Source organism: Streptomyces sp. SAS_272 (genome assembly GCF_052543235.1).
Genome location: NZ_JBMNDR010000011.1, coordinates 24,480 through 135,223, shown reverse-complemented (window position 1 = coordinate 135,223; position 110,744 = coordinate 24,480). Strand labels below are relative to the sequence as shown.

At 71.7% G+C, this 110,744-nt stretch carries 100 protein-coding genes and 3 pseudogenes; 45 read left to right on the top strand and 58 right to left on the bottom strand.

Translation table 11 applies throughout. The annotated features are described in order from the left end of the window. Positions 1–342 (top strand): annotated as a pseudogene (locus ACN6LD_RS10435) (hypothetical protein); the annotation flags it as partial. On the opposite strand, the gene ACN6LD_RS10430 reads toward ACN6LD_RS10435, so the two are convergent. From ACN6LD_RS10430 to ACN6LD_RS10420, 3 genes are all read right to left on the bottom strand, one after another. Then, positions 305–802, bottom strand: a complete 498-nt coding sequence (locus tag ACN6LD_RS10430) for a MarR family winged helix-turn-helix transcriptional regulator (RefSeq protein WP_445042960.1) — start codon at positions 800–802, stop codon at positions 305–307. The pseudogene ACN6LD_RS10435 and the gene ACN6LD_RS10430 sit on opposite strands and share 38 nt — an antisense overlap. Before the next feature lie 71 nt (positions 803–873). Then, positions 874–2,142 (bottom strand): multidrug effflux MFS transporter, encoded by a 1,269-nt coding sequence (locus ACN6LD_RS10425; RefSeq protein WP_319189758.1) that lies wholly within the window; start codon positions 2,140–2,142, stop codon positions 874–876. A 178-nt stretch (positions 2,143–2,320) separates the two neighbouring features. After that, entirely contained in the window at positions 2,321–3,097 is a 777-nt protein-coding gene (locus ACN6LD_RS10420) for an MBL fold metallo-hydrolase (RefSeq protein ID WP_445042959.1), read from the bottom strand. 128 nt (positions 3,098–3,225) lie between these two features. Here ACN6LD_RS10420 and ACN6LD_RS10415 point away from each other — a divergent pair, with 128 nt between their 5' ends. Further along, positions 3,226–4,134, top strand: a complete 909-nt coding sequence (locus ACN6LD_RS10415) for an AraC family transcriptional regulator (protein ID WP_445042958.1) — start codon at positions 3,226–3,228, stop codon at positions 4,132–4,134. 90 nt (positions 4,135–4,224) lie between these two features. Here the strand turns inward: ACN6LD_RS10415 and ACN6LD_RS10410 are convergent, their stop codons facing one another. Then, positions 4,225–5,568 carry a jacalin-like lectin gene (locus ACN6LD_RS10410; protein ID WP_445042957.1) on the bottom strand — a complete coding sequence of 448 codons (1,344 nt, stop codon included), beginning with the start codon at positions 5,566–5,568 and terminating at the stop codon, positions 4,225–4,227. A 424-nt stretch (positions 5,569–5,992) separates the two neighbouring features. On the opposite strand from ACN6LD_RS10410, the gene ACN6LD_RS10405 reads away from it, so the two are divergent. The 3 genes from ACN6LD_RS10405 to ACN6LD_RS10395 are packed head-to-tail and all read left to right on the top strand — an operon-like array spanning position 5,993 to position 7,891. Continuing rightward, positions 5,993–6,619 (top strand): DsbA family protein, encoded by a 627-nt coding sequence (locus tag ACN6LD_RS10405; protein ID WP_319189765.1) that lies wholly within the window; start codon positions 5,993–5,995, stop codon positions 6,617–6,619. Between the two features lie 53 nt (positions 6,620–6,672). Continuing rightward, the gene (locus ACN6LD_RS10400; RefSeq protein WP_319189766.1) at positions 6,673–7,479 is read left to right on the top strand and encodes an MBL fold metallo-hydrolase; all 807 of its coding nucleotides are present in this window, start codon (positions 6,673–6,675) and stop codon (positions 7,477–7,479) included. 1 nt (position 7,480) lies between these two features. Next, positions 7,481–7,891 carry a nuclear transport factor 2 family protein gene (locus ACN6LD_RS10395; RefSeq protein ID WP_445042956.1) on the top strand — a complete coding sequence of 137 codons (411 nt, stop codon included), beginning with the start codon at positions 7,481–7,483 and terminating at the stop codon, positions 7,889–7,891. A gap of 266 nt (positions 7,892–8,157) precedes the next feature. Here ACN6LD_RS10395 and ACN6LD_RS10390 read toward each other — a convergent pair whose 3' ends face one another. Both ACN6LD_RS10390 and ACN6LD_RS10385 read right to left on the bottom strand, forming a co-directional pair. Next, positions 8,158–9,912, bottom strand: a complete 1,755-nt coding sequence (locus ACN6LD_RS10390; protein ID WP_445042955.1) for a cellulase family glycosylhydrolase — start codon at positions 9,910–9,912, stop codon at positions 8,158–8,160. A gap of 379 nt (positions 9,913–10,291) precedes the next feature. Then, positions 10,292–11,929, bottom strand: a complete 1,638-nt coding sequence (locus tag ACN6LD_RS10385) for a protein kinase domain-containing protein (protein ID WP_319189770.1) — start codon at positions 11,927–11,929, stop codon at positions 10,292–10,294. Positions 11,930–12,338: 409 nt separating this feature from the next. On the opposite strand from ACN6LD_RS10385, the gene ACN6LD_RS10380 reads away from it, so the two are divergent. Beyond that, positions 12,339–12,821, top strand: a complete 483-nt coding sequence (locus ACN6LD_RS10380; protein WP_445042954.1) for a MarR family transcriptional regulator — start codon at positions 12,339–12,341, stop codon at positions 12,819–12,821. Positions 12,822–13,520: 699 nt separating this feature from the next. Then, entirely contained in the window at positions 13,521–14,165 is a 645-nt protein-coding gene (locus ACN6LD_RS10375; protein ID WP_445042953.1) for a hypothetical protein, read from the top strand. Positions 14,166–14,419: 254 nt separating this feature from the next. On the opposite strand, the gene ACN6LD_RS10370 is transcribed toward ACN6LD_RS10375, so the two are convergent. The 5 genes from ACN6LD_RS10370 to ACN6LD_RS10350 form a co-directional block, all read right to left on the bottom strand. Further along, positions 14,420–15,076 (bottom strand): DUF3105 domain-containing protein, encoded by a 657-nt coding sequence (locus ACN6LD_RS10370; protein ID WP_445042952.1) that lies wholly within the window; start codon positions 15,074–15,076, stop codon positions 14,420–14,422. 88 nt (positions 15,077–15,164) lie between these two features. Beyond that, complete coding sequence (locus ACN6LD_RS10365; RefSeq protein WP_445042951.1) at positions 15,165–15,635, bottom strand: hypothetical protein; 471 nt, start codon at positions 15,633–15,635, stop codon at positions 15,165–15,167. A gap of 200 nt (positions 15,636–15,835) precedes the next feature. Then, complete coding sequence (locus tag ACN6LD_RS10360) at positions 15,836–16,636, bottom strand: DUF1775 domain-containing protein (protein WP_445042950.1); 801 nt, start codon at positions 16,634–16,636, stop codon at positions 15,836–15,838. After that, on the bottom strand, positions 16,567–17,412 hold the full coding sequence (locus ACN6LD_RS10355) for a hypothetical protein (protein ID WP_445042949.1): 846 nt from the start codon (positions 17,410–17,412) through the stop codon (positions 16,567–16,569). Before ACN6LD_RS10355 ends, ACN6LD_RS10360 begins: the two co-directional genes overlap by 70 nt. After that, on the bottom strand, positions 17,402–17,629 hold the full coding sequence (locus ACN6LD_RS10350; protein WP_319189783.1) for a hypothetical protein: 228 nt from the start codon (positions 17,627–17,629) through the stop codon (positions 17,402–17,404). Before ACN6LD_RS10350 ends, ACN6LD_RS10355 begins: the two co-directional genes overlap by 11 nt. A 269-nt stretch (positions 17,630–17,898) precedes the next feature. Between ACN6LD_RS10350 and ACN6LD_RS10345 the strand changes: the two genes are divergently transcribed. Continuing rightward, positions 17,899–18,666: an NPP1 family protein gene (locus ACN6LD_RS10345; protein WP_319189785.1), complete on the top strand. Its 768-nt coding sequence runs from the start codon at positions 17,899–17,901 to the stop codon at positions 18,664–18,666. A 155-nt stretch (positions 18,667–18,821) separates the two neighbouring features. On the opposite strand, the gene ACN6LD_RS10340 is transcribed toward ACN6LD_RS10345, so the two are convergent. From ACN6LD_RS10340 to ACN6LD_RS10330, 3 genes are all read right to left on the bottom strand, one after another. Further along, positions 18,822–19,736 (bottom strand): phosphatase domain-containing protein, encoded by a 915-nt coding sequence (locus ACN6LD_RS10340; protein ID WP_319189787.1) that lies wholly within the window; start codon positions 19,734–19,736, stop codon positions 18,822–18,824. Positions 19,737–19,738: 2 nt separating this feature from the next. Next, a complete protein-coding gene (locus tag ACN6LD_RS10335; RefSeq protein WP_445042948.1) occupies positions 19,739–20,947 on the bottom strand; it encodes a T4 RnlA family RNA ligase in 1,209 nt (402 codons plus the stop codon). 104 nt (positions 20,948–21,051) lie between these two features. Beyond that, positions 21,052–21,933 (bottom strand): NAD(P)-dependent oxidoreductase, encoded by an 882-nt coding sequence (locus tag ACN6LD_RS10330; RefSeq protein ID WP_445042947.1) that lies wholly within the window; start codon positions 21,931–21,933, stop codon positions 21,052–21,054. Positions 21,934–22,029: 96 nt separating this feature from the next. Here ACN6LD_RS10330 and ACN6LD_RS10325 point away from each other — a divergent pair, with 96 nt between their 5' ends. Then, a complete protein-coding gene (locus tag ACN6LD_RS10325) occupies positions 22,030–22,404 on the top strand; it encodes a winged helix-turn-helix transcriptional regulator (RefSeq protein WP_445042946.1) in 375 nt (124 codons plus the stop codon). 238 nt (positions 22,405–22,642) lie between these two features. On the opposite strand, the gene ACN6LD_RS10320 is transcribed toward ACN6LD_RS10325, so the two are convergent. Continuing rightward, positions 22,643–24,274, bottom strand: coding sequence for a family 43 glycosylhydrolase (locus ACN6LD_RS10320; protein ID WP_445042945.1), 1,632 nt, complete (start codon positions 24,272–24,274; stop codon positions 22,643–22,645). A gap of 685 nt (positions 24,275–24,959) precedes the next feature. Between ACN6LD_RS10320 and ACN6LD_RS10315 the strand changes: the two genes are divergently transcribed. Together ACN6LD_RS10315 and ACN6LD_RS10310 are read left to right on the top strand one after the other, a co-directional pair. Beyond that, the gene (locus ACN6LD_RS10315; protein ID WP_445042944.1) at positions 24,960–25,880 is read left to right on the top strand and encodes an alpha/beta hydrolase family esterase; all 921 of its coding nucleotides are present in this window, start codon (positions 24,960–24,962) and stop codon (positions 25,878–25,880) included. A gap of 166 nt (positions 25,881–26,046) precedes the next feature. Next, positions 26,047–27,114, top strand: a pseudogene (locus ACN6LD_RS10310) (arabinofuranosidase catalytic domain-containing protein); the annotation flags it as partial. 270 nt (positions 27,115–27,384) lie between these two features. Here ACN6LD_RS10310 and ACN6LD_RS10305 read toward each other — a convergent pair. From ACN6LD_RS10305 to ACN6LD_RS10285, 5 genes and pseudogenes are all read right to left on the bottom strand, one after another. Next, positions 27,385–28,188 carry an alpha/beta fold hydrolase gene (locus tag ACN6LD_RS10305; protein ID WP_445042943.1) on the bottom strand — a complete coding sequence of 268 codons (804 nt, stop codon included), beginning with the start codon at positions 28,186–28,188 and terminating at the stop codon, positions 27,385–27,387. Positions 28,189–28,516: 328 nt separating this feature from the next. Then, positions 28,517–29,185, bottom strand: a pseudogene (locus ACN6LD_RS10300) (FadR/GntR family transcriptional regulator); the annotation flags it as partial. An 86-nt stretch (positions 29,186–29,271) separates the two neighbouring features. Beyond that, the gene (locus tag ACN6LD_RS10295; RefSeq protein WP_319198141.1) at positions 29,272–30,315 is read right to left on the bottom strand and encodes an ABC transporter permease; all 1,044 of its coding nucleotides are present in this window, start codon (positions 30,313–30,315) and stop codon (positions 29,272–29,274) included. Between the two features lie 2 nt (positions 30,316–30,317). After that, a complete protein-coding gene (locus ACN6LD_RS10290; RefSeq protein WP_445042942.1) occupies positions 30,318–31,919 on the bottom strand; it encodes a sugar ABC transporter ATP-binding protein in 1,602 nt (533 codons plus the stop codon). A 122-nt stretch (positions 31,920–32,041) separates the two neighbouring features. Next, positions 32,042–33,091, bottom strand: a complete 1,050-nt coding sequence (locus tag ACN6LD_RS10285) for a sugar ABC transporter substrate-binding protein (RefSeq protein ID WP_445042941.1) — start codon at positions 33,089–33,091, stop codon at positions 32,042–32,044. A gap of 878 nt (positions 33,092–33,969) precedes the next feature. Here ACN6LD_RS10285 and ACN6LD_RS10280 point away from each other — a divergent pair. From ACN6LD_RS10280 to ACN6LD_RS10260, 5 genes are read left to right on the top strand one after another with little or no spacing between them, the layout of a single operon-like run. After that, positions 33,970–34,821, top strand: a complete 852-nt coding sequence (locus tag ACN6LD_RS10280; RefSeq protein WP_319195058.1) for a fumarylacetoacetate hydrolase family protein — start codon at positions 33,970–33,972, stop codon at positions 34,819–34,821. An 11-nt stretch (positions 34,822–34,832) separates the two neighbouring features. Beyond that, the gene (locus ACN6LD_RS10275; protein WP_445042940.1) at positions 34,833–36,170 is read left to right on the top strand and encodes an L-fuconate dehydratase; all 1,338 of its coding nucleotides are present in this window, start codon (positions 34,833–34,835) and stop codon (positions 36,168–36,170) included. Further along, positions 36,167–36,925: an SDR family NAD(P)-dependent oxidoreductase gene (locus ACN6LD_RS10270; protein ID WP_319195062.1), complete on the top strand. Its 759-nt coding sequence runs from the start codon at positions 36,167–36,169 to the stop codon at positions 36,923–36,925. Before ACN6LD_RS10275 ends, ACN6LD_RS10270 begins: the two co-directional genes overlap by 4 nt. Continuing rightward, positions 36,922–37,986, top strand: coding sequence for an aldo/keto reductase (locus ACN6LD_RS10265; RefSeq protein WP_319195063.1), 1,065 nt, complete (start codon positions 36,922–36,924; stop codon positions 37,984–37,986). The genes ACN6LD_RS10270 and ACN6LD_RS10265 overlap by 4 nt, the downstream gene beginning before the upstream one ends. Continuing rightward, positions 37,983–38,294, top strand: coding sequence for an L-rhamnose mutarotase (locus tag ACN6LD_RS10260; RefSeq protein WP_319195065.1), 312 nt, complete (start codon positions 37,983–37,985; stop codon positions 38,292–38,294). The genes ACN6LD_RS10265 and ACN6LD_RS10260 overlap by 4 nt, the downstream gene beginning before the upstream one ends. A gap of 18 nt (positions 38,295–38,312) precedes the next feature. Here the strand turns inward: ACN6LD_RS10260 and ACN6LD_RS10255 are convergent, their stop codons facing one another. Then, positions 38,313–39,017 carry a glycoside hydrolase family 75 protein gene (locus tag ACN6LD_RS10255; protein WP_445042961.1) on the bottom strand — a complete coding sequence of 235 codons (705 nt, stop codon included), beginning with the start codon at positions 39,015–39,017 and terminating at the stop codon, positions 38,313–38,315. A 251-nt stretch (positions 39,018–39,268) separates the two neighbouring features. On the opposite strand from ACN6LD_RS10255, the gene ACN6LD_RS10250 reads away from it, so the two are divergent. Together ACN6LD_RS10250 and ACN6LD_RS10245 are read left to right on the top strand one after the other, a co-directional pair. Further along, positions 39,269–40,057 carry a heparin lyase I family protein gene (locus ACN6LD_RS10250; RefSeq protein WP_319195068.1) on the top strand — a complete coding sequence of 263 codons (789 nt, stop codon included), beginning with the start codon at positions 39,269–39,271 and terminating at the stop codon, positions 40,055–40,057. Positions 40,058–40,201: 144 nt separating this feature from the next. Next, the gene (locus ACN6LD_RS10245) at positions 40,202–40,705 is read left to right on the top strand and encodes a hypothetical protein (RefSeq protein ID WP_319195070.1); all 504 of its coding nucleotides are present in this window, start codon (positions 40,202–40,204) and stop codon (positions 40,703–40,705) included. Between the two features lie 42 nt (positions 40,706–40,747). Here the strand turns inward: ACN6LD_RS10245 and ACN6LD_RS10240 are convergent, their stop codons facing one another. Both ACN6LD_RS10240 and ACN6LD_RS10235 read right to left on the bottom strand, forming a co-directional pair. Further along, positions 40,748–42,337: a DUF4139 domain-containing protein gene (locus tag ACN6LD_RS10240; RefSeq protein ID WP_445042939.1), complete on the bottom strand. Its 1,590-nt coding sequence runs from the start codon at positions 42,335–42,337 to the stop codon at positions 40,748–40,750. 6 nt (positions 42,338–42,343) lie between these two features. Continuing rightward, positions 42,344–44,461, bottom strand: a complete 2,118-nt coding sequence (locus tag ACN6LD_RS10235) for a DUF4139 domain-containing protein (RefSeq protein WP_445042938.1) — start codon at positions 44,459–44,461, stop codon at positions 42,344–42,346. A 248-nt stretch (positions 44,462–44,709) separates the two neighbouring features. On the opposite strand from ACN6LD_RS10235, the gene ACN6LD_RS10230 reads away from it, so the two are divergent. Then, positions 44,710–45,159 carry a hypothetical protein gene (locus tag ACN6LD_RS10230; protein ID WP_319195075.1) on the top strand — a complete coding sequence of 150 codons (450 nt, stop codon included), beginning with the start codon at positions 44,710–44,712 and terminating at the stop codon, positions 45,157–45,159. Between the two features lies 1 nt (position 45,160). Here the strand turns inward: ACN6LD_RS10230 and ACN6LD_RS10225 are convergent, their stop codons facing one another. Further along, positions 45,161–46,270, bottom strand: a complete 1,110-nt coding sequence (locus ACN6LD_RS10225) for a VanZ family protein (RefSeq protein WP_445042937.1) — start codon at positions 46,268–46,270, stop codon at positions 45,161–45,163. 71 nt (positions 46,271–46,341) lie between these two features. Further along, positions 46,342–46,692 (bottom strand): hypothetical protein, encoded by a 351-nt coding sequence (locus ACN6LD_RS10220; RefSeq protein ID WP_319195079.1) that lies wholly within the window; start codon positions 46,690–46,692, stop codon positions 46,342–46,344. 233 nt (positions 46,693–46,925) lie between these two features. Between ACN6LD_RS10220 and ACN6LD_RS10215 the strand changes: the two genes are divergently transcribed. Together ACN6LD_RS10215 and ACN6LD_RS10210 are read left to right on the top strand one after the other, a co-directional pair. Continuing rightward, positions 46,926–47,801: a restriction endonuclease gene (locus ACN6LD_RS10215; RefSeq protein ID WP_445042936.1), complete on the top strand. Its 876-nt coding sequence runs from the start codon at positions 46,926–46,928 to the stop codon at positions 47,799–47,801. Positions 47,802–48,043: 242 nt separating this feature from the next. Beyond that, entirely contained in the window at positions 48,044–48,973 is a 930-nt protein-coding gene (locus tag ACN6LD_RS10210) for a hypothetical protein (RefSeq protein ID WP_445042935.1), read from the top strand. Positions 48,974–49,026: 53 nt separating this feature from the next. Here ACN6LD_RS10210 and ACN6LD_RS10205 read toward each other — a convergent pair whose 3' ends face one another. Together ACN6LD_RS10205 and ACN6LD_RS10200 are read right to left on the bottom strand one after the other, a co-directional pair. Continuing rightward, a complete protein-coding gene (locus ACN6LD_RS10205; RefSeq protein WP_319190043.1) occupies positions 49,027–49,875 on the bottom strand; it encodes an ABC transporter permease in 849 nt (282 codons plus the stop codon). Next, positions 49,872–50,792, bottom strand: coding sequence for an ABC transporter ATP-binding protein (locus tag ACN6LD_RS10200; protein ID WP_445042934.1), 921 nt, complete (start codon positions 50,790–50,792; stop codon positions 49,872–49,874). Before ACN6LD_RS10200 ends, ACN6LD_RS10205 begins: the two co-directional genes overlap by 4 nt. Positions 50,793–51,001: 209 nt before the next feature. Here ACN6LD_RS10200 and ACN6LD_RS10195 point away from each other — a divergent pair, with 209 nt between their 5' ends. The 3 genes from ACN6LD_RS10195 to ACN6LD_RS10185 all read left to right on the top strand — a co-directional run bounded on the left by ACN6LD_RS10195 (position 51,002) and on the right by ACN6LD_RS10185 (position 53,509). After that, on the top strand, positions 51,002–52,177 hold the full coding sequence (locus ACN6LD_RS10195; protein WP_319190039.1) for a sensor histidine kinase: 1,176 nt from the start codon (positions 51,002–51,004) through the stop codon (positions 52,175–52,177). Further along, positions 52,174–52,836, top strand: a complete 663-nt coding sequence (locus ACN6LD_RS10190) for a response regulator transcription factor (protein WP_319190037.1) — start codon at positions 52,174–52,176, stop codon at positions 52,834–52,836. Before ACN6LD_RS10195 ends, ACN6LD_RS10190 begins: the two co-directional genes overlap by 4 nt. 244 nt (positions 52,837–53,080) lie before the next feature. Next, on the top strand, positions 53,081–53,509 hold the full coding sequence (locus ACN6LD_RS10185) for an ATP-binding protein (protein ID WP_445042933.1): 429 nt from the start codon (positions 53,081–53,083) through the stop codon (positions 53,507–53,509). Between the two features lie 39 nt (positions 53,510–53,548). Here ACN6LD_RS10185 and ACN6LD_RS10180 read toward each other — a convergent pair whose 3' ends face one another. Next, entirely contained in the window at positions 53,549–54,262 is a 714-nt protein-coding gene (locus tag ACN6LD_RS10180) for a hypothetical protein (protein WP_319190034.1), read from the bottom strand. A 385-nt stretch (positions 54,263–54,647) separates the two neighbouring features. On the opposite strand from ACN6LD_RS10180, the gene msrA reads away from it, so the two are divergent. Beyond that, the gene (msrA, locus tag ACN6LD_RS10175) at positions 54,648–55,160 is read left to right on the top strand and encodes a peptide-methionine (S)-S-oxide reductase MsrA (protein WP_445042932.1); all 513 of its coding nucleotides are present in this window, start codon (positions 54,648–54,650) and stop codon (positions 55,158–55,160) included. A gap of 73 nt (positions 55,161–55,233) precedes the next feature. On the opposite strand, the gene ACN6LD_RS10170 is transcribed toward msrA, so the two are convergent. The 4 genes from ACN6LD_RS10170 to ACN6LD_RS10155 all read right to left on the bottom strand — a co-directional run bounded on the left by ACN6LD_RS10170 (position 55,234) and on the right by ACN6LD_RS10155 (position 60,454). Further along, a complete protein-coding gene (locus ACN6LD_RS10170) occupies positions 55,234–55,911 on the bottom strand; it encodes a response regulator (RefSeq protein WP_445042931.1) in 678 nt (225 codons plus the stop codon). A gap of 25 nt (positions 55,912–55,936) precedes the next feature. Then, on the bottom strand, positions 55,937–57,118 hold the full coding sequence (locus tag ACN6LD_RS10165; protein WP_445042930.1) for a sensor histidine kinase: 1,182 nt from the start codon (positions 57,116–57,118) through the stop codon (positions 55,937–55,939). Between the two features lie 128 nt (positions 57,119–57,246). After that, positions 57,247–59,445, bottom strand: a complete 2,199-nt coding sequence (locus ACN6LD_RS10160; RefSeq protein ID WP_445042929.1) for an MMPL family transporter — start codon at positions 59,443–59,445, stop codon at positions 57,247–57,249. Between the two features lie 244 nt (positions 59,446–59,689). Continuing rightward, a complete protein-coding gene (locus ACN6LD_RS10155; RefSeq protein WP_319190025.1) occupies positions 59,690–60,454 on the bottom strand; it encodes an IclR family transcriptional regulator in 765 nt (254 codons plus the stop codon). Positions 60,455–60,775: 321 nt separating this feature from the next. Between ACN6LD_RS10155 and ACN6LD_RS10150 the strand changes: the two genes are divergently transcribed. The 5 genes from ACN6LD_RS10150 (at position 60,776) to ACN6LD_RS10130 (ending at position 66,054) form a co-directional block, all read left to right on the top strand. Beyond that, a complete protein-coding gene (locus ACN6LD_RS10150; protein ID WP_037751662.1) occupies positions 60,776–60,979 on the top strand; it encodes a cold-shock protein in 204 nt (67 codons plus the stop codon). A 157-nt stretch (positions 60,980–61,136) separates the two neighbouring features. Beyond that, entirely contained in the window at positions 61,137–62,720 is a 1,584-nt protein-coding gene (locus tag ACN6LD_RS10145) for an FMN-binding glutamate synthase family protein (RefSeq protein WP_445042928.1), read from the top strand. Positions 62,721–62,734: 14 nt separating this feature from the next. Continuing rightward, a complete protein-coding gene (locus ACN6LD_RS10140; RefSeq protein WP_319190023.1) occupies positions 62,735–64,498 on the top strand; it encodes a thiamine pyrophosphate-dependent enzyme in 1,764 nt (587 codons plus the stop codon). A 95-nt stretch (positions 64,499–64,593) separates the two neighbouring features. Further along, positions 64,594–65,439, top strand: coding sequence for an RNA polymerase sigma factor SigF (locus tag ACN6LD_RS10135; RefSeq protein ID WP_319190022.1), 846 nt, complete (start codon positions 64,594–64,596; stop codon positions 65,437–65,439). A 93-nt stretch (positions 65,440–65,532) separates the two neighbouring features. Further along, positions 65,533–66,054 carry a hypothetical protein gene (locus ACN6LD_RS10130; protein WP_445042927.1) on the top strand — a complete coding sequence of 174 codons (522 nt, stop codon included), beginning with the start codon at positions 65,533–65,535 and terminating at the stop codon, positions 66,052–66,054. A gap of 86 nt (positions 66,055–66,140) precedes the next feature. Here the strand turns inward: ACN6LD_RS10130 and ACN6LD_RS10125 are convergent, their stop codons facing one another. Next, entirely contained in the window at positions 66,141–67,502 is a 1,362-nt protein-coding gene (locus tag ACN6LD_RS10125) for a penicillin-binding transpeptidase domain-containing protein (protein ID WP_319190019.1), read from the bottom strand. A gap of 130 nt (positions 67,503–67,632) precedes the next feature. Between ACN6LD_RS10125 and ACN6LD_RS10120 the strand changes: the two genes are divergently transcribed. After that, complete coding sequence (locus tag ACN6LD_RS10120; RefSeq protein WP_445042926.1) at positions 67,633–68,346, top strand: hypothetical protein; 714 nt, start codon at positions 67,633–67,635, stop codon at positions 68,344–68,346. Positions 68,347–68,436: 90 nt separating this feature from the next. Here the strand turns inward: ACN6LD_RS10120 and ACN6LD_RS10115 are convergent, their stop codons facing one another. After that, complete coding sequence (locus ACN6LD_RS10115) at positions 68,437–68,790, bottom strand: VOC family protein (RefSeq protein WP_319190016.1); 354 nt, start codon at positions 68,788–68,790, stop codon at positions 68,437–68,439. Between the two features lie 140 nt (positions 68,791–68,930). On the opposite strand from ACN6LD_RS10115, the gene ACN6LD_RS10110 reads away from it, so the two are divergent. After that, positions 68,931–70,121, top strand: a complete 1,191-nt coding sequence (locus tag ACN6LD_RS10110; RefSeq protein ID WP_445042925.1) for a PP2C family protein-serine/threonine phosphatase — start codon at positions 68,931–68,933, stop codon at positions 70,119–70,121. 80 nt (positions 70,122–70,201) lie between these two features. On the opposite strand, the gene ACN6LD_RS10105 is transcribed toward ACN6LD_RS10110, so the two are convergent. Beyond that, positions 70,202–70,357 (bottom strand): DUF6131 family protein, encoded by a 156-nt coding sequence (locus ACN6LD_RS10105; protein WP_319190012.1) that lies wholly within the window; start codon positions 70,355–70,357, stop codon positions 70,202–70,204. Positions 70,358–70,770: 413 nt separating this feature from the next. Between ACN6LD_RS10105 and ACN6LD_RS10100 the strand changes: the two genes are divergently transcribed. Both ACN6LD_RS10100 and ACN6LD_RS10095 read left to right on the top strand, forming a co-directional pair. Continuing rightward, positions 70,771–71,067 (top strand): hypothetical protein, encoded by a 297-nt coding sequence (locus ACN6LD_RS10100; RefSeq protein WP_319190010.1) that lies wholly within the window; start codon positions 70,771–70,773, stop codon positions 71,065–71,067. 184 nt (positions 71,068–71,251) lie between these two features. Beyond that, positions 71,252–71,887, top strand: a complete 636-nt coding sequence (locus ACN6LD_RS10095; RefSeq protein WP_319190008.1) for an RraA family protein — start codon at positions 71,252–71,254, stop codon at positions 71,885–71,887. A 5-nt stretch (positions 71,888–71,892) separates the two neighbouring features. Here ACN6LD_RS10095 and ACN6LD_RS10090 read toward each other — a convergent pair whose 3' ends face one another. Continuing rightward, positions 71,893–72,615, bottom strand: coding sequence for a hypothetical protein (locus ACN6LD_RS10090; protein ID WP_445042924.1), 723 nt, complete (start codon positions 72,613–72,615; stop codon positions 71,893–71,895). A gap of 126 nt (positions 72,616–72,741) precedes the next feature. Continuing rightward, positions 72,742–73,176: a VOC family protein gene (locus ACN6LD_RS10085; protein ID WP_319190004.1), complete on the bottom strand. Its 435-nt coding sequence runs from the start codon at positions 73,174–73,176 to the stop codon at positions 72,742–72,744. Between the two features lie 144 nt (positions 73,177–73,320). Between ACN6LD_RS10085 and ACN6LD_RS10080 the strand changes: the two genes are divergently transcribed. After that, complete coding sequence (locus tag ACN6LD_RS10080) at positions 73,321–74,598, top strand: MFS transporter (RefSeq protein ID WP_445042923.1); 1,278 nt, start codon at positions 73,321–73,323, stop codon at positions 74,596–74,598. 87 nt (positions 74,599–74,685) lie between these two features. On the opposite strand, the gene ACN6LD_RS10075 is transcribed toward ACN6LD_RS10080, so the two are convergent. From ACN6LD_RS10075 to ACN6LD_RS10065, 3 genes are all read right to left on the bottom strand, one after another. Further along, entirely contained in the window at positions 74,686–75,321 is a 636-nt protein-coding gene (locus ACN6LD_RS10075) for an ATP-binding protein (RefSeq protein ID WP_445042922.1), read from the bottom strand. A gap of 160 nt (positions 75,322–75,481) precedes the next feature. After that, positions 75,482–76,060: a GNAT family N-acetyltransferase gene (locus ACN6LD_RS10070; protein WP_319190000.1), complete on the bottom strand. Its 579-nt coding sequence runs from the start codon at positions 76,058–76,060 to the stop codon at positions 75,482–75,484. A gap of 36 nt (positions 76,061–76,096) precedes the next feature. Then, positions 76,097–77,071 carry a GNAT family N-acetyltransferase gene (locus tag ACN6LD_RS10065; protein ID WP_319189999.1) on the bottom strand — a complete coding sequence of 325 codons (975 nt, stop codon included), beginning with the start codon at positions 77,069–77,071 and terminating at the stop codon, positions 76,097–76,099. Between the two features lie 125 nt (positions 77,072–77,196). Here ACN6LD_RS10065 and ACN6LD_RS10060 point away from each other — a divergent pair, with 125 nt between their 5' ends. Next, complete coding sequence (locus ACN6LD_RS10060; protein ID WP_319189997.1) at positions 77,197–77,541, top strand: NIPSNAP family protein; 345 nt, start codon at positions 77,197–77,199, stop codon at positions 77,539–77,541. A 35-nt stretch (positions 77,542–77,576) separates the two neighbouring features. On the opposite strand, the gene rph is transcribed toward ACN6LD_RS10060, so the two are convergent. Next, positions 77,577–80,180, bottom strand: a complete 2,604-nt coding sequence (rph, locus tag ACN6LD_RS10055; protein WP_445042921.1) for a rifamycin-inactivating phosphotransferase — start codon at positions 80,178–80,180, stop codon at positions 77,577–77,579. Between the two features lie 576 nt (positions 80,181–80,756). On the opposite strand from rph, the gene ACN6LD_RS10050 reads away from it, so the two are divergent. Then, positions 80,757–82,595, top strand: a complete 1,839-nt coding sequence (locus tag ACN6LD_RS10050) for a glycoside hydrolase family 15 protein (RefSeq protein ID WP_445042920.1) — start codon at positions 80,757–80,759, stop codon at positions 82,593–82,595. 151 nt (positions 82,596–82,746) lie between these two features. On the opposite strand, the gene ACN6LD_RS10045 is transcribed toward ACN6LD_RS10050, so the two are convergent. From ACN6LD_RS10045 to ACN6LD_RS10025, 5 genes are all read right to left on the bottom strand, one after another. Continuing rightward, positions 82,747–83,790: a cytochrome d ubiquinol oxidase subunit II gene (locus ACN6LD_RS10045; RefSeq protein WP_445042919.1), complete on the bottom strand. Its 1,044-nt coding sequence runs from the start codon at positions 83,788–83,790 to the stop codon at positions 82,747–82,749. Continuing rightward, the gene (locus tag ACN6LD_RS10040; protein ID WP_445042918.1) at positions 83,787–85,280 is read right to left on the bottom strand and encodes a cytochrome ubiquinol oxidase subunit I; all 1,494 of its coding nucleotides are present in this window, start codon (positions 85,278–85,280) and stop codon (positions 83,787–83,789) included. Before ACN6LD_RS10040 ends, ACN6LD_RS10045 begins: the two co-directional genes overlap by 4 nt. Positions 85,281–85,330: 50 nt before the next feature. Next, the gene (locus ACN6LD_RS10035; RefSeq protein WP_415924934.1) at positions 85,331–86,125 is read right to left on the bottom strand and encodes an SDR family oxidoreductase; all 795 of its coding nucleotides are present in this window, start codon (positions 86,123–86,125) and stop codon (positions 85,331–85,333) included. Between the two features lie 468 nt (positions 86,126–86,593). Continuing rightward, positions 86,594–86,878 carry an SHOCT domain-containing protein gene (locus ACN6LD_RS10030; RefSeq protein ID WP_445042917.1) on the bottom strand — a complete coding sequence of 95 codons (285 nt, stop codon included), beginning with the start codon at positions 86,876–86,878 and terminating at the stop codon, positions 86,594–86,596. A 62-nt stretch (positions 86,879–86,940) separates the two neighbouring features. Then, positions 86,941–87,405, bottom strand: coding sequence for a DUF6325 family protein (locus ACN6LD_RS10025; protein WP_319193569.1), 465 nt, complete (start codon positions 87,403–87,405; stop codon positions 86,941–86,943). 393 nt (positions 87,406–87,798) lie between these two features. Here ACN6LD_RS10025 and ACN6LD_RS10020 point away from each other — a divergent pair, with 393 nt between their 5' ends. The 3 genes from ACN6LD_RS10020 to ACN6LD_RS10010 all read left to right on the top strand — a co-directional run bounded on the left by ACN6LD_RS10020 (position 87,799) and on the right by ACN6LD_RS10010 (position 92,829). Beyond that, complete coding sequence (locus ACN6LD_RS10020) at positions 87,799–88,644, top strand: MIP/aquaporin family protein (protein WP_319193567.1); 846 nt, start codon at positions 87,799–87,801, stop codon at positions 88,642–88,644. A gap of 24 nt (positions 88,645–88,668) precedes the next feature. Then, the gene (gene glpK / locus ACN6LD_RS10015; RefSeq protein ID WP_319193565.1) at positions 88,669–90,186 is read left to right on the top strand and encodes a glycerol kinase GlpK; all 1,518 of its coding nucleotides are present in this window, start codon (positions 88,669–88,671) and stop codon (positions 90,184–90,186) included. Positions 90,187–91,275: 1,089 nt separating this feature from the next. After that, positions 91,276–92,829 carry a pectate lyase family protein gene (locus ACN6LD_RS10010; RefSeq protein ID WP_445042916.1) on the top strand — a complete coding sequence of 518 codons (1,554 nt, stop codon included), beginning with the start codon at positions 91,276–91,278 and terminating at the stop codon, positions 92,827–92,829. Between the two features lie 43 nt (positions 92,830–92,872). Here ACN6LD_RS10010 and ACN6LD_RS10005 read toward each other — a convergent pair whose 3' ends face one another. Beyond that, positions 92,873–93,169, bottom strand: a complete 297-nt coding sequence (locus ACN6LD_RS10005) for a WhiB family transcriptional regulator (protein WP_319193561.1) — start codon at positions 93,167–93,169, stop codon at positions 92,873–92,875. A 450-nt stretch (positions 93,170–93,619) separates the two neighbouring features. On the opposite strand from ACN6LD_RS10005, the gene ACN6LD_RS10000 reads away from it, so the two are divergent. Continuing rightward, positions 93,620–94,186 carry a GNAT family N-acetyltransferase gene (locus ACN6LD_RS10000; RefSeq protein WP_445042915.1) on the top strand — a complete coding sequence of 189 codons (567 nt, stop codon included), beginning with the start codon at positions 93,620–93,622 and terminating at the stop codon, positions 94,184–94,186. Between the two features lie 366 nt (positions 94,187–94,552). Here the strand turns inward: ACN6LD_RS10000 and ACN6LD_RS09995 are convergent, their stop codons facing one another. Continuing rightward, positions 94,553–94,966, bottom strand: coding sequence for a cytidine/deoxycytidylate deaminase family protein (locus ACN6LD_RS09995; RefSeq protein WP_319193557.1), 414 nt, complete (start codon positions 94,964–94,966; stop codon positions 94,553–94,555). A 166-nt stretch (positions 94,967–95,132) separates the two neighbouring features. On the opposite strand from ACN6LD_RS09995, the gene ACN6LD_RS09990 reads away from it, so the two are divergent. Continuing rightward, positions 95,133–98,531 (top strand): hypothetical protein, encoded by a 3,399-nt coding sequence (locus ACN6LD_RS09990; RefSeq protein WP_445042914.1) that lies wholly within the window; start codon positions 95,133–95,135, stop codon positions 98,529–98,531. A 165-nt stretch (positions 98,532–98,696) separates the two neighbouring features. On the opposite strand, the gene ACN6LD_RS09985 is transcribed toward ACN6LD_RS09990, so the two are convergent. From ACN6LD_RS09985 to ACN6LD_RS09955, 7 genes are all read right to left on the bottom strand, one after another. Beyond that, positions 98,697–99,125 carry a MarR family winged helix-turn-helix transcriptional regulator gene (locus ACN6LD_RS09985; RefSeq protein ID WP_319193554.1) on the bottom strand — a complete coding sequence of 143 codons (429 nt, stop codon included), beginning with the start codon at positions 99,123–99,125 and terminating at the stop codon, positions 98,697–98,699. Further along, positions 99,125–99,541: an SRPBCC family protein gene (locus tag ACN6LD_RS09980; RefSeq protein WP_319193552.1), complete on the bottom strand. Its 417-nt coding sequence runs from the start codon at positions 99,539–99,541 to the stop codon at positions 99,125–99,127. The genes ACN6LD_RS09985 and ACN6LD_RS09980 overlap by 1 nt, the downstream gene beginning before the upstream one ends. Before the next feature lie 105 nt (positions 99,542–99,646). Continuing rightward, positions 99,647–100,108, bottom strand: a complete 462-nt coding sequence (locus tag ACN6LD_RS09975) for a pyridoxamine 5'-phosphate oxidase family protein (protein ID WP_319193550.1) — start codon at positions 100,106–100,108, stop codon at positions 99,647–99,649. A gap of 46 nt (positions 100,109–100,154) precedes the next feature. Further along, the gene (locus ACN6LD_RS09970) at positions 100,155–101,639 is read right to left on the bottom strand and encodes a DHA2 family efflux MFS transporter permease subunit (RefSeq protein WP_445042913.1); all 1,485 of its coding nucleotides are present in this window, start codon (positions 101,637–101,639) and stop codon (positions 100,155–100,157) included. A 99-nt stretch (positions 101,640–101,738) separates the two neighbouring features. Continuing rightward, complete coding sequence (locus ACN6LD_RS09965) at positions 101,739–102,224, bottom strand: MarR family winged helix-turn-helix transcriptional regulator (RefSeq protein WP_319193547.1); 486 nt, start codon at positions 102,222–102,224, stop codon at positions 101,739–101,741. Between the two features lie 35 nt (positions 102,225–102,259). Then, positions 102,260–103,021, bottom strand: coding sequence for a spermidine synthase (locus ACN6LD_RS09960; protein ID WP_445042912.1), 762 nt, complete (start codon positions 103,019–103,021; stop codon positions 102,260–102,262). A 247-nt stretch (positions 103,022–103,268) separates the two neighbouring features. Next, on the bottom strand, positions 103,269–104,954 hold the full coding sequence (locus tag ACN6LD_RS09955) for a ribonuclease J (protein WP_319196454.1): 1,686 nt from the start codon (positions 104,952–104,954) through the stop codon (positions 103,269–103,271). 315 nt (positions 104,955–105,269) lie between these two features. Between ACN6LD_RS09955 and ACN6LD_RS09950 the strand changes: the two genes are divergently transcribed. From ACN6LD_RS09950 to ACN6LD_RS09940, 3 genes are all read left to right on the top strand, one after another. Further along, positions 105,270–105,701 carry an NfeD family protein gene (locus ACN6LD_RS09950; RefSeq protein WP_319196455.1) on the top strand — a complete coding sequence of 144 codons (432 nt, stop codon included), beginning with the start codon at positions 105,270–105,272 and terminating at the stop codon, positions 105,699–105,701. 4 nt (positions 105,702–105,705) lie between these two features. After that, complete coding sequence (locus ACN6LD_RS09945) at positions 105,706–106,749, top strand: SPFH domain-containing protein (RefSeq protein WP_319196457.1); 1,044 nt, start codon at positions 105,706–105,708, stop codon at positions 106,747–106,749. A gap of 202 nt (positions 106,750–106,951) precedes the next feature. Further along, positions 106,952–107,305: an antibiotic biosynthesis monooxygenase family protein gene (locus tag ACN6LD_RS09940; protein ID WP_319196459.1), complete on the top strand. Its 354-nt coding sequence runs from the start codon at positions 106,952–106,954 to the stop codon at positions 107,303–107,305. 14 nt (positions 107,306–107,319) lie between these two features. Here ACN6LD_RS09940 and ACN6LD_RS09935 read toward each other — a convergent pair whose 3' ends face one another. The 3 genes from ACN6LD_RS09935 to ACN6LD_RS09925 form a co-directional block, all read right to left on the bottom strand. Continuing rightward, positions 107,320–107,769: a hypothetical protein gene (locus ACN6LD_RS09935; protein ID WP_445042911.1), complete on the bottom strand. Its 450-nt coding sequence runs from the start codon at positions 107,767–107,769 to the stop codon at positions 107,320–107,322. 207 nt (positions 107,770–107,976) lie between these two features. Beyond that, a complete protein-coding gene (locus ACN6LD_RS09930) occupies positions 107,977–109,287 on the bottom strand; it encodes an AMP-binding protein (RefSeq protein WP_445042910.1) in 1,311 nt (436 codons plus the stop codon). Positions 109,288–109,426: 139 nt separating this feature from the next. Beyond that, positions 109,427–110,683, bottom strand: a complete 1,257-nt coding sequence (locus tag ACN6LD_RS09925) for a helix-turn-helix domain-containing protein (RefSeq protein ID WP_445042909.1) — start codon at positions 110,681–110,683, stop codon at positions 109,427–109,429. Between the last annotated feature and the right edge of the window lie 61 nt (positions 110,684–110,744).

The window sequence follows — 110,744 nt, the reverse complement described above, 5'->3', positions numbered from 1 at the left end:
CCCCCCCCCCCCCCCCGGCTCGCAGACGCGCTGTCCCACGAGACCGTGACGGTCGGAGGCCGACGACCTGCCGGTCCAGGACGACGACGGCACGGCCTGCGTCGTCGCGTCTCGAACGGGAACGCCGACCTCGGCATGTACACGCCGAACGCCGACTGCATCGGCATCGACAGCCTGGTCGCCGACCCGTGGCCCGGCACCTTCCGGGAGGCGCCGGCGCTGTTCGAGCGGGGCGGCGTCTACTTCATGCTCACGTCCGGCACCAGCGGACGGCAGCCCGACCAGCAGCGCTGTGCCACTGGGTTCAGGCGGTGGGGCGTGGGCGTCCGGAGCACGCGCTGAGCGGTCTCGGGCGCGTGTACCGCTCGGTGAGGGGCGGGAGTCGCCGCACCAGCTCGGTGACGTCCTCCGATCCGATGTGCAGCGAGCCGAGGCCGGCGCGCACGGCGGCCCGGTAGGCGCGGCCGAGCTGCTGCACAAAGGCCGTGCCCTGCTCGGTGAGCGCCACGTGGGCCGCGCGCGCGTCCCTCGGGCAGGGCGTGCGGCTCAGTCGTCCCCGCAGGCACTGGCGGTTGACGCAGCGTGACACGCGGCTTCTGGAGAAGCCGAGGGAAGTGGCCACGTCGGTGACGTGCAGGACCTGGCCGCCGGATCTGTGCAGGAGAAAAAGCACCGCGTGCTCCTCCAGGGAGACACCGAACTGACGTTGCAGCGCCCTGTTCACCGAGGTTTCGAGCAGGCGGCTGAACAGCGCGAGTGTCTCGCAGGCCTCGATGTCCGCCGTGGCAGGGGCTTCCGTCATGGAGAGGGGCTCGTTTCCTGAGAGGGTTCGTGATCGGAGGAGCGGGCGGGGTCATGTTCCGGCCGGGTCACTCACCGGGCCAGCGGGTCGGAAGCCGCCCAGGGTCGACACAGGGCGAGGAAGCAGCCGGCCGCGGCCAGTGCGAGGCCGAGGACCGACGCGGCCATGGGCAGCGCGGTGGACTGATCGCCCAGACCGGCCAGGGCGGGCGCCAGGGCGCCCATGAGGAACTGCGCGGTGCCCAGCAGGGCGGAGGCGCTGCCCGCCGCATGGGGAGCACGTTGCAGGCAGAGGGCGGTGGTGGTGGGCAGGATCATGCCGACCGGACACGCGGTGAGGAACAGAGCGCCGGCGATCCAGGGCAGCCCCGCCTGGGTGGCGGTGACGAGGAGAACCAGCGCGGTGCCGGCGCAGCCGAGCAGAGCCAGGCCCGCCGCCAGCACTCGGTGCGTGGGGAAGCGGCCCAGCAGGAACGTGCCGTTCAGCCGGCCCGTGGCGACCAGTCCGACGGAGTTGAGGGCGAAGAGCAGGCTGTACGTCTGCGGGGAGGCCCCGTAGATCCGCTGGAGGGTGAACGAGGAGCCGGAGATGTAGGCGAACAGGGCGGCGAAGCTGAGGCTGCCGGTGAGCAGATAGCCGGTGAAGCGGCCTTCGCGGAGCAGGTCGCGCATGGTGCGCAACGTGGTGGGCAGCCCGCCGGCACGGCGACGCGACGCCGGCAGGGTCTCGGTCATCAGTGGGACGGTGGCGGCGAGGACCACCAGCCCCAGCGCGGTGAGGGCGGCGAAGACGCCACGCCACGAGGTCAGGCGCAGCAACTGGGCGCCGAGCACGGGCGCGAGGATCGGAGCGGTGCCGGACACCAGCATCAGCGAGGACAGCAGACGGGCGGCGGCGAGTCCGTCGTACAGATCGCGGACGACGGCCCGCGCGACGACGATGCCCGCTGCGCCGGCGAGCCCCTGCACCAGACGCAGGGCGACGAGCATGCCGGCATTCGGGGCGAGGGCGCACAGAGCGCCCGCCGTGACGTACACGGCCAGCCCCGTCAGCAGCGGTCGGCGTCGGCCCAGCGTGTCGCTGAGCGGGCCGATGACCAGCTGGCCGACGGCGATGCCGATCATGAACGCCGTAAGGGTCAGTTGCGTGACGGTCTGTGAGACGTGCAGGTCGCCGCTGACCTGGGGGAGGGCGGGCAGGTAGAGGTCGATGGTGAGCGGGCCGAGCGCGGTCAGGGACCCCAGGATCAGGACGAGTGCCAGGCGGTGGGGTCGGCCGGGAGCGTGCGGATCCGTTCGGTGACGCTGTGCGTCCTCGGCGGTCTGGGGTGTCTCGGACATGGATGTTCCTGGGGAGGCGCGGAGCGGCGGGCCGCGGGGGAGGGCCCGTGGCGTCAGCGGTAGAAGGTGGGCCAGGACGAGGTCCAGCACGGCGCCGCCCACCTGTCCGGCCATCAACTCGGCCGCGGGTCGGCGATCCGGGACCGGAAGTCGGCGATTCGAGGGGAAGGCGACTCGGTCAGGCGGCGGGGAAGAGGGACCGGTTGGCGATGTCGATGATGAACGGACCGACATACGCGGGGTAGCGGTCCACGATCGCCTTCTTGTACGCCTGACCGTCGTCGCCGAGCAGCTCCCGCGCGTCGGCGAGGTAGCCGCGGATCTCCTCGTAGACCTCCGGTCCGGCGGGCAGGCCGTGACCTGCGAGGATCGTGTCGTAGCCGGACTCGGCGGCCAGCGCGTCGACCAGCTGCTGCCAGCCGGTGACGTCGTTGTTGCCCAGGTAGAGGTGGACGTCGTGGTAAACGAGGTCCTGGGCCACCAGCACGCCCTGGTCGGGCAGCTTGACGACGAGTTGGTCCGCGGCCTCACCGCCGGAGACGGCCTCGAACACGAACGGGACGCCGTCGATCACCTCGGTGCCGGGCGTGATGTCCGTGCTCGGAGTCAGGTCGGTGGCGGGAACGACCAGTCCACTGGGCAGCTTGCCGGCGGGGCGCGCGGCGATCTGCTCGCGCACCCGGGGCAGTACGTGGACCGGCGCGTCGAAGCTCGCCGCGCCGTTGTAGTGGTCCGGGTGCGCGTGGGTGACGATGAGCCGGTCGATCGGCTTGCCGAGCCCCCGGGCGTAGGCGGCGGCCTCGTCGGCGTAGGCCGGGTTCAGCTGGGCGTCGATCGCGACGATCCGGGCCGGGGTCTCGATCAGCTGGGTGGTGGCGTGGAAGGTGTCCGCCGGGGACATGTAGCTGTGGATGCGGACCGCGCCCTTGTCGAGGACCGTGACCGTGCCGTTCATGAGGATGCTCCTGCGGTGAAGGACGGCCGCTCGCCGTCGTGATGTCCTCCACTCTCGTCGTGAAACCGCAGGCGGGCGAGATAGCCTGGAGACACTGCATGGTAATTCGAGGACATTCGGAGACAGTGATGGCTCCCGTACACCCCGACGGTCCCGGTCCGGCGGACGGCGGAGCCATCCTCCGGCTCGGCTTCGATCCGCCCCACGAGCACGTCCCCGGCTTCGAGGTCATCGACCTCGCGACACTGCACGAACGGCGGCGCCGCCGAGGCAGGCGGCCCGACCTGGTGCACCGCGTCGACTTCCACACCTTGACCCTCATCACCGAGGGCAGCGGAGAGCATGCCGTCGACTTCGTGACGTACCCCTGCCGCCCGGGCACCCTGCTGTGGGTCCGTCCCGGTCAGGTGCAGAGTTTTGTGCGGCCGGGCACCGCCAACGGCACGCACCTGCTGTTCACCCCGGCCTTCCCGCCGCACAGCAGCAGCGCCGACCGGCTGGTGAACGAGTGGTACGGGCCCGTGTGCCGGCAACTGGGGGCGAGCCCCACGTACGCGGTGCTGTCCACTCTGCTGGGCCAGTTGCGGGCGGAGTACGGCCGGCCGGAACAAGCCGTCTCGGCGGAGATCCTGCAACTCCTGCTGGCCACGGTGCTGTTGCAGATCGACCGGCTGCCCCACGCCGAAGGCGGCGCCGACCCGCACGCCGGCGGCGAGGTGTACGCCCGCTTCCGCGCCGAGCTGGAACGCTCCTACGCGGCCACACGCCGCGCCGCCGACTACGCGCACCGCCTCGGCTACACGGTCAAGACCCTCACCCGGGCCTGCATTGCCGCCACCGGTCAGCCCGTCAAACACGTCATCGACGGCCGTGTCGCGCTGGAGGCGCAACGTCTGCTCGCCCACACCGACGAACCCGTGGCGACGATCGCCCGCCGTCTCGGCTTTCCCGAACCCACCAACTTCGGCAAGTTCTTCACCCGTCACACCGCTGTCACCCCCGGTGCTTTCCGGCAGGTGCACCGGACTCAGCAGTGACCCGGTCCGGCGTCGGGGCCGGGACGGCACGCGGCGACGGCCCTGAGGCCGCCGCCGCGTTTTCTCGGTGCATCCAAGGCTCGGCGAGGGTCAGCGCTTCGTGTAGATGAAGCCGAGCTTGTCGATCTCGTCCCCGGCGCGGCCGTGGAACCCGGAGAGCTGCCACCCCGACGGCGCGGTGCGCGTCACGCAGTCGGACGTGGTGGTCCCGCCGGACAGGCTGCGGCCGAGGTTAGTGGTGAACTTGGCGGAGAAGACGCGCGTGAGGCCGTCCTTCTGGCCCTGGCACAGCTGGGCGGAGGTGACGTACTCACCGCTGCCCATGGTCAGCGTCGACACCGTGCCGCCGGTGCCGCCGTGGGTGAGGACCTTGCCGCCCGCGAGGGTCAGAGCCACGCCGTCGACGCGGGAGCCGCTGCGCAGCGAGATGCTGACGGGGCTCGCTCCGGCGGGTACGGCGTCGATGTCGTTGTAGTAGTCGCCGTGGGGTCCGCCGAACTGGTCGCTGAGCTGGTAGGCGGGGTTGCGCGACCAGGAGAATCCGACGGCGACGGGGTCGTGGTCGGAGAGCATGAGTCCGTCGGCGGTGAGGAACTTGGCGTGCTCGTTGTTGTAGGACGTGGCGTCGAGCGTGACCAGTGCGCTGCCGCGGTAGAGGACCTTGTCGACGACCTCGCAGGTGTTGGGCACGGTGGGGCCGGTCTGGTCGCAGACCAGGGCGTCGGTGCCCTTGGCGGGCGGGGTGCCGCCGCGGACGAGTTTCACCCAGGCGTCGGTGAGTCCGTTGCCGGCGGCGAACTCGGCGATGGTGTCGCCGGAGCGCGTGTAGCGGGTGTTGGTGTCGCCCATGACCACGACCGCGTTGCCGGCGGAGTGGGTCTTGATGAAGGCCGTCAGCTGGGTGAGGTTGTCGGCGCGTGAGGCGAGGTCGCCGTCGTTGGTGCCGGCGTTGGTGTGCAGGTTGTAGAAGTCGACGTAGACGCCCTCGGCGAGCCGTTCCCGTATGAACGTGAAGCCCTTCGGAGTCAGGCAGTCGCCGGAGTCGACCTGACAGGAGTTCCAGTGCACCCGCTCGAAGTCGTCGGCGTCGTAGGGGAGTTTGGACAGCGTGTTGAGCCCGCTGCCGATGCCGGCGCCGCCGCTGGTCGGGGTGCGGTAGGCGTGTGCGGTGTCGGCGGCGTAGAGGTAGGAGTGGTAGTTGAAGTCCTCCTCGACGTGCACGATGTCGTAGGGCGCGATGCGCTGGCCGATGGCCGTGGTGCTGGTGTCGCGGGGCGTGGAGGCGCTGGACAGGATCGCCGGCAGTCCTGCGACGTTGTAGGTGAGGGTGCTGAACGAGCCGGACGCCGGATCCGCGGCGGCGGGCGTCGCGGTCGCGACGAATCCGCCGCAGGTGATGGCCGCGGCCGTGAAGCAGGTGAGAAGACGGCGCATGAAGGGGAGCTCCTGTGAGTGGGGAGGGGCAGCGGGAACTTACCGCTGGTAACTCGCTTCTGTCGTCGCCTCTGTCGAGGGAGATCAAATCTTGACCGCGCGGTCTAGTCCATGGGGCGGGCTGTGGCTGGCCGCCCGGTGTCGGACAGGTGAACCTCTCGACATGCGGCCGAACGGATGCATGTTTGGCGGCCATTTGACCCGAGTCCCCTGATGGCGTTCGTGAGCTGCGGCAGGGGTGAGTGGGTGGCGGGCAGGGGCAGGGGCAGGGGCAGGGGCAGGGCTGCGGCGAAGGGTGAGCGGGTGACGGACGCGCTCGCCGGGCGGCCCGTGCGATCCCCGGAATATCTGACGAGTCAGGTATTGTTGGTCCGGTGAACCGCTCGCACCAGGCGGGCGCCACACCTTTCTGTCGAGGTCCTCGATGAAGCTGATCTATGTTTTCGACGCCTACTGCGGTTGGTCGCACGGTTTCTCCCCGACGCTCAGCGAGGTGACGTCACGGCATCCGGAGCTCGCCGTCGAGGTCGTCTCCGGAGGCCTGTTCACCGGATCGCGCCGGGTGCCGATCCGCGAGTTCGGGTACGTCCAGGGCGCCAACGCCGCCATCGCCGAGCAGACCGGCGCCGAGTTCGGCGAGGCGTACGAGAAGCTGATCGCCGACGGCTCCTTCGTCATGGACTCGGAGGCGGCCGCCCGTGGGCTCGCCGCCCTCACGCAAGCCGCTCCCGCGCGTGCGGCGGAACTGGCCGTGGCTCTGCAGCACGCCTTCTACGTCGACGGGCTCAGCCTCTCCGATCCGGAGACCTACCGGAAGATCGCCGAGCATGCGGGCCTGGGTGCGGCGGATGCCGTCTCCGCCTTCGAAGCGCCCGGGACGCGGACCGCGGCCGAAGCCGACTTCGCTCGCGCCGCCGCGCTCGGCGTCGACGGCTTCCCCACCCTCCTCGCGGTCGACGGCGAGCGCACGACCGTGCTGGCGCGCGGCCGAGCCACCACCGGCGAGGTGGAGCGGCGTCTCGCGGCGTTCTCCGTCCCCGGCCCGTCCTGACCGCCCCGTCCCCTACCGCCACCCCGTCCCCGATCACCCCCGAAGGAACCATCATGAGCACGCTCGACTTCAAGATCATCGACCTCGACTTCCCGGTCGGCAGCAAGAACAAGACCGCCACCCTCGTCACCGGCGAGAACGAGGCGCTGCTGGTGGACGCCGCCTTCACCCGCGCCGACGGGCACCGCCTGGCCGCCGAGATCCTCGACTCCGGCAAGCAGCTGACCACGGTCTTCGTCAGTCACGCCGACCCCGACTTCTACTTCGGCGCCGAGGTTCTTGCCGACGCCTTCCCGGGAGCCAGGTTCGTCGCCACCCCGCTCGTCATCGAGCACATCCAGCACTCCTACGAGGGCAAGCTCAAGGCGTGGGCGGCACTCGGCCCCAACCTGCCCACCCGCCTGGTGGACCTCGAGCCCCTCACCGGGGACATCACCCTGGAAGGCCACACCTTCCAGCTCAAGGGCGGCCCGGCCGCGCTGCCGGACCGCCACTACCTGTGGCAGGCCGAGCACCGCGCCCTGCTCGGCGGTGTCCTGCTCTTCCAGCAGGAGCACGTGTGGGTCGCCGACACCCCCACTCCCGGTGACCGCGCCGCCTGGATCGACGTCCTCGGCGAGATGGCCGCCCTGAACCCGGAACTGGTCGTACCGGGTCACCGTCTGCCGGGCACGGCGGCGGACGCGACCGCCATCACCGCCACCCGCGACTATCTGCTCGCCTTCGAGGAGGAGCTCGGCAAGGCCGCCGACGGCGCCGCCCTGACCGAGGCGCTGGTCGAGCGCTACCCGGACAACGGGATGCTCATCGCCGCACAGATCGGCGCGAAGGTCGCCAAGGGCGAAATGAAGTGGGGCTGACATGAGCGAGTTCGCGACCTCCGCCGCCCCCGCAGACGTCGTACGCCGCCAGTACCTGGCCTCCGCGGCCGGTGACCTGGAGGCCCTCCGGGCCACCCTCGCCCCGGACGTCGAGTGGACGGAGATGGCCGGATTCCCCCTCGCCGGCACCTACCGCACTCCCGACGGCGTCACCGCCAACGTGATGGAACAGCTGGGCAAGGACTGGACGGGCTGGACGGCCCACGACGACACCTACGTCGTCGACGGTGAGAACGTCGTCGTACTGGCCCGGTACACCGCCCGCAACAACGTCACCGGCAAGGCGATCGACGTCCGGGTGGCGCACCACTTCGTCGTGCGCGGCGGACTCATCGTCCGCTTCGAGCAGTTCGTCGACACCGCGCTCGTCCGCGACGCCATGGCCGACTGACCCGTCCGGCCGGCTCCACCACCACATCCGCACCAGCGCCCGTACGCCGCGACGCACCGCGTCGCGTCGCGGCGTACGGGCGGTGGAGGAGGACGACTTCCCGCCCACCCGCATCCGCTCGCCCGACGGCCTGGCGGTGAGCCTTCGTGGCGCGTCCGGGCACACCCCGCCCCTGTTCGCGTCCGGCCACAGCCCGCCCCTGTTCGCGTCCGGCCACAGCCCGCCCCTGTTCCACGCGGGAGGACCGTGTCCCGGGTGAGGACCGGTCAGGCGACGGTTCCCGTCACCGAACCTCCGTTCTTGAGCACGCGGTAGGTCACGGTGGCGCCGCTCCAGAAGTGGAAGACGAGCGTTGCCTGCGCGTTGTCGCGCAGTGCGTTGAGGAAGTCGGGGGTGAGGAGGAGCCGGTTGCCGGAGTAGTCAGGGCTGAAGGACACGTTGAACTCCTGGAACGGAGTCCAGTTCGTCGGGCCGGCGTTGCCGCCGTCGGCGTACCTGGCCTCCATGGTCGCCAGCTGGTCGCCCCGGTACTGGGTGGGGACGGCGAGAGGGCCGGTGTCGCCGTTCGCGTCGGACAGCACCGGCCTGTCGTACGTGGTCACGTGGATCTGCCAGGGCAGGCCGAGGGAGAACCGGGCCTCGATCGTCGAGTTGACCCCGTAGGCCCGGTTGCCGGCCAGGCGGGTCAGCGCGGAGGCCGTCAGCGTGAGCTGGTTTCCGGAGAGGGAGTAGTCCCGGCCCTGGACCAGCCGTGTGCTGCCCTGCCAGAGGCCCTGGAAGGCGGTGCCGTTCGGGTTCAGCGTGAGCGACCTGGCCGTGACGGCGCTCGACTTCGCCAGGAAGATCCGGTCCGAGGAGGCGGTTCCCGAGCGGGTGGTCCAGCTGGACCTGATCGCGGCGAACAGCGCGGGGTCGCTCCACTGCTGTGTCGTTCGGTTGAGGTAGGCCCAGGTCCCGGGGTCCCACAGGGCCGTCGTCACGCCGGCGGTGCGGGCCTCGTAGCCGAGTTGCTCGTAGTACTTGAGCGCCTCGCCCCGCTCGATCCGGGAGGGATGGTTGGAGTCGGGGTACGCCAGCAGACCGTATTCACCGAGGTAGACGGGGATGCCCTTGGAGGTGAACGTGGAGCGGATGCGGGCGAAGTGGTCGCTCATGTCCTTCTGCGAGGTGGCGTCGAACTGCGTGCCGCCCGCCACGTTCACGCTGAACGGGTAGTAGCCGTAGTAGTGCACGGTGGGCACGAGGTTGGGGTCGTTGAGCGACCGCATCGCTCCGGCCAGGGCGTCCAGGAACGTCTGGCCGGAATTGGTGTGCAGGGTCGGCAGGACGAGCAGACGGGTGGCGTTGTTGCCGCCGGACCGGCGCACCAGCGCGTGGAACGCGGCGTTCAGCTCGTTGTTGTACTGGATGCCCTGGGCGTCGGTGGTGTTGGTGAACTGCGGTTCGTTGTTGCTCTCGAAGAGCAGGCTCTGCGGGGCGTCCCGGAACGTGGCGGCGATCTGGGTCCAGGTGGCTTTGAAGCGGGCCAGGACGCCGTCATGGTCGGTGGGCATGGCGGCGAGCCACTGCCACGAGTCGTGGTGAACGTTGATCACGACGTAGAGGTCGTCGGCCAGGGCCAGGTCGACCACCTGCTTGACGCGGTTCATCCACGCCGCGTCGATGGCATAGGGGGCGGTGGGGGACTGGTGGTCGGTCCACGTCACGGGGATCCGGACACTGCGGAAGCCCTGGGTCTTGACGGTGTCGAACAGGGCTTTGGCGGCCTGCGGGTTGCCCCAGGACGTCTCGTCGGGGATGGCGTCCAGGGTGTTGCCCAGGTTCCAGCTGGGCTGCATCGCGGCCACCGTGCTCATGGGGCTCTGCGCCCGGTGCGCGGGCGCCGCGGACCCGTTCTCGTGGGGTGCGGCGAGGGCGGTGGTTCCGGTCAGCCCCATCGCGGCGACCAGCGCCACCATGAGGCCGAGCAGACGCCGGGGGTCGCCTCTGCGGAGGCCGGTGGAGTGGTGACTTCCCTTCATCTCTGACCCTTCTTCGTAGCCCGAGCGGGGATTCCGCCGGTGGGGTGAGGAACAGGTGGTGGAGAGGACGGGCCCTTCTCGGAGGAAGCGCGAGGCCTGTTCGGGAGGTCCGCTCGTCAGCCGCGCAGGCAGCGTTCCCGGCGAGTGTCGAAGCGCTTCACCTGGCGGTGAAGGTTAGTGACATGCTCCTCACTGAACAAGAGGTGATAGCCCCTGGACTTCACGCTCGCCCGGTTATTGACGGTGCAAGGAACGGGCCGGCAGTGTCGAAGCGCTTCAACGCGCCGCCTCAGGACTGGGCAGGGGTCCACTCCGTGGGGTCTGTGTCCTTGCCCGCACCGGCCCGGAGGCGCCGCGAAGCGTCATCCCGCCGGATCCGTCAGTCGGTGGTGCGCAGCGCGTTCCAGGTGTCGGGTCGCACGACGCCGTTGGCCTTGAGCCCACGGTCGCTCTGGAAGGTCTGGACCGCCGCCTGTGTGCCGGCCCCGAACTCACCGTCCGCGTCGGCGCCGCCCTCGCCGTACCCGCGCTTGGACAGCATGCACTGAACCTGCTGTACGCGTCTGCCGGTGTCGCCGAGGCGGGTGCGTGCCTTGCCGGCGTAGTACGTGCACTCGGAGAGCCAGGGCGCCGTGTCGGTCACGGGGGACGGCGCGGCGCTGGAGGGCGTGGCGGAGGGGGAAGCGTCCGGTGCGGCGCCGGGAGCCGAGGCGTTGACGCGTCCGCCGGCGGGGGATGCCGACGGCTCGGCGCCCGGGGAGGCGGTCCCGGTCGTGCCGCCGCGGTTCTCGACGGCTGCGCCGTCCACGTCGGGGCGGGCGTTCACGCTCGTACCGGGGGAGACCGGTGGCGTGGAGGCTGCGCCGGGTTCGACGCCGACGGCCGTCGTGACGCCGGTTTCCGGAGAGGCGGTGGCGGGGTGATCCTGGCCGGTGAGCAGAAAGGCCGCCGCGCCCACGGCGCAGGTCGAGAGGGCCGCGGCGGCGATCAGCAGCGGCTTCCGCCGGTTCCGCGCGGGGGTCTGGGCCGTTCCCGACCGTCCGGCCGGTGTCGCGTCCGGGTCGTTCTCCGCCGACGGTGACGCAACGCGGGCGACGGGCGCAACGGGTGGCTCGGGCTCATGCGTCGGCCCGGCCGGGACCGCCGACGGGTCACCCGCCGACCGCAGGCGGGGCGTGCCGGCGGCCGGCAGGCGGAGCAGCGCCTCGTACGCCCGCTGCCGGGCCCGCACCTTCGCGTTCAGCGGCTCCGGCCAGTCGGCCGGCACGGCGTGGGTCCCGGCCGTGGCGATGAGCTGCTGCGGCGTCGGGCGCTGTGCGGGCTCCTTGGCCAGACAGGCGGTCAGCAGCGCGCCGAGCTCCGGGTCCGCCGCGGAGATCTCACCGATCACCTCGGGGTGGGGTTCCTCGAACGCCACCCGGTGCATCACGTCGACGCCGGTGCCGTCGCCGAACGGGGCCCGGCCCGTCAGCGCGTAGGCCAGCGTCCCGGCGAGCGAGAACACGTCCGACGCCGTGTCGGAGCGGCCCTCCCGCAGGTGCTCGGGCGACATGTAGGCCGGTGTGCCCACGCGGTTGCCCGTACCGGTGATGGCACTCGCGTCCGCGGCCTTGGAGATGCCGAAGTCGATCACGTGCGCGCCCCGGACGGACAGCAGCACATTGGACGGCTTCAGGTCCCGGTGCACGATCCCCTCGACGGCGAGCTCGGCGAGCGCCCCGCCCAGTTCCCCCACCAGACGCCAGACGGCGGCCGTCTCCAGGGTGCCGTCCTCGCGTACGGCCTCCGCCAGGTCGAAGCCGGGGAGGTATTCCGTGGCCATCCACAGCAGTTCGTCCTCGAAGCCCGTACCGCACAGCCGTGGCGTGTGCGGCGTCCGAAGCCGGGCGTGCACCGACGCCTCCCGTTCGAACCGGCGCCGGAAGCTCGGATCCTCGGCGTACTCGGGCCTGATCACCTTCAGTGCGACCAGTCCCGGACTCCCGTCCGTGGGACGGGCCAGGTAGACGCGTCCCATGCCCCCACTGCCTAACAGTGCCACCGGCATATACGGGCCGACGCGTCCGGGGTCGCCGAGCCGCAGTGGTGAGGCACCGGTCTGCCGCAGCGTGGCCGCCGCATCGTCAGCAGGTCCCGGTCGCTGTCCCGACAAGAATTCCCCCGAAGTGACTTTCGATGAACGTTAGTTCGCCCCCATGGAAGACGAGGCTAGCCCAGCCTGCGCGTTCGTTCAGCGAATCGGCGACTTCTGCCGTGCCCCGCCTTGACGGCGGCGAGGTCCGCGAGGGCTCCGAGGTGCGGCTCCGCTCCGGGGCGCGGCCGCCGCAGGGAGTCGATAGTAGCCATGGATATAGAAGCCATGTACTCTACTTTCGGCAAAGCGCACCGTTCCTGACCGGCGACGACAGCACCCAGGGGAGAACACCATGACCACCACCGCGCCCGGCTCCACCGAATCCCGCGCCCTGGGCCTGGCCCACTACGCCGCCCGCGGTGTCCTGGAGCACGTGCTGGCCCGCCACGGCATCACGTTCCAGCAGCAGGTCGTCCTGCGCGCCGCGGTCACCGCCGGCGCCCCGCAGAGCCCGGACGATCTCGTCGACCAGGTACGCGCCTCCCTCAAGGCCGATCCGGCCGGCATCCGCGTCTCTCTCGACGAGTTGCTGGCCCGTCGGCTGCTCGTCGCGGACGGCGCGCACCTGCGTCCCACGGCCGCGGGGCGTGACCTTCTCACCGCGGTCGGGGCGGAGACCGCCCCCCTCTCCGCCCGGATATGGGGCGGGATACCCGCCGATGACCTGGCCGCAGCCGGCCGTGTCCTCACCCTCGTCGCCGAGCGCGCCGACGCGCAGCTCGCGGCCTTGAGCGCCGAAGGGCCGGACCACGGGAGCGGTCCGACATCGCGGTGACGCCACTCCCTGCACCTCGCACTGTCGTCGTGGTCGCGAGGCCTGCGGAGGCTTGGGCATCCGGTCGGCTGTCTCCGTCCACAAAAGGCCGCGGTCGAACGCGTCCAGCACCTCCTCCAGCCCGGGCAACTCGTCGTCCGACGCCCCTTCGGGCGTGGCGTTCCGGTGGGCGGTCGCCGCGTCGCCCGTGCCCTGCGCCGAGGAGCGGAGTGCCCTGGCCACGGCGACGCGCAAGGGCCGGGACCAACCCTCGGCGTCGGCGACGGCTCGGGCCATGACGAGGTCCTCCCAGATCATGCGCCGCAGTCGGGTCGCCTCGGACGTCAGGGTGCGCGCCTCCAGCTCGGCGAACACCCGCTCCGCGTCGTGCAGGAGGGTGAGCGCGGTCCGCTCGCCGTCGCAGCCGTCGGGCCGGCCGTCGTCGGGCAACCGCTCGATCAGGGCGATCCGTTCGGCGGTCGGCGGGCGCGAGTCGTACCGGTGCGCCCGCGGTGAACGCCGACCCGCGGCCGCGAGCCCCCTCCTCCGTCCGCGCGGCGAGGAACCGCGGGTAGCCGCCGTACGCCTCTGTCCTGCTGCGGCCTCGGCGCCACTCTTCCGCACCCTGCCGGGTGGTTCCGCCGGACTGGGCCGGGGACGATGAAGCCGAGTGAACAAAAGGCGTGAAAATCATGAAACCATGACGAAGGGTCCGACCTGATGAACGACGGTGTGTCCGGCGTGAAGGCAAGACCGCTGCGGGGCCGCGTCGCTTGCGCCGTCGCCGGTCTGACGGCGGCGGTGGTGGGCGCCATGTCGCTCGTCTCGTGCAGCAGCGGCGACGGTGACGACGGCGGCGCTTCCTTCACCCCGCGCCCGTCCGCTCCCGACACGGCGTCCTTCTCCGGTGCCGCGCCGTCCGCACTCGGCTCGCTCGGTGCGTCCGTCAAGGAGTCCGTCCGCGCTGCCGCTTCCGCCGCCGCCTCCTCCGCCTCGGCGCGGGCCTCGGAGTTCGAGGCGTCGGTGTCCGCGGAGGTCGCCCGCGCCAACCAGGCCGCCGAGAAGAAACTGAAGAACCTCGAAGGCCGGGGCAACGCTATTGCGGACGTCTCGATCACCGGAAAGCCGCGTGCCGAGACGGGCGGCCTGCTGGCCGTCATCGTGAACATCACGAACAGCACGGACGAGACGGCGTCCTTCGCCGTCCAGGTCGACTTCCGCGACTCCGACGGCAAGGTCGTCGAGACGCGCTTCGTCGGCGCGGACGACCTCGCCGCCGGCGCCCGGGCCCACCCCCTCGCCATCAGCCGCAAGCCGCCCGAGCCGGCACTGACCGCCGAGGTCGCCAAGGCCGAGCGCTACTGACCACGCCGGGGCGCCCCGGTCACCGTCACCGTCACCGTCACCTGTACCGCCCCCGCTACAGCTCCCGCCCGGCCCCGGCCCCGGCGCCGCTCCCGCCTCCGCCCCAGCCTGCGACTCTGCGCCGCCTGACGCGCTCGCACCGGACGTCCGCCGGCGCGGCATCGTGCGGCGCGACGCGCTGCGCGGAGAGCCCGGGCAGCGCGGACACGGTGGGACGCCGTGGGACACCGGGGCGAACCCGGTGACCACGTCGGTCAGGAGGCGGTCAGCCCGCCGGTGCAGGCGGCACCGGGTTCCGGGGTCTGCGCACCCTGGACGTACCTGAGCAGGAACTGTTCGACCCTGGCGTCGGAGGCCTTCTCTACCGTCAGCTGACGGCCCCAGGCGGACAAGGTGATGGTCCCGGTCTGGGACTTGACGGGGCTCATGAGCGTGTAGGGCGTCCTGTCGACCCTGTCGGCGAGGGCCTTGACGTCGGAGTCGGCGGCCCGGCCGTTGTAGGTGACCCAGACGGCGCCGTGCTCGAGGGAGTGGACGGCGTTCTCGTTCGTTATGGCCTCGGCGTAGACCGTGCCGTCGCACGTCATCCACGCCTGGTGGTGGTCGCCGCCCACGGGAGGCTGCATCGGGTACGTGACGGCGGTGGCGACGTGGTTGCGCCCGAGCTTCTCGGCGTCCCAGGTCTTCTCGCCGGGGACCGGCTTCTCCGCGGTGGCGGCCTTCTGCGCCTCCCGCTCGTTCGCGTCGTCGATGGCATACGCACCCCAGCCGACGAGAGCGGCGACGATGACGCCGCTGAGGGTGACGGTGAGGATGCGGTTGCGGCGCTCACGGGCTCGCTCGGCGCGGCGCATCTCCTCGATGCGGTCCTTGCGGGATGCGGCGGCGGCCTTCTTGCTGGTCTTGCTCATGACAGGGTCGTCCTCGTCTCCGCCGTGCGGCGGTGAGTACAGGGGGAAAGGGCGGATGCCGGTGCGCTCAGGGGCGCGTGGCGTCCGTCTAGATCCGCTGCACGTTGAGGACGTGGAGATCGGGGGCGCTCCGGGAAGGCGGCAGACCGGTGGCACGGACGGTGACCGTCTGGCGGACCGGAGGCGGTGAGCACGGCAGGACGACCGGCAACGGCTGCGGCGTCGCGGGGACCAGGGCGGGGCCGCCGTGCGCGGACCGGGCGCAGCACCCGTCGCCCGAGTGGCAGTCGCCCGGATGCGCCGAGGCCACCGCGTGGTGCGTGGCGGCCCGGCCGTCCGCCGCCGGCTGCGCGGCGGCCGAGGCGGTGACAGGGATCGCGGCGGTGACTGGGATCGCGGCGGTCACGGCGGTGACCGCCTGCCGGCCGGCGGTGCTGTGGGTCGCGGAACCCAGGCACATGGCCACGACGACGAGCAGCATCGCCAGCACGGCGCAGAGCGCGACGGGCGAGGTCTTCGCCTCCGCGTCACAAGGCCGGTGCCGGGTCTGGCTGTTCATCACCGCGATGCTAGCGCCGTGGGCGCACGCACCGATCGCCGGGGCCGGACGGTGAGGCACTCGCGGACGACCGGCCGGCCGGGTCGGGGACGGGGAGAACCCCGGTGGCAGTCCGCCTGCGCGGGCCGCCGCCTTCGATGCGTCACGGGGCGACGGCGGGGTGAGGCGGTCAGCGCTCGCCCCGCCGCCGATGTGCCGCGTCAGTTCTCGCCGGAGGACCTGGATGACTCGGAGGACCCTGAGGACTCGGAGGGGCCGGAGAGGCGCTTGACCAGCCACCAGGCCCCGCCACCCAGTACGAGGAGGGCGACCACGATGACGGCGACGAGGGCGCCCAAGGACATGCCGTCGTCCTCGGCAGCAGCCGTGTCGGCAGCCGTGTCGGCGGCGGTCGGCGAGGCGTCCGGCTCGCTCGCCGTGGTGGTCGGAGTGGAGGCGGCCGTGCTGGGAGTCGGACTCGGCGTCGCCGTCGGGCTGGCGGCGACCGGCTTGGCGCCCGGGGCCGCGGCCTTGAGTTTCAGGACCGGCGCGGGCTGCTCGGGCTCCTTGCCGCCGGTGGGCAGCTCGATCCAGCGGGAGACCTCACCGTCGCTGTAGGTCTCGACGGTCTTGAACACGAGCTCCTTCACGTTCGGCAGCTGGCGAACCTTGATCTTGTACTCGGCGTCGACACCGGTCTTCAGCGCCGGGCCGGCCAGGGTGTAGCCGTCCGCGGCCGCGGTCAGCTTCCAGCCCTTGGGGCCCTCGTCGAGGGTGATGTCGGAGGGGGCGATTCCCTCGGGAAGGACCACGCGCACGTCGGTGAAGCCCGCCGAGTCGGACTCGGCCTCGGAGACGAAGCTCAGGGTGACGTTCTCGGCGAGCGCCTGGGGCTTGTCGGCCTCGACCTCCGCGTGCGCGGCGGCCGGGGAGGCAAGGGCGAGGGTGGCCGTCAACGCGAGGGCGCCGGCGAGGACGAGACGACGGCCGGCACGCGCCGACGGACGGGTGGAGAAGGACACGGGACGGGTGGAGAGGGACATGGGACGGGTGGAGATTGGCACGGGGACTCCTGGCTGACAGGGGTGGATGCGGCCCCCGCAGTGACCGGGGCCGGTGAACGAACGAGAGGGCGTCCCCGCCGAGGCGGTCCCCTGCGCACCACCGCGTGCTCCAGCACCTCCTCCCGTGCCTGTGCCGCCGCCTCGAAGAACGCGCCGGACCGCAGACGGGGCGGCCGGGCGGCCGGCCGGTCCGGATCGGTGAGCGCCCGGGGCCGCAGGGCCAGCGCGGACGCGGCGGCCCCGGCGAGGGTGCGGAGCGTGCCGAGCGCGGCCCTCATCCGGGTGTCCGCCCGATGCAACAGCCAGGCCACCACCAGAGCGGCGGTCGTGTGCACCATGGTCATCGCCGCTCCGGCGTGATGCCAGGAGTGGCCGTCGCCGACGGCGGTCATGTGCCCTGCGTGCGAGGTGTGCCCGGTCGCGGCCATCGGGGCGTCGCCGTCCGCGCAGGACAGCGCGAGGTGCAGCACACCCTGCGTGGCCAGCGTGACCCCGATCGTGGTGACCGGGGCGCAGCGCCGTCGCGCGAGCGGCCAGATTGCCGAGAACTGCGCCACGGTCAGCACGGTCACCAGCCGCCAGGGCACCGTGCCTTCGGCGATCGCGTGGTGGCCGAACGCCGCGAGGACGGTGCCGAGCACGGCGAACAGCCCGGCCCGCGCGCAGGTTTCGGCGCGGCCGGCCCGGTCCGCCTCGGCACGTCCATGGTCTCCGGTCACCTGATCAGCCGGCACGGCAGCCCATCATCCCCTCGACGCCCGGGCGCGTGGGCGCGGTCGCGGTCGCCGGCCCGGGCGCCGCGCGCCGCAGCGCACTGCGCGCGCCGACCATGACCTGCCACTGGTTCGGGGCGGTCGGTCGTCCGTCGTCGGCGACTCCGTGGCCGGCACGTGCGTTCACCTCGACGTATACGTCGGATCGGGTGGGCCCGTTCACCTGGACGGATCCCATGAGGCGATCTTTCGGGGCGGTGCGCGCGGTTCCCGCGGACGGGCGCCTGCCGCGGCGGCGTCGCCGAGACCGCCAGAGACCGCAGGAGGCCGCGGGCGGCCGAAGGCGAACAACCCGCCACGGAACGTCCGGCGGGCGTTGATCAGTTCTTCGAACGGCTCCCATGAGTTTTGTAGAAAGCCCTTCCACCGCCCCTTCGGCTTGCCACTCTCTTCCTGCACACCGCGGATGTCATGTCCGCAACCACCGAACCGCCGATGGGATTCCCCATGCCTCGAACCAGCAGGACCTCCCGGCTCGTCAGAACCACGACCGTCGCGGGCAGCGCCCTCGCGCTCACGGTCACCCTGTCGGGCAGCGCCTCCGCAGGCGTGCTGCAGAACCTCCCCGAGAACGCCACCACGTTCCAGGCGTACTTCGAGCCCGTGTACGACTACGACACGGACTCGTGCTACCCCGCCGCCGCCATCGACCCGGCCGGCAACCTCAACGGCGGTCTGAAGCCGACCGGTTCTGTCACCGGCCAGTGCCGCGGCGGGCACCTCGACCACGCCAACACCTACTCGCGGGCCAAGTGCAACAACGGCTGGTGCGGGATCATCTACGCCAGCTACTTCGAGAAGGACGAGGCCTCGCCCGGCATCGGCCACCGCCACGACTGGGAGTGCATGGTCGTCTGGGTCGTCCAGGGCGCGAACACGCCGTCGTACCTGTCCGCCTCCCGGCACGGCGGGTTCAGCACCCATCCGATCGCCGACGTCCCGATGAGCGGCCAGCGCGTCATGGCCGTCTACCACAAGGACGGCGCCAGCACCCACGCCTTCCGCTTCGCCCAGTGGGGAGAGACGGCCGAGAACGACACCGGCGCCTGGCACCAGGAGAACCTGCTCACCTGGGACAACCTGGCGCCCAACCTGCGCAACACTCTGAACGGCTCCGACTGGGGTGACGCCAACCTCCCCCTCCAGGACTCCAAGTTCAACGACACGCTCAACAAGGCCAAGCCGTCCGGGATCCCCTTCGACCCGTACGCCTGACGCCCGCAGGGCGCGGTCCCCACGCACCCCTCGCAGCGGGGTCGGCTCACCGGCCGGTCCCCGATGCACGACGATCGGCCGCCCCCCACACGCAGGGGCGGCCGATCCGAGACGGACGACGCCATGTGAAACGGACGCCCCGCGCCCGCCGAAGGTCAGAAGCTGCCGTAGTTGACCTGCCAGGTCGGCAGGCCCATCCGGCGCCACACCGCGACGACACGGTCCCGGTCGTCGAGGGAGACCCGCACCGCGAAGCGGTGACGCACATGCCGGTCGAACAGCTCCGCCTTCACCACGTCGTCGCGGCGGCCGTCACCCGCGGCGCGCATCCACAGCTCGTCGTACGGCACCTCGTGCGCACGCAGCCATGACTCCGTCCGCTCGCGGTGCTCCTCACCGCGGCCCGACAGCAGGACGACGACATCGCCGTCGGCGCTCCGGAAGGAGCGCAGCGCACCGCGCACCGACACGTTGAGCAGGTCCTCCTCGCAGCGGGTGAAGTCGAACGGGCCCCGGGCGCCCCGCAGGGCGAGCGTGCCGTCGATGTCGCACATGACGGCCGAGGGGAGGGCCGGGTCCGCGATGTACGGCTCGACGGACGGCTCGTCGTTGAGCCACTCCGCGGTGAGCCGCCAGCCGCCCCGCCTCGCCACGCCGTTCTTGTGGGCCAGGAGGCGGATGATCTCCTCGCCGACCGCTCGCTCCCGCTCGGCGTCGCGCCGGATGCACTCCTCCACCGGCACGTCGGTGAAGTCGTGCACGACGAAGGTGGCCTGTCCCGCCACAGCGGCCTTCAGGCGTTTCGGTATGTGCGGAGTCATGTGCGTGTTGTCCACCACGACGTCGAAACCGCCGTCGACGGCCGCGCGCACCGCCGCGTCCTGGATCGCCAGCACGGTCTGCTCGTGCGCGTGCGACCGGCCGCGCTCGGGCGCCGGGACGTCGAGCATCGCCCGCAGGTCGTCGAGGTTGACACGACGCATCCGGCCCTCGGACTCCGCCTGCATCCTGCGCGCGGCGGTCGTCTTCCCCGAGGCCGGAAGCCCCGTCATGACGTGTACTACGGGCACGGTCAGTTCTCCTCGTCGGTCTTGAACGGGTCGGACGCCTCCGGCCGGACCGAACGGTACGTCACGAACCCGGTCGGGCGCCCGTCGAGGCGCAGGAACATCGCGGGGCGCAGCGCCGCGTCGGGCAGCGCGCCGACGGCGCGGGCGAAGGCCCCCCGGTCGCCGGCGAGCGGGGCGAGGGAACTGAACGCCTCGTCGATCGCCCGCTCGCGTTCGTCCACCTGCTTCTCGATGCCCGCGATGACACCGCGCACCCAGCCGTCGAACTCGTCGGGCACCTGCTCCAGCAGCGCGTCCAGGGGTCGGCCCCCGGACGCGGCGACGTCCTCGACCGAGCAGCCGAGTGCCTGGGCCACCTGCTTGGCGGGCAGCCCCGCGAACCGCTGGATGCCGTGACCGCGCCAGACGTCCCGCTCTGTCACACCGGTGAGGACCTTGTGGAGCCGGACGTACTCGGCCAGCTTGGCCTTGGCCCGCACCCCGGAGGCGAAGCGCAGCACGAACCCCTCGGCCTCGGTGCCGGTGGCCGCCCGGCCGCCGGGAAGCCGGTTGCCCTCGGCGAGGGCCAGCAGTTCGCCGAGCGGCATGGCGGGCCACACGGTGACGACCGAACCGATGCCGCCCCAGTGAGTCTCGGCCTCCGGCAGGGCGACTTCCGTGCCGTCCTTGGCGAACGCGGCCAGCAGCACCAGGTCACGGCGCTCGCCGTAGTCGACGACGATCCGGTTCTGCGGGTACAGGACCTCGGCCAGGTAGGTCACCCCGGGCACCAGAGCGGAGGTGTCCTTCCCGTCGAGCAGACGCTGCGCCCAGGTGGCCTGGGCGCTGATGAACGAGCCCTTGGACGCGACCCGCCACCGCCCGGCGTAGTGGAAGACCACCGCCAGACTGCCGTCCACCTTCTCGTACACCTCGAACGGCTCGTCCGGGAGTTCGGGCGCGTAGGGCTGACGGGCCTCGTGCTCACCGACGTTGAAGAACTTGGGCAGCGGCAGCGCGACGATCTCACCGGTGACGTCGTCGGCGACAAGGCCCCGACAGCGGGTCGTCACCCGGTTCCACACCCGTTCGTACTGACAGACCCGCGTGTACGTGTAGATGGACAGCGGCAGTTCCGGGTGCGGCTTGCGCGTGACGTGCCCCGCGTCGAGCGCGGCCGCCAACTCCTGCGGCGGCAGCAGCTCATGAAGAGTCAGGTTGACCTGGCTCATGGTGTTCCTCCCCTTGCTGATGCCTGATTGTCACGCGAGGGGAGGGCCGGTGAACAGCCATTTAGCCGCGGACACGGCGCGGGTCAGGCCCACCGCGCCGCTGGTCAGCGCACCAGCAGATCGATCACGCCCGTCAGATCCTCCTCGCCGCCGCCCTCGGCCAGGCGGCGGCGCATCAACTCGAAGTAGGGGGTGAGCAGTTCTGGACTGACTCCCTGCTGCTCGGCCGTGCTCAGGAAGGTCGGCGTGCCGGCGACCTGCATGGCGAGATTCGAGACGACGCCTTCGGTGTAGTCGCCCCTTTGCAGCTGCTCGGCGGTCCGGTGGACTGCCGGGGCCATCGCCACGAGCCAGTCGGCGAGCAGCGGGGCGAGCGTCGCTGGATCGATGTCCTCATTGCGGATCAGAGCGAACGCGTGCGCGGCACCTGCGAACATCCCGTACATGGCGCTGAGCAGGGCCACGTCGTGCAGGGCCGCGAAGCCCGCGTCCTCGCCGACGTAGGCGGTGCCGACCGGGACCGCCAGAGTCTCCCGGTGCTGCTCGAACAGTTCGCGCGAGCCGCTGAAGAAGACGTAGCCGCCTGCTTCGGGGACGCCGATCATCGGCGGGACGGCCATGATTCCGCCGTCCAGGTAGCGGGCCCCACGGTCGCGGGCCCACCGCGCGCGTGCGCGGGCCTGGGCGGGCGTGCCGGTGGTCAGGTTGACGAGATCCCGGTCGGCCAGGTCGATCCCGGCCAACGCCTCGTCGACCGAGGTGTCGTCCAGCAGACAGACGACGGTCAGGGTGTTCGCCGCGACCGCCTCGGCGGCGGTGTCCGCGACCCTCGCACCCTCGGCGGCGAACTCCGCGGCGCGGGCCGGGGTGCGGTTCCAGACGGTGAGCGGGTGGCCGGCGGCGAGCCAGCTGCGAGCCAGCGCGGCCCCCATCGCGCCGAGCCCGAGTATCGTGACGGGAGTCTTCTCCACGGTGTTCTGTGTCATGACGATCAGGCTGGTCACAGAACCGAAGACGATCAAGTACGCACTTTGCGGTGGGTGGTTGCCCCGAGGTGAGCGAGCACGTCAGAAGGGTGGGGCATGACGACGCTGAACCGGCCGGGCACACCGGACGGACACGTCTGCGGGATCGACACCGCGATGGAGGTGATCGGCGGCAAGTGGAAGGTGCTGATCCTCTGGGCGCTCCACGAGCACCCGCACCGTCGCTTCGGCGAGCTGCGTCGCCTGCTTTCGGGGGTCACCGAGAAGGTGCTGGCCTCCCACCTGCGTGAGCTGGAAGCGGACGGTGTCGTGCACCGCGTGTCCTATGACGAGGTGCCGCCCCGCGTCGAGTACTCACTGACCGAGGACGGCAAGCGTCTCAACGACGCACTCCAGCCGCTGGCCGTCTGGGGCCGCGAACGGGCGACCTCCCGGGGACCGGAGGAGAAGCCGGACCGGCTTCCGTTGTGAAGGCGCCGGCCACAGCGGCTCGTCGAGGGCCACGACCGGCACGCCGGCCTCTTCGCGCCTGGACGGCCGGCCACTGGTGAGATCAGTGCCCTCGGCCTGGCTCGGGAAGGGGGCGCAGAGGCCTTCCACGGGCTCCGGCACGCATTTCGGGCGCACTGCGCCCCGCGCGCGGTGGGGTGCGGGCGATGGGGGCGGTGCGGCGGCGGGCCGGGGAGCGGCGCGGGGGAGGCCGGGCAGTTCAGGGAGTGGAGAGCTCGAACCGCGTCACGCGGACGGAGCCGCCGAGCGCCTGGGTCGCGTGGTTGAAGAGGGCGAACCGGTAACCCATGAAGAACCGCCAGTCGTTGCCCAGGGAGAACGCGGGGCCGAGCCGTGTGAAGGTGACGCCGTCGGAGCTGTAGGAGAAGACGCCGGGCCGGGACGCGCCGGGCCGGATGTCGGCGCCGGCCCGCAGCCAGAGGCGGCCGCCGCTCGGCACGCTCGCGCTCGCGCGGACGGTTCCCGTTCCGGTGGTCTTCCAGTTACCGTCCATGGTCAGCCCGTCGACCATGACCACGCGGGTGACGCCGCCGTCGCGCTGGAGCCCGATCCACGCGGAGGAGTCGCGCAGCAGCGCGAGACCGGCCCGGTCGCCGTCCCGCATCGCCGAGTGCTCGAGCTGGATCGTCGCGGTGGACGTGGGGCCCTGGATACGGTGGGTGAGCGTGTTGCGGGCCCCGTAGAGGTCGTTGGTGACCGTCGCCGTGCGCAGGGTCAGTCCGTCGCCCGCGGACCACTTGCTGTTGTCCGGATTGTGGTTCCACTCCCACTTCGGTTTGAGGACTGTGCCGTCGAAGGTGTCGACGCCGGTGAGGGGAGTGACCTGACGGGGCGGTGTCGGCACGACGGGGCTGGGATACGACGTGCCCCAGGCGCCGTTCACGAGCTGCAGGACGGGCCAGCCGTCCGCGGTCCAGGTGACGGGGGCCAGGGCGGGCATCCTTCCGCCGGGATAGGCGTCGACGAAGGCCATGTAGTACCAGGCTCCGGCCTGCGTCCGCACCAGCCCGCCCTGGTGCGGAACGCCGCCGCCCTGCACCGGACCGGGCAGGTTGAGCAGGACCTGGCGCAGTGTGTACGGCCCGAAGGGGCCGCTGGTCGACTTCAGGATGTACTGGCCGTTGGCGGGGCGGGTCAGGAAGATGTAGTAGTTCCCGTTGATCTTGTAGAAGCGGGAGCCCTCCAGTGTGCCGATGCTGGACGGCGTGCTGAACACCTGCTGCGACCGCACCTGGCTGCGTCCGTCCGGGGACAGCTGGGCCACGCTGATGGCGCTGTTCCCGTACGCGACGTACAGGGTGTCGTCGTCGTCCACCAGCAGCCCCGCGTCGTAATAGACCTGGCTGAGCGTTGCGTGTCTCTTCCACGGGCCCTCGACGGACGTGGCGGTGTAGAGGTAGGTCTGTGCGAAGTCGATCTGGCCGAGCCAGTAGAAGGTGCCGTTGCCGGGACGGTAGGCCAGCGACGACGCCCAGACGCCTCGGACGTAACCTCGGCCGCCGTTCAGGTCGTACTTGGACCCGAAGTCGAGCACGGGCACGGAGTGGCCGGCGATCTCCCAGTTCACGAGGTCGTACGAGCGGAGCACGGGAGCGCCGGGGGAGTAGTGCATCGTCGACGCGGAGCAGTAGTACGTGCCGCCGACGCGGATGATGTCGATGTCGGCGAAGTCCTGCCAGATCACCGGGTTCGGGTACGAGGCCGCTGCCGCGTCCGTCGTTGCTGCTCGTGCCCGGTTCGCCGGGCCGAGGGGCGACAGGGCGCCGGCAGCCATCCCGCCGGTCACTGCCAACGCCGTACGGCGACTGACCGAATGATGCGTATATGTCATGTAGCTCACTGCCCTTCCGGGTGGGCCTGCGGCGCGGTGGGGGTCGGGCTGGCTGTGTGCGAGCTGTGATGTCGTTCCGTATGTCGAACGCTGATTGAGTCCATGAACGTCCTCGGATCATAGAAGCTCCTGACGGTGCGTCAATCCCCTTCGCATCATGCGTTGCCGAAGTCGAAATATTTCGTTGAGGCAAGTCCGACGGACCCGCTCCGGTCCGCGTCGGAGGGGTCAATGTGGGGGGAATCCGACTCTGTCGAGGCGTATTGGCTGGAAAAGGAGCGGATCTGCGAGCCTGGGACATCGAATCATGTGATGTCTCTTGACGATCGCTGCGAGATTCCTATCATCCAGAGGTGTCCGAATCGACGATCCATGTTCGGCATCACGAACAGTTGAGGTGGTTCGGTATCGCTCCGCCGATCCGGCGCCGCGGCCCCCGGCCCGGGCGCGGGACCGGAGGAGCATGCGCCGCTGCATTCAGCGTCATCCGTATCCGTAAGGGCAACCGACCTCGCCCCGCAGTCCGGCGCGCCACCGCCGATCTTCCGGCCCTTCGGCCCGTCGACGGTGAGGGCGGTGGTCCCGGGCGGCCCGACGCGAGCGAGGGCGCCGTATCAGTCGACGTAACCGCCATCGAACACCGTTGACGGCACGTCACCAGTGACAGACCTGCGGAAGGAGTCTCGTGAAATCGAGGCGCAAGGCATGGCCCGCCGCGCTCGCGGCAGTCGTCGCCCTGGTCATGGGTGCGACGACGGCGTACGGCAGTTCGTCCGGCGGTCCGCAATCCTCAGCACCCAGGGCGGCCTCGGCGACAGCCGGCTGCGGCAGGGCCCCCGGGCTGACGAGCGGCGCCCACACCGTGCAGAGCGGCGGCAAGAGCCGCAACTACACCTTGAAGGTTCCGGACAACTACGACCGCAACCGCCCCTACCGTCTGGTCTTCGGGTTCCACTGGCTGGGCGGCACCGCCACCGACGTGGCCACGGGGCGGACGGTGGAGACGGGCGCCTGGGCCTACTACGGGCTCCAACGACTGGCCAACAACAGCACCATCTTCGTCGCCCCCCAGGGACTCAACAACGGCTGGGGCAACGCGGGCGGTGAGGACGTGGCGTTCGTCGACACCATGCGCACCCAGATCGAGGCCGCTCTGTGCGTCGACACGTCACGGCGCTTCGCTCTCGGCTTCAGCTACGGGGCCGCCATGAGCTATGCCCTCGCGTGCGCCAGGCCGACCGAGTTCCGTGCGGTCGCGGTGCAGTCCGGCGGACAGCTCAGCGGCTGCAGCGGTGGCGCCCTGCCTGTCGCGTACCTCGGGGTGCACGGCATCAGGGACAGCGTCCTCGGCGTCTCCGGCGGACGCGCACTGCGCGACCGGTTCGTCCGCAACAACGGTTGCTCCGCCCAGAACCCGCCCGAGCCGGCACAGGGAAGCCGCACCCACCGGGTCACCGCCTACTCCGGCTGCTCGTCCGGCCATCCGGTCGTCTGGGCCGCGTTCGACGAGGGCCACATCGCGGCTCCGCAGGACGGGGCCGGCGGAGACAGCGGCTCCAGGACCTGGGTGCCCGGCGAGATCTGGAAGTTCTTCAGCCAGTTCTAGCCAGGCCGTGTCCCGGTCCTTCACGACCTCACCCGGGCTCGAAGCACCCGAGCGGCCCGAGCCGCGTCGCGAAGGGCCGGACTCCGCGCAGCGCACGGGCGCCGAGCGCGGGCCCGCACCTCCCACCCGCGGGACAGAGACCCGTCCCCGAACAAGGAGCGCACACATGACCAACCGTCATCAGTGGCTACGCCGACTTCCGCTCACCGTGGCGGCGACCGGAGCGGCAGTCGCGCTGAGCGCCGGGCTGCTCACCGGCACGGCCTCGACCGCCCAGGCCGCCGGCACCGGACCCTGCGACATCTACGCCTCCGGCCGCACCCCGTGCGTCGCCGCGCACAGCACGACCCGTGCCCTCTACGGCTCCTACAACGGCCCGCTCTACCAGGTACGCCGAGCCTCCGACAACGCCACGCGGGACATCGGCGTCCTGAGCCAGGGCGGATACGCCAACGCAGCCGCACAGGACTCGTTCTGCGCCGGCACGACGTGCCTCATCACCGTCGTCTACGACCAGTCGGGCAGGGGCAACCGGCTCACCCAGGCCCCTCCCGGCGGATTCCCCGGCCCCGCGCCGGGCGGCTACGACAACCTCGCGAACGCGACCGCGGCCCCCATCACCATCGCCGGCCACAAGGCGTACGGGGTGTTCGTCGCCCCCGGCACCGGCTACCGCAACAACAACACCAACGGCGTGGCGAAGGGCGACCAGCCCGAGGGCATGTACGCCGTCCTCAACGGCCAGCACTACAACGGCGGTTGCTGCTTCGACTACGGGAACGCCGAGACCAACAGCCGGGACAACGGCAACGGCACCATGGAGACCATCTACTTCGGCAACATCAAGGTCTGGGGCTACGGCGCCGGAAACGGACCCTGGATCATGGCCGACCTCGAGAACGGCCTGTTCTCCGGGGTGAACCGGCGCTACAACGCCAACGACCCGAGCATCAGCCACCGTTACCTGACCGCCATCGTCAAGGGCGAGCCGAACCACTGGTCGATCCGCGGCGGCAACGCCCAGTCGGGCGGACTGTCGACGTTCTACAACGGGCCGCGGCCCAACGTGGCGGGCTACAACCCGATGAAGAAGGAAGGCGCCATCATCCTCGGCATCGGCGGCGACAACAGCCATGGATCCGCCGGTACCTTCTACGAAGGCGTCATGACCTCCGGCTACCCGTCGGACGCCACCGAGAACGCCGTACAGGCCAACGTCAACGCGGCCGGCTACGGACGGTCCTGACCAGCGCCGGCTTCGACCGGCGGCTCGGAGCTCCGGGGCGCCGAGCCGCCGACGCGCCACCCGGGGACACGCCCGCCCGCGCCCCCGGGGCGGCCGCCCGGCCCCGTGCGGACGGGGTGACGACGGTCGATCGGATGACACCCTCACGCCGGAGGAACCGGGCGGCACGCTGTCCGAGGCAGACGGGGACACGCCCGGCAGTGGCTCACGGCCGGGGGATCGCCGTGCTTGCGTAGGACGCCGACGGGTGACGTACCGTCAGGAGGCGGGAAACCGGCCTGCCTTCGGCGCCGACCCGGCGGCATGCCGCGCCGGAGCGGCTCGGCGGCGTGCGGTCTGCGCGGCGAAGGCGTCGATCAGTGCGAAGGTGCGTGCGGGCTGTTCGAGGTGGGGCAGGTGGCCCGCTTCGGCGACCACTGCGAAGCGGGCGTTCCCGAAGGACGCGGCGTACTCCTCGCCGTAGGCCGGCGTCGCGATGCGGTCGCTCTCGCCCCACAGGACGAGGGTCGGGACGTCGACGGCCGCGAGGCGGGGACGGAGGGCGGGGTCGCTCATGGCGGGGCCGCCGGAGAAGACCCGCAGGGCGGCCATGTCGGCCTGGACGGCGGCGAGGCGATCGGCCGGCACGGTCGCGGGGTCGACGTAGAAGCGCTCGGAGTCGTGGAACGCGTGCTCGGCCACGCCTCGCGCGTCCAGGGCGAAGAAGTCCTGGACGGGTTCGCCGGCGACCTCGATGCCCACCGCGTTCAGCAGGATCAGTCCGCTGATCAGGCCTTCTGTGTCGGCCGCGGCCAGCTCCGCGCCGATCCAGCCGCCCAGTGAGGAGCCGACGACCAGGACGTCGGACAGATGTCGGTCGTGCAGCAGGCGGAGGTAGCCGGCCGCGAGGTCGGCGACGCTGCTCAGGTGCTCGCGGAGTGCTTCGAGGGCCTGGCGGAGGCCGAGCGGGAGGCGTTGCTGGGGCTGCTGCTGAAGATCGAGGGGCGGGGCAAGGGGGAGGACGCACCCGAGGGCGCGGCCGCCGAGTAGCGGCGCGCCCTCAGAGGAAGGGTTCGCCCGCACAAGGAAGGGTTCGCTTGCGCAGGACGGGCGCGCCTGCACAGGAAGGGCTCGCGCCGCCGGCGGCCCGGGTGAGCGCCCGGTGCGTCCACGGTGCGCCGCCCGACGCCGCGTCTCAGCGGGTCGGTGCGACGCCCGTGCGCTCGTGGTGCGGGCCGGAACCCGATCGGGCGGCAGGCGGCGCCGGACCTGAGGTCGCGCCCGGGACGCGGGCCGGGCCGCCGCCCGCACGGGGTGGGGCAGAGGCCGGGGGCGAGGCGGAGGGGGCGGCCGCGGCGTCGGGGGAAGGGCCGACGGATTCGGTCGCCGCCGGTTCGTCCGAGGCGTCGGTCAGGCTGGCGGCCAGCCACTGCTCGACGGCGGTGATGTGGACGGTCGCGGCCGACGCGGCGAGCAGGGCGTCGCGTGAGATGAGCGCGGCGAGGATCTGCTCGTGGTCCCGATGGGCGTGGTCCAGGGCGTGACGGGTCCGGCTGCCGCGGACGATGCGGACGCGCTGTGTGCGGGTGGAGACCACCTGCAGCAGCATCGACAGCACGGGGTTGCCGACGGCTTCGACGATCCTGAGGTGGAAGGCCGTGTCATGGGCGACGAACTCCTCCACCGTGGCGACGGTCCGGGACCGGTCCAGGATGTCGCGCAGTTCCCGGAGGTCCTTCGGCGTCAGCAGCGCCGCGGCCAGTCCGGTCGCCTGCGGTTCGAGCAGCCGGCGCACCTGCAGCAACTGCAGAGCCGCGTGGCCCTGGGAGACGTCGGCGGCGAAGGAGAGGGTCTCCAGGAGGAGATGGGGCTCGAGGCTGGAGACGTAGGTGCCGTCGCCCTGGCGGGTGATCAGGATCCGCATGGCGGCCAGCGCACGGACGGCCTCACGCAGCGAGCTCCGGGACAGTCCGAGCTGTTCGGCGAGGACCTCTTCCTTCGGCAGCCGGGAACCGGGCGCGAGCTCGCCTGCGACGATCATCGCCTTGATCTTGTCGATCGCGTCGTCCGTCAGTGCCACGCGCGTGCCTCTCGGTGCTGGGGGTGGGGGGGCGGCGGCTCTGCCGGGCCCGGCATGACGCCGGCGGAGCCGCAGGCGGGAGGCGGTTACTCCTGCTTCTCGCCGGAGGCGAAGCGGGAGATGACCAGGGCGACGATGATGATGGCGCCGTTGAGGAACTGGTTCCACAGCGGAGGCACGCCCGCCAGCGTCATGACGTTCACGACCAGCTGCAGGGTGAGGACGCCGGTGAGGGCGCCGAACACGGAGCCCTTGCCGCCGTTGAGGCTGACCCCGCCGATGACGGTCGCGGCGAAGACCTGGAAGATCCAGCCGCTGCCCTGGGTGGCGGAGATGGAGCCGTAGTGGCCGCTGTAGAGGATGCCGGCGAACGCGGCGAGGACGCTGCCGAGGATGAGGACGATCCACACGATGCGGTCGACGCGGATGCCGGCGGTACGGGCCGCCTCCGCGTTGCCGCCGATCGCGTAGAGCGCCCGGCCGTGACGGAGCCAGGCCAGTGCACTGCCCCCGAGGGCGAAGAGCAGCGCGCACACCCAGATGGCGGCGGGCATGCCCAGCCAGGACGCCTTGCCCAGATAGGTGAAGGACGAGGGCAGCTCGACGATGGACTGGCCCTCGGAGAGGGCGACCTGCAGACCGCGGAGCATGGTCAGGGCGCCGAGCGTGACGATGAAGCCGTTGAGGCGCAGCTTGAGGATGAGGAAGCCGTTGACGGCTCCGATCAGCGCGCCGACCAGCAGGCAGAGCGGGACGGCCGTCCACTCGGGGAGGAGGCCGAGCCCGTTGAACCGGCCGCCGCTGGAGGGCAGTACGAGCCAGACGGCGATGACGGGGGCCACGCCGATGGTGGACTCCAGCGACAGGTCCATCCGTCCGGCGATCAGGATGAACGTCGTGGCGAGCACCAGCAGACTCAGCTCGGTGGACTGCTGGGCCACACCGATCAGGTTGTCGGCGGTGAGAAAGGCCGGCGAGACGATGAACCCGATCAGGCCGAGGACGAGGATCGCCGGGACCAGGGACAGCTCACGGAAGCGTCCGAGGTCGACCGGGCGGCGGACGGCGTCGCCGCCGGCCGGCCCGGCCTTGCTCGCGGTGGGCTCGGTGAGATCTGTGGTGGCGGACATGACTACCTTCCGTGCTCGTCTGCGCCGGATGAGGCGGACAGGGGTGACGCGATGACGTGGGTGGCGCCGCCGGAGACGCCCTCGATGGCGGCGACGACGTCCTCGTCCTTCCAGCCGCGGGCGAACTCGGCGACGACCCGCCCGTGGAACATGACGACGACCCGGTCGCAGGCCTTGAGGTCGTCCAGCTCGTCGGAGACGATCAGCGCGGCCTTGTCGTCGTCGGCGACCTGCCGGATCCTGGCGAGCAGGAATTCCTTGGACTTGACGTCCACGCCGTTGGTGGGCCGGATGGCCACCAGTACGTCGGGGACGGTGGCCAGGGCGCGTGCGACGACGACCTTCTGCTGGTTGCCTCCGGAGAGGGCGGAGACCGGGGTGCCGGCTCCGGGGGTCTTGATGTCGAGGTCGCGGATCATGTTCCGGGCGAACGCCCTGGTCCGGGCGGGGAGCACCGTGCCGAACGGGCCGAGCTGGTCGGTGACGGTCAGGGTCGCGTTCTCCGCCACGCTGCGGTTGCCGACCAGTCCCTGGAGGTGGCGGTCCTCGGGGACGAATCCGACCCCGGCGGCGAGCGCGGACGGCACACTGCCGGTGCGCACGGGCCTGCCGTGCACCGAGATCCGGCCCGTCCTGGCCCGGTGCAGCCCGGCGATCGCCTCACCCACCTGCACGTTGCCGCTGGCCGTCGCCCCGGCGAGCCCGACGACCTCGCCGGAGCGGACCGTCAAGGAGATGTCCTCGCAGGCGCCGGGCAGCGTCAGCGCGTCCAGCGTCAGCAGTTCCGCGGCGTCCGCCCGGGCGGCCCGGGGGCGGGGGGGGGGGGGGAGCGCGCCGGCCGACTCGCCGGTCATGGCCTCCACCAGGGCCTGGTGTCCGAGCTCGGCGACGGGCGCGGTGAGGATGTGGGCCGCGTCGCGGTAGACGGTGACCGTGGTGCAGAGGTCGTACACCTCCTGCAGATGGTGCGAGATGAAGAGGAAGGCGACGCCCTGACGCTGGAGGTCGCGGAGCTTGTCGAAAAGCCGCTCGATGCCGCGGGCGTCGAGTTTGGCCGTCGGCTCGTCGAGGATGATGAAGCGCGCGCCGAAGGACAGGGCCCGCGCGATCTCGACGAACTGACGCTGCTCGACGGTGAGGTCCCTGGCCCGCGCGGCGGGGTCGACGGCCACGCCGTACTCGCCGAGCAGCTCCTCGGCACGCCGGCGCAGTCGCTTCCAGCGGATGGGCCGGACGGCGCCGCCGCTCTGCCGGTTGAGGAAGAGGTTCTCCGCGACGGTCAGCTCACCGATGATCGTGGAACGCTGGTAGACACAGGCGACGCGGGAGCGCCAGGCGTCGATGTCGCCGACGGCGGGGGCGGCCTCGCCGGCGAAGCGCAGGCTTCCGGTATCGGGCTGCTGGAGGCCGGTGAGGATGGACACGAGCGTCGACTTGCCGGCGCCGTTGCGTCCGACCAGGGCGTGCGATTCACCGGGGGCGACGGCGATACGGGCGTCGCGCAGCGCCACGGTCGCGCCGAATCGTTTGCTGATGCCGGTCGCCTCGGCCACCGGGGCCGGGGTGCCGGGGCCGGCCGCAGAGGCGGTCGCGGTGTCCGCCATGGTGGATACCGTCCTTCGTGTACGGGGGGCTGGGACCGGGGGCGGGTGTGCACCCGGGCCGGCGGGGGGCGGGCCTCGGGCGTGGTCCGTCCCCCGGCGCGGTGTGCTGGGGCCGGCGGCCGTCAGCCGACGTTGTTGCCCCACAGGGTCTTGTCGTCCACGTTGTCCTTGGTGACCAGCGGTGCCGGCAGCTGGTCCTCGAGGCCGTTGGGGATCTTGATGATGGTGGAGTCGTGGTCGGTGGCGCCCGGCTTGAAGGTCTTCCCCTCGGCTGCGGCCTCGGCGTAGTACAGCGCGTACTTGGCGTAGAGGTCCGCGGGCTGGGAGACGGTGGCGTCGATCTGGCCCTTGCGGATCGCGTCGAACTCCTGCGGGATGCCGTCGTTGGAGACGATGGAGATGTGGCCCTTCTGGCCTGCGGGCTTGAGCAGTCCCTTCTGCTCCAGCAGGGCCAGGGTCGGCTGCAGGAAGACACCGCCGGCCTGCATGTAGACGCCGTTCAGGTCGGGGTGCTGGGCGAGCAGGCTCTGCAGCTTGGCGGAGGCCACGTCGCCCTTCCAGTCGGTGGGCAGCTCGAAGACCTTGATCTTCGGGAACTTGGTCTTCATGCACTCCGCGAAGGCCTCGGAGCGGTCGCGCCCGTTGATCGAGTCCAGGGCCCCTTGGAGTTCGGCGACCTTGCCCGTGCCGCCCAGCTGCTTGCCGAGGAACTCGCAGGCCTTGGTGCCGTACGCGCGGTTGTCCGCGCGGACGACCATGTAGACGTCGCCCTTGTCGGGTCTGGTGTCCACGCTGACCACCGGGATCTTCTTCGACGCGAGGGTGTCGAGGGTCGACGCGATCGCGCCGGTGTCCTGGGGGGCCATGACGACGGCCTTGGCTCCGGTGTTCTGGAACACCTGGACGTTGGCGACCAGCTTGGTGACGTCGTTCTGCGAGTTGCTCAAGGGCAGGGCGTTGACGCCGTCCGTCTTGATGTCGCCCTTGAGGTACTGAGCGTAGGAGTTCCAGAAGTCGGAGTCGGAACGCGGCAGGTCGATGCCGAGGGCGGGCTTGTCGCCGCCCGCGGACGTCGAGCCGGCGCTCTCGCGGTTGCACGCGGTGGCGAGGGCCAGGACCGCGACGACGGCGGTGACTGCTGCGGCGGTGGAGCGGGTGTGAGCGAGCTTCATGGCCGTGTTCTCTCCTAAGCCAGGGGCGCGGGGCCGCAGGGCGACGGTGGGAGGGGAGGCGTACCCGCCTGTCGGGAGGGGGCGGAGGCGCCGGCCGGGCAGGTGCCGATCCTGGTGTCGAATGCGCGGATCGTGCCCGAGGAGAAGGGGAATGAGGGTCAGCCGGTGACCGAGACGGCGGCAGCGGGCGGCCACACGGGTGCGGCCCGAACGGCGCACCGGACGATGCGAACCATTCCTCCGATGTATCTCGGACGACCAGGACGTTACGACGACGTTGCCGAGATTGACAAGACTCCGCGGGCCGACGATTTGCGGCACATCGTGCCGCGAGCCGCCCAGGCGTTGCCCCGCCTCCCGGGATTGTCGGCCGTCATACCGTCCGACCTGGGATTTCAAGGCTGCGCAGGGATCGGGCGGCGGGTTGCTGCGGGCTCACGATTCGGCAACGGCGCCGACGGCCGGGCGGCGGCGGGCCGGACGGGCCCGCCGCGAGGGCGGGGTCCTTCTTCGGGACAATCATTGTCATGTCCGCCCATCCCGCCCCCGCCGAGGCGGACCACCGACCGCACGGCACGGGATTCATCGGATGGTGGCACGTGTGGCGCCACTCACTCCTGGGCGCGGCCATGACGGACGGGGCCCGGAAGGTGCTGGGCCGACACGGGCCCGGAAATACATCCGAGGAATCCATTGTCAGGTGCGGATTCCGCATCTATGGTCGCTCTGCCGCCATACATCCGATGACTGGGTGCGCGGACGCATGAGTACCGCGGAACGGTCCAAGCCCGGACGACCCGACCGGCCCGCCCCACGGCAGGTCGGCCCTCAGACGGAACCCGCACGGCAAAAACCCGCACGGCAGAGGAGTTGCCCCAGTGAAACTGCTTCGAGTCGGCGCCCCCGGACAGGAGCGCCCCGCCGTCCGCACCGACGACGGCCGGCTGCTCGACCTGTCGTCCGTGACGCCGGACATCGACGGCGTCTTCCTGGCCTCGGGCGGAGTCGACCGGGCCCGCGTGGCCGTCACGGCAGGCGAACTGCCCGAGATCGACCCGGCCGGCCTGCGCGTCGGCGCTCCCGTGACCCGTCCCGGCAAGATCGTCTGTGTCGGTCTGAACTACCGCGACCACGCCGCCGAGACCGGAGCGGCGATCCCCCCGCGCCCGGTGGTCTTCATGAAGGACCCGGGCACGGTCGTCGGCCCGTACGACGAGGTGCTGATCCCCCGGGGCTCCGTGAAGACCGACTGGGAGGTCGAACTCGCGGTCGTCATCGGCCGGCGGGCCCGCTATCTCGACGGCCCCGAGGCCGCACGCGCCGTGATCGCGGGATACGCGATCAGTCACGACGTCTCCGAACGCGAGTTCCAGCTCGAGTACTCGTCCCAGTGGGACCTCGGCAAGTCCTGCGAGACCTTCAACCCGCTGGGCCCCTGGCTGGTCACCGCCGACGAGGCCGGCGACCCGCAGAACCTCGCTCTGCAGTTGAGCGTCAACGGCGTGAAACGGCAACAGGGCCACACCGGGGACATGATCTTCGCGGTCGACCACCTCGTGTCCTACCTGAGCCGGTACATGGTCCTGGAACCGGGCGACGTGATCAACACCGGAACGCCCGCGGGTGTGGCTCTCGGCCTCCCCGGAACCCCCTACCTCCGCCCCGGCGACACCGTCGAGCTCTCCGTCGACGGCCTCGGCGCCCAGCGCCAGACCTTCGCCCAAGCGTGAAAGGCAGCACCTTGACTGCAACCTCCGCCCGGATCACCGCGGTCGACACCTACGACGTCCGCTTCCCCACCTCGCGGGAACTGGACGGCTCCGACGCGATGAACCCGGATCCCGACTACTCCGCCGCCTATGTCGTCCTGAGCACCGACGCCGGTGACGGACACGAGGGCCACGGCTTCACCTTCACCATCGGACGGGGCAACGATGTCCAGGTCGCGGCGATCGGGGCGCTGAGACCCCACATCGTCGGGCGGAGCGTCCAGGAACTGTGCGCCGACCCCGGCTCGCTCAGCCGCGATCTGATCGGCGACAGTCAACTGCGGTGGCTCGGCCCCGAGAAGGGCGTGATGCACATGGCGATCGGCGCCGTGCTCAACGCCGTGTGGGACCTCGCCGCCAAGCGCGAGGGCAAGCCGCTGTGGCAGTTGCTCGCCCACGCCGAACCCGAGTGGCTGGTCTCCCAGGTCGACTTCCGCTACATCGCCGACGCGCTCACCCCCGAGGACGCCCTGAGGCTGCTGCGCGAGGGCCGCACCGGCATCGCGGAGCGGGAGACGACTCTGCTGCGGGACGGTTACCCGGGCTACACCACCTCCCCGGGCTGGCTCGGCTATTCCGACGACAAGCTCACCCGGCTGGCCAAGCAGGCCGTCGCCGACGGCTTCACCCAGATCAAGCTGAAGGTCGGCGCGGACCTGGACGACGACATCCGTCGCCTGCGCACCGCCCGCGCCGCCGTCGGCAGCGGAATCCGCATCGCCATCGACGCCAACCAGCGATGGAACGTGGACGAGGCGATCGAGTGGACCAACGCGCTCGCCGAGTTCGACCCGTACTGGATCGAGGAGCCCACCAGCCCGGACGACATCCTCGGCCACGCCGCCGTCCGCCGGGCGGTCGCGCCCGTGAAGGTCGCCACCGGCGAGCACGTGCAGAACCGCATCGTCTTCAAACAGCTCCTCCAGGCCGGCGCCATCGACGTCCTGCAGATCGACGCGGCCCGGGTCGGCGGCGTCAACGAGAACCTCGCGATCCTGCTGCTCGCCGCCAAGTTCGGGGTGCCGGTCTGCCCGCACGCCGGCGGGGTGGGCCTTTGCGAGCTGGTGCAGCACCTGTCGATGTTCGACTACCTGGCGCTCTCCGGCACGACCGAGAACCGCGTCATCGAGTTCGTCGACCACCTCCACGAGCACTTCACCGCGCCCGTGATCATGCGCGACGGCCGTTACCGCGCGCCGCTCGCGCCCGGATTCTCCGCCACCATGCGGGAGGAGTCCATCGCCGCGTACCACTACCCGGACGGCGCGTTCTGGGCCGCCGACCGCGCAGCTCAGGGAGGGACCGCATGACCGATCTGTCAGGGCTCAGGGCGATCGTCACCGGGGGCGCGTCCGGCATCGGGCTTGCGACAGCCCGCACACTGGCGGCGCGGGGCGCGTCGGTCGCCGTCCTCGACCTCGCCCCGGACGGCGTCGGCGAACCGCTGCTCGCCTTCCAGGCCGACGTCACAGACGACTCGTCGGTGCGCGCCGCCGTAGAACGGGCCGCCGAGCGGCTCGGCGGCCTGGACATCCTGGTGAACAACGCGGGCATCGGCGCGGTGGGCACCGTCGAGGACAACACGGACGACGACTGGCACCGGGTCCTGGACGTCAACGTCGTCGGCATCGTGCGCGTCACCCGCGCCGTCCTGCCGCATCTGCGTCGCTCCGCCCATGCGGCAATCGTCAACACCTGCTCGATCGGGGCCACCGCGGGCCTTCCGCAGCGGGCCCTGTACTGCGCCAGCAAGGGGGCGGTCCTCTCGCTCACTCTCGCGATGGCCGCCGACCACGTCCGCGAGGGCATCCGCGTCAACTGCGTCAACCCGGGCACCGCCGACACACCGTGGGTCTCCCGGCTTCTCGACACAGCGGACGACCCCGAGCGCGAGCGCGCCGCGCTCAACGCCCGCCAGCCCATGGGACGCCTGGTCACCGCGGACGAAGTCGCCGCGGCCATCGTCTACCTGGCGAGTCCCGCCGCGGCCTCCGTCACCGGCGCCTCGCTCGCGGTGGACGGGGGCATGCAGGGACTGCGGCTGCGGCCCGCGGACCCGTCGTGACGACCACCGGGCCGGGTGCGGGCACGGCAAGGGTCGCGGAGCTGGCGCTGGGCTGCGCCGCACTCGGCAACCTCTACCGACCGGTCTCCGACGCCGACGCCCGTGCCACCGTGGACGCCGCATGGGACGCCGGCATCCGCACGTTCGACACCGCGCCCCACTACGGGCTCGGCCTGTCGGAACGCCGGCTGGGCGCCGCGCTGCGCGACCGCCCCCGTGACGCCTACACCCTCTCCACCAAGGTGGGGCGGCTGCTCGTCCCGCATCCGCAGGGGGGCGCAGGCGACGACCTGGCACACGGCTTCGCCGTCCCGGCCACTCACCGCAGGGTGTGGGACTTCAGCGCCGACGGGGTGCTGCGGTCCCTGGAGGCCAGCCTTGAACGGCTCGGGGTCGACCGCGTCGACATGGCCCTGCTGCACGACCCCGACGCCCATGCCGAGCAGGCGTTGCGCGAGGCGTACCCGGCGCTGGAGCGGCTGCGCGCAGAAGGCGTGATCGGCGCGATCGGGATCGGAATGAACCAGTCGGCACTGCCCGCCCGGTTCGTGCGCGAGACCGACATCGACGTGGTCCTGCTGGCCGGCCGCTACACGCTCCTGGACCAGGACGGGCTCGCCGAACTGCTCCCGGAGGCGGCAGCCCGCGGCCGCGCCGTCGTCATCGGCGGGGTGTTCAACTCCGGTCTGCTCACCGCGCCCCGGCCCGGCGCCACCTACGACTACGCACCGGCTCCCCGGCCGGTGCTCGACCGGGCGCTGCGGCTGCTGGCGGTCTCCGAGCGCCACGGCGTGCCGCTGCGTGCCGCCGCGCTGCGCTTCCCGTTCGGTCATCCCGCGGTGACGAGCGTCCTGACCGGCGCCCGGTCGCCGCAGGAGGTGCACGACACCGTGCACCAGCTGCGACGCCCGATCCCGGACGCCCTGTGGGACGAGCTGCGAGCCGAGGGACTGCTCGACCCCCGCACCCCCGTCCCCTCGGCCGCGCCGGGCGGGCGGACCGCCCCTGCCGGGCACGCCGCCCGGGCAGATGGAGCAACGCCGTCCGAGGAGCCGTCATGAGGGTCGCCCTGCACACCAAGGTCCGCGCCGACCGTGTCGCGGAGTACGAGGCCGCGCACCGCGAGGTGCCCGAGGAACTGACCGCCGCCATCCGCGCCGCGGGGGTGACCGAGTGGACCATCTGGCGCAGCGGCACGGACCTGTTCCACCTGCTGGACGTCGAGGACTACCCGGCGATGATCGCCGAACTCGAGAAGCTGCCCGTCAACACCGCGTGGCAGGCGCGGATGGGCGACCTGCTCGACGTCGCCCACGACTACTCCGCGGACGGCGCGGACGCCTCGCTGCCGGTGGTGTGGCAGCTGTGACCACGCCGCACGGGTGCGTCAGTTGTCGCGGAGGAACGCCTGGGCCAGCCGGTCCCCGAGGCCGACCGCCGCGCTGTGGCTCTCGATGGGGGACGCCTTCGAGTTCTTGAAGAGGATGTAGGTGACGCCGGAGTCGGCGCCGCCGTTCTCCGGGTCCGGATTTATGCCGAGCGCCTTGGCCGTCGCGTACGAGGCCTCGCCGATGATCTTCGTGGGGCCGGTGTCGCCGACGACCGCGTACTCCACCTTGTTCTGGTAGATCACCGCGACCACCCCGCCGCCCTTGATGCCGGCGGAGCCGTAGTTCCACAGCGAGCTGGAGCTGGGCACGACGACGTAGGGGAGGGCGTCGGCGCGCAGAGGCCTGCCGTCCGACTGGTGGAAGGCCGTGTCGTCCTGGTACCAGGGGTCGGTGGCCTCGCTGCACTTGGAGGTCCGCTGCCCGTCGCAGTCGACGTCCATGTCGGCCTTCCAGAAGACCGCGCCGTTCTTGCCGCACACGGGGACGGTGGCCGAGGTCTCCTCGTCGGTCCGGTACTTGCCGCTCGATATCTGCGAGCACGACGTCACCTTGGCCAGCAGGGCGGCGGCGCTGACCGATCCCTCCTGCGCCGCGGCGGGGCGGTCGGCGTCCGCACCGGAGCCCCGGGCGAGACCGGAGGCGTTCGAGGGCAGGAAGGCGGTGGCCAGGAGAGCGGCGCGGCAGCCGTGACGGTCAGTGATCGAGGGCGCACGGTGGGGACCCTTCTGTTAGGAAAGTTTCCTTACTGGGTGCGGTACAACGTGGACCCTCGTCCTCGATGCCGTCAACCCCCTGCGGGGGACGGGAGATTGGCCGGAATCGAACCGGACCTCATCGGTCCGGACCATTGGCCGCGCCCGGTCCGGCCGGGACTCTGTTGCACACCCCAGGAACTGCTGTGTGAATCTGGGTCATATACGTGAACTCTGGGAGTGAACGAGGTGAGCCAGTCTTGAGCACATCCCGCAGGACCCTGCTCGGCGCGGCGCTCGGCGGTGCGGCGACGGCCTCGGTCGTCGGCCTGCCCGGCGCCGCGCACGCCGCCTCCTGGCAGCAGAAGTGGGCCCCGACGGCACGCCGTGACGGACTCGGCGCCTTCGAGACCGTCGAGGACGACCGCGCCGACTCCCACCCCGGCGGGCAGCCGCACATCCGGACCGAGGGCGACAACTGGCGTTTCACCATGCACAAGGCCGACCGGGACACCTCGACCGACCGTCAGCGCCAGGAGGTCACCGGCCTGCGCAACGGAAGCGGCGCCGACTACCTCACCTGGGGCCCGGGTCAGACCTGGCGGGTCACCTACTCGATGTACATCCCCGGCTCGCTCAAGGCGACCACCACCTTCACGCACATCATGCAGATGAAGCAGCCGGGCAACGGCACCTCCCCGATCGTCGTGCAGTCACTGCGCAGGGTGAACGGCCGGCAGACCATCGAGCTGAGACTCGCCGTCGACGACATCCTCGTCGGCCGCACCGACCTGGAACCGCTGCACGACAGGTGGACCGACGTCGATTTCCAGATCAAGGTCGGCAACGGCTCGGCGGGCTCGGTCCGGTGGATCCTCAAGAGCGGCGGCGCGACCGTCGTCGACGCCTCGAAGACCGGCGTCGACACCTTCCTGGCCGACCGGGTGCGCCCGAAGTGGGGCATCTACCGCTCCCTCGGCGACACCTCCGGGTCCCTGCAGGACACCTACCTTCTGCTCACGGATCTGCGCGGCTACCAGCTCGTGTGACGCGTGTGAGAGAGCCGTCCGCCGCCTCCCCTCGCCTCCCGGCGCGAGCCTGCGTAAACGCGGTCACCGTCCGACGGCACGAGCAGGCAGGATGTTCCCCGTGGCCGCCGCGCCACGACACCGGAGCACCGCGGGAGATCCCTCATGGCCGACTGCTATCCGTACCGCATCGCCGCCACGAGAGGGGAGCTGACCCTGATCTGGCGCCCCGGCGAGGGCGACGACCCCGCTGCGCTCGCTGTCGACGACCTGGGAAGGCTCCTCGCGTTCCACGACGCCGACACCCTCGAGGACCACTGCGACCGCAACGGCTGGGAGCTCGTCCGGGAGGGCGAGGCCGCTCTCGATCTCGCCGTCGTCCGCCGGTGGGCGGAACACCCCGACCACGGCCCGGTTCCGGCGGGACTGCTGCTGGAAGCCTGGAACTTCTTCGACGACCTCTCCCACAGCCTGGACGGCCACCCGGCCCTGCCCTCTCGGGGACCGCTCCAGGACCGCGCCTACGAGAAGATCTTCGGCGGCGAAGCCCTCGAGCCGACCGCCGGAGACGGAGCCTGGACGGACGAGGAGACCGGAGCGGTGCGTGAACTTCTCCGCTCGGGGCTGGAGCTCTGGGAGCAGGCCGTGAACGCGTCCGTCACCGCCTGACGGTCTCGGTCCTTCTACGGAGCCCGGCTCCCGGTCCGTCCGTCACAGGCCGCTGACCTTGCTGCTCGCCGTCACCTCGTAGACGAGGGTGACGGTGCGGTGGCCGCCGGGTGCGAGGACGAGGTTCCACCGGACGATGCCGTCGGCGTCGACCGCGTCGGGCGCGGGGGAGCAGGCGTCGTCGCGCAGGCGCGTCTGCACGGCTGAGATCTCGGAGACAGGCATCCGTTCCCGCACGACGATCACTGATCCGTCGGAGGCGTCGGAGGCGTCGGAGGCGTCGGGGGTGTCGTCCGGGGCGGAGAAGCGGGACAGATGCAGTCGGACGGTACGGGTCAGGACGGTTCGCTGGGTGAGGGCGGAGGTGTCGCGCACCTCTTCGGCGTCACGGACGACGCGGAGGTCGTCGAGGCTGCCGAAGGCGAGTTCGACGCGGGCTCCGGGAGCGGTGAAGTCCAGGGCGCCGCGGCCGCTGTACCCGCTGCGGCGCACCAGGTCGACCGGGCCGGCCAGCAGGGCGTGGCCGGACAGGTTGTCGAACCGGGCCACCTGGGTGACCAGCGGGGACAGCTCGGGCGCACAGGCGTGCTCCACGCTCGCCGTCGTGGTGAACGCGGAGAGCGGTACGCGGTGGGCGCGCCCGTCCCCGGGGACCCGTACCGGCGCGGGGGCATGCAGCACCCGCGTCTCGCCGCCGTCGTCCACTCCCGGCAGGCCGACCACCGGCGCCGGGCCGAGGTCGGCGATCTCCTCCTCGCGCAGTTCGACGTCGACGCTGCGGCGTTCCGCGGGGGAGCGGTCCTGGAGGGTGAGCCGGTCCTCCCGCAGCCGCGGCGGAACGGCGGCCTGCGCCGAACGGGCCGTGGACAGGGTCAACGTCACATCGGACCAGTCCTCGCCGGTGCGCTGCCAGACCATGGCGTCGGTCTCCAGTGAAAGGGAGTCTCCCTCGAGCACGGCCCGGTAGACGGGCCGCCACAGCGCACAGGCGGTGAGGTGGCTCAGCCGCAGACCGGCCGGCCCCGCGGCCGCCGCCTGCACCGTCAGTTCGATGTGGCCGGTCAGTTCGGCCGGTTCTTCCTCGGCCGCCTCCACGGCCCCCCGGGCCGCCGCGAGTTCGGCGGTGCGGGCGGCGAACCTGGCCTCCACGATGCGCAGTCGCTCTCCGTGGGAATCCCGCTCGCCGTCCAGACGGTCCAGTTCACGGTCCCAGCGGGGCCCTTCGACCTCTCCGTGACCGGCGCCCTCACCGATCTCACGCAACACATCGGCGGCGAGACGGCCGAGTGTGTCGAGGCGGGTGTGCAGCCGGTCGCGCTGCCGGCCCAGGACGAGCAGCTCTTCTTCGAGGGCGTGCACGCGGTGCCGCAGGGCGCTGTCGTCGTCGGTGGGCCGGGGCCCGCGGGGGCTCCAGCCACGGACGATCCGCGCGTCGAGCACGGTCGCCGGGGCGTCGGCGGTGATCTCGGCGTGCAGGGTCCGATCGACGGCCAGCGCGCTCACCGGCCCCAGACGCAGCCGCTGGATCCCGGCCTCGAGGTCGAGGACGGCGGTGCGCTCGACGTGGGCGCGGTCCTCCAGGCAGGTGACGGCCGTGACGGGCAGGGGGATCGGCTCGGGTGCCGTGGACATGGTGCGTCAGCTCCTGCGGTTGCCGCCGGCCAAGGTCTTGGCGGAGGGGATGCGGATCTCGTAGCCGCCGTCGAGGGCGGTGGTGGCGCCGGCGGGCAGCTCCACCCGCCAGACGCGGGTGCCGGGCACGTGGTGTTCGGCGGTGTCCGTGGGCGGCGCGGTCCAGTCGGCCCGTTCCTCGATCCGGACGTCCGGGTCGGAGGAGACCGGTACCCGTTCGCGGACCTCGACGGTGACGGGCTCGGCGAGCCGGTTGGCCAGCTCCACGTGGACGCGGTGGTCGAGCACGGTGGTGGTGTTGCGCAGCCCTGAGGTCGACTCGTGCAGATTCGTGCGGCGGGTCACCCGGATGCCCTCGGCCAGGCCCAGCCCCACCCGGCACACACCGCCGGGCGCGAGGGTGGGCAAGGCCGCGGTCAGCAGGAAGTCGTCGCCGGCGGTGATCTCCACGGGGCCCGCCGGCAGAGCCTGGTCGGTGGCGTTGGAGAGTTCCAGCGTCGCGTACACGGTCTGCTCCACGGACGGCACACAGAGGTACTCGGGGCGCAGACCGACCGAGATCTCACCGACGGTGACGGTGTGCCAGGCGCCGTCGGACGGGATGTCGGCGCGGGCGACGGCGTCGTAGCGGTGGTCGAACGAACCCGTCGACTCCCGGGGCCGTACGGCGTGGGCGGGCAGCGGCAGCGCGGCCACGCTCTCGGCGCGGCGGCGGTACTCGGCTGCCGTCGGGTCGAAGGGGACGTCGGGGAACAGCCGGCCGCGACGAGCGGGCTGTTCGTCCGGTCCGCACAGGACGAGAGCCGTGTAGTCGAGCTCGGATCCGCTCGGCCGCGGCGGACCGGCCTGACCGGGGACCGCGGGTGCGGATGAGGAAGCCCGGCGCGGCGCGGCCCGGCCGGGGGCCGCGGGCATGGCGGCCGGCGGCATGGCGGCGGCCGCGGCGGGAGAGCGGCCTGGTCCCGCCGGGCCGGAGAAAGCGGGCTGGGCGTGGCCTTCCCCTCCGCCGCCGAAGGCCTGCGGAGGGGTGCCGCCGGGAGCCGGGGGCGGTGCGCCGTAACCATGGGCTGCGGCGAGCGGTTGGCCGTAACCCTGCGGCGCCATGGGCGTCATCGGCGGAGGAGGCGGCGGGGGCACCGGGGCGCCGGCCGCAGCCACGGGCACAGGACCGCCCCCGATTCCGCCTGCCGCCCGTGCCACGGCGGGGCGGCGACCGGCCGCGTCGTATCCGGCGAAGAGGTCGGCCAGGCCCGACGGAGGCTCGCGCCAGCCGGACGGCGTGGGGTCCGTCTGACGACGTCCGATGCGCAGCGAGCGCAGCCTGGGCAGATCGGTACGGCGCCCGAGATCGGCGGTGGCCAGGGCGAGCCGGACGCCGGTCCAGTCCTCGCCGGTGCGCTGAGCGACGGAGGCGCGCAGCACCAGACGGCCGCTGCGCTCGCCCTGACGGTGCGTGAGCCGGTAGGCGGGCGCCCAGACCGCGCCGGGCACCGCGTACTCCAGCTCCACTTCCGCGTCCCCGGCGCCGTCGAAGGTCACCAGCGCGGAGACCGTGGTCCGCACGTGGTCGGCCGGCGCGTCGGTGGAGGCGCGTGCCAGCCGGTCGGCGGCGACCGCGAGGGCGTGCTCGGCCCGGCCCAGCGCCTTCTCCAGCTCGGCGAGACGGGAGTGCAGTCCGGTGAGCCGTTCGTCGACGAAGTCCGCGAGTTGCAGCCACGCGTCGACCGGGGTGCGGCGGTGCGGGTCGTCCCGCCTGCGGGCGGGCGGGACCGGACGCAGCGCCCTGACCTCGTCGATCAGCCGCACCTGCCGGTCGTGGCCGGCCTGCGCCGCCGCGCACTCCTCGCGCAGCGCCTCCACCTCGCTGCGCAACGCGTCGGGCACGGTGGCGCCGAGCGGCTCCGCCTCGACCTCCACGCGTGCCTCGATGACGCGTGAACGCTCGCCGCCGGTGACACGGACGCGCAGGGATCCGGCGTCCAGCGCGCGCGGGAGACCCGTCACACGGACCCGGCCGCCCGGGGGCACACTGCCCCGGGCCAGCCGGCGGCAGACGGCGCCCTGCGCGTACACCACGACCGAATCGAGGGCCGACCCCCACCTCGGTGCTGTCCCAGCCGTCATGTGCTCCGCCCCCGTCATGTCAGTGCTGGACGAAGCCTACGTCCGGGGCGGCCGGCCCCGTGGCCGAAGTCGTCGCCGTCGCGACCGGGCCGAGCGGGCCGACAAGCGAGGCACGGGTCGTGCGCCCCGACTGTCACATCTGGGCAGCAGCCTGGTCACAGGGCCTCGCGAAACCTTCCCGGCGGGGGCTTCCTCCCTGCCCGCCGTGGCACCATTCCTGCGCAAGCTTCACGTCCAGGGGGGACACCATGCGCATCCGCGCCACCATCGTCACCGCGGCCCTGCTTCTCGCCGCGCTCACCGCCTGCTCCTCGTCCGACGACGACGCCCCGGTCGCGAGCGACTCGGGCACGCCCGTCGCCGAGCCCACCATCAGCGTTCCCGCGGAGCACGAGGGCGACGACCTCAAGGCGGCCGTCGCCGTCTACACCGCCTCCTACTTCGCGGGCGACGCGGACACCGCGTACGGCATGTTGTCCGCGCGCTGCGCGAAGAAGATCACCAAGACCGCGTACTCCGAGGTGGTGAAGAAGGCGTCGGCCGACTACGGCGCGGACCACGCGGTGGGCGACGTGCAGGCCGAGGTGTCCGGCAGGACGGGGCGCGCCGGCTACAAGGTGACCGGGCTGCCGAAGTTCGACCAGCAGGCGCAGCCGTGGGTGTTGGAGGGCGACGCCTGGAAGTACGACGCCTGCTGACTCAAGGCCGGCCCGACGGGACGGGCTCCGCGGCCCTGCCGACGGAGAACCCGGTGACCCTGGCGCCGGTGCCGTCACGGGCGCCGTCACCGGCGGTGACGTCGACGGTGAGGGCGAGGCGCGCGGGCGTGGGTCCATCCTCCGGATGACGCCGGTAGGTCACCCGGTAGATCCGGGTGGGGCCGTCTCCGACGGAACGGATCGTCCGCTCGCGGCCTGTGGCGTACTGCGGAACCCACCGACGCGCGAACTCGTCGGCGGTGTCCCCGACCTGCTTGTCGGTGAGGGACCCTGCTCCACCACGCCGGTTCGACGACGAGGCGCTGAGCAGTTCCTTGTCGGGCCACCAGCCCGAGACGCTGCCGCGGTCGGTGTCCACGGTGATCTTCAGCCGAGCACCGCTCTTCTCCGTGGCGGACCCGGTGACCTCGGTGCCGCTGCCGTAGATGCCCTCGGCCGCGGAAGTGAGCCACTCGCCGGCCTGGACGGAGGACTCGACGAGGTCGCGTTCGTGCTCGTCGAGGGCCACGACGTCCACCCCGGTGACACGGCTGTCGAAGACCGCCGTCACCGCCGTCGCGCCGGCCACGGCGAGGGCGACGCCTCCGAGGAGATCGCGCAGCGGTCTGCGCGGGGGAGTGCGTCGCAGCCAGAGCCACAGCGCCCCGGCCAGGGAACCGGCCACGGCCCCCGTCGCGTTCGCCGCGAGATCGGTGACGCTGCAGGACCGGCCCAACGGCACAGCCGACTGCGCCAGTTCGACCGCCGCACTCAGGACGCCGCCGGCGGCAGCCACCGTGACGGGCCGGTGGAACACCAGGACGGCCAGGAACCCGGCAGGCGCGAAGAGGGCGATGTTCAGCAGGGAGCCCGCCGACGTGAACAGGTGCGAGGGAGCTCCCGTGTCGCACTGCCAGCCCTGGAGGCCGGCGTCGCCGGGGAGCAGTGTCACCGCCAGGACGCCGGCCAGCTGGACTGCCAGGGCCGTGCGCAGCGGCCAGGGCCTGCCGAGGGCCTTCGCCGCCAGCGCGGTGGGAACCGCCACGAGGGCGGCGAGGACCAGGAAGGAGGCGAGCAGCCCGGGCACGGCCGCGATGGACGCTTCGATCACGAGAGGACTCCGAGGACGGGCTGCCTGGGCGCCGGACATGCGCCCCGGGTACGGCCGGCACGGCGGCGGGCTCAGGCGCCGTCCCGTCGCGCGAACTGGAGGGACAGGGACCGCAGGACGTCGGCGGTCGAGGTGTCGGTGTTCCCCTCGTCGTGGACCTCGGCCAGGTGCACGAAGGCGTACGAGAAGCAGGTGGAAAGTGTGACGATGGCCGGCCCCAGCGCCTCCGTGATGATGGCCGTGGTCTCCTGGGCGGTGGCGTCGGCGGGCAGCTTGATCTCGGGCAGGGTATCCGCGAGGAGCGCGGAGATGGAGCCCGTCAGCACCGCCTTGGCGGCCGGGTTCTCGCGGGCCTGTCGCCGCATCTCGATCGCCTCGGTGAGGATGCCGACGACTCGCTGCATGATCTCGGATTGCTGCATGGTCGCAGCCTACGAGCGGGCGCGGTCCGGGGAGGGCGGATTACCGATCGGTCGCCACGACGGCGTTCGTCCGGCGCCGGACTTCACCGCACCGCACGGCACCGCACGGCGCCGCACCGCGACGTCGCGGGCGGGCGCGATCGAAGACGCCCGACAGAGGCATCCGTAAACCATCCGTACCTGGGAAGACGGCTTTTGATCTTCATCGACGTCCTCGGGGAGGAAGCTTCACCATGGCCGTACCTGTACGTGCTCAGCGTCCCGTGCGCCGACCCCGCCGGTTCGAACTCCGGGCGACGGCACTGTACTTCGTCCTTCTGGCCGTGCTGCTGACCCTGGTGGGCACGGTCGCCCGTACGGCTGCGGCCGCCGCCGAACGCCGCCCCGCCTGGGCTGTCGCGCTCGCGCTCGTGGCAGCGGGCGCTGTCGTGGCGGGTTGGCGTGGCGGGCGCAGGACATCGGCGGGGAGGCTCGCGCGCCGCGCCGCGGCGGCCCTGGACGAGGCCACGATGACCGCGGTCGAAGTCCTCGACGCCCCCGCCCCCGCACCCGCCCCCGCCTCTGCATCGGCGCCCGGCTGTGCGGCCGGGCCCCCCGCCGGTCGCGACGGCACGGAACGGACGCTCCCCCTCGTCGACCCCGTGGATCAGGCCGCCGTCGACACGGAGGAGATCGTTTACGAGGCTCTGGACCCCGACGAGTTCGAGCAGGCGATAGCCGACCTGTGCCTGCGCGACGGCTGCCGGGACGTCGAGGTCGTGGGCGGGGCCGGTGACCTGGGCGCGGACGTCGTGGCGACGACGCCGGACGGACGCCTGGTCGTCGTCCAGTGCAAGCGCTACTGCGATGCCAACCGAGTCGGTTCCCAGGACATGCAGCGGTTCGGCGGCACGTGTTACACCGTTCACGGCGCCGATGTCGCCGTCGTCGTCACCACCAGCGACTTCACCGGTCCCGCGCTCGAGTACGCCGGGCAGTGCGGCATCGTCTGCATGGACGGTCGAGAACTCCTGCGCTGGCAGGAGGGCGTGGGACCACGACCGTGGGAGCACGAGTTCCCGGCCGGCCAGGAGACATCGAGCGAGGGGCAGCCCGCGACGCCCTGGTGAGCGGGCGCACCAGGGCGTGCGGCCGAGGTGGCCGCGTCGGTGTGAGCGGGCGGTGAGCTCCGGCGGTGCTGCCCGGCGCCGCCCGAGCGCTGCGGTGACTCCGCGGGCAGCGGCGGGTGCCCGATCCCCTTCCGGCCACGGGATCGCGCCCCCGGGGCACGCGCCTTCCCGCCGGGTGAGAAGGAGCTCTTACCAGCCGTGATTATGATCCGCGTCCTCGATACGAAGGGGGCCTTGTGGGCATGTTCGGGCGGGGGGAGCGTCGTGACGGCCTGGAGCAGCCGCGCGACCGGGAGTTCACGTTTCTGTCCGAGGCGGAGGCCGCCCGGTTGCGGGTTCTGGTCCGTGACGCCTTCGCGGAGCGCGGCATCGACGTGACCGTCGAGCCGGGGCGCGTGGCCACGGGCTCGGGCTGGCGGTCCGGACTCACGAACCTCGCGGCCGTCTGCCACAACGACAGACGGGGGCCTCGACGCTGGCCCGCGCTCGTGGACCAGCACGTCGACCGGGTCGTGCGTTCGCTGAACGGACCGCAGGCCCTCAAGGCGCTGCCGCACGAACAGCTGCTGACTAGGCTGCACCCCCGGTTCATTCCCGGCGAACCCCGGCTCCTCAAGGCGTTCGGATACGGCCCCCCGTCGGTTCCGGGCCTGCTGGAGGTGCTGGCGCTCGACCTCCCCGAGACCGTCGACATGCTGACCGCGGACCACCTCGCCGGCCTGGGCGACCTCACGGCCCTGCGCGAGCGGGCGTTCCAGAACCTGCGGGCCGTCCGCGTCGACAGGGAGAGGGTCAAGGACAGGAGCGGCGCCCGTTTCGACGTGCTGAGGGGCGACTCGTACTTCGTCGCGAGCCTCGCCCTGGTCCTGGACGAGGTCGTACGCAGGTACGGCAAGGACGCCCCGACGCCGGACGGGATCCTCGTCGCACTGCCGCACCGCCACCGACTCGCCTACCACGTCATCCGCGACAGCGACGTGGTCCCCTCACTGAACCTCATGGCCCGGTTCGCCGCCAGGGGTCACGAGGAGTCACCGGGCGCGCTGAGCCCGGCGGTGTTCCGGTGGCAAGACGGTGAGTTCACCCAGGTCGCCACGTCGGACGATGCGGGTGAGCACGTCAAGCTCACCGCGGAGGGAGTCGCGCTGACGGCACGGGCCGTGGGCGGATAGTCAGACCCTGCGCAAGGCGCTCCGGTGGCGCGGTGTGGCCTTGGCGGGCACGTTCACACGTCGCGACGTCTGACGACGAGCACCGCGAGCGCGACGGTGACCAGCGGCCAGAGCAGGTAGACGATCCAGGAGCCGGTGACCGTGGCGGTGTAGTCCAGGGAACCGGGACCCGGCCCCCAGTTCTGGACCAGGCGCTTCCACGCGGACGCCACCAGCGCGTGTCTGACGTCCGCCGACCAACGGCTGCTCTCCGAGAACATTATGGGCAGCATCAGCAGCACGAAGACACAGGTGACCATGGTCCCGGCGGCGTGCCGGAGCACCACGCCGAGACCCAGACCGACCAGCGCGCTGACCGGAGCCAGCAGCGCGGACGCGGCCAGCGCCCGGAACACCCCGGGGTGGGTGATCGGAACGCCGGCCTGGTGCCCGTCCAGAATGGCCTGGGAGACCAGGAAGGAACCGGTGGATGCGGCCGTGCCGACCGCCGTCCACAGCGCCGCGGCGACGGCCGCCTTCGCCAGCACGACCGAGCCGCGGGCCGGGACGGCCACGGTGGTGGTGCGGATCAGGCCGCTGCTGTACTCGCTCACGACGGTGAGTGCGCCCATGCTGCCGGCGACCAGGATCAGCGTCCAGTAGCCGGCCGGCGGGTAGGCGTCGAAGGGGCGGAAGGCGGCGGGTCCGGAGAGCGCGGCGGCGTCCGACCAGGTGGCCACGGCGGCGGACCCGAGGACGAACAGGACGGTGAGAGCGAGCGTCCACGGGGTGGAGCGCAGGGACCGCGTCTTGATCCACTCAGCGGCGACGAGGTCGTGGAAGCGGGCGGGCGGCACGCAGGGCCGCGTGGCCGAGGCCGGCCGCGGCTCGGAGGCGGGTGTGGTCGTCGGGGTTGTCGTCATCGGGTCTTTCCTGCCGGGTATTCGACGCTGTCGGCGGTCAGTTCCATGAACGCCGCCTCGAGTGATGCGGTGCGGGTCGTCAGTTCGTCCACGCGGACACGGTTCTCGAAGGCGAGCGCTCCGACGCGGTCGGCCGCGAGGCCCCGCACGGAGAGCCTCCCGGCGTCCGCCGGGCCTTCCGGCTCGACCGAAGCGCCCGCCGCGGTGAGCACGGCCGTGAGCTCCACCGCCTGAGGGGTGACGACCACGACGCCGCGACGGGCGCCGCGAGCCGCGAAGTCCCGTAGCGGCTCGGCCGCGAGGAGGCGCCCCCGGCCGATGACGACCAGATCGTCGGCGGTGTTCTCCATCTCGGACATCAGATGACTGGACAGGAAGACCGTGCGGCCCTCGGCGGCCAGGCGACGGAAGAGCCGGCGCACCCAGAGCACGCCTTCCGGGTCCATGCCGTTGATCGGCTCGTCGAACATGAGCACGGGCGGGTCGCCGAGCAGGGTGGTCGCGATGCCCAGCCGCTGCTTCATGCCGAGGGAGAACCCGCCGATGCGGCGATGCGCCGCCTCGGCCAGCCCCGCCTCCCGCAGCACCTCCTCGACCCGACGGCGCGGGATGGCGTTGCTGCGGGCCAGAGCGGACAGATGGGCGTTCGCGCTGCGTCCGCCGTGGACCTGTCCGGCGTCGAGGAGTGCCCCGACGTGCCGCAGTCCGCGCGGGTGACGGTGGAACGGGACGCCGTCGACCGTGGTGGCCCCGGCGGTGGGGGCGTCCAGACCCAGGATCATCCGCAGGGTCGTGGACTTGCCGGCTCCGTTGGGGCCGAGGAATCCCGTGACCCGGCCCGGACGCACGGTGAAGGAGAGATGGTCGACAGCCGTCCTGCCGCCGTAGCGCTTGGTGAGTTCACTGACTTCGATCACGACCGCCACACTGCCGGGCCGACTCCCCTCCGGACATGGGGCCGTGGGCGGCAATCACGAGGTCGGGGTTCGCCCGTGGGCGTACGCCCACGGGCCGATGCCCGGCGGACGGCGGCCGGTTAGTCTCGCGACGTGGAACCCGAGTCGATCACTTCGCTGCCCGTGCGCGCCGCACCCCGCGGCGCCGTCCCCGGGAAGGAGGGCCGCCGATGACGAGAACGACGGGCGTGGCCTGGGCGGGCGGCGCCCTCTACCTCCTCACGGTGGTTCTGCTGGTGGGGGCCGCGCCGCGGGCCTCGGGCACGGTCCACGGGGTGGGAGCCCTGCTGGCCGCGAGCCTGCTCGTCGGCGCGGTCCGCCGTATGCCGCTGCCGGCTCTGACCATGGCGCTCATCGGATCCACCGCGGTGGTGGTGGGTCCTCCGAGCCCCGTCGACGACGATCTGTCGGCGGCCTACCAGGGTCAGTTCCTCGCGTTCGTGGCGGTCGACCTCGTGCTGGGCTTCATCGTCGCCACCCGTCCACGGCGGACGGCGACGGTCGCCGTGATCGCGTCCCTCACCGTGCAGCTTCTGGTGATCGGCGGCTTCACACACGGGGACGGAGTGGCCGGCAACCTGGTGATCGCGCTCTTGTCGACGGTCGCGTGCTGCATGGCCGGCCTGCTCGGCCGCGAGCGCCGCGAGCACGCGGCGGCGTTGCGTTCGCAGGAGGTGGCCGAGGCGGTGACCACGGAACGTCTGCGGATCGCACGGGAGTTGCACGACATGGTGGCGCACAGCATCGGCGTCATCGCCATTCAGGCGGGCGTCGGCAGCAGGGTCATCCGGACCCAGCCGGCCCAGGCGCGCGAGGCCCTGAGCGTCATCGAGGCCACCAGCAGGGAGACGCTGTCGGGCCTTCGGCGCACCCTGGTGTCGCTGCGTCAGGCGGACCGGGGCGCGTCCGCCTCGCAGCAGTCACCGCTCTCGCCCCCGGCGGGCCTCGCGGACGTCGAACGGCTGGCGGCCGCGACCGCGGACGCGGGGGTGAGCGTCGACGTGCGCCGCGCCGGGCGGCAGCGTCACCTGCCGCCCGACGTCGACCTGTCCGCCTACCGCATCGTGCAGGAGGCGCTGACCAACGTGGTCCGCCACGCGGGCACCTCGTGCTGTCAGGTGTCCATCGACTACGGGGACGAGGAACTGCTCGTGGAAATCGTCGACGACGGACGCGGCGCCACCGGCGGCGGTCCGGTCCACGGCTTCGGGATCGTCGGGATGCGGGAGCGCGTCGGCCTGCTGCACGGCCGTCTCAGCGTCGGGCCGCGCCCCGAGGGGGGCTTCCGGGTGGCCGCCCGACTGCCGCTGCCCGCGCACGCCGGAGCCCAGGCGGCCACCCGATGACCGTCCGGGTGGTGCTCGCCGACGACCAGCCGCTGGTCCGGTCCGGCCTGCGGGTGCTCATGGCCGACCACCCCGACCTCGAGGTCGTGGGCGAGGCCGCCACCGGCGCCGAGGCCGTCCGACTGGTCGAGGACACCGACCCCGACATCGTGGTCATGGACATCCGGATGCCCGGCATGGACGGCATCGAGGCCACCCGCCTGATCACCGCCGGTCCGGCGACCACCCGCGTCCTCGTCCTCACCACGTTCGACGAGGACGACCACGTGTACGGCGCACTCCGGGCCGGCGCCAGCGGCTTCCTGGTCAAGGACATGGGGTTGGACGACATCCTCGCGGCGATCCGCGTGGTCGCGGCCGGGGACGCCCTGATCGCACCGGGTGTGACGCGCCGTCTGATAGCGGAATTCGTCAGGCGCCCCACTCCTGCCCCGGAGCGCCCCCCGCGCCCGGTCGGAGGCATCACCGAGCGTGAACGGGAAGTGCTGACCCTGGTCGGACGCGGACGCTCGAACACCGAGATAGCCGAGGACCTCTTCATCACGACGGCCACCGCCAAGTCCCACGTGTCACGGCTGCTCACGAAACTGGGCGCCCGGGACCGGGTGCAATTGGTCATCACCGCCTACGAGTCGGGGCTCGTTCCGCCGCCCCGCTGACCCCTCGGCCGGACCCGGTTCCGGTCGGTCCGGGCGGGCCGCCCGTTCGTCCGCGCCGGGGAAGGTCTTCTGCGCTGCCCGGGTCCCTCGAGGCCGCTTCGGAGGGCTGTGTCGGACGCCACTCGTGTGGCGGGCATGTCGAGCCGCATCGCGGGTACCGGCGCTCGTGAGCGGGGGAGTGAGGGCGAGACGAGTGGAATCGCATGCCGACGGAGACGGCTGTACCGGGCCGCGACAGCACCTCATGCGCACCGCCTACGCGATGGGCGGCGCCGACAGCTGTATCGCCGACGCCCGCCACCACGCCCTCGCGTTCCTCGACCGGGCCCGCATCGACCATCGTCTGCGCGTGCCCGACCGGGTGCGGGACATCATCCAGCTGGTGGTCAGCGAACTGGTCACCAACGCCCGCAAGTACGCTCCCGGTCCCGTTCTGATGGAGCTGCGTCTCACCGCCGACAGCGTGGACGTCGCCGTATGGGACAACGACCCCACCGTCCCCATGGCCCGGCCCGCCGACCCGGACAGGATCGGCCAGCACGGTCTGGAGATCGTCAAGGCCGTCACCGCGCACCTCTTCGTGGAGCAGGAACCGGTCGGAAAGCGCATCACGGCCCGGATCGCCCTGGCCGACCCGCCCGGCGGCGGCACCGCCGCCCGCCGTACGTGGTAGCGCGGCGGCGGCCTGCCGACAGGTCCTGACAGAGCGCCGCTAGGCCTTCAGCGAGGCCAGCACGTGTTCAGCGAGCTTCTTCGCGCTCGCGGCCCCGTTGTCGGCGCCGTCCGTGGACAGCACGCTGACGACGGCCGTGCCGGAGCGGGAGGCGATCAACGTGGTGCCGGTCTCCCAGGCGCTGCTGGTCAGCGTGATGGTGTACGCCTCGTCCCCGAGTCCGGCCGTGGCGGCGCCGGTGACCTTCACCTTGCTGTGGGTGTCGGAGTCCGTGTAACTCGGGCAGGCGGCGACGACGTCCGCCAGGTCCTTGAGCACGTCCGCACCCGTGGAGCCGCGGTAGACGTCGATCTCCTGGTCGAGTTCGGCGGACGTGTTCTGGTCGATGTAGGAGTTCTGCGCGAACGAGACGCCCTCGACGCCGGTGAGGCTGATCCAGCTGGTGGCCGCGAGGTCGGCGCAGTGCGGCTCGGCGGCGCTCTTCGTGGCCGGAGCCTGGTAGGTGTCGCCGGTGTCGCGGGCCAGACTCGCGTCGGCGGCGAAGCCGGAGGGGAAGTACGAGGCGGGCGCCAGCGCCTTCTTCAGTTGCGTCCCCGTCAGCAGACCGGCGTCGGGGTCGGCGGCCTTCGACGGCGTGGTGGACACGGCCGGGCTGTCGGCGGAGTCCGCGGAGCCGGACGAGGAGCAGGCGGCCAGGGCCAGCGGGAGTGCCGCGACGGCGAGCATCTTGGCGGTACGGGACGGGAGACGCATCGAGGTCCTCAAGAGTGACATGCATGGTGCGCCAGGCCTGGGTGGGGGACCGGGAACGGGTGCGCCGTGAGCGCGCGGGGTGCCTTCGGCCTGGCCGGCGGGGCCGCAAGGTTGCCGGGCCCGGAGCGACCTTAGGCGGGTGCCGGCCACGGAATGATCACCGGATACTCAAGGCCAGGTCAAAGCATGTGCCCCCACGAAGGTTTTGCCGTGTCTTGGGGAAGCCGCGAAGCGGTCGAGGAACGGGACCGCAGGGCGGGGCGGGCGGCGAGGACGTGGAATTATCCGGGCTCCGCCCGTGCTGTCGTATCCACCAAGGTGGGACGCCGACGGTGTGCGAGCGAGCAGCGTGAGCGGCCGAGGCGGGCGATGGGAAGGAACCGACATGGCAGCGCAGACGCAGAGGGCCGTGCTAGCGGGCGGATGCTTCTGGGGGATGCAGGACTTGATCCGTCGGCTCCCGGGCGTGAGCGCGACCCGGGTCGGCTACACCGGGGGTGACGTGCCGAACGCGACCTACCGCAACCACGGGACCCACGCGGAGGCCATCGAGATCCTCTTCGACCCGGACAAGACCGACTTCCGGACCGTCCTGGAGCTCTTCTTCCAGATCCACGACCCGAGCACCAAGAACCGCCAGGGCAACGACATCGGGCTCAGTTACCGCTCGGCGATCTACTACGTGGACGACGAGCAGAAGCGGATCGCCGAGGACACCATCGCCGACGTCGACGCCTCCGGACTGTGGCCGGGCAAGGTCGTCACCGAAGTGGAGCCGGTCGGGCCCTTCTGGGAGGCCGAGCCCGAGCACCAGGACTACCTGGAGCGCTACCCCGACGGCTACACCTGTCACTTCCCGCGCCCGGGCTGGCGGCTGCCCGCCCGCAAGGACGCCTGACCCGCCGCGCCGCCGGCGCAGGGTCCTCTCCCGTCCGGGCCGCCCGGGTCCTTCCGGGTCGGCCCGGTCCTGGTCAGCGCTGCGCGTCCCCGGCCTGGACCAGACCGGTCTCGTAGGCGATGACGACCAGCTGGGCACGGTCGCGGGCGCCCAGTTTGGTCATCGCGCGGTTGGCGTGCGTCTTGGCGGTGACCGGGGTGACGAAGAGGCGTTCGGCGATCTCGTCGTTGGACAGGCCGCCGGCCACCAGGGTCATCACCTCGCGTTCGCGGGGAGTCAGCGCGGCCAGCCGCGCGGGGTCCACGAGGTCGCCGGGGGAGGGGTGGGCGAGGACCCGCGCGATGAGGCCCTTGGTGGCCGTGGGGGAGAGCAACGCCTCGCCGGCGGCGACGAGGCGGACGGCGTCGAGCAGCTGAACCGGCTCGATGCCCTTGCCGAGGAAGCCGCTGGCGCCGGCCCGGAGCGCCTCAACGACGAGCTCGTCCTCCTCGAACGTGGTCAGCACCAGGACCTTGACGCCGGCCAGGTCCTCGTCCTGGCCGATCAGCCGGGTGGCCTCGATGCCGTCGACCTCGGGCATCCGGATGTCCATCACCACGACGTCGGCGCGTTCGGCACGGGCCAGCCGTGCCGCCTCGCGGCCGTTGGACGCCTCGGCGACGACCTCCATGTCCGGCTGTGCGTCGAGCAGGAGCCGGAAGGTGCCCCTCAGAAGGGCCTGGTCGTCGGCGAGCAGAACACGGATCGTCACGGGCGGGGCTGTCCTCACGGGTCGGTCAGACGGTTGCGGGGGCGAGGGAGAGCGGCAGGTCGGCGACGACCCGGAAGCCGCCTTCGGGCAGCGGGCCGGCGGTGACGGTCCCGCCGATGGCGGTGGCGCGCTCGCGCATGCCGATCAAGCCGTGACCGGCGCCCGGTCCCGGGGGCGCGCCGGGGCCTCCGTCGTCGGTGACGGTGACCCGGAGCAGGTGCGGACCGTACTCCAGGGTCACGGTGGCCCGGGTGGCGGACGCGTGCTTGTGGGTGTTGGTGAGGGCTTCCTGGACGATGCGATAGGCGGTCAGCTCGGTGGCGGGGGCCTGCGGCGTGGGGTTGCCGGTACGGGACACGTGCACCGACAGTCCGCCCGCCCGGAGTCCGCCGGCGAGGGCGTCGAGATCGGCGAGCCGGGGGATGGGGGCCCGGGCGCCGGGCGTGTCGTCGGGCTGGCGCAACAGACCGACCGTGGCACGCAGTTCGTCGAGTGCGGCGCGGCTGTTGTCCTTGATGTGGGCCAACGCCTCGAACGCCTGGTCGGGGTTGGCGCGCATGAGGTGGTGGGCCACTCCGGCCTGGGCGTTGACCAGAGTGATGTGGTGGGCGACGACGTCGTGCAGATCGCGCGCGATGCGCACCCGCTCCTCGGTGACGCGGCGCCGGGCTTCCTCCTCCTGTGCGTTCTCGGCGCGGACCGCGCGTGCCCTGGCCTCGGCGAGGTGGTCGCGACGGTTGCGGACGGCGCGGCCCAGCGCGGTCGCGGCGATCGCCAGGTCGAGCCGCAACAGGCTGGAACTGCCCACCACGGATTCCGCGTGGGCGGCGGCGTGAACACCCGTGACCGCAACGGCGGCGGCCAGGCCGACGGTCCACGCGGTGCGCCGGCTGCCGAGGGCCGCGAGCGTGTACAGGGCCACCAGCCCGGCCGCAGGGGCCATGTCGGCGCCGGGAACGAGGGCCGTCAAGGTGAGTCCGGTCGCCAGTGTGACGAGGGCGACGGGCAGCGGCCACCGGCTGCGGACGACCAGGGGCAGACAGGACAGCCCCGACCACACCGCCTCCTGCCAGCGCGGCTCGTGCCAGGAGGACTCGCCGACGGCGGTCGCCGACACGGCCACCACCATCAGCGGCACCGCCGGGAGCGCATCGCGCACACGGTCATGACGGGCGAGCCAGGGGCGCCACACCATACTCACGTCCATTTCCTCACTCTAAGCAGCGCGGGTCGCCCGACGGACAGGCCGCCCCGTCGGCGGCCGGCCCGCCCGCGCGCTCGTCGGTCCGTACTGCCGTCGGACGGCGGCGCCGTCGGTCCGTCGTGCAACACGCCCTAGTCGGCCACGCCCGCGCTCTGCGGCTCGCGCACCGGGAGCGGTGACGGCGCGGGCTCGTCCGCGGGGCCTTCGACGGACACGCGGGGCAGGGCCTGGTCCAGGCGGCTGGGCAGCCACCAGTTGGCCTTTCCGCACAGGTGCATGAGCGCGGGCACGAGGACCATGCGGATCAGCAGGGCGTCCACGGCGACGGCCACCGCGAGGCTGACGCCGAACTCGGCGATGACCCGCATGCCGCCGAAGACGAAGGAGCCGAAGACGCAGACCATGATGGTGGCGGCGACGGCGATCACCTTGCCGGTCTCGGCCTGGCCGACCCGGACCGCCCTGCCGCTGTCACCGGTGTGGGCCCATTCCTCGCGCATCCGGCTGACCAGGAACACCTGGTAGTCCATCGACAGGCCGAACATGATGCCGACGACCAGGATCGGCACGAACGACTCGATCGGTCCGCCCGCGCCGAGGCCGAGGGCCCCCGCGCCGAAGCCGTACTGGAAGACCACGACGATGGCGCCGAAGGCCACGCCGATGCTGAGGACGTTGAGCACCGCGCCCACGGCCGGGATGAGCAGGCTGCGGAAGGCGATCGTCAGCAGCAGGAATCCGAGTGCGGCGATCACCAGCACGAACAGGGGGAGTTTCGACATCAGAACCGACGCGAAGTCGTCGTTGCTCGCGGTCACACCGCCCACGTAGACCTTCATGGAGGTGCCCTGCTCGGCCGGCGGGATCACCTCGTCGCGCAGGCGGTGGATCAGGTCGGAGGTGGCGGCGGACTGCGGCGAGGTCGTCGGGACGACGGAGATCACCCCGACCGTCTGCCCCTCCTTCATCGGGGCCGCGGCGACACCGGCTACGCCGTCGGCCCTCTCGAGCGCGGTGACCAGCTTCGCCTCGGCCGCCTTGTCGGCGGCGGCGGGGGCCTGAACGGCGAGGACCAGCGGCCCGTTGAAGCCGGGTCCGAACCCTTCCGCGATCATGTCGTAGGCCTGGCGGTTCGTCGAGGCGGTCGGCAGGTTGCCGTCGTCGGACGCTCCGAGGCGCAGCGAGAGAGTGGGCAGGGCGAGCGCGACCAGCACGGTGAGGGCGGCGAGCGCCAGCGCCCTGGGCCGGGCCTGGACCTGCTCGGCCCACCGGGTCCACAGACCCGGCTGCCGGGAAGTCCGCCGCCGCGCCTCTCCGGTGAGTTCCCGGCGTTCCCTGCGGCCGAGGACCCGCGGCCCGATCATGCCGAGCAGTGCGGGCAGCAGCGTGACGGCGGCCAGCACGGTCAGGACGACGGTGACGGCGGCGCCGATGGCCATGCCGTTGATGATGCCGACGTTCAGCGTGAGCATGCCGAGCAGCGCGACGACGACGGTGAGTCCGGCGAACAGCACGGCGCGGCCGGACGTGTCGAGCGACTTGGCGATCGACTCGGGGACGGTCATGCCCGCCGTCAGGTTGGTGCGATGCCGGTTGACGATGAACAGGGCGTAGTCGATGCCCACGCCGAGTCCGATCAGCGAGCCGAGGGTCAGCGTGGTGTCGGAGAGGGTGATGACGTGGCTGAGCAGGATCACCGCCACCGCGGAGGCGCCGACGCCCACGACGGCCGTGATGATGGGCAGCGCCGCCACCCACACCGCCCTGAAGACGAACAGCAGCACGACGAAGGCGAGAGCGATGCCCATGACGTCGGCGATCGGGTTCGGCTCCGGGGCGGCGGTGAACGCCTGCCCGTTGAGCGCGATGTGCAGACTCCCCGAGTCCGGCCCGGTGGCGAGGTCCTTCACATGGTCGACCTGGGCGTCCTCCACGTCCTGGTCGAAGGCGACCGTGGCGTAGGCGGTCCTGCCGTCCTCGCTGATCTGTTCCTCGCCGACCGGCGTGTAGGGGCTGCTCACCGAGGCGACGCCCGGCGCGTCGGCGATCTCCTTCAGCGTGTCGGTCATGGCCTGCTCGGTGGCGGGCTCGGTGACCCGGCCGCCGCCGCTCAGCTGCCAGACGACCCGTCCGCTCCTGCCCGCCGCGCTGTCGGCGGCCCGCTGCAGCAGGGCCGTCGCCTTGGCCGAGTCGGTGTCCTGCGAGGTCGGGCTGTTGCCGAACGCGCTGCCGGCCGAACCGACCCCGGCTCCCAGGGCGAGCACCAGACCCGCCCAGACCAGGACGACGGCGAGCCGGTGCCGATGGCACCAGCGGGCAAGAGAGGACATCGACGAGCCTTTCGAGGGGTGCGTCACACGATCGGGCCGGCGATCTCGGCCCACCCTCACGCTCGCAGTCCCGCGTTCTCCCGTCGTCGGCCGTTCGTAGACACTTGTGTCTGCTGCGAGCGCAGTAGACGGGCGCGCGAGAAGGCGTGCGCATCCCGTGAGGCGTGCACTTCCGAGACGGCAGCCACTCCCCGGTCGGGCGGGAGCGCACGTGCGCTGCCTGCCGGCGTGAGTGCGGGTGCGGTCAGGCCCCGCGCAGGGCCGTCTCCAGGTGGCGCGCCCAGCGCAGGGCCGCTGCCACACACTCCTGGGTCCTCGGCTGAAGGCGTCGTCGCGGTCCGACGACCTGGACGGCGGCAACGACCTCGTCGCTGAAGTCGCGGACCGGCGCTGCGACGGAGTACAGGCCGGGCTCGGCCTCCTCGTCGACGATCGAGTAGCCGCGTCGGCGTGTCTCCTCCAGCCGGCCGAGGAAGTCGTCCAGGCCGGTGGGCGTGTTGGGGCCGTGGCGGACGAACTCCGTGCGGGCGAAGACCGCGGCCGCCTCCTCGTCGTCGGCGTCGCTCAGCAGGGCCTGGCCGCAGTCGCTGCAGTAGGCCGGGAAGGGGCGGCCGATCCACGAGCCGAGCTGTCGGCTGCCCGGCGGCACCCGCTCGGCGATGGTCACGGTCGTGTCGCCGACCAGGACGCCGAGGTAGCAGCTCTCACCGGTCTCGGCGGCCATGCCCTCCAAGGCGGTGAGCCCGTCCGTGTGCAGACGGTGGGCCGTGAGGTCGCGCGCCGTCGCGTAGAGCCGCCAGTGCGGTGTGACGCCGCCCGAGACGTCGTCGCGGACGGTGAACTCCTCGGCGGTCATGGCGGTGAGCATCCGGGACAGCTGGCTGCGGTCACGGTCCATCCGGCGTGCCAGCTCCGAGACGGTCACGGCGGTGCCGTGCCGTCGGCCCTCGGCCGTGGCGCGGGCCAGCGCGGACAGGGCGTCGAGCCCCTTCGTCACGCTCGAGTCCACGTGCTCCTCCGCCCTGCCGACGTGCGCCCGCGCGGGGCGCGTCCCGTGATCGTCGGTCCGCACTGTACCGCCGGGCGCCGCGGCGCGTGAGTCGGGCCGGCCAGGTGTCCGGCGCCCGGAGAATCGGGGAACTTGAGGACGGATCATGCCCGTTGCTCTCTGGTGGCGGCCGCTGTCACCGTGTAGCGTCGCTCTCAGATGTCGTGGTTGGCAGTACCTGCCCGCGCTGCGCGCGGGCGTTTTGCTGTGCAGTGCCGGACCAAGGCGATCACCTCCGGGGCCGCGCGGTGCGGTGCCCGACATTGACTGGGAGGCACCAGCATGGCCAGCGGAACTGTGAAGTGGTTCAACGCCGAAAAGGGCTTCGGCTTCATCGCCCAGGACGGCGGCGGACCGGACGTCTTCGCCCACTACTCCAACATCAACGCCTCCGGCTTCCGTGAGCTCCAGGAAGGCCAGGCGGTCACCTTCGACATCACCCAGGGCCAGAAGGGCCCGCAGGCGGAGAACATCACTCCCGCCTGACCCTCGCACGGCCATCAGGTCCCGGAGCGCTTCCTGCTCCGGGACCTGATCGCATGTCCGGCCCCCGTGCACCGTCCCACCCCTGCCGCCCGCGACGGGGATCGTCCCGTGCGCGGCTGTCGCGCATGACGGGCGGCATCCGGGCAATGCGCCTGGTGTGACACGCGTGGGAATCGTCGTTCTGATCCTGTTGACCGCCCTCGGGGCCGTGACCGCGGCGTTCGGGGTCTCGCCCTACTGGTGGTCCGCGGCCCTTCCGCTCACCCTCGTGGGTGCGCTGGGAGCCCGGGACCTGCTGCAGCGCCGGCACTCGGTGCTGCGCAACTACCCCGTCCTCGGTCATGCCCGCTTCCTGCTGGAGCGCATACGCCCGGAGTTGCAGCAGTACTTCATCGAGCGCAACTACGACGGACGTCCCTTCGACCGGGACGTGCGCAGCATCGTCTACGAGCGCGCCAAGGGCACCGACGCGGAGGAGCCGTTCGGCACCGAACGGGACGTGTACCGGCCCGGTCACGAGTTCCTGGTCCCGTCGATGGCCCCGTGCCCGGTGCCGGAGACCCCGCCGCGCGTGCGGATCGGCGGCCCCCACTGCGGCCGGCCCTACGACATGGCCCTGCTGAACGTCTCGGCGATGAGCTTCGGCTCACTGTCCGCCAACGCGGTCCTCGCACTCAACGGGGGCGCCGCGGCCGGGAGCTTCGCCCACGACACCGGGGAAGGCGGCCTCTCCGAGTACCACCTCCGTCCGGGCGGCGACCTCGTCTGGGAGATCGGCACCGGCTACTTCGGCTGCCGCACCGACAAGGGCGATTTCGACGCCGCCGAGTTCGCCGACAAGGCCGCGCACGACCACGTCAGGTGCGTGTCCCTGAAACTGTCGCAGGGCGCGAAGCCCGGCATCGGCGGAGTCCTGCCGGGCGCCAAGGTGAACGCCGAGATCGCCCGGGTCCGGGACGTGCCCGAGGGGCGGACGGTCATCTCACCGCCGTACCACAAGGTGTTCTCCACACCGCGCGAACTCGTGCGCTTCATCGCCCGCATGCGCGAGCTGTCCGGCGGCAAGCCGGCCGGCTTCAAGCTGTGCGTGGGCTCGCGCCGGCAGTTCCTGGCCGTGTGCAAGGCCATGCTGGAGGAGGGCACGGCGCCCGACTTCATCGTGGTGGACGGCGCCGAGGGCGGGACCGGCGCGGCGCCGCTGGAGTTCGCCGACCACGTGGGCACACCGCTCACCGAAGGCCTGCTCACCGTGCACAACGCCCTCGTCGGCGCGGGCCTGCGCGACCAGGTGCGGATCGGGGCGAGCGGCAAGATCGCCACCGGCGCCGACCTGGTCAAACGCCTGGTGCAGGGCGCCGATTACGGCAACGCCGCCCGGGCGATGATGTTCGCCGTCGGCTGCATCCAGGCGCAGCGATGCCACACCAACACCTGCCCCACAGGCGTCACCACCCAGGACCCGCGCCGCGCCCGTGCCCTCGACGTCCCCGACAAGACGGAGCGCGTCCGGCGTTTCCAGGAGGCGACCGTCGCGAGCGCCCTGCAGATCATGGCGTCCATGGGTGTCACCGACCCCGCGCACCTTCGCCCCCACATGCTCCGACGGCGCGTCGACCCCTGCACCGAGCGCTCCTTCGAGGAGCTGTACGAGTGGCTCGCGCCCGGGCAGCTCCTCGCCGAACCGCCCGCCTCCTGGGCGGCCGACTGGCAGGCCGCCGACCCCGACCGCTTCACCGTCTGAACCGGAGGACCCACATGACCCGCACCGTTGCCCGCGTCATCGTCGACGCGCTGAGCGAACTCGGCGTGCGCCAGGTGTTCGGCGTCGTGGGAGACGCCCTCAACCCCGTCACCGACGCCATCCGCACCACCGAAGGACTCGAGTGGGTCGGCTGCCGCCACGAGGAGGCGGCGGCCTTCGCCGCGAGCGCCCAGTCACAGCTCACCGGCACGCTCGGCGTGTGCATGGGCACGGTCGGGCCCGGCTCCGTCCACCTCCTCAACGGGCTGTACGACGCGGCCAAGAGCCACGCGCCGGTGCTGGCGATCGCCGGTCAGGTGCCGCTCGCCGAACTCGGCAGCGACTACTTCCAGGAAGTCGACAACGACGCCCTCTTCAGTGACGTGGCCGTCTTCCGCGCGACCGTCACCTCGCCCGACCAACTCCCCCGGATGCTGGAGACGGCGGTGCGCCACGCACTCGGCCGCAAGGGCGTCGCCGTCCTCACCGTGCCGGGCGACCTGGGCGAGCAGCGGCTGTCCTCCGACCGGCTGGCCCGCTTCTCCCTCAACGCCCCGCTGAGCCGGCCCGACGCGGCGGCCGTGCGCCGCGCCGCCGAACTCCTCGACCGCTCCGAACGGGTCACCTTCCTCGTCGGCGAGGGCGCCCGGGCCGCCCGCCAGGACGTCCTGAACCTCGCCGACCGGCTGGCCGCGCCGATGGTGCTCACCCTGAAGGCCAAAGCGGGCTTCGAGGGCGACGACAACCCCTTCCAGGTCGGCCAGACGGGACTCATCGGCAACCCCGCCGCCGCGGCGGCCCTCCAGGACGCGGACACCCTCCTGCTGCTCGGCACGGACTTCCCCTACCGGGACTGGTATCCCGAGGGCCGGACCGTCATCCAGATCGACACCGAGGCAACGCACATCGGACGCCGTGTCCCGGTCGACGTCGGACTCGTGGGGGACACCGGAGCCGCCGTGCGCGACCTCCTGGACGACCTCGCCGCGACGCCCGCCGGATCCGAAGGAGCACGCGCGCGCTCCCATCTGGAGAAGGCGCAAAAGCAGTTCGACCAGTGGCGCACCGGGCAGGCCCGGCTCGCCGACCCGGCTCACGACAAGGGCGTGGTGGGACGCATCCGCTCCGCGTTGGACAACCGCTCCCACGACATCCGACCCGAGGCGCTGGCCGCCGCCGTGGACCGGATCGCGGCCGACGACGCCGTCTTCACCTCCGACACCGGCATGGCCACGGTGTGGCTCTCGCGTTTCGTCGAGATGCGCGGCGGGCGACGCCTCATCGGCTCCTACAACCTCGGCTCGATGGCCAACGCGATGCCCCAGGCGCTCGGCGCGCAGTGCCTGGACCACGAGCGCCAGGTCGTGGCGTTCTGCGGCGACGGCGGACTCAGCATGCTGCTCGGCGATCTGATGACGCTGAAGACGTACCGCCTTCCCGTCAAACTCGTCGTGTTCGACAACCGTCGGCTGGGGATGGTGAAACTCGAACAGGAGCAGGCCGGTCTGCCCGAGTTCGGCACCGTGCTCGACAACCCCGACTTCGCCGCCGTGGCGGAGGCCATGGGCATCACCGGCATCCGCGTGACCGACCCGGCCGACCTCGAGGACGCCGTGCGGCGTGCCTTCAGCACTGAGGGACCGGTCCTGCTGGACGTCCTCACCAACCCGGACGAGATCGCCGTCCCGGCCAGGCCGACGGTCGAACAGGGCTGGGGCTTCGCGGTCGCCAAGGTGAAGGAAGTCGTACGGAGTCACGGGGAGCCGGACGGCAACTGACGGAAGTTCCGAGGAATGCCTGTCGACGACCGGGGTACACGCGTGATTGCCGGACGACGGACCGGCGACAGGAATCCGATCGATGGGGAGGGCACATGCCGGCGACGATGACCGTGCAGACCGCTGGACAGACGGTGGACGTACCGGAGATCGCAGACCCTTCCAAGGTCGCGCCGAAGGACGCGCGGAAGTTGTCGAAGCTGTTCTTCGACCAGCTCGCGGTGCTGGAGGAGGGGACGGCGGAGTACCAGTACGCGCGGAACACGCTGATCGAGATGAACATGTCGCTGGTGCGGTTCGCGGCCGGCCGGTTCCGCAGTCGGGGGCCGGAGGAGATGGAGGACATCGTCCAGGTCGGCATGATCGGTCTGATCAAGGCGATCGACCGGTTCGAGCTGACCCGTGAGGTCGAGTTCACCTCGTTCGCGGTGCCGTACATCGTGGGTGAGATCAAGCGGTTCTTCCGGGACACCACCTGGGCCGTCCATGTGCCCCGGCGGCTGCAGGAGGCCCGCGTGCAGCTCGCCCGCGCCAAGGAGGAGCTGCGCAGCCGTCTCGGCCGCACCCCCACCACCAAGGAGCTCGCCGAGCTGATGAGCCTGCCGGAGGACGAGGTCGTCGAGGCCCAACTGGCCTCCAACGGCTACACGTCGGCCTCCCTGGACGCGGCGATCAACGGCAGCGAGGACGGCGAGGCGGCGCTGGCGGACTTCATCGGCGACGAGGACGCCGCCCTGGGCCTGATCGAGGACTTCCACGCGCTCGCCCCGATGATCGCCGAACTCGACGAACGCGACCGCAAGATCATCCACTGGCGCTTCGTGGAGGAGCTCACCCAGGCCCAGATCGGCGAACGCCTCGGCGTCTCGCAGATGCACGTCTCCCGGCTGATCTCCCGTCTCCTGACCCGTCTGCGGGAGGGCATGCTCAGCACCGCCTGACGGTCGGAGATCGCGCAGCGCACGGCTCGGCAGCCGTGCGCTGCCGTATCTTCGGCATATGACGTACGGCAGGGGATCCGGTCCGGTGGCCCGATGAGCGGCTGGTGGGTCTATCTGGAGGAGCAGACCCGGCAACAGGTCGACGCCGAGGTGCTGCGCGACCGCCGGTTGACGGCGGTCAAGGCCGTGTGGGACGCCCTGCGACCGCTGGAACTGGGTCTCCGGGAGGCGGAGCAGGTCGTTCACGCGCGCTACGCCGCCCTCGGCGACCGCGTGCGGTATCAGCCACCCGATCCGCTCGACACTCCCTCACTCGCGGCCCGCGCAGCGGCGCTGCCGGGCCGCGTGGTGGCGGTCGAGGCCCTGTGGGACGGCGACACCTTCCACGACTGGTTCGTGGTGCTGGTCGCCGTCCTGGACGATCCGGGCGGGGAAGCACATCTGGCCACCGTCCACCACCGCCGTGGTGAGCCCGCCCCGAGCGTGGCGGCAGCCGCCGCGGGCCAAGCCTTGGCCGACCTCCTCCGGGTGCCGTTCCACTTCCCCTCCCCGGACGTCCCCGACGACGAGGCCCCACGCTGGCGAACCGTCCGGCCGCGACCCGGCACGCGGTGATCACCGGCGGTCGGCGCCGGCGCCGATGCGGCGAGGACCGCCGGGCGCTCCGGCCCGTGCGTGCGCCGGCCACCCGGTCGGACCGCTCAACCGCCGACGCCGGCGAGGATCTTCTCCGCGACCTTCGCCGCCGCCCGTCCGCCGCCGTCGGCGTCGGCGCCTGCCGTCGAGGGCAGGCCTTCCACGCGGACGGCCACGGCGATGCGCCGTCCGCCGGCCGTCTCCGTCTGACCGATGAACCACGAGGCCGCAGAGTCGCCCCCGTCGCCGGGGACCCACCCCGTCTGTCCGCCGCTCCCGAGTGCCGCCCGCAACGCCTCGGCCGTGCCGCGGGAGACGGCCTGGACCGGGGAACCGGCGCCGGCCTCGGACTTGCGGGCGGTGCCGCCCGCCTGCGTCACGCGCTCCACCAACTGCGGCGGAACCAGGCGTCCGTCGTTCGCGACCGCTGCCGCGACCCGGGCCATCTGCAGGACGGTCGCCCGGACGTCCCCGGCTCCGATCCCCGTCAGAGCGGCCGCCGGGGCCGACGTGCCGGCACCGGGGTAGCTGCTCTCGGCGACCCGCACAGGCACCGCGAGCGTGTCGTCGTCGAAGCCGAACTTCTGTGCCTCGGAACGGAGTCGGCCCTGCCCGAGCTCGGCGGCCATCTTGGTGAACACATTGGCGCAGGAGTTGCGCAGCGCCACTTTGATCGAGGCGTTCACACACGCTGACGACGCGCCGGTGACCCGCGTCGTCGAAAGAGGCAGGACATAGGCGAGAGGGCTGACGGTCGCGTCGTCGACCGTCGCGTAGAGCCCTTGCTCCAGCGCGGCGGCAGCGACGACGACGCTGAAGGTCGCCCCCGGCGCGTCGGCCTGCCGCAGGGCCCGGTTCAGCATCGGCGAACGACTGTCGCCGAGGACCGACTTCCACGCCTGTGCGTCCTTCGTCGATCGGCCGCTGAACATCGCCGGGTCGTAGGAAGGGGTGCTCACGAGCGCGAGCAGCTTCCCGGACTCCGCGTCGAGCGCCACCGCGGCGCCCCGCCGGTCGCCCAGCGCGCCGAACGCGGCCTTCTGGACGGCGGGTTCGATGGTCGTCGCGACGTCGCCGGGGGCGGCACCGGACGCTCCGGCGCCCAGGACGTCGTCATAGACGCGCTCGAGGCCCGACGCGCCGAACGCCATCGACCGGTAGCCCGTGACGGGGGCGTAGAGAGCGCCGTCGGTGTAGGTGCGTCGGTAGGGGGCCTTCGCGAGGCCGGTGGGCTGTGAACCGGTGACGGCCTTCCCACCGACGAGGATGTCGCCCAGCCCGCGCTTCGCCGGGGACGAGGGGGATGTCGCCGAGGGAGCGCCCGAGGCGCCGTCGGCGGGCGCGTCCGGGCCGCAGCCGCTGGTGACGGTGGCGAGAGCGGCGAGGATCCCCGAGACGCGAAGCGCCCCGCGCGTGGTCGTGTGCATGGTCGCATCTTAGAGAACGAGCCGCGGTGGGCGGGCAGTTGCGCACAGAAGGTCCGATCCTGCCGCCTTCGTGCCACCATCTACCCAGTGCGCCCTGTGCGATGGGGGGCGGGGGCGAGGAGCAACACTCATGGACGCGTTCGTGCAGGGCATTCCCCAGCCCGAAGACCTGTGGAAGTTCGCGGTCAACGGCGTGTTCGGACCGGGGGTCGCCGTCACCGCCTATCTGCTGTACGTCCTGGTGACGGCATGGCTGGGCACCATCAGGTCGACCGTGACACTGGCCCGCCGCGTGGGCGGGGTGGCCCGGGACGCCCAGGTCCGGCTGGTGGAGATGTCCGCGACGCAGATCACCGCGGCCGTGGGCCTGTCGCTGCTGCTTCTGCTGGTGGTGTGCGGCTGGCTGGTCGGTGTGCTCGTGCTCGGAAACCTGATCGCCTTCGCCTACCAGAAGTCCGGGCACACGTTCCTCGAGCTCCAGACGCGGGACGCCGCGTCACTCGTGGACTGGCTGCAGTGGAACGGCTTCACCGAGAGCTACCTCATCGCCGCGCTGGTCGTGCTGCTGATCGCCGTCGTCCGCCGCGAGAATACGAACCTGCGCTTCCTCGCCTTCCTGATCGGTGTGCCGACCATGCCGTGGGGTCTGTCCGTCGCCGTCCTGACGGTGTTCGAGATCATCCTGGGCTGCTTCGCGTGGCTGGGGACGGGCGACTACTCGGTCGGGGTCGGTTTCACCTGGCATCTGGTCTTCGCGGGCATCGTGGGCGCGTACCTCGCCGCGTGCGTCGTCGCCCTGCGCGCGGCCAGGAGCCTGGGCCGCCTGTGGCTCTCCCGGACGTAGGCCGCTCATTTCGGGGGCGACCGCGGCCCGTCGCCCCGGCCGCCGTCGGCCTTCAGGGCCGGACCCGCCTCGGCCTGCCTCGCGGCCCGGTCAGGCAGGCTGCCACAGCTCGACCCTGTTGCCCTCGGGATCGACCACCCAGCCGAACCGGCCGACCCCCTCCATGTCCTGCGTCTCCTCGGCCACGTCCGCTCCCAGAGCGCGCAGTTGCGCGAGCATCGCGTCGAGGTCGCGAACCCGGAAGTTGAGCATGGTCCGCTGGGTGCGGGACCCGAAGTAGTCGGTCCCGGACTCGAACGTCGCGAACACCGTCGGACCGTTCTCCTGACGCCACAGGCCGTGGTCGTCGGCGTCCAGACCCAGGCATTCGCGGTACCACGCGATCAGGGCGGCGGGGTCGGCGGCCCGCAGGAAATATCCACCGATTCCAAGCACACGTTCCATGCCGCCATCCTGCCAGGACCGGGGGGACGGGGCCTGCCGCACCGGCCTGACCCGCCGTCTTGACCAAGGCCGAAACGGACGCATCAGGTGACGTCGCGGGGATCCGGGGAAGAAGATGCGTCAGCCGATGGGAGGTTGCTGTGAAGGGTGGAGATCTTGAACTGGGCGAATTGCTGACCGCTGCGGAGGCGGCGCCGCCCGGTGAGTCAGTCGACGTCGTGGCGCACGATCTGCAGAAGCGGTTCGGCGCGGAACGTGTGTCCTTCCTGTTCGTCGACCTCGTGGGGCAGCGTCTGGTGCGCCTCGTCGCGGCCGGCGCAGACGTCGAGGACCACGACGAGCCGATGGACCTGCAGGGCAGCGTGTACGACAGCGTGCTGCGCAGCCAACGCCAGCATGTGGAAGCCGACGGGCAGGACGGACGGCGTGTCATCACGCCGGTCACCAACCGCGGCGACTGCATCGGCGTCCTGGAGATGACCTTGCAGTCCGTCGACGACACCGTGCTGCAGCAGGTCCGCGACGCGGCACACGCGCTGGCCTACATCATCGTCACGGACCGCCGCTTCACCGATCTCTACCACCTGGGCCGGCGCACCACCGAGACGAGCCTGGCCGCGGAGATCCAGCACCAGCTGCTGCCGTCCGCCGCCTGCTGCGAGGCGACCCAGTTCACGCTTGCCGCCGGGCTCGTCCCGGCCGACGACATCGGTGGCGACACCTACGACTACACCCTCGACCGCGACACCCTGCACCTGTCCATCACCGACGCCATGGGCCACGACACGAACTCGGCTCTGCTGGCCACCTTGCTGGTCGGCGCCCTGCGACGGGCCCGCCGCAGCGGCTGTGACGCGTTGAAACAGGCCGACCACGCGCACCAGGCCCTGTTGACCCACAGTCGCGGTCTGGCCACGGGGCAGCTGCTGTGCGTCGCACTGGACACCGGTGTGTGCGAGCTGGTCAACGCCGGCCATCCCCGGCCGCTGCGACTGCGCGACGGCGCCGTCGAGGAGGTGAGACTCGACGTCAACCTGCCGTTCGGTGTGGTGGCCCCCACCTCCTACCGCGTACAGGAGCTGCACCTGCGTCCCGGAGACCGCTTGGTCCTGCTCACCGACGGCATGCAGGAGCGCGGCGCCGCGGCCGCCGATCTGGCCTCGATCGTTCTCGAGACCCGCGATCTGCACCCGCGGGAGGCCGTCCGGAGCCTGACCTCCGCGGTGATCGAGGCCTGTCACGGAAACCTCAGGGACGACGCCACGGTGCTGATACTGGACTGGCACGGCGACCGGCGCGGACCGGCCGAGGAGAGACCCGGCCCGCGGTGATCCCGCGGCAGGCCTCTCTCGGAGTGTGTGCAGCGGACCGAGGGGAGCGTCGTGACACGACGGGTCCCCGAGGTCCCCGGTCACCAGTAGTGACGCCGTCCGGCGACGGCGTGTCCCATCGCGCCGAGAACCCACAGCACCGCTCCCACGACGACCAGGATGACTCCGATGGTCCACAGGAACCCGATGCCGGCGACGAGGCCGATGACGAGCAGAATGACACCCAGGATGATCATGGCTTCCCCCTTGGGGAGCGGTTGCTGCCACGCCACGGGCGGCGGGGCTTGAGACGGTGACGAACGGGGCTTTCCGACGGGTTGCGGAGGGGCTGCAGGTGGTGCCGTGTGTCATGGCGGTCGCCTCGCCCGTGTCCGATGGGGGGTGCCGGCTCCGAGTACCCGCTTTCTCCGACAGGCGAACGGGATCGGCGCCGTCGAAATGACCGAGGACTCGGCTCTTCGCCGGAGCCGGCCGGCGACCGACGGCGGTCGGGTGAGGGAACGCCTCGGCCCGGCGGACCGGACGTCACACGCCTGAGCCGGCCGACCTCGTAGCCTGTCCGGCCCAGCCCACGGGCGGGAGGTCCGACCGGCTGGTCAACTGAGCAGAGGACTCCGCACCTCGTCACCTCATCGCAAGGGAAGTCAGCATGGCCATCGTCGCGATCCTCGAAATGCCAGGGATGACCCAGGCCCAGTACGAACAGAGCGCGGACAAGGTGGCAGGTCGCCCCGGTCCGGTCAAGAGCCCCGCCGACTGGCCCGTGGCCGGTCTCATCTCGCACACGTCCGCACCCATGGATGGCGGCTGGCTCGTCGTCGACGTCTGGGAGTCGGAGGAGGCGTTCCGCGAGTTCGGCAAGACCCTCCTGCCGATCCTGGAGGAACTCGGTCTCCCGGACGTGCGTCCGCGGACCTACCCGGTGTTCAACGTCGTCACCCGCTAGCCGGTCCACCGCACTCGGTCCGGGGCGGCGACGGCCCCGTCGTCACCGCCGCTCGGCGACCGAGACCTCGTCACCGGCCTGAACAGTGATCTCCCGGGTGCCCCGTCCGCGCGGACGGGGCACCCCTCGTGTAGAAACGAACGGGCCCTGGACAGCGGGCCCGTCCACCACGAGGGGGAGACACATGGCAGACACGACCGAAGCGGCCGCCGCGTTCGCGGAGATCCCGACCACGACCCTCGCGGACGTCCTCGGCCGTGACCAGGTCATGGGCGTGGGCATCCGCCCGCTGTGGTCGCCGGTGCCCCGCGTGGCCGGGCCGGCGTTCACCGTGCGCTGCCCTCCCGGCGACAACCTGATGCTCCACGCGGCCATCCACCGTGCGCACCAGGGCGCCGTCATCGTCGTCGAGTCGGGCGACCTGGACTACGCGCTGGCAGGCGGCAACGTGTGCGCCGTCGCGCAACGCCGGGGCGTGGCGGCCTTCGTCGCCGACGGGCTCATCCGCGATCTCACCGAGGTCAGGGAGATGGGCTTCCCCGTGTTCGCCCGGGGGGTGATCCCCTTCCCCGGAAGCAAGAAGGCGGTCGAGCCGCTCAACGCCCCGGTGCGCTGCGGGGGAGTCGCGGTGCGCCCCGGTGACCTCGTCGTCGCCGATGAGGAAGGCGTCGTGATCGTCCCCTCCGCCCGTACGCAGGACACGCTGACCGCGGCCAGGGCCAGGCTCGCCAAGGAGGCCGGCGAGACCCTCGACACATGGGAGCGGGCACACCGTGCCCGTATCGACGAGATCCTGCGCGCCCAGGGCTTCGAGGGCTGACGCCGTCACCCGCGCCCTTGCCCCGGCCCCGCCCGGTTCTTCGGAGGTCGGCGTGGGAGCCACCGAGGGGTGGGGTGCCGACGTCTTGCGACGAGCCGTCGGCCCACCGGCGCGAGGACGGCCAGCGCCCCCGCCGCGAGCGCCCAGCGTTGCCATTGCCAGAGCGGGTTCTGCCACCGCCACAGCGGCGCGGGCGCGGCCTCGACGCGGAACACGGCACGGTCGTTCCCGACCACGGGGTCGTTCGGACCGTACACGGTGACGGAGCCCTCGGCGCCGGGGATCTGCCGGTCGATGCGGATGTGGAAACGGAGCGTGGCCGAGGATCCGGGCACTGCCGAGAAGTCGCACAGGAAGAAGTGGTTGTCGTCGTCCTGCGGCGGCAGGCAGGAGTACCTCCGATCGTCGTCGTCCCCTTCATGGGGAATGGACGTGATCGTGGTCCCGGGCGGAGGCACCACCGCGAAGGATCCAGGGCCCCCGTCGTCGGCGACGCCCGGACCCAGGTTCGTGACACCGAGCCGGACCACCACCGTGTCCCCCACCCTGCCCCTGACCGTCTCGGTGACGGGCGCGAAGTCGCTCGGGCGCGACGGCCACGACACACCGGCGGAGAGGGTCGCGCCGGGTCGGGGGTGTGCCCCCGCGGGCCCCGCCACGGCCCCGAGCGCGGCCAGGGACGCTACGGCGGCGCGGATCGTCCGGCGCCCGACAGCACGCTCAGCCATGGAACCCGGTCCTGTCCGGCAGGCCGGGAGAGCGTGCCCCCGTCACGAGCGGCGCGAAGGGGGGCTTCCTCGGCACGATGACGTCCACAGCTCCTCGCTTCGCCGTCCAGGAGGACGCCCAGGCGCTCAGTCGAGACAGAACTCGTTGCCCTCGACGTCCTGCATGTGCAGGCACGACTCGTTGTCCTCGTCGGCGGGCAGGAGACGTACGCGTACCCCGCCGAGCGCGACCAGTCGTGCGCACTCGGCCTCCAGCCTGGCCACGCGCTCCTCACCCACGAGTCCGGTGCCGACGCGCACGTCGAGATGCACCCGGTTCTTCACGACCTTGCCTTCGGGAACCCGCTGGAAGTACAGCCGCGGCCCCACACCTGAGGGGTCCTGGCACACGGACCACGCATCCCGGTCCTCGGGCGGCAGTGAGCGGTTGAAGTCGTCCCAGGTGGCGAACTCCTTCGGCGGCGGGGGCAGGACGTAGCCCAGCACCTCGCACCAGAAGCGGGCGACGCGCTCGGGATCCGCGCAGTCGAAGGTGACCTGGAACTCCTTGACCGATGCCATCGCCCCACCGTAGCAGCGGGCCCCAACCCGGCAGGGCGGCTCAACTGCCCCCGGACGGCAGCTCATCGGCCGATTCCCGCCGGGACTTCGCCGCGGCGCGCGGCCGGGATTAGGGTGCTCGCTGCGTCTGATGCAGGGGAGATCATGGAGTCCGCCGAGAAGTCACCGACGACCGTCGGCACGCCGTGGGGGATCGCGCCGTTCCGGCGGTTCCTTTCGGCCCATCTCGTCTCGGTGACGGGCTCCGCGACGGCGCCCCTCGCACTGGCCTACTCCGTCATCGAGCAGGGCGGGGGAGCGGGTTCCCTCGGCCTCGTGCTCGCCACGAACACCGTCCCCATGATCGTGTTCCTGTTGGCCGGGGGCGTCTTCGCGGACCGTCTGTCCCGAAGCCGACTGCTGTTCCTCGGCAATCTGCTGGCCGCGGCTGCCCAGGGCGTGCTGGCCGTCTCGGTCGCCACGGGACACGCGACCACGGCTTCGATCGCGGCGTGCGGCTTCGTGTCGGGCACCGCCGCCTCGTTCATCGGGCCCGCCGCGCAGGGCGCCGTCGCGCAGATCGTTCCCGCCGAACATCTGCAACAGGCCAACGCGTTGCTCAGACTGCCGACCAATGCCGTCAAGGTGCTGGCTCCGGTCGTCGGCGGGTTCGTCGTCGCCGCGAGCGGCGCGGCATGGGCCCTGGCCTGGGACGCGTTCTCGTTCGCCGCGGCGGCCGTCCTGCTTCTCGGTCTGCGTCTGGACGCTCCGCTCACCGCATCCGGCGGAGCGTTGGCGGACTTGCGGGCCGGCTGGGCGAGTTTCCGGTCGCGTACCTGGTTGTGGACGTACACCGCCGCCGGCACCGTCCTGGTCGCGGCGTGGCTGGCCGGTTTCCAGCTTCTCGGTCCACTCGTCGCCGCGTCGCAGTACGCAGGCGCGCGCGACTGGGGCCTGATCCAGGCGGCCTTCGCCTCCGGACTGCTGGCGGGAACCGTCGTATGCCTGCGCTGGAAGCCGTACCGACTGCTCATGGTCGCGATCGCCGCCGGCGGTGCGCTCGTGCTCCCCTTGGCGGCCATGGCCCGGGGGCTGCCGCTGCCGCTCGTGCTGGTCGCTGCCCTGCTGGCCGGGATCGGACTCGACGTCGCCGTCGTCGCGTGGACCACCGCCTTCCAACTGCATGTGCCGCAGGCGGAACAGGGCCGGCTGATCGCCTTCAACGGGATCGGGGAGCGCCTGGCCATCCCTGCCGGCTACCTCGTCACCGCCCTCGCGGCCCACTCCTGGGACGGTCGGACGGTGCTGCTGGCATGCGCCGCGATGATCGCCGCCGCGACCGTGCTCAACCTCTGCGTCCCGGCCGTCCACCGCGTCAACCGGGTGACTCCCGTCGATCCGCCGAGGACGACGCACGACCGTCGCGAGGCGGAGCAGACGTGACGGCCCCGGCGGCGGCGCCAGTCCGGCGGCGGAGCCCTCCGCGGGTCCTGTGGTTCAGGAGTCCCGGCGTGCCGGATCGCGCCAGGGTCATGGCGCCAGGCCGCGTTCGTCCTCGAGGCGAACCGCGAGGGCGGGCCAGTGCGCGCACCACCGCGTCAGATCGTCGGAGGCCGGCGGGCTCTGTGTGCGCAGCGGGGTGAGCGGCAGGAAATGGACGAGTGTGCCCGTGGTGCCGTCGGTGTCGATCGGGTCCAGGTCACTCACCGGAACACCGTGTTCATAGCGCTGCGTCCAGGCCCCGTGGTGACGGCGGTTGGTGTGGACCAGCCACTCACTGAGCGCCGCCACGACGGACATCCCGCGACGCGGATGCCCGTCCGGAAGCCGCTCCGTATCCGGGAGATCGAAGAACCGCAGGTCCTTCGACGCCATCACCGGCTTCTTCACCGTCCGACCGTGAACATCGACCCGGGTGTCCGTGCCGCGCCCGTCGTCCGCGACGGACACGGAGCCGTCGCGATGCAGAGTGACGCGGCACCGTCCGCCCGCTCGATGGGACGCCTCGTCGGCGGCGTAGGCGACGACTTCGAGGATGAGGTGAGCAGGGCCGCCGGGGGCGAAGGCCTGCGGCACCCGGCGGATCCGGGCGAGATGGTCCAGATCCACGGTACTGGCCCAGTCGTGGGTGGTGTTGGTCCAGGAAGGGGCCGCCGGTTCGTCCATACCGCGATTGTCCGGCACGCGCGTTCCGGGATACCCACTCCGGCACGCGCGTTCCGGGATACCCACTCCGGCGCCCCCGCTCCGGAGGGCACTCGCGGAACGGGCGGGCGCCGCCGCGCTCCGTCGGGATCGAGCACGCGCCGGGAATGCCGCGCACACCTCATCCCTGAGCCGGCGTCGGCGTCCTGAACGCATGGAGGTGAGCGACGGCGAGGGTCTGCTCCGCGTCGTACGCCTCGAAGGCGCCGACGCGCTGGAATCCGAGGCGGGTGGCGAGCCGCAGGGAACGCGCGTTGGCGGTCTGCGTCACGATCAGGACCGGCTGGTCGGGCAGTTCGGCGGCCGCGGCGCGCAACGCGGCCGTGGCGGCCTCGAAGGCCAGCCCCGCGCCCCAACTGCCGCGCCGGAGAAGGTAGCTCAGCTCCAGTTCCGCGCCCTCCTCGGTGACGTGCCCGGGAAGGTCGGGGGAGCGGCGGTCGAGCACGAGGGTCCCGACGCAGCGGTCGGATTCCCTGTCGGCGACGACATAGGTGCCGGGTCTGGCGGCGACGGCGCCGGTCCCGTTCTCGTGGAAGTACTGCTCGACGGCGCTCCGGGGCCGCGGGCCGCCGAGGTGGGCACGGACCTGCGGATCGGTCTGGAGCTCGATGAGGCCGTCGATGTCGGCGTCGTGCGCTGTGCGCAGCCGGAGGCGGTCCGTGCCGATCTCCGTGGCGGACAGCGTGGGCAACGGGTTCATGCCGGTCATTGTCAGGTCTTCTCCCACCGAGGGGAGTCACTCCGCCGGCGCTGCCGGGAAGGGGGAGACGCCCACTCCGTCTCCGTCCGTCCCGGCGGTGAGCTCCGTGCTGTAGACCGTGGAACTGCGGCGGACCGTCATGCCGATCCGTTGGTACAGCGACAGCGCTCCGGTGTCCGAATGCGTCCACAACGTGCAGGTCCGCATTCCGTGAGTGTGGAAGGTGCGGAACGCCTCCCGCAGGAGCATGCGCGCGATTCCCCGGTTGCGATGGTCGTGCCGTACCGCGACCCGCTCGACGTACCCCTCCGCCTGGTCGGGGCCGTTCAACGACAGCACCGCACCGACCATCTGGTCGTCCGCGAAGGCGATCGGCGACGCCGCGGGTTCGAACGTCGCGCGTTCGACGGTGTGCCGGGCCCACTCCTCGTAGGACTGCCGTCGCTGCTGCCACTCGTCGAACGCGTCCTCGGTGAGCTGGTGTACCGCGGGCCCGTCGCCGGGCCGGAACGGCCGGACCACGATCCCCTCGGGCGGCTCGGGCACGTCCGGTTCGTCGGGCATCGCGAACTCGAGGAGCCACTCCGTGACGAGTGGCGAGTACCCGCGGGACCGCAGCAGCGCGGCGGCCGCCCGATCGCTGTCCGAGACGGTCTGGGCAAGCCGTTCGCCGCCTGTCTGCCGGGCCCTTGCCTCGGCCCAGTCGAGCAGCGACCGGCCGAGTCCGCGCCCTCGGTGCTCGGGGTGGACGTCGACCGTGGACCGTCGCCCCCGCACCCACGCCCAGCCGGCCAACTGCCCGCCGTGGTCGTGGACGAGGACCGTGTCGCACGCGAGGTCCAGACCCGGCCGGCCGAGGTCGGCGGCGATGCTGTCGGCGTCGGTCGTGGCACGGCCGTGCAGCCTGTGTTCGCACGCGGCGACCAAGCGGTGGATCTCGTGGACGTCGGCGAAGGCGGCCGGGCGGCTCCGGTAGTCGATCGGCGACCGGAGAAGGGGAGAGTCGGACATACGGCGAACCCTGCGTCGTCCACGCTCCTCTGTCGACCCGATATTTCCTCGCCGGCGTCACGCGGGGTGTCTTGGGACCGTGTTCCGGTGCTCCGGGACGGCGGTCCCCGCTGCATCATGGGGACATGATCACCGTTCACCTGACCTACGAGATCGACGCCGACAAGCTGGAGGACTTCGAGGAATACGGCCGCCGCTGGGTCGGACTGGTCAACCGCTTCGGCGGGACGCACCACGGCTACTTCCTGCCCAGTGAGGGCGACAGCGACATCGCCTATGCCCTCTTCTCGTTCCCCGGTCTTGCCGCGTACGAGCAGTACCGCACGGACAGCATGACTGATCCGGAGTGCCAGGAGGCCTTCGAACTGGCTCGCCGCACCCGCTGTATCCGCCGCTACCAACGCCGTTTCCTCCGCCCGCTCGACGGGGGGTCCCAGGTCGTCGACGGCGCGTCCCCGGGGGGCCCGTGAGCGCTGCCCGCGGGGCCCCCGGCACCTCCCGTCGGTCAGGACAGGATCTCGACGTATCCGTCGGTCGCGTGCACACGGATCAGCTGCCCGTCCCGGATCAGCCGAGTGGCCTGCTCCACGCCCACGACGGCCGGCAAGCCGTACTCCCGGGCGATCACCGCCCCGTGCGTCATCAATCCGCCCACCTCCGTCACGAGGCCCGTGATCCCGACGAACAGCGGTGACCAGCTGGGGTCGGTGTAGGTGGTGACCAGGATGTCGCCCGTTTCGAGATCGGCCTGCGCCATGTCGAGGATGACGCGGGCCCGTCCCTCGACGATCCCGTCGGAGACCGGCAGTCCGGCCAGGGCGCCGGCCGGCACGTCGTCGCGTCGGTACGCTCCGGTGACGGCCTCGCCGTCCGAGGTGAGGACCCGGGGCGGCGTCAGCGCCTGGTAGGACCGGAACGCGTCCTTGCGCTGCCGGATGAGCCGGCCGTCCACCCGGTTCGAGCGCGCGACGTCGTGGAACTCCTGGAACGTGAGGTAGAAGACGTCCTCCGCCGCGGAGAGCACACCGGCCCGCACGAGGCGTTCGGCCTCCCTCGACAGGGCCTGCTTGTAGAGGAAGTAGCGGTTGATGATGCCGTACTTGGGGTACTCCCGGTACCCGATGAAGGCTCGGACCTGGTCGATCATCCGCTGCGTCTCGTCGGCCTTGCGGTCACCGTCCGGCAGGGCCCGCAAACGTGACAGCACCTCCGCCGCCTTCTTCCGCGCCTTCTGCCGGCCCTCCTCGAAGCGGCGTTCGGCGGCGCCGGGTTCGATGTTCCTGACGTTGTCGAGGATCACCGGCACGAGAGTGCTGGGGCGTTCGCGCCAGCGCGGCCGCGTGATGTCGATCTCACCGACGCAGCGCATGCCGTACCGGTCGAGGTATGCCTCGATGGCGTCGCGCGCCTCGGCCCCGCCCGCGACTTCGGCCAGCTCGTCGAGGAAGCCGTCGTCCCGGACGTTCCGAAGGAACGCCACCACGTCCGGATGCGCACGGATCACGTCCGCGACGTCGAGCAGCGCCAGTCCCATTTCCGACGTGACGTTGTCGGGGGCGGACAGGGTGAGCGTGTCGGCCGCGTTCTTCTCGCCCAGCCACTCCTGCAGCCTGTCGTTGAGCCACCAGGTGCCCTCCATCGCCACCATGATCGCCCGGATGTTCAGCGGATCGCTGAGGACGCGCTTGTGCTCCTCGAAGGCCTCCGTCAGGAAGTCGAACAGGGCCGGTCCGCTCTTCGTGCGGATCTCGCGCTCCAGGGCGGCGACGGACGCCTGGCTGCGGGCGATCAGCTCGGCGACCACGGACGGATCGGTCTCCGTCGGGTCGAACTCACCGCCGACCGGCGGTCCGCCGGTCGCCGCGTCCGGGAGCGTCGGCACGAAGCCGTCGCGCTCGAGGACGGTCTCCAGCGCGTCCCTGGTCAGCGGATCGCCTCTCCCGATGACGTCCAGGAGACCGGCGCGGCTCGCGGGGGCGGCCAGCCGCGGGGTGACGTCGACGAACAGCCGCCCCCCTGCCTCGAGCATCGGCACCATCGCCGTCAGCCGCCACATGGACAGCCCCAGGGGCTTCATGGCGTCGGTCATCATCTGCCCATGGCCGACGGAGACGTAGACGTGGTTCTCCCGGTCGCCGGTCTCCCGGACGGGGATGGGGAAAAGCGTCGTGATCGGCCGGCTCTGGACGATCCGGAAGTCACCGTCGACCAGGCACCACTCGATGTCCTGCGGGCGGCCGAAATGCGCTTCGATCCGCCGCCCGATCCCTACGAGCCGCACCGCTTGGGCATCTGTCAGCGCCGGTTGCTCCTGCTGCTGCGGCTCGATCGCCACTTCCCGCGTGCCGCCGGTCGCAAGGGCGTGCAGGGCCCGGTGTTTGGCGGCGATCGTCCTGGCGACGACTTCGCCGTCCCGCACCCTGAAGACGTCCGGGTTCACCAAACCGGAGACCAGCGCCTCGCCGAGGCCGAAGCCGGCGTCCACGGTGGCGACCTTCCTGTTGCCGGTGACGGGGTCGGCCGTGAACAGGATGCCGGACGCCTGGGGGAAGACCATCTGCTGCACGACCACAGCCATGTGGACCGCGCGGTGGTCGATGCCGTTCCGCCGGCGGTAGACCACGGCGCGCTCGGTGAACAGGGAGGCCCAGCACCGGCTGACGTGCCGGAGGACCGCCGCCGCTCCCACGACGTTCAGATAGGTGTCCTGCTGGCCGGCGAAGGACGCCGTCGGAAGGTCCTCCGCGGTCGCGCTGGAACGAACGGCGCAGGCGGTGTGCTCGCCCAGCTCGGCGAGCGCACCGACGATCGCGTTCGCCAACTCGTCCGGAACGACGATTCCTTCGATGGTTCGGCGGATCTGCGCACTCAGCGTGCGGATCGCCTCCCCGTCCTCCGGTTCCAGACGCGACAGCCGCTCGAGCTGACCGTCCAGCGACGGCGCTTGCGCCATGATCCGCCGGAAGGCGTCCGTCGTCACGCAGAAACCGGCCGGCACACGGATGCCCTCGATGCGCGAGAGCCCGCCGAGGTTCGCGCCCTTGCCCCCGACGGTCGCGATGTGCGTCTCGTCGATGTCGTGCAGATCCCGCACATACGGCCCGTTCATCGCCGTGCCTCCGAAGCAGTCGTGTCCGTTCGCACCGCGTCCCTTCGCACCGCGCCCCGTCGCAGTGCACCGGCCGACCGGATCATCGGCGCGGACGCCTTCTCCGACCACGCCGCTCCCACCGCCGGTCCGACGTCATCGCGTCCCCTGTACGTCGACAACACACGCACTCGTGCCCTCATTTCCGCAGGTTGTGGCCTTGGCCGACGATTTTGCGGCATCACGGGGGCCTTGCCGCAAGCCCCCCGGTGCGCTATACGTTGAGTAGGGAAGGAGCGCGGGCTCCTTCCCCTTCGCCTTTCGGCGACGGCGGCCGTCGCCCGGTGTCCCGGTGGGACGCCGACAGGCCTCCCGCTCGCGGCGCACCTCAGCTGACGCCGAGGCGGTGGACTCCCGTCGGCGGCGTCCGTCAGCTGACACCGCAGCGGTGGACTCCCGTTCGCGGCGCGGGACGGGCGACGTCGCCGCACGTGGGACCGCAGGCGCGGCCGAGGGCCCGCGCGCCGATTCCAGGGGCGCGGCTTAGTCTGGTGCAAGGGGGCGATCGGGTGAATCGCGCACCGAGAGGCGCCCCTGATGGACGACTACCCGCTGATCGAGAACCACGGCCTCATCGGTGACCTGCAGACCGCGGCACTGGTCACCACCGACGGCAGCATCGACTGGTTCTGCGTCCCGCGATTCGACTCGCCCAGCGTGTTCGGCGCGTTGCTGGACAGGGACAAGGGCGGACACTGCACGATCCGGCCGCAGCACCAGGCCTACGCGACCAAGCAGCTGTACCTCCCCGACACGGCGATCCTGGTCACCAGGTTCATGACCGAGGCGGGCGCCGGTGAGGTGGTCGACTTCATGCCCGTGACGGGCACGTCGGTCACGGAGAGCCACCGAATCGTGCGGATGGTGCGCTGCGTGCGCGGCAGGATGACGTTCGACGTCGAGGTCGAGCCGCGGTTCGACTACGGACGCAAGAGCCACCGGCTGCATCTCAGCGAGCACGGGGCGGTGTTCGTCTCCGAGGACGGCGCGGAACTCACCGTGCACCCCGTCCGTGAGCCGGACGACGAGCGGCTCCTCGATCTGCTCGTCGACCGGCGGGACTCCCTGCACTTCACCCTCACTCTGGAGGCCGGGCAGGAGCGCGGACTGGTCCTGGAACGGTCAGCCGGCGGACCGCCCCGGGAGATGCGCCTCGACGAGTACAACCGGCTCTTCGACGAGACGGTCGCGTTCTGGCGTACCTGGCTGCGTCAGTCGCGCTACACGGGGCGGTGGCGCGAGACCGTGGAGCGCTCCGCGATCACACTGAAACTGATGACCTTCGCGCCGACGGGCGCGGTGGTGGCCGCACCGACGGCGGCGCTTCCGGAGCAACTGGGGGGCGAGCGCAACTGGGACTACCGGTTCACCTGGATCCGCGACGCCTCGTTCTCGGTGTACGCCCTGCTCGGGCTGGGATTCACCGACGAGGCCCGGGCGTTCATCCAGTGGTTGTCCGACCGGGTCGGGGAACGCGCGGGCAAGGACGGCGACACCGGTCCGCTGAACATCATGTACGCGGTGGACGGCTCCTCCGACCTGGCCGAGGTGACGCTCGACCACTGGGCGGGCTATGCGGGTTCCGCGCCGGTGCGCATCGGCAACGGCGCCGCCACGCAACTCCAGCTGGACATCTACGGGGAGGCGCTCGACAGCATCTTCTTCGCGCACCGGCACGGTCTGCAGGTGGGGCACCACGGCTGGCGGGCGCTGCTCACCGACCTCGACTGGCTGGTCGACCACTGGGACCAGGCGGAGGAAGGCCTGTGGGAGACCCGCGGCGGGCGCGAGAACTTCACCTACGGCCGCGTGATGTCCTGGGTGGCCTTCGACCGTGCTCTGCGGCTCGCCGAGTCCAACGGCCGGCCGGCCGACGTCGAACGCTGGCGCGGGGCACGGGACGACTGCTACGAGCAGGTCATGGCCAAGGGGTGGAACGAGGGGCGTCAGGCCTTCGTCCAGCACTACGGCAGTGACGTGCTCGACTCCTCGCTGCTGCGCATGTCGACGGTCGGGTTCATCACCCCCGACGACCCCTTGTGGTCCTCGACGCTCGACGCCATGGAGCAGGAACTGGTCAGCGACAGCCTGGTCTACCGCTACAACCCCGAAGCCTCACCCGACGGTCTGCGCGGCTCCGAGGGCACGTTCTCGCTGTGCACCTTCATGTACGTCGACGCCCTTGCACGAGCGGGACGCACCGAGAAGGCGCGCCTCGTGTTCGAGAAGATGATGGGGTACGCGAACCATCTGGGCCTGTACTCGGAGGAGATCGACCCCACCGGCCGCCAACTGGGCAACTTCCCGCAGGCGTTCACCCATCTCGCCCTCATCGACGCGGCCATCACGCTGGACGCCGCGCTCAACCGCACCTAGCCCATCCGTTCATCGGCCCGCCCGGCCACCGGCACCGCGATCACGCGCTCACCCCGCCCCGACGTCACGCCGCACGGGCGGCGGCCCGGTGCCCGGCGTGCCCCACCGTCGCTCCGCACGCGCGGCGGACCGGGCGCCGTGCGGGTCTCAGTCAGTCCTCGTCACCGGTGCCGCCGTGGCGCAGGTCGGCCTCGGTGAGGCTCTCCAGCTCTCCACGGGTGTCGAGCCGGTAGAGGAGCGCCACGGCGGGCACGACGAGCACCACGGCGACGAGGGTGACCAGGCCGAGCCAGCGCAGCGTGGTCTCCGCGCCCGCCCCCTCGGAGACGGTCAGGGTGGTCGGGACGAGGTACGGGCGCTGCGCCATGCCCCAGGCGATGACCGCGGACGCCACCACGACGACCGCCGCGACCCGTGACCAGGCGTCGGTGGCGCCGCGCGCGAGCAGCCAGCCGGTGGCCAGGGTGCCCACGGCTGCCGCCGCCACGAAGCCGAGCCCCGCCCCGTGCGTCAGCCCGTGCCATACGTGCGGGGCGTCGTCACGGGTGACCGCGAGGGTGCTCACGCCGAGGACGGCGGCACAGCCCAGCGCCGCCAGAGCCCGCCGCCGGAAATAGCCTGCCAGGTCGGGCGCGTCGAAGCGGCGGGCGTCCGCGGCGAGGAACACCGCGCCGAGCAGCGCGGTGGTCGCCACGGCCAGCAGACCGAACAGCACCGGCGTGGGATGGGCCCAGGCGTGCGTGGAAGGGTCGGCCTCCGCCGTGACCCGGCCCGACGCGACCCCGCCTGCCGCGACGCCGAGGAAGAACGGCGTCATGAGGGAGGAGACGGCGAACACCGCGCCGTACAGGCGCCGACCGGCCGGCCGTTGCGCGGGTTTGCGCAGCGCGAACCCGGCGCCGCGCAGCACGGTGCCGACGGCCGCCAGCGCCAGCGGCAGCCACATCGACTGGAAGAGGCGCTGGAACAGGACGGGGAAGCCCGTCCACATGATCACCAGGACGAAGATCAGCCACACGTTGTTGACCTCCCACACGGGAGCCATCGCATGGTCGATCAGCCATCGGGGTCGCCTGCCTCGGCGCGCTCCGCCCGCGAGGAGGTCCCAGAACCCGGCACCGTAGTCGGTCCCGCCGGCGCAGGCGTAGGCGGCCACCGCGAGGAGCAGGACGACGGCGACGACGTCCGCGGTCATGGCCGGTCGTCCATGGGCGGGGAGGCGGCGTCGCCGGTCCCGGGCGGCGCACCGGAGGGCACCGCGGGGCGCGGCCCGTACGGGAGGCCCGACTCCGGTGTCTCCCGTCGGGAACGGGCTCCGCCGCTTCGACGGTCCTCCTCGTCGGCGACCCGCCAGCGGGTGCGCATTTTCAGCAGGACGACGAGAAAGGACCCGAAGACGAACACGTACACCACGACGACCAGGCCGAACATGATCCACAGGGTGGGGGAGCGGGTCGACGTGACGGCTTCGGCGACCCGCATGTTCTCGTAGACGATCCACGGCTGGCGCCCCACCTCGGTGGTGATCCAGCCGCTCTCGACCGCGACGACGGAGGCGACGCCCGCCACCGCCGCGCACCGGTAGAACCATGCCGAGGCGGGCAGCCGGCGCCGACGCAGCCAGACCAGGGCGTACCACAGGGCGATGACGAGGAGCAGGGAGCCGATGCCGACCATGATGTCGAAAGCCCAGTGGGCGATGGTCGCCTGAGTGGCCGTCGGCCGTGCGTCCTCGGGCACGGAGGTCAGTCCGGTGACCCGGGTGTCCGGGCTGAAACCGGCGAGGACGGAGTCCAGCTGCGGGATCCTGATGCCGCCGGAGATGTCTCCGTCCGGGTGGAGGCGGCCGAACAGGTACTCCGGCACGTGGGTGTCGGTCTTCCAGACCATCTCCATGGCGGCGAACTTCACCGGCTGTTCGTGGAAGACCTTCCGGGCGATCGAGTCGCCCAGCACGAACTGGACCGGCGTCAGCACCGCGGCGACCGTGAAGGGGACGGCGAAGCCGAGCCGGTGGTACCGGTCCCGGCGGCCGCGGAGCCATCCGGCGGCGTAGACGCCTGCCACCACGTAGCCCGCCGTCACGAGCATCGCCACCACGAAATGCCAGTACTGGGGGCCGAACATGGGGGTGAAGACCGCCTTCCAGATCTCCACGTCGACCGGGTTCCCGAAGGAGTCGAGGCGGAAGCCGCGCGGCGTGTTCATCCAGGAGTTGGCGGCCAGGATGCCGAAGGCGCCCAGCAGAGCCGTTGCCGGCAGGGGCAGGGCGAGCAGGAAGTGGGTCCGGGCGGGAAGCCGCCGCCAGCCGTAGAGGTAGATCGCGATCAGGACGGCCTCCAGGAAGAAGGCCCAGGCCTCGACGCCGAACCCGATCCCGAAGACGTCGCCCCACCTGCCCATCAGGCCCGGCCACAGCAGACCGAACTCGAAGGAGAGCACGGTGCCGGTGATCACCCCGATCGCGAACTGGACCGCCATCACCGCGGACCACCGGCGGGCGAGCAGCAGCGCCGTCCGGTCCTCCCGGCGCAGGCCGTAACCGTGCAGGATGAGCGTGATCAGCGGCAGCGCCACGCCCAGCGGGACGAGGATGATGTGGGAGGCGAGGGTGAAGGCCATCAGAGACCTGGCCGGGAGCAGCTGCGCGGGGGCGTCCGCCAGTGCCTGCAGCGTGCTGTGCATCAGATTCCGTTCGGAGGCGTCGCGCGCGCGTGGGTGGTGTCAGCCGGGGGTCAGCCGCCGGTGGCGAAGCCGGGGAAGAGGGTCATCCCGCCGTCCACGAAGAGCGTGGTGCCCACCACGTAGTCCATGAGGTCGGAGGCGAGGCCCACGACGGCGTGGGCGATGTCCTCGGGGTCGCCTACGCGGTCGTAGGGGATCAGCCGCAACAAGTCCTCGCGGGCCTCGGGGGTGTCCCAGGCGCTGCGGTTGATGGGCGTCTTGACGGCTCCCGGGGCGACGGCGTTCACCCGGATCTTCTTCGGCGCGAGTTCCTGGGCGAGGGTCTCCATCATCATCTGCACACCGCCTTTGGACGCGGCGTAGTTGACGTGCCCGGCCCACGGGATGACCTGGTGCACGGAGCTCATGCAGATGATCTTGCCGGCGGCACGCGACACCTCGGGGACGACACCGCGGCGCAGGAACTCCTTCGTCGCCTCCCGCGCGCACAGGAACTGCCCGGTCAGGTTGACCTCGAGGACCTTCTGCCATTGGGCGAGCGTCATCTCGGTGAACGGGGCGTCCCGCTGCATCCCGGCGTTGGCCACCAGGATGTCGATCGTGCCGAACTCCTCGACCATCCGGTTCGTCATCGCGACGACCTGGCCCTCGTCGGAGACGTCCGCGCGGTAGGCCGCCGCTCGCACCCCGAACGACGTGATCTCCTCCACCACCTTGTCGGCCTCTTCCTGGCCGGCCACGTAGTTCACGACCACGTCGGCCCCGGCCCGGCCCAGCGCTACCGCGGTCGCCAGGCCGATCCCGGAGTTCGCTCCGGTGACCAGGGCCTTCTGGCCTTTGAGCAGGTGGGCGGGGATCACGTCACGGGGCGCACTCTCGGTCGGACTCACGATGACTGTCTCCATCCACTGCGCGGCCGGGGTCCCTCGGGGGCTCGCCGCACGGCCCCGGGGTCAGACATTCACCCAAGCACCGGGGTCGCGCGAGGGCGCGTCATGGGGAGCGGTCTTGGGCCGACCGGGGGACGAGGTTCGCCCACCGGAACGCGGGTGCCCGGGCTCGGTCGGCCCAGTCGTGTCAGGAGGGCGGTCGCCGACCCGCCTGCAGCCCCTTCGCCACGGTCGCCGGCCCGCCTGCAGCCCCTTCGCCACGGGGGTCGATGCGTCCCACGGCAGGCGTTCCGGCTCGTGGGAACGGCTGGGCCGGGAACCGAACGCCGCCGTCGGCGGGTGCCCACGGCGGCGCTGCTGCCGGTGGGGCGACCACTCACACCTCGCGTTGCGCGTTGGGTGTGCACGGGCTTTTCGTCGCGGTCAGACGAGGAGCTGACGCTTCTGTGCCGCGAACTCCTCCTCGGTGAGGACCCCTTGAGCCTTCAGGTCGGCGAGCTGCCTGAGCTGGTCGATCTTGGCGGTCATGTCGTCGGCATGCGACTGCGCGGCGGGAGCGGGGGCGGCGGCCTGCTGCTCGACGTCCTGGCGGGCGCTCTCCTGCTCGGCCCACCGGCCCGCCTGGCGCCTCGAGACCCGGTTGGACACGGCCGTGGCCGTGCCCGCGACCACGGCGGTGCGGGCCACACCGCGAAGAAGTCCTGGCATGTCATTCATCTCCCCTGCTCCGTGCAACGTCGTGAGGACGCGCCGCGTGGGCGCGGGCGGTGTCAGCGGGCGGTCACTGCTCCGCCGGGAGGACGCACCGGATCGGTGGCGTCCAGCGACGCCAGCAGGGCGTCCACGGGGATGCGTCCCCCGGCCACCATCTCGGCGCCGCCGCGCCGTAGGGCACGCGCCAGCGGAGCGGCCCAGAGGTTCTCGTACACGATGACGGCCGCGGAGTTCCCGGGCTCCAGAGCGGCGCCGGCCTCGTCCAGGTCGCCCTGGTCGAGCAGGCCGGAGGAAGCTCCCTCGAACACCGTCAGTTCGGCCCTGTCGCCGAGCTCCCTGAATTCCAGTGCGGCGACCGATCCGTCGGCGTCCTTCTGGATGAAGACGAGGTCGAGGACCCGGATGATGCCGTCCTCGACCAGCTCGACGAGCAGGGGCATGCCCTCGCCCGTCATGCGGCTTCCGGGGAACTCGACGATCAGATAGTCGACGGGCCCCATGTCCGCGACGTCCTGTTGCATGGCCACTCCTCAGCGGTGGATCCGGCCCCGGCCGTGTCCCGCTGCGGTGTCGGTCGCCCGCGCTCGGGTCCGAGGGACGGTGCTCTTCAGCCATTGCAGCACTCGGCCAGAGCCCCTGCATGTCCGGGACACCCGGGATGTCCGGGACGCCGGGGACACCCAGAGCCGCGATGCGCGGGACACCCAGAGCCGGGACGCCCGGGACGCCGGGGGAGCCCGGGACATGGCCGTGTCGCGACGCGGCAGCGCGGGGGCGGGCGGGGCGCGGCAGCCCGGTCCGCGATTCCGGTCCCGATCGTTTTGTGCGTTTAGTCCATGATCGCCCTATGCTGTTGTGCGGGAGAGCTCGAGCAGTCGACGTGCCGGCGCCGAGCCGGCGGGAAGCGGGCTTCCATGGCTGAGCGATTGAAAATGCACGGACTGGCCGGCGAACTGGCGGCCGAGTTCGTGGGCACCATGATTCTCATCCTCTTCGGCTGTGGCGTGGTGGCCCAGGTGGTCGCCGGTGGAGCGCTCACGACGCCGCCGGGAGGACTCGGCAACCACGACAGCATCGCCTGGGCCTGGGGCCTCGGCGTCACCCTGGGCGTCTACGTCGCGGCGCGACTGAGCGGCGCCCATCTCAATCCCGCGGTGACGGTCGCCCTGGCCACGTTCAAGGGCTTCCCGTGGCGCAAGGTCGCGCCCTACGCGGTGGCACAGACCGTCGGCGCCTTTGTGGCGGCCCTCATCGTGCGGTGGAACTACACCGAGGCACTGGCGAAGGCCGACCCCGGACACACCATCAAGACGCAGGGAGTGTTCTCCACGCTCCCCGCGAACGGCAATCCCAACCTGCCGGTCCACGAGTGGGGCGCGTTCCGCGACCAGATCATCGGCACCGCCATCCTGCTGCTGCTGATCCTGGCCGTCACGGACCTGCTGAACACTCCGCCGGGCGCCAACCTGGCCCCGTTCATCGTCGGTCTGATCGTCGTGGCCATCGGCATGGCGTGGGGCACCAACGCGGGGTACGCGATCAACCCGGCACGTGACTTCGGACCGCGGCTGGCCAGCTTCTTCACGGGCTACGGCACAGCATGGCGAGATCAGTACGGGAACCTCTACTTCTGGGTGCCGATCGTCGGCCCCCTGATCGGCGGCCTGCTCGGCGCCGGGCTCTACAAGGCCTTCATCGGCCGGTTCCTGCCCACGGCGGAGCCGGAGCCTCCCGGCCGTGTTCCGGCCCCCGAGGAATGACCCCCACAGCAGAGGCGGCAACCCATGGCTGACTTCGTGGGCGCGGTGGACCAAGGCACCACCAGCACCCGTTTCATGATCTTCGACCACTCCGGCAACGAGGTGGCGAAGCACCAGCTGGAGCACGCCCAGATCCTTCCGCGCTCGGGGTGGGTCGAGCACGACCCGGTGGAGATCTGGGAGCGCACCAACTCGGTGATGCAGAACGCTCTGCGGCACGGCAACCTCTCACCCGAGGACCTGGCCGCGATCGGCATCACCAACCAGCGCGAGACCACCGTGGTGTGGGACCCGCGCAACGGACGTCCCTACTACAACGCCATCGTCTGGCAGGACACCCGCACCGACTCCATCGCGGCCGCCCTGGAACGCTCCGGCAAGGGCGACGTCATTCGCCGCAAGGCGGGGCTGCCGCCGGCGACCTACTTCTCCGGCGGCAAGATCCAGTGGATCCTGGAGAACGTCGACGGCGTCCGTGAGGCGGCGGAAGCGGGCCACGCCCTCTTCGGCAACACCGACGCCTGGGTCCTGTGGAACCTCACCGGCGGCCCCGACGGCGGTGTCCACGCCACCGACGTGACCAACGCCAGCCGCACCATGCTGATGGACCTGGAGACCCTCGACTGGGACGACGAGCTGCTGGGCTTCTTCGGCATCCCCCGCCAGATGCTGCCCACCATCAACCCGTCCTCCCACCGCGAGGCGTACGGCGTGACCCGCACCTCCCGGCCGCTTCGCGCCGCCATCCCCATCGCCGGGGTGCTCGGCGACCAGCAGGCGGCGACCGTGGGGCAGGTCTGTTACGCGCCGGGCGAAGCCAAGAACACCTACGGCACGGGCAACTTCCTGGTCCTCAACACCGGTACCGAGCTGGTCCGTTCGCAGCACGGTCTGCTCACGACCGTGGCGTACCAGTTCGGCGACAGCCCGGCGATCTACGCCCTGGAGGGCTCCATTGCCGTCACCGGGTCGGCGGTTCAGTGGCTGCGCGACCAGATGAAGATCATCAAGGATGCGGCGGAGAGCGAGGCGCTGGCGCGCTCCGTCGAGGACAACGGAGGCATGTACTTCGTTCCCGCCTTCTCCGGTCTGTTCGCTCCGTACTGGCGCTCCGACGCACGCGGAGCGATCGTCGGTCTGGCCCGATACAACGACAACGGCCACCTGGCCCGGGCGACGCTGGAATCCATCTGCTACCAGAGCCGCGACGTCGTCGAGGCCATGGAGCAGGATTCCGGAGTCCATCTGGACGTGCTGAAGGTGGACGGCGGGGTCACGGCCAACGACCTGTGCATGCAGATCCAGGCCGACGTCCTCGGAGTGCCGGTCAGCCGTCCGGTCGTCGCCGAGACCACCGCGCTCGGCGCGGCCTACGCGGCGGGCCTGGCCACCGGGTTCTGGCGCGACACCGACGAGCTGCGCACCCACTGGCAGGAGTCCAAGCGCTGGGAGCCCCGGTGGTCCGAGGACCAGCGGGCGGAAGGGTACGCGGGCTGGAAGAAGGCGGTGGAGCGCACGCTCGACTGGGCCAAGGTCGAGTAGCCCGACGAGTGAGACCAGGCGCCGCCCGGGAAGCCGGGCGGCGCCTGTACGCCATTTCCGGCACGGGCACGCGGACCGCCGACGACCGTCCGGTCTCTGGGGGCCCCGCACGCCGTGCGGGGCCCGTGCTCTGCCCGGGACGACGCTGAAGGCCAGGCATGCACAGACCGTGCCGTGAATCCCGCCCCGCGCCGGATCGACAGACGTCGGTCACGGATGTGAACGCGTGCGAGGGTCGCAGGAGGGCGTGATCTGCCGGAGATCTGCCGGAGATCCCTTTCCAGCCCCGTGATTCCGAGGGAGTGGCGGGGATGGGGGACGGCATCGCGGGCGATGGCGGGTTTTCTGTTGCCGATCGGCGTTCACATACTTGTCACTCGTGAGCAACGGGCCTATTCTCGCGAAGAGAAAGCGCTTTCCCGAAGTCACTGACCGTGCCGGGCGAGCGGCCCGCGGTATCAGCCGGGGGGCAGGCCCGCGCGCCGCAACCGATCCGGCGCGGGGTTGACCCGGGCTGACCGCACCGAGACACCGCCGCGCCGGAACTCAGGTGCACTCCGGGCTCGGGCTGCGCTTCGACTGCGCTCCGGACTCCCCTCCGGACTGCTCCGGGGCGCGGATGCATCGCTCGCGCCGTGGCCGCGGCGACGGGCTCGTGCACCACGGCCGGTCAGGGAGTTCCCGCAAGCTCCCTTCCTCGGTCGCCCCGTCCGCGGCGGCGTCTCGCCCGCGTCGCCGCGGCATGCTCACGCCGACCCGCGACCCGAAGGCGTCGCCCGCGCGGCGCCCTCATCGCCGCGCCCGCGGCAGCGCCGGCCCGTACCGCAGCGACACCGCACCTCCGCACATGCAGTCGCACCAACCCGCCTGAACCGCAACACCTCACCGCAATCACCGCACCTTCCGGCGTGGGGAGCGGGCATGAATCCCGCACTCGGCCTGCGAGGGTGATCAGCCGCCTGAACAGCATCGTATGCCCTGTCATGTCATGGACATGGCATATCGATGTGCCCTTGACGGCCCCCGCGGCGCCCGGCACGGAGGTGTGCGGCGCCCCCCCGGTCCACGATGACGAAAGACGAGGCGAGAATGAGGAAGCCAGTCGCTCTGCGACTCTCCGCGGCACTCGGCACGCTGGCCCTGGCGGCGGCGACAGGCGTGGTCCTGTCGATGCCGACCGCGTCGGCGGCATCAGCCGGCGCGACCGGGTTCGCCACCCAGAACGGCGGCACCACCGGCGGCGCCGGGGGGACGACGGTCAGGGCCGCCACCGGCACCCAGATCCACCAGGCTCTGTGCAGCCGGGCCAGCAGCAGCACCCCGATCGTCATCCAGGTCGAGGGGACCGTCACCGTGGGCAACACGGCGAAGGTGTCGGGCGGCAGCTGCAACACCGCCGCCGGCGTGATCGAGTTGAAGGGCGTCAGCAACGTCACCCTCGTAGGCGTCGGCGCCGGGGCCGTGTTCGACCAGATCGGCATCCACCTCCGCCAGTCGAGCAACATCATCGTGCAGAACGTGACCGTCCAGAACGTGAAGAAGTCCGGCTCGCCCACCTCCAACGGCGGCGACGCCATCGGCATGGAGAGCGACGTGCACAACGTCTGGGTCGACCACGCCACGCTGACCGCCTCCGGAGGGGAATCGGCGGGCTACGACGCCCTGTTCGACATGAAGGCCGGCACCCGGTACGTGACCCTGTCCTACAGCGTCCTGCGCAACTCCGGCCGCGGCGGCCTCGTCGGCTCCAGCGACAGCGACCTCGGGAACGGCCCGGTCACCTTCCATCACAACCGGTACGAGAACATCGACTCCCGTACGCCCCTGCTGCGTGGTGCGACCGCGCACATCTACAACAACTACTACGTCAGCCTGAACGAATCGGGCATCAACCCACGGGCCGGCGGCAAGGCCAAGGTCGACAACAACTACTTCAAGAACTCCAAGGACGTCCTCGGCACCTTCTACACCGACCTGCCGGGATACTGGCAGGTCAGCGGGAACGTCTTCGACAACGTGACCTGGACGCAGCCGGGCGAGGACAACAACCCCGCAGGGCCGAACCCGACGTCCAACACGACCGTGAGCATCCCGTACTCCTACAACCTCGACGCCGCGTCCTGCGTGCCGTCGATCGTGACCGCCACTGCGGGCGCCGGTACCGGCCTCAAGGTGTCGGACGGCAACTGCGTCGCGACGACGCCCACCGCGACCGCCACCGCCAACCCCGCACCGACCGGCACGCCGAGGCCCACCGCGACGTCGACGCCCGCCGGCGTCAACCTGAGCCTGGCTGCCGCGGCCTCCGCCGACGGCTCCGGCAAGGCGTCCGGCACCAGCTACGGCAACGTCCGCGACGGCGACGCGGGCACCTACTGGTCGCCGGCAGGCTCGACCGGATCCATCTCGATCAAGTGGGGCTCCGCGACCGCCATCTCCAAGGTCACCCTTCGGGAGGCCGCCGGAGCCACCGGCAACATCGGTTCGTGGCGGGTCCTCGACGGCGACACCGGGGCGGTGCTGGCCTCGGGCAGCGGAGCGAGCGCGATCTCCTTCGCCTCCACCTCCTTGAAGAAGGTCACCTTCGAGATCACGGGCTCCAGCGCCACCCCGAAGGTGGCGGAGTTCGAGACCTACGCCTGACCGAACGGCGACGCCGGTCCGGCCGCTCCGGCGGCCGGTCGGTTCACTCCCGCAGGCCGGCGGTCGGAGGGGCCGGCTCCACGGCCGCTCTTCGGATGGCGCGACGCTGAGCAGCCGTGGTGGCGCCCCAGATCCCGTCGTCCTCGCCGTGCTCGAGGGCCCAGTCGCGGCATGCGACGAGCACGGCGCAGCGGCGGCAGACCGCCCGGGCCAGGGACGCCTCCGTGCCAGGGGCCGCGATGTCCGAGAGGGGGAAGAAGATCTCGGGATCCTCTCCGACGCATGCGGCGCGATCACGCCAGTCGGACGATTCCGGGTATTCGCAACATGAACCGGTCATGGTGCACCTCTCAAGGCCGCCCGAGGGCAGGACGAGCGATGGTCACGGCGCGCCACAGCGCCGCGACTCCGGCAGAGGTTCCGAGCATCTTAGGCCCGTATGTCTTGTTTGCGATAGAGGGGTGAAGGGCGGCGAAGAGGGGGTGACGGTGTGAACGAGGCGCGTGAGGCCGACGGGCTCACTCGGGCCCCGTCGACGGCCGGTCATGACGGGAGCACGGATCGTTCGGCTCGCCCCGGGCGCGGTCTTGCGTTTCCGGTAAGGGGAGGCGGGAGAGCGGGCACATGCTGCCCGACGACCCAGGGGCGGACCAGGTCCGGGCGTGGGCGGTCTCGACCGGTGCGTCGAGGCGCTGCGTGCACGGACACCGCGATGAGCAATCCGCCCCGAGTCCACAACGGCGGAACAGGTCCGACCTCCGGTGAGCACCCGGTCGCATACGATCGGCTGATGATCACCCCTGCCGTCCTCCAGGTCGCCGCGACGCCGACGACTCCCGCTCTCGCTCTTCGCCCCTGGAGCCTGGAGGACGCAGCGCCGCTGGTCGAGGCGTTCCGGGACGCTGGACTGCGCCGCTGGACGAGCCATACCGCGGAGAACGAAGCAGAGGGGACGCAATGGGTGCGGTCCCAGCAACAGAGCTGGACGGCGGGGGACCGGTTCAGCTTCGCCGTCCTCGAGGCGCAACCCGGCGGCCTTTGCGGGCAGTTGCTCGCAGGCGTGGTCCTCAAGGGCGTCGCGGCCGGGGAACCGGCCGCCGAGGTGGGCTACTGGACCGCCGCGCACGCCCGTGGGAAAGGAGTGGCCTCGCGTGCCGTGGAGGCGCTCACCGGCTGGGCCTTCGACACCTTCGCAGCAGGCGGCCTGGAACGTCTCGAGCTCCTGCACCAGGTGGACAACCGGGCGTCGTGCCGGGTCGCGCAGAAGAGCCGGTACGACTTTCACCGCATGCTGCCTGCCGCACCGCCCTCCTTCCCCCAGGCCGGCCACCTGCACGTACGGCGCATCAGCCCCTGACACCCGCGCGCTCGTCCGCAGGTGAGCGGGTGACCCTCAGGTGGGCAGGTCGTGGTCGGTGATCGGGTGGCGACACCGGCAGCGTCTCCCGGTCCTGCTCGGACGGCGCCGACGGTGCGGCGGCCACCTCGGTACGCGTCCCTGTCGCATCACCGATCTCCTTCGCCCCGGTCCGGGGTCGGTTCGATGTCGCCGCAAGGCTCCGGAGTTCGTGTCGAGGTGACCTGCCGGCGAGCGTCAGCATCATGACGTCGGTTCGCCACCGCTGCCTCAGCCCGGTCAGCGGAGCTGAAGCCGACCGAGCCTCGTTCCTTGACGGGGGTGAACGGCCCACCCCGGTCGACGGCCGGTCACGGGGTCGCGGGTTCACTCCGCGTCGAGCTGGTGGTCGGCCCAGACGTAGGTTTCGGGCAGCAGATCGGTGATGAGGACGGTGCGGACGCGGTCGTCATCGCCGACGATGACCTTGAGGGCGGGGAAGTAGTCGAGGAGGACCTGTCGGCACCGGCCGCACGGCGGGATCACTCCGCGCTCGCGGTCGCCCACGGCGACGATCGTGTCCAGCTCGTAGGCGCCCTGGCCGGCCGCCGTGCCGATGAGGACGAGTTCGGCGCAGGGGCCTCCGGTGAAGTGGTACGCGTTCACCGCGGTGATGATCCGGCCGTCCCGAGCGCGGGCCGCGGCTGCCACGGTGTGGTTGTCGCCCCGACAGCGAGTGCGGGCGACCTGCGCTGCGGCCCGGATGAGCTCGTGGTCGACGGGAGGGGTCTGCGCGGTCATCTTCTTCGCCTTCGTCAGGTGCCAGGTGCGAGGTGCAAGGTGCCAGGTGTCGATCGTCAGTCGTCAGGTGACGTTGAACTGCGTGCGGAGCGTGCGCAAGTGGGCGCGGCGGCGCCAGGACCTCTATTCGATCGCATGTGCTGATCCTGCCGTGCACAATCGGCGGATGCCGAACATTGCGGAGCAACTGCTGTCCGCCCTCGAACCGCTGCCGTTCCCCGCACGCCTGACCCTGACGGCACGGACCGCACGCCGGCTCGCGGACGACGGGACACTCGCCCCACTGCTGTCCGAGCTGGACGGGCGTGGGCCCTACGAGCGGCGGGTGGCGGCGTTGGCTGCCCTGGCCGGACGGGACGCGAGGTTCCTCGCCGACCGGCTGGCCGATCCCGACCCGATCGTCGCGGGGTACGCGCGGCGCGGCGCTCGGGACCTGTCCGTACCGGACGAGGCGGTTGAGGAGGCGTACGCCGACGCGCCGGCCGTGCTGCGCAGTCGGCTGGCCCGTCTGATCGCCCACGGTGACCGTCGCGCACTGGCCGAGCGACTGGTGGCGCGCATGCGCGAGCAGTGGGGCGACGCCGAGGCCGCACGACTGCTTCCGGCCTGCTCCGCCCCCTACGTGGCACGGGAGTTGCCGGTGCTGGCCCATGCCGTCGACGACTGGACACGACTGGCGTGCCGGCATCCCGACCCGGTACTGGATCACGCACAGCGGACCCTGGCGGACCGGGCCGGCGGAGAGCAGCGGGACGAGTGGTGGCGCCGGCACGCCACCATGGTCGCGGCGCTCGCGCCGCTGCGCCCCAAGCGGGTGATGACCCTGCTGGAGCTGCAGGGCCCCGGCAGCCTGCCGCCCGCGCTGTACCGGGGACTGGGCCCCCTGGTGACAGCCGACGCCGATCGCGTGATCCGCTGGATCACCTCTGCCGATCGTCGGGAACAACGCCACGAGCCGATGCCGCCGCCCGGGGTGCTGCACAGGCTCGTGCGGGCGGCCTCGCCCTCGTCACTGGTGGCGCTCGGCCGTCACTGGCTCGTCCACGGCGGGCACTTCACCGCGCTGGTGAAGGCGATCGCGCCCGGCCGGCGAGCAGCGCTCGTCGACGCGGTCGCCGACAGGGCGACCGGCCGGGACCCGGCGCTGAGCGTCCTCGGGCTGCTGCCGCGTGAGCGCCGCTGGGCGGAAGTCCGGCGGGCGGCGGCCGAGTTCGACGGCACCGACTACTGGTTCGAGGACCTGGACGTCCTGGCCCACGGTCCGGTCGACGAGGCCCGTGCCGCGCTGCTCGCCGGGATCGGGCGGTCCGACGCCGACGACCGGGCCACCGCCTGGCCGATGTTCGTGGCCTGCGCCGCCCGGGACGGCGGCCGGGTGGCGATCACCGAGCTGCTGACCACGGCGGCCCGGCGTCTGCGCAACGAGCGGGACCCGGTGCGCGCCGAGGCGCTCCGCGCACTCGCCGAGACCCACCCGGGGCTCTTCCACTCCGACGACGTCCCGCTGCTGGACGCGATCGCCGTCGGCGCGCTGGAGGCGCGGGACACGTCGACCGGCGCCCTCGCGGCGCTGCGCACCCTCGCCGTACGCGTGCTCGTCGAGCACGCTCCGGCTGCGGCACCGGACCTGCGGGACTGGGCGCTGGGCGCCCTGGAGCGCATCACGGGCCGCGTCGGCGTGCCCGACTTGGGTCCGCTGCACCGTGTCCTGCGGCGGGGCCAGGAACACGAGGTGTTCGAGGCCCTGCGCCCCTGGCTCGACGCCGGGGCAGGGCGGGCCGACCACCGGCTCCTGCTGGGTCTGGCCACCGCACTGGGACCACGCGCCCGGCGGATGCCCGAGGTGCAGGAGAGGCTGGCAACGGCCCTGGAACGCGGTGACGACGCGACGTTCCGGGCGGCGGCGCCTCTGTGGCTGGCCGCACCGGCGACCCGCGACGAACGGGTCGCCAGGATCATCGCGCTCGAACCGTCGTCGGTCGTCCTGCCGTCCGTGCGGCGGGCGCTCACCCGACGGCGCACGGACCTGCTGGACACCCTGCTCGACGCGACGCCGCCGTACGGCCGTTTCCTCGTGAACGGGGCCCGGCGCCCGCTGCCGGACCTCGGCGACAGCGACCGCTGGCTGCCGCGCCAGCAGAGGGCGGCGGTCGGGCTGGTCCAGGAGGCGGTCGCGGACGCCTCGCTTCCGCTCGACGAACGAGCCGCCCTCGTCCGGGACGCGGCTCCGGTCCCCGAGTTCGGACGGGCTCTGGCGCTCGCGCACAAGGACGACCAGGAGGTGGTCGTCGCCGAGGCGGCGCTCGGCGCGCTGCCCTGGACCGACCGGCCCCACGCCATCCTGCCGGCGCTGCTGGAGCAGGCGGACGGTGACCGTGCCAGGGTCGCCGTGTACGCGGCCTCCCGCGCCGCCCGCTTCACCGCCCCGTCCGAACTCGCCCTGGCACTCGACGCGTTGCTCACCGGAGAGCGGCCCGTGAAGGTGACGTCCCGCAAGGAGGCCGTACGGCTCGCCGCGAGGTTCCTGCCGCCTCGGCGCGCGGTGTCCCTGCTGGCGAACGCCTTCCACGCTCCCGACCGCCACCCGGACGTGCGCGCGGCCGTAGTGCGCGCACTGCCGCCGCTGCTGGGCGAGCCGGAGGCCTGGCGCCTGCTCGACGACGTCGCGCGCGGCGATTCCCACCCCGTGCACGAAGCTCTCGTGGCCGTCACTCCGTGGGAGCTGGCCGAGAGGCACCGTCCCGCCTACGCAGCGATGATCGTCGCGGTGTACGACGCCGCCTTGGGCCTCACAGAGGGCTTCGGGGGCGACTACGTCCTGCTGCGCGCCATGGGGGTGTGGTGCCGCACCTCGTCCGAACTGGCCGTGCGCATCTCCCGTACCGTCTGCGACCTCGGCGAGCGTGCGCACTGGCATACCGCCGCATGGGTGCTGCGCGATCTGGCGGTCTCCGGGCTGCCGCACCCGGTGGGCGGCGCTGCGCCGGGAAGCGTCTACCACGGGGCAGTGGCCGGGTTGCTGGCGGCGATGCGCACGCCACAGGGCGGCTGTCAGGCGCAGGAAGGCCGGGACCTGCCGGCGCTGCAGCGGCTGCGGACCCTGACCTCCTTCAGCCATGTCGAGGGCGTGCAGGCCGAGTTGCTCGAAGCGCTCGCCGAACAGCTGGCGCCGGAACCCCTGCTGGTGCATGAGCGGGCCCTCCTGCTGGTCCAGTCGGTCGACCGTGCCAGGGAGCCGAGCGCTGTGCTGGAACGGCTGCAGGTCCTCGCGGACGCCCTTGAGGGCGCCGGGGTGACCGTCGCCGTGAACACGGCCAACCGGTTGTGGACGTCCTCGGCGTCCCGCGCCCTGCCGGAGCGCACGGGCGTCCTGCTGACCGCGGCCGACCGGTTCGCCCGCGACGGAGGCACCGCCACGGGCCTGCTGGCGGCCGGCCTCGTGAGGGGGGTCGGCGCTGTGCTCGGCTGGCCCGAGCGATGGCGGTCGCTGCTGAGCCTGTTGCGCGGGCACGCGAGCGCCGACGTGCGTCACGAGGCGCACCGCATCGTGACGGAGAACGAATGACCGCTGCGCGCAGGGGCTGAGACGCACCGGGAGCGCCGCCGCTGCGCCGACGGCCGGCCCGATCAGGGGCCGGGCCGGGCCGGCTGCCGGCGGCGGGTCGGCATGGACGCCGCCTGCGGAGGCCCGGCTCGGGTCCGGCGTCCTGTGGCTGCCGGCGCCCGCGCCTCAAGGCCGAGGGCGGGCCAGGCGGCGGAGCAGGGACACCGCCTCGTCGACGGGCACCGGCTCGAAGAACCGTGCGTCGGCGAGCTCGACGGCGGCGATCGCGCGAGGGGCCAGTTCGGCCCCGGTGTCGGTGACGCGCAGGCGCTTGGCGCGGGTGTCGCCCGGGTCGGTCTCGCGCTCGACGAGCCCCTTGCGTTCCAGGGTGCGCAGGACCTGGGACGTCATCTTGACGTCGGTGCCCGCCTGCCGGGCCAGGGCGAGCTGGTTGGGCTGCTCGCCCTGGGAGTTGAGCCACCAGGTGCAGGCGAGCAGCACGAACTGGACGTGGGTGAGCTCGAGGGGGGCCAGGGCGGCGGCGATGTCGCGCTGCCAGCGCAGTGTGGCGTGCCAGAGCAGCAGTCCTGGGCTGTCCTCGGGGCGCAGAGGCATCAGCGCAGCGCCAGTTCGACCAGCGAGGCCATGGTGTCGGGCCAGTCGGCGGTGATCCCCGGCCCGATGTGGGCGCCGGCCTCGTCGGCCCCGGGGCCGGTGATCTCCATCCGGTACACCACGCGGATCCGGTCGCGGTCGACCGGCTCGATGCGATGCACGGTGCGGAACAGCAGGTCGCCGAAGTGGGCTTCGTCGACGAACAGCTCGTCCTGCCGGGCTTCGGCGATACGCAGCACGATCGGGTCGTCCCCGGGCGGTGTCATCGTGATCCGGGCCCCCGCCGCGAACGGGCCGCTGATCTCGATCTTCTCGATCTCGGCGTTCCAGGCGCTCCAGTTGTCGACGTCGGCCCAGAGCCGCCAGATCGCCTCAGGGGCGGCGCTGGTCTCGACGCCGTGCTCGTACTCCCACATGGGTGCCTCCTCGCAAGATGATGTGTCCACAGATTATCTGTGCGCAGATCATCTGTCCAGAGGGGCTGCCCAGGGCCCGCCCCGGTCGTCGGGCACCGCCGGCGGTCAGGTCCTGGCGGGGATGTGGAGGGCGGTTCCGTACAGGCGGGACACCCGGATCACGATGGTCACGCGCCGGTCGGGGAGCGGCTGCTCGCCGGGGGCCGCGTCGTCGGCGGGGTCGACTATCCGGGCCTCGCCCTCCGCCACGGCGAACGACCACACGTCCGGCCCGCTCACGTGCAGTGACGTGTGCGGGTCGCGCCGCAACTGGCGGACCTTGAGCCGGTCGGCGGTCGAGGAGACGCGCAGCACGCCCTCTTCGGCGTCCCAGTCGTAGAGGACGGTCGACAGGTGTGGGTGGCCGGTGCTCCTGACGCTCGCGAGCACTCCGAACCGCTGCTGCGTCAGCAGACGGGAGAGTTCCTCGCCGGAGAGGGCGTAGGGGGCGGGCCCGTCGTTCTCGGTGGTGCCGCTGTTCGCGTCGGTGACGCCGGTGGTGGCCTCGTCGGCGGCGTGGTCGCTCATGGGATCGGCCTTTCGATGGATGGGAGTGCGGAGAGGGGGTGAGCGGTCAGACGCGTGCTGCCTGCGCGGGCGCCGACGGGCCGGCGACCGGCTCCACGGCGGCCCGGCGCCCGGGGCGGCGCAGCATCGTGAACGCGAGGGCGAAGGCGATGACCAGGAGCCCCGCTCCCACCGCGAAGGCGAGCCGGTACCCGCCGGTCAGCGCCTCGGCCGTGGTGCGTCCGCTCGCCGCGAGGCTCCGGGTGCGGGAGGCGGCCAGGGTCGACAGGACCGCGACGCCGAGGGCCATGCCGATCTGCTGGGTGGTGTTGAAGAGGCCGGACGCCAGACCGGCGTCCTCCTCGTCGGCGTCGGACATGGCCAGTGCGGTCAACGCCGGCAGTGCGAGTCCGAAGCCCGCGGCGAGCAGCATGGCGGGCAGGAGGTCGACGGCGTAGCCGGCCTGCACGGGGAGGCGGCTGAGGAGGGCGAGGACGCCGACGAGGGCGACGATGCCCGCCAGCAGGACGTTGCGCTCGCCGAACCGGGCGCCCAGCCGGGCGGACACCCCCAGCGAGACGGCGCCGATGACGGCGGCCGCCGGGAGCATCGCGAGGCCGGTCTCGGCGGCGCCGTATCGGAGGACCTGCTGGAGGTACAGGGCGACGAGGATCTGGAAGGAGAAGAGCGCGGCGACCATCAGGATCTGGACCAGGTTGGCGGCCACGACGCTGCGCGAGCGGAAGATCCGCAGAGGCATCAGGGGGTTCTTCGCGGTGGCCTGACGGACGAGGAACGCGGTGAGCAGCACGGCGGCGAGGGCGCCGAAGCCCAGGGTGCGCACCGACGTCCAGCCGTGTTCCTCGACCTTGACGACGGCGTAGATGCCGAGCATCAGGCCGGCCGTGACCAGGGCGGCGCCCAGCGCGTCGGCGCCCGCCTTGAGGCCCAGGCCTGCGTCGCGGGGCAGTACGCGTACGGCGGTCGAGAGGACGGCGACGCCGATCGGCAGGTTGATGAAGAAGATCCAGTGCCAGTCGAGCGCGTCGGTGAGAAGGCCGCCCGCGACCTGGCCGATGGATGCGCCGGCCGCGCCGGTGAAACTGAAGACGGCGATGGCCCTGGCGCGCTCCCCGGGTTCGGTGAACAGCGTCACGAGGATGCCCAGGCTGACGGCGGAGGCCATCGCGCTGCCGATGCCCTGGAGGAAGCGGGCGGCGATCAGCTCCGCGGGCGAGGTGGCCAGACCGGCCAGCAGCGAGGCGAGGGTGAAGACGGTGGTGCCGGCCAGGAACATGCGCCTGCGGCCGATCAGGTCGCCGAGCCGGCCGGCCAGGAGGAGGAGGCTGCCGAACGCGATGAGGTAGGCGTTCACGACCCAGCTCAGTCCGGCGGGGGTGAACCCCAGGTCGCCCTGGACGGCCGGCATCGCCACGGTGACGATGGAGCCGTCGAGGACGATCATCAGCATCCCGGTGGCGACGACGGCGAGCGCGAGTCGACGCGAGTGCGCGGCGGCGGGTGAGCGGCCGGAGCTGAAGGGGATGGACATGGCGTGTCTCCTGTCGGTCGGAAGGGACGACAGGAGAGACCGTAACAGATAGTTCCGTTGCAGACTATCTCTTCCGGTCTTACGTATGCCTGGCCTCTCTCACTTGGCCTGGCGTGCCCGCCGGGCGGCGCGAGGGGCCTCGACGGGGTGTGCCAGACCGTCGCCGACCAGGTGCTTCAGGGCGCGCAGAAGGGCCTCCCGGTCGCCGCCGGGCAGCGTGGCCAAGGCGTCGCGGTGCACACTGTCGACGATCTCCTGGCTCTGCCGGGCGACGCGCGCGCCGTCGTCGGTCACCGCGATGATCCGGGCCCGCCGGTCCGTGCGGGAGGGGCGGCGTTCGGCCAGGCCCGCGGCCTCCAGGGCGTCCACCGTCACCACCATCGTGGTCTTGTCCATGTCGCCGATCTCGGCGAGCTGGGCCTGGGTCCGCTCCTCCTCCAGGGCGTGGACGAGCACGCAGTGCATGCGCGACGTCAGGCCGATCTCGGCGAGTGCGGCGGACATCTTGCTGCGCAGGACGTGACTGGTGTGGTCGAGGAGGAACGACAGGTCCGGTTCGGTGCGCGCGGGCGCCATGGCGGTCATGCCTGCAAGGGTAGGACAACTGGATCCGTGGCGGATTATCCGGAAGGGACCTTGTCGGCGGGCGGTGTGCCGGGCGTCGTGCGGGCCACGTAGACCGTGTTGGTCGAGGTGCCGTCCTGCCGTGCGTTGTCGAAGTCGACGACCTGGGCCGCCGTGCGGGGGAAGACCTCCGAGAGCGCGGACATGAACTGCTCGTCGGGCGGATCGTTGGACCACAGGGCGAAGACCCCGCCGGGGCGGAGGTGCGCGGCGAGGGCGCGGAGCCCGGCGGGCCGGTACAGGGCCGCATGGCGTGGGTGGAGCACATGGCGCGGTGAATGGTCGACGTCCAGCAGGATGGCGTCGAAGCGACGGCCCGGGGCCTCGGGGTCCAGGCCGACGGGGTCGGCGGCCAGCGCGAAGAAGTCGCCGTGCGTCAGTCGGCAGCGGGCGTCGGAGGTCAGCCGGGCTCCGAGGGGGACCAGGTGCCGCCGGTGCCAGTCGATGACCTCGGGGAGCGCTTCGACGACGGTCAGCGAGCGGACGCGGGGATCGTCCAGGGCAGCCTGGGCGGTGTAGCCGAGCCCGAGTCCGCCGACCGCGACGTCCAGTTCGGGCCCGTCGGCGTCCGGCAGCTCGGCCAGTCCGAGCTCCGTGAGCGCGATCTCGCCCGCGGTGAAGAGACTGGACATCAGGAACTCGTCGCCGAGCTTCACCTCGTACACGTCCTCGCCCGAGACCGGGTGGCGGCGGCGCCGCAGGCTGATCTCGCCGATGGGCGTCGGCTGCCAGTCGATCTCCTCGAAGCGCAGGCCCATCCGTTCACCTTTCGGGGTTGTGACGTTCTGATGTTCTGACGGGGCCGTCGGCCGTCGGCCGCGACGCCGCCCCTGCCCGCCGGCGTTGCCGCTGCCGGGGCGTCGAGGCCGGTGTGGTGACGGCATGGCCGACGGATGTGGTGATCATCGCCTCGGCAGGGCAGCGGGGGAGCCGGAGCGAGGGATGCCCCGCTCCGACGGGGGAGCGGGGGAGCGGGGGATCACAGGCCCGGGGCGGCGGTCCCGGTCAGGCGTCGATGATGACGGGGATGATCAGGGGCCTGCGCCGGTGCGTACGGAAGGCCCAGTTGGCGACGGCGCGCGCGATCAGCTGTTCGAGCTGGTGGGCGTCGCCGACGCCTTCCTGCGCGGCGTTGGCCAGCGTCTTCTCGATGACCGGAACGACCGGCTCGAAGGTCGCGTCGTCGTGTACGAAGCCGCGGGCCAGGAAGTCGGGAGCCTCGGCGAGGGCACCGGTGTCGGCGTCGACGATGGCGACGACCGTGATGACGCCTTCCTGAGCGAGCGTGACCCGGTCCTTCAAGGACGCCTCGGTCGCGCCGCCGACTTCCATGCCGTCCACGTAGACGTTGCCGGCGGGCACCTTGCCGGTGATCGCGGCACGGCCGTCGACGAGGTCGACGACGACGCCGTCCTCCGCGATGACGACGCGGTCCGGGTCGACGCCGGTGCGGATGGCGAGGTCGGCGTTGGCCCGCAGGTGCCGGAACTCGCCGTGGACGGGCATGACGTTGCGGGGACGGACGATGTTGTAGCAGTAGACGAGTTCCCCGGCGCTTGCGTGACCGGAGACGTGCACCTTGGCGTTGCCCTTGTGGACGACGTTGGCGCCCCAGCGGGTCAGGCCGTTGATCACCCGGTAGATGGCGTTCTCGTTGCCGGGGATGAGGGAGCTGGCGAGCAGGACGGTGTCGCCCTTGCCGATGCGGATCGCGTGGTCGCGGTTGGCCATCCGGGACAGCGCGGCCATCGGCTCGCCCTGGGAGCCCGTGCACACCAGGGTGATCCGGTGGTCCGGCAGCTTCTCCAGCTCCTTGGCGTTCACGATCAGGCCCGACGGGACCTTGAGGTAGCCGAGGTCGCGGGCGATGCCCATGTTGCGGACCATCGAACGGCCCACGAAGGCCACCTTGCGGCCGTGCTGGTGGGCGGCGTCCAGGACCTGCTGGATGCGGTGCACATGGCTGGCGAAACTGGAGACGATGACCCGGCGCGGCGCCGTGCGCATGACCTGCTCGATCGCGGGGTTCAGTTCGCGTTCGGAGGTGGTGAAGCCGGGGACCTCGGCGTTGGTGGAGTCGGTGAGGAACAGGTCCACGCCCTCCTCGCCGAGGCGGGCGAAGGCGCGCAGGTCCGTGATCCGGTCGTCCAGGGGGAACTGGTCCATCTTGAAGTCGCCGGTGTGCAGCACCATCCCCGCGCCGGTGCGGATCGCGACGGCGAGACTGTCCGGGATGGAGTGGTTGACCGCGACGAACTCACAGTCGAACGGGCCGAAGCGGCGCCGGTCGCCCTCGCGCACGCGCACCGTGCGGGGGCGGATGCCGTGCTCCTTGAGCTTGGCCTCCAGGAACGCGAGGGTGAGTTTCGAGCCGACGACCGGGATGTCCGACCGCTCCCGCAGCAGATAGGGCACGCCGCCGATGTGGTCCTCATGGCCGTGGGTGAGCACGATGCCCACGATGTCGTCCAGGCGGTCCCGGATCGAGGTGAAGTCCGGCAGGATCACGTCCACCCCGGGCTGGTTCTCCTCGGGGAACAGCACACCGCAGTCCACGATCAACAACTTGCCGGCATGTTCGAAGACGGTCATGTTGCGACCGATTTCGCCCAAGCCGCCCAAGGCGGTGACCCTCAGCCCGCCTTCGGGCAACGGCGGGGCGGCTTTGAGTTCTGGGTGCGGATGGCTCATAACCTCACGTTACCGAAGAGTCCGCCGGTGTGATCCACCGGCCGCCCTGTGCCGACCCGTCCCGTCCGTCCGAAGCGAGGCCCGAAGCCACGCCCCGGCGCGCCACGTGTCACCGGACGGGTGGAGTGATCTTCCCAGGATGGGTAGAACCCCTGTAAGAGGCGTGAAGCGGTCGATCCGGACGCGTGACGGGCGGATCGTCTTCTGCGGATCGTCGGGAATTGCCTGCGCAGGGGTACCTGTGCTGTCCCGTCTCGCGGTCCAATGGTGGGAGTCCCGCCCATTCATGCCCGCACCGGTCAGAAGAGGCACGTCATGGACCCATGGCTGATCTGGTTGATCATCGCAGCGGTTCTGGCTGTGGTGGAGATCTTCACGCTGACCGCGGCGCTCGGGATGCTGAGTGCGGCCGCGCTGGTCACGGCGGGCTCCGCGGCGGTCGGGCTGCCCGTTCCCTTCCAGTTCGTGGTGTTCACCGTCGTCGCCGCGGCCACGGTGCTGTTCGTACGCCCCATCGCGTTGCGTCACCTGCTGCAGCCCCAAGCGGCACGGTTCGGCGTGGACGCCCTGATCGGCAAGGGCGCCTTCGTGGTCTCGGAGGTGACGGGCCTGGGCGGCAGGGTCCGTATCGACGGCGACGAATGGACGGCCCGCGCCTACGACGAAACGCTGGTGATCCCTGCCGGACGCACCGTCGACGTCATAGAGATCAATGGAGCCACCGCGATCGTCTACCCCCGGGACTGAAACCATGGAAACTTCGGCGTTCTTGATTGCCGGCCTGCTCGTCGCCCTGTTCGCGGTCTTCACCGTGGTGCGGGCGGTGCGCATCGTGCCCCAGGCACGCGCCCGCAACGTCGAACGGCTCGGCCGCTACCTCCGGACCCTGAATCCCGGCCTCAACTTCGTCATCCCTTACATCGACCGCGTCCACGGGGTGATCGACCTGCGGGAACAGGTCGTCTCCTTCAAGCCGCAACCGGTCATCACCGAGGACAACCTGGTCGTCGAGATCGACACCGTCCTCTACTTCCAGGTCACGGATCCGCGAGCGGCCTTCTACGAGATCGCCAACTTCCTCCAGGCGGTCGAGCAGCTCACCGTCACCACCCTGCGCAACGTCGTGGGATCCATGGACCTGGAGAAGACGCTCACCTCACGGGACACCATCAACAGCCAGCTCCGGGGCGTGCTGGACGAGGCCACCGGGAAATGGGGGCTGAGGGTCAACCGGGTGGAGATCAAGGCCATCGACCCCCCGCAGAGCATCAAGGACGCGATGCAGAAGCAGATGCGCGCCGAGCGGGACAAGCGGGCCGCGATCCTCGGGGCCGAGGGGCAGCGCCAGTCGCAGATTCTCACCGCCGAAGGCGACAAGCAGGCCGCCGTCCTGCGGGCGGAGGGCAACCGTACCGCCGCGATCCTCCAGGCCGAGGGCCAGTCCCGGGCCATCGACGAGGTGTTCCAGGCCGTCCATCGCAACGACCCCGACCCCAAGCTGCTCGCCTACCAGTACCTCCAGACGCTGCCCCAGCTCGCGCAGGGTTCGGGCAACAACTTCTGGGTGATCCCGAGCGAGATCACCTCCGCACTCCAAGGGGTGTCCCGCGCTTTCAGCGAGGTGCTGCCCCCGTCACCGGCCACCCGAGAGCGGCCCGCGGACGACATGGCGGCCCAGGCCGCCGACGACGCGGCGCAGGCTGCGGAAGCCGCCGCCGCGGCCCTCGCCGACGCGGCCAGGGCCGAACGCGGCACTCCGCCCCCTGATTCCCTCCCCGCTCAGCCCCCGCACTGACGGCGAGCCCGGCGAGCACGCTCACCGGGCGGATCACCACCGGGTCACCGGACCGGTCGACCGCCGCACACCCGCGGCACGGCACGGCCCGGGTCCACGGTGGCGCGCTCCGCGTCGTCGGCCCGGTCGGCGCCCGGAACCGTCAGGTGTCCCGTTCGGGAAATCCGCTGACCGCCCGCGGATCCCGCCTTACCGTGGTGCCATGAGTGATCAACCGGAAGCGCCTGTCGTGCCCGTCCAGGCCTATGAACCCCCCTACTACGTGGCCGTCTTCACCACGGTGCGAACCCAGGACCAGAGCGGATACAGCGAGACCAGCGCCCGCATGGAAGAGCTCGTGAAGGCCGTCCCGGGGTATCTGGGGATGGATCACGCGCAGACTCCGGGCGGGCTCGGCATCACCGTCGGGTACTTCCGCGACGGCGACGCCCTCACGCGGTGGCGTTCCGACGCCGAGCACCGCGCGGCGCAGGAGCGCGGGCGGGCCCAGTGGTACGAGAACTACACGCTGCACGTGGCGAAGGTGGAGCGGAGCCATGGGTTCACGCGGGAGTAGACCCCGAGGAGCCGTCAGAAGGACCGGAAGCCGTCCCAGTAGGTGTCCGTGCTCTCACCGAAGCGGTCGGGGTATCTGCGTCGCAGTCGGGTGTACCGCTCGCTGAGCAGGTCCACGGCCAGCGGCAGGCTCGTGCCGAACTCGGAGCGGATGGCCTGGATCGCGTGAATCCTGCGGTTGTCCATGATCAGGACATCGATTCCCGACCACCGTCGGTCGTCCGCCCTCTCCGTCGAAGTGCATCGCGCCAGCTCGTCCCGGAGGCGTCGGACTTCGCCGACGATCTCGGCGTCGGTGGCGACGCCGAGCGCGGTGGACCGGCGCCGGTCCGGCTCCGCCCGGTCCATGCCGAGTTCGATGCACAGCCATGCTCGCAGGTCGCCGAGCTCTCGGCCCAACGCGTCGCGCTCCGCGCGGGCTTCGGTGAGCTCGCGCCGCACCGTCCCGGGATCCTCGTCCGCCATGGCGACAGTCTGCCAGGGGCTGCGGCACGCCTTCCACGCTCTTTCGCCGGCGAGCACGGACGCTCACGCCGAAGCCGTCCTGCCTGCCGTGCGAGGGGCCGACGCCGAGGAGCCGACGCCGAGGGGCCGACGGTGAGGGGCTTCCTGGGCGGGGCAGGGCAGGCGTCGAAGGCTCCTCGCACGCTCGACGGTTTCGAGAACCGCGGATCAGGTGGCCGCCGTCGGCGGTTCGGCCAGTTCGAGTTCGCCGCCGGGCAGGCGTCGACCGGAGATTCCGGAACGCAGCAGCGGCGCCTCCTCCCAGGCCGGCTGAGCGCGCCCGGGGCGGCGGACGGTGTCGAAGGGAAGAGCGCGGCCGGCGGCGCACAGCTCACCGGTCTGCCCGTCCGCCAGCGGCCGGCCTCGGCCGTCCACCACACTCACCTGCACCTGGGGCAGCGGGGCGCCGAGCGTACCCGCCCAGGAGGCGGCAGCGCCGGACGCCGTGAACTCCCGGGAGATCCAGGGCAGGGCGCCGTCCGCGGGTGAGAAGTCGGCACGCAGCCGGGCGCCGGGCAGGGCGGTGAAGTGCCGGGCCACGAGATCGCTCGGCACGGGCCCGCCGACGAGCTGCACCAGCCGCGGCCGGACGGGGAGGACGTCCACGAGAGCGTCGTACTCCTCGGGGCTGAACACGGCGGCGGACACCGTCCCGTCGCGTTGCGCCGACGTTCCCGTACCCGGCAGTGTGCGCAGCGATCCTCCGCCGGCGAACGCCCACCACATCGCGGACAAGGCGCGCGGGCCGGCCGGCGGGCCGGCCACGTAGACCCGGCGGGGAGCGGGGCCCGCTGTCCGGATCCGCTCGCCCACGGCGAGCCGCCAGGCGTGGTGGTCGACCAGGTGGCCGGTGAGCCCGTGCCGGCCGCCGTCGTGGACCAGCAGGTAGGCGGCCTCCCTGGAGTGCGAAAGGGGCAGCGCCGGCTCCAGCGGCTGAGCGGTGATCCGCCGACGGGTGTCCTCGTCGTCGAGCGCGAGGGCGGTGTACCGCCGGGGCCACGCTTCCTGGGTGGAACGGCTGCACAGCACGGTCGAGGCGCCGCTGACCGCGGCGATGCCGCGCAGTTCCGATCGGCCGAGGCCGTGCGCGGCGGGCACGCACACGCCTCCCGCCTTCAGAACGGCCAACTGCGCCGTCAGCGCCTGCCGGTGGTCGTCGCAGTGGATGATCACCGGATCGCCGAGCTGGACGCCTCGGTGCACCATGACCGATGCGAGCCGGGAGGCCCACGACTCGGCCGCGGCGAAGCGCAGTTCGCCGCGGGCGTCCTGGACGGCGACGGCATCCGGGTGGCGCCGGGCAACCTGGGCGAACAGGGCGTCCAGCGTGCTCGGCGACGCCGACGGCGAGAGCGTCCGTGCTGCTGCGCCGGTGCGCGCGCCGGGACCCGCGGGTCGTGCCGCGGCGAGGGCGGATGCGGCATGAGGCGTGCGCACGGCGTGCGCCCGGCGGGTGGCCAGGGCGGGATCGGTGATCACTGTGCTTCCTCCAGCTCAGGAATGAACCCACCCCTGTCCTGCGCCGGTGACGTCCCTGACGCATGCCCGTCCGGCCTCGCAGTGAACGCGGGGCGGGGACGGCGAGCGCGAGGACCGTGCGAGGACCGTGTGGTGGGGGCTATGAATCGACTGCCCCGGGCCCGGACTTCGCCGACTGGACGAAGGCCAGGGTTTCCGCGAGGTTCTTCCAGATCTCCGCGGCGAGATCCATGTTGGACGCCTCGTGCGCCTTGCCGGCCAGCGCCTCGATGGCGCGCACCCCGGCCTCCACCTGCCCGGAGATGATGTCGAGCAGATGGACCAGCACCTCGAACCGGATCATGTCGCGGAACTCGAGTTGCTTCGCGTCGGGGCGGATCTCCTCGCACAGGGTGCGTGCGGCGTCGAGCTCACCCGCCTGGAAATGCGCGTGGGCGCGGATCGTGCGGAACTCCAGGTGCTGACCGGCGTCCCCGACCAGGGCGAGGGCGGGCTCGACCTCCTTGAGGATCTGCTGTGCGTCGGCGAGCCGGCAGGGGTGCATCTGCAGGTAGAGCGACGCGGCGGCGAAGCGCAGCCGCATCCACAACCGGAGGTCGTCGGCGCTGCTGCTCAGTGCCAGTGCCTCGGCCAGCCGGGCCGCGGCGGCCGCGTGGTTCCCCTGCCGGACGTACACGCTGGCCGCCGTCCACAGTGCCTCGACCCGCATGGTCGGCGAGGTGTCCTGCGAGAGCACTTCCAGGTCCGCCACGTACTTCAGCGCATCGTGCAGCTGGCTCGCCTCGGCCTCCGTGGAGATCAGCATCATGAGCGCGCGGACCGTGTCGGCTCGGGGCACGTCATGCTCGATCGCGGTGGAATAGGCATCGTCGGCACAGGCGTTGGCCGCCTTCATGTCACCGAGGGAGCGGTGGATGCGGGAGACCAGGACAAGGGAGCGGACCCGCAGCTCGGGGATGCCGCTCTCCTCGGCGGTGCGGAGCAGTTCCTGTCCCAGGGGCAGTTGAGCCTCGTGCGTGGCGCCCTCCGACCGGATCCCGGCCAGTGACCACAGGGCCATCCACCGCAACGGCAAGGACAGATCGGCCTGGTGGCGCGTCAGACGCTCCAGCAGGCCGTCGACCCGGCCGTCGCCGTCGGGCGTCGCGGTGACCGCTCTGACCAGGTCCGCGACCGGAGCCTCGTCCGCGACCGGCGGGGCGTCGAAGGCGGACGAGGGCACGTCGAGCCGTTCGGCGAGATAGGCGACGATCTTGGGCGTGGGCGGCCGCGCACCGGACTCCAGGCGGGAGAGGTAACCGGCGGACATTTCGTCGCCGGCCAACTGTGCCTGCGACATGCCGCGTTCCTGCCTGAGCGTTCGCAGTCGCTTACCGAAGTCCGACCGATCGACCACGGCTCAACCCTTCCTTGCCACGTATACGGGGGTGGGGGGGGGGGGGGGGGGGGGGGGGGGG

What these genes read in the sequence shown, in the direction of transcription:
- ACN6LD_RS09960 (WP_445042912.1), bottom strand. Translation starts at nt 103,021, where the DNA reads ATGGGCCTGCGCTTCGAGGAGATCGACTGGCAGCCGACGCCCATCGGC.
- ACN6LD_RS09945 (WP_319196457.1), top strand. Translation starts at nt 105,706, where the DNA reads ATGGAAACTTCGGCGTTCTTGATTGCCGGCCTGCTCGTCGCCCTGTTC.
- ACN6LD_RS10335 (WP_445042948.1), bottom strand. Translation starts at nt 20,947, where the DNA reads ATGAGCCAGGTCAACCTGACTCTTCATGAGCTGCTGCCGCCGCAGGAG.
- ACN6LD_RS10075 (WP_445042922.1), bottom strand. Translation starts at nt 75,321, where the DNA reads ATGGACGAACCGGCGGCCCCTTCCTGGACCAACACCACCCACGACTGG.
- ACN6LD_RS10070 (WP_319190000.1), bottom strand. Translation starts at nt 76,060, where the DNA reads ATGAACCCGTTGCCCACGCTGTCCGCCACGGAGATCGGCACGGACCGC.
- ACN6LD_RS09990 (WP_445042914.1), top strand. Translation starts at nt 95,133, where the DNA reads ATGCCGAACATTGCGGAGCAACTGCTGTCCGCCCTCGAACCGCTGCCG.
- ACN6LD_RS10405 (WP_319189765.1), top strand. Translation starts at nt 5,993, where the DNA reads ATGAAGCTGATCTATGTTTTCGACGCCTACTGCGGTTGGTCGCACGGT.
- ACN6LD_RS10400 (WP_319189766.1), top strand. Translation starts at nt 6,673, where the DNA reads ATGAGCACGCTCGACTTCAAGATCATCGACCTCGACTTCCCGGTCGGC.
- ACN6LD_RS09985 (WP_319193554.1), bottom strand. Translation starts at nt 99,125, where the DNA reads ATGCCTCTGCGCCCCGAGGACAGCCCAGGACTGCTGCTCTGGCACGCC.
- ACN6LD_RS10375 (WP_445042953.1), top strand. Translation starts at nt 13,521, where the DNA reads ATGAACGACGGTGTGTCCGGCGTGAAGGCAAGACCGCTGCGGGGCCGC.
- ACN6LD_RS10080 (WP_445042923.1), top strand. Translation starts at nt 73,321, where the DNA reads ATGGAGTCCGCCGAGAAGTCACCGACGACCGTCGGCACGCCGTGGGGG.
- rph (WP_445042921.1), bottom strand. Translation starts at nt 80,180, where the DNA reads ATGAACGGGCCGTATGTGCGGGATCTGCACGACATCGACGAGACGCAC.
- ACN6LD_RS09975 (WP_319193550.1), bottom strand. Translation starts at nt 100,108, where the DNA reads ATGAGCGACCACGCCGCCGACGAGGCCACCACCGGCGTCACCGACGCG.
- ACN6LD_RS09980 (WP_319193552.1), bottom strand. Translation starts at nt 99,541, where the DNA reads ATGTGGGAGTACGAGCACGGCGTCGAGACCAGCGCCGCCCCTGAGGCG.
- ACN6LD_RS10370 (WP_445042952.1), bottom strand. Translation starts at nt 15,076, where the DNA reads ATGAGCAAGACCAGCAAGAAGGCCGCCGCCGCATCCCGCAAGGACCGC.
- ACN6LD_RS10120 (WP_445042926.1), top strand. Translation starts at nt 67,633, where the DNA reads ATGGACGCGTTCGTGCAGGGCATTCCCCAGCCCGAAGACCTGTGGAAG.
- ACN6LD_RS09970 (WP_445042913.1), bottom strand. Translation starts at nt 101,639, where the DNA reads ATGTCCATCCCCTTCAGCTCCGGCCGCTCACCCGCCGCCGCGCACTCG.
- ACN6LD_RS10060 (WP_319189997.1), top strand. Translation starts at nt 77,197, where the DNA reads ATGATCACCGTTCACCTGACCTACGAGATCGACGCCGACAAGCTGGAG.
- msrA (WP_445042932.1), top strand. Translation starts at nt 54,648, where the DNA reads ATGGCAGCGCAGACGCAGAGGGCCGTGCTAGCGGGCGGATGCTTCTGG.
- ACN6LD_RS10130 (WP_445042927.1), top strand. Translation starts at nt 65,533, where the DNA reads ATGAGCGGCTGGTGGGTCTATCTGGAGGAGCAGACCCGGCAACAGGTC.
- ACN6LD_RS10090 (WP_445042924.1), bottom strand. Translation starts at nt 72,615, where the DNA reads ATGGCTGAGCGTGCTGTCGGGCGCCGGACGATCCGCGCCGCCGTAGCG.
- ACN6LD_RS10295 (WP_319198141.1), bottom strand. Translation starts at nt 30,315, where the DNA reads ATGTCCGCCACCACAGATCTCACCGAGCCCACCGCGAGCAAGGCCGGG.
- ACN6LD_RS10260 (WP_319195065.1), top strand. Translation starts at nt 37,983, where the DNA reads ATGAGGGTCGCCCTGCACACCAAGGTCCGCGCCGACCGTGTCGCGGAG.
- ACN6LD_RS10180 (WP_319190034.1), bottom strand. Translation starts at nt 54,262, where the DNA reads ATGCGTCTCCCGTCCCGTACCGCCAAGATGCTCGCCGTCGCGGCACTC.
- ACN6LD_RS10040 (WP_445042918.1), bottom strand. Translation starts at nt 85,280, where the DNA reads ATGCACAGCACGCTGCAGGCACTGGCGGACGCCCCCGCGCAGCTGCTC.
- glpK (WP_319193565.1), top strand. Translation starts at nt 88,669, where the DNA reads ATGGCTGACTTCGTGGGCGCGGTGGACCAAGGCACCACCAGCACCCGT.
- ACN6LD_RS10050 (WP_445042920.1), top strand. Translation starts at nt 80,757, where the DNA reads ATGGACGACTACCCGCTGATCGAGAACCACGGCCTCATCGGTGACCTG.
- ACN6LD_RS10235 (WP_445042938.1), bottom strand. Translation starts at nt 44,461, where the DNA reads ATGACGGCTGGGACAGCACCGAGGTGGGGGTCGGCCCTCGATTCGGTC.
- ACN6LD_RS10165 (WP_445042930.1), bottom strand. Translation starts at nt 57,118, where the DNA reads ATGGACGTGAGTATGGTGTGGCGCCCCTGGCTCGCCCGTCATGACCGT.
- ACN6LD_RS10125 (WP_319190019.1), bottom strand. Translation starts at nt 67,502, where the DNA reads ATGCACACGACCACGCGCGGGGCGCTTCGCGTCTCGGGGATCCTCGCC.
- ACN6LD_RS10045 (WP_445042919.1), bottom strand. Translation starts at nt 83,790, where the DNA reads ATGACCGCGGACGTCGTCGCCGTCGTCCTGCTCCTCGCGGTGGCCGCC.
- ACN6LD_RS10395 (WP_445042956.1), top strand. Translation starts at nt 7,481, where the DNA reads ATGAGCGAGTTCGCGACCTCCGCCGCCCCCGCAGACGTCGTACGCCGC.
- ACN6LD_RS10095 (WP_319190008.1), top strand. Translation starts at nt 71,252, where the DNA reads ATGGCAGACACGACCGAAGCGGCCGCCGCGTTCGCGGAGATCCCGACC.
- ACN6LD_RS10410 (WP_445042957.1), bottom strand. Translation starts at nt 5,568, where the DNA reads ATGCGCCGTCTTCTCACCTGCTTCACGGCCGCGGCCATCACCTGCGGC.
- ACN6LD_RS10085 (WP_319190004.1), bottom strand. Translation starts at nt 73,176, where the DNA reads ATGGCATCGGTCAAGGAGTTCCAGGTCACCTTCGACTGCGCGGATCCC.
- ACN6LD_RS10025 (WP_319193569.1), bottom strand. Translation starts at nt 87,405, where the DNA reads ATGCAACAGGACGTCGCGGACATGGGGCCCGTCGACTATCTGATCGTC.
- ACN6LD_RS09940 (WP_319196459.1), top strand. Translation starts at nt 106,952, where the DNA reads ATGAGTGATCAACCGGAAGCGCCTGTCGTGCCCGTCCAGGCCTATGAA.
- ACN6LD_RS10115 (WP_319190016.1), bottom strand. Translation starts at nt 68,790, where the DNA reads ATGGAACGTGTGCTTGGAATCGGTGGATATTTCCTGCGGGCCGCCGAC.
- ACN6LD_RS10385 (WP_319189770.1), bottom strand. Translation starts at nt 11,929, where the DNA reads ATGGGACGCGTCTACCTGGCCCGTCCCACGGACGGGAGTCCGGGACTG.
- ACN6LD_RS10230 (WP_319195075.1), top strand. Translation starts at nt 44,710, where the DNA reads ATGCGCATCCGCGCCACCATCGTCACCGCGGCCCTGCTTCTCGCCGCG.
- ACN6LD_RS10420 (WP_445042959.1), bottom strand. Translation starts at nt 3,097, where the DNA reads ATGAACGGCACGGTCACGGTCCTCGACAAGGGCGCGGTCCGCATCCAC.
- ACN6LD_RS10100 (WP_319190010.1), top strand. Translation starts at nt 70,771, where the DNA reads ATGGCCATCGTCGCGATCCTCGAAATGCCAGGGATGACCCAGGCCCAG.
- ACN6LD_RS10415 (WP_445042958.1), top strand. Translation starts at nt 3,226, where the DNA reads ATGGCTCCCGTACACCCCGACGGTCCCGGTCCGGCGGACGGCGGAGCC.
- ACN6LD_RS10030 (WP_445042917.1), bottom strand. Translation starts at nt 86,878, where the DNA reads ATGCCAGGACTTCTTCGCGGTGTGGCCCGCACCGCCGTGGTCGCGGGC.
- ACN6LD_RS10425 (WP_319189758.1), bottom strand. Translation starts at nt 2,142, where the DNA reads ATGTCCGAGACACCCCAGACCGCCGAGGACGCACAGCGTCACCGAACG.
- ACN6LD_RS10220 (WP_319195079.1), bottom strand. Translation starts at nt 46,692, where the DNA reads ATGCAGCAATCCGAGATCATGCAGCGAGTCGTCGGCATCCTCACCGAG.
- ACN6LD_RS10365 (WP_445042951.1), bottom strand. Translation starts at nt 15,635, where the DNA reads ATGAACAGCCAGACCCGGCACCGGCCTTGTGACGCGGAGGCGAAGACC.
- ACN6LD_RS10135 (WP_319190022.1), top strand. Translation starts at nt 64,594, where the DNA reads ATGCCGGCGACGATGACCGTGCAGACCGCTGGACAGACGGTGGACGTA.
- ACN6LD_RS09935 (WP_445042911.1), bottom strand. Translation starts at nt 107,769, where the DNA reads ATGGCGGACGAGGATCCCGGGACGGTGCGGCGCGAGCTCACCGAAGCC.
- ACN6LD_RS10160 (WP_445042929.1), bottom strand. Translation starts at nt 59,445, where the DNA reads ATGTCCTCTCTTGCCCGCTGGTGCCATCGGCACCGGCTCGCCGTCGTC.
- ACN6LD_RS09955 (WP_319196454.1), bottom strand. Translation starts at nt 104,954, where the DNA reads ATGAGCCATCCGCACCCAGAACTCAAAGCCGCCCCGCCGTTGCCCGAA.
- ACN6LD_RS10330 (WP_445042947.1), bottom strand. Translation starts at nt 21,933, where the DNA reads ATGACACAGAACACCGTGGAGAAGACTCCCGTCACGATACTCGGGCTC.
- ACN6LD_RS10245 (WP_319195070.1), top strand. Translation starts at nt 40,202, where the DNA reads ATGGCCGACTGCTATCCGTACCGCATCGCCGCCACGAGAGGGGAGCTG.
- ACN6LD_RS10215 (WP_445042936.1), top strand. Translation starts at nt 46,926, where the DNA reads ATGGCCGTACCTGTACGTGCTCAGCGTCCCGTGCGCCGACCCCGCCGG.
- ACN6LD_RS10020 (WP_319193567.1), top strand. Translation starts at nt 87,799, where the DNA reads ATGGCTGAGCGATTGAAAATGCACGGACTGGCCGGCGAACTGGCGGCC.
- ACN6LD_RS10290 (WP_445042942.1), bottom strand. Translation starts at nt 31,919, where the DNA reads ATGGCGGACACCGCGACCGCCTCTGCGGCCGGCCCCGGCACCCCGGCC.
- ACN6LD_RS10005 (WP_319193561.1), bottom strand. Translation starts at nt 93,169, where the DNA reads ATGACCGGTTCATGTTGCGAATACCCGGAATCGTCCGACTGGCGTGAT.
- ACN6LD_RS10345 (WP_319189785.1), top strand. Translation starts at nt 17,899, where the DNA reads ATGCCTCGAACCAGCAGGACCTCCCGGCTCGTCAGAACCACGACCGTC.
- ACN6LD_RS10140 (WP_319190023.1), top strand. Translation starts at nt 62,735, where the DNA reads ATGACCCGCACCGTTGCCCGCGTCATCGTCGACGCGCTGAGCGAACTC.
- ACN6LD_RS10390 (WP_445042955.1), bottom strand. Translation starts at nt 9,912, where the DNA reads ATGAAGGGAAGTCACCACTCCACCGGCCTCCGCAGAGGCGACCCCCGG.
- ACN6LD_RS10320 (WP_445042945.1), bottom strand. Translation starts at nt 24,274, where the DNA reads ATGACATATACGCATCATTCGGTCAGTCGCCGTACGGCGTTGGCAGTG.
- ACN6LD_RS10195 (WP_319190039.1), top strand. Translation starts at nt 51,002, where the DNA reads ATGACGAGAACGACGGGCGTGGCCTGGGCGGGCGGCGCCCTCTACCTC.
- ACN6LD_RS10010 (WP_445042916.1), top strand. Translation starts at nt 91,276, where the DNA reads ATGAGGAAGCCAGTCGCTCTGCGACTCTCCGCGGCACTCGGCACGCTG.
- ACN6LD_RS09965 (WP_319193547.1), bottom strand. Translation starts at nt 102,224, where the DNA reads ATGACCGCCATGGCGCCCGCGCGCACCGAACCGGACCTGTCGTTCCTC.
- ACN6LD_RS10380 (WP_445042954.1), top strand. Translation starts at nt 12,339, where the DNA reads ATGACCACCACCGCGCCCGGCTCCACCGAATCCCGCGCCCTGGGCCTG.
- ACN6LD_RS10285 (WP_445042941.1), bottom strand. Translation starts at nt 33,091, where the DNA reads ATGAAGCTCGCTCACACCCGCTCCACCGCCGCAGCAGTCACCGCCGTC.
- ACN6LD_RS10190 (WP_319190037.1), top strand. Translation starts at nt 52,174, where the DNA reads ATGACCGTCCGGGTGGTGCTCGCCGACGACCAGCCGCTGGTCCGGTCC.
- ACN6LD_RS10430 (WP_445042960.1), bottom strand. Translation starts at nt 802, where the DNA reads ATGACGGAAGCCCCTGCCACGGCGGACATCGAGGCCTGCGAGACACTC.
- ACN6LD_RS09995 (WP_319193557.1), bottom strand. Translation starts at nt 94,966, where the DNA reads ATGACCGCGCAGACCCCTCCCGTCGACCACGAGCTCATCCGGGCCGCA.
- ACN6LD_RS10325 (WP_445042946.1), top strand. Translation starts at nt 22,030, where the DNA reads ATGACGACGCTGAACCGGCCGGGCACACCGGACGGACACGTCTGCGGG.
- ACN6LD_RS09950 (WP_319196455.1), top strand. Translation starts at nt 105,270, where the DNA reads ATGGACCCATGGCTGATCTGGTTGATCATCGCAGCGGTTCTGGCTGTG.
- ACN6LD_RS10105 (WP_319190012.1), bottom strand. Translation starts at nt 70,357, where the DNA reads ATGATCATCCTGGGTGTCATTCTGCTCGTCATCGGCCTCGTCGCCGGC.
- ACN6LD_RS10065 (WP_319189999.1), bottom strand. Translation starts at nt 77,071, where the DNA reads ATGTCCGACTCTCCCCTTCTCCGGTCGCCGATCGACTACCGGAGCCGC.
- ACN6LD_RS10185 (WP_445042933.1), top strand. Translation starts at nt 53,081, where the DNA reads ATGCGCACCGCCTACGCGATGGGCGGCGCCGACAGCTGTATCGCCGAC.
- ACN6LD_RS10210 (WP_445042935.1), top strand. Translation starts at nt 48,044, where the DNA reads ATGTTCGGGCGGGGGGAGCGTCGTGACGGCCTGGAGCAGCCGCGCGAC.
- ACN6LD_RS10150 (WP_037751662.1), top strand. Translation starts at nt 60,776, where the DNA reads ATGGCCAGCGGAACTGTGAAGTGGTTCAACGCCGAAAAGGGCTTCGGC.
- ACN6LD_RS10240 (WP_445042939.1), bottom strand. Translation starts at nt 42,337, where the DNA reads ATGTCCACGGCACCCGAGCCGATCCCCCTGCCCGTCACGGCCGTCACC.
- ACN6LD_RS10350 (WP_319189783.1), bottom strand. Translation starts at nt 17,629, where the DNA reads ATGGGATCCGTCCAGGTGAACGGGCCCACCCGATCCGACGTATACGTC.
- ACN6LD_RS10205 (WP_319190043.1), bottom strand. Translation starts at nt 49,875, where the DNA reads ATGACGACAACCCCGACGACCACACCCGCCTCCGAGCCGCGGCCGGCC.
- ACN6LD_RS10270 (WP_319195062.1), top strand. Translation starts at nt 36,167, where the DNA reads ATGACCGATCTGTCAGGGCTCAGGGCGATCGTCACCGGGGGCGCGTCC.
- ACN6LD_RS10000 (WP_445042915.1), top strand. Translation starts at nt 93,620, where the DNA reads ATGATCACCCCTGCCGTCCTCCAGGTCGCCGCGACGCCGACGACTCCC.